This is a genomic window from Amycolatopsis sp. CA-128772 (assembly GCF_002904295.1).
In the GTDB taxonomy this organism is placed as follows: domain Bacteria; phylum Actinomycetota; class Actinomycetes; order Mycobacteriales; family Pseudonocardiaceae; genus Amycolatopsis.
Genome location: NZ_PPHG01000092.1, coordinates 204 through 108,814 on the forward strand (window position 1 = coordinate 204; position 108,611 = coordinate 108,814).

The 108,611-nt window shown below is 71.6% G+C and carries 105 protein-coding genes; 38 read left to right on the plus strand and 67 right to left on the minus strand.

All coding sequences use genetic code 11. From position 1 onward, the window contains the following. Positions 1-186: 186 nt before the first annotated feature. Genes C2L59_RS41330 through C2L59_RS41345 form a run of 4 tightly spaced genes read right to left on the minus strand, consistent with a single transcriptional unit; the run spans position 187 to position 4,161 of the window. Entirely contained in the window at positions 187-1,326 is a 1,140-nt protein-coding gene (locus tag C2L59_RS41330; protein ID WP_103355036.1) for an epoxide hydrolase family protein, read from the minus strand. 38 nt (positions 1,327-1,364) lie between these two features. Beyond that, positions 1,365-2,999, minus strand: coding sequence for a hypothetical protein (locus tag C2L59_RS41335; protein WP_103355037.1), 1,635 nt, complete (start codon positions 2,997-2,999; stop codon positions 1,365-1,367). Positions 3,000-3,025: 26 nt separating this feature from the next. After that, positions 3,026-3,478, minus strand: coding sequence for a hypothetical protein (locus C2L59_RS41340; RefSeq protein WP_146060508.1), 453 nt, complete (start codon positions 3,476-3,478; stop codon positions 3,026-3,028). Continuing rightward, complete coding sequence (locus tag C2L59_RS41345) at positions 3,475-4,161, minus strand: hypothetical protein (protein WP_103355039.1); 687 nt, start codon at positions 4,159-4,161, stop codon at positions 3,475-3,477. The genes C2L59_RS41340 and C2L59_RS41345 overlap by 4 nt, the downstream gene beginning before the upstream one ends. 101 nt (positions 4,162-4,262) lie before the next feature. Between C2L59_RS41345 and C2L59_RS41350 the strand changes: the two genes are divergently transcribed. Beyond that, the gene (locus C2L59_RS41350) at positions 4,263-4,937 is read left to right on the plus strand and encodes a cytidylyltransferase domain-containing protein (protein ID WP_158263145.1); all 675 of its coding nucleotides are present in this window, start codon (positions 4,263-4,265) and stop codon (positions 4,935-4,937) included. Here C2L59_RS41350 and neuC read toward each other — a convergent pair. Continuing rightward, a complete protein-coding gene (neuC, locus tag C2L59_RS41355; protein WP_103355041.1) occupies positions 4,934-6,064 on the minus strand; it encodes a UDP-N-acetylglucosamine 2-epimerase in 1,131 nt (376 codons plus the stop codon). The two genes, C2L59_RS41350 and neuC, sit on opposite strands and share 4 nt — an antisense overlap. Then, positions 6,057-7,082 carry an N-acetylneuraminate synthase family protein gene (locus tag C2L59_RS41360; RefSeq protein WP_103355042.1) on the minus strand — a complete coding sequence of 342 codons (1,026 nt, stop codon included), beginning with the start codon at positions 7,080-7,082 and terminating at the stop codon, positions 6,057-6,059. The genes neuC and C2L59_RS41360 overlap by 8 nt, the downstream gene beginning before the upstream one ends. A 123-nt stretch (positions 7,083-7,205) precedes the next feature. On the opposite strand from C2L59_RS41360, the gene C2L59_RS41365 reads away from it, so the two are divergent. The 3 genes from C2L59_RS41365 to C2L59_RS41375 are packed head-to-tail and all read left to right on the plus strand — an operon-like array spanning position 7,206 to position 9,886. After that, positions 7,206-8,159: an ABC transporter permease gene (locus C2L59_RS41365; RefSeq protein ID WP_103355043.1), complete on the plus strand. Its 954-nt coding sequence runs from the start codon at positions 7,206-7,208 to the stop codon at positions 8,157-8,159. 3 nt (positions 8,160-8,162) lie between these two features. Next, positions 8,163-8,978: an ABC transporter ATP-binding protein gene (locus C2L59_RS41370; protein ID WP_004560760.1), complete on the plus strand. Its 816-nt coding sequence runs from the start codon at positions 8,163-8,165 to the stop codon at positions 8,976-8,978. After that, complete coding sequence (locus tag C2L59_RS41375) at positions 8,978-9,886, plus strand: glycosyltransferase (protein WP_199199618.1); 909 nt, start codon at positions 8,978-8,980, stop codon at positions 9,884-9,886. Before C2L59_RS41370 ends, C2L59_RS41375 begins: the two co-directional genes overlap by 1 nt. A 33-nt stretch (positions 9,887-9,919) precedes the next feature. Here C2L59_RS41375 and C2L59_RS41380 read toward each other — a convergent pair whose 3' ends face one another. From C2L59_RS41380 to C2L59_RS41395, 4 genes are all read right to left on the minus strand, one after another. After that, positions 9,920-11,413: a hypothetical protein gene (locus C2L59_RS41380; RefSeq protein ID WP_103355045.1), complete on the minus strand. Its 1,494-nt coding sequence runs from the start codon at positions 11,411-11,413 to the stop codon at positions 9,920-9,922. A 10-nt stretch (positions 11,414-11,423) separates the two neighbouring features. Next, positions 11,424-11,996, minus strand: a complete 573-nt coding sequence (locus C2L59_RS41385; RefSeq protein ID WP_233223988.1) for a DUF3558 domain-containing protein — start codon at positions 11,994-11,996, stop codon at positions 11,424-11,426. Positions 11,997-12,002: 6 nt separating this feature from the next. Beyond that, positions 12,003-12,449 (minus strand): hypothetical protein, encoded by a 447-nt coding sequence (locus C2L59_RS41390; RefSeq protein WP_103355047.1) that lies wholly within the window; start codon positions 12,447-12,449, stop codon positions 12,003-12,005. Positions 12,450-12,578: 129 nt separating this feature from the next. Continuing rightward, the gene (locus tag C2L59_RS41395; protein ID WP_103355048.1) at positions 12,579-13,343 is read right to left on the minus strand and encodes an ESX secretion-associated protein EspG; all 765 of its coding nucleotides are present in this window, start codon (positions 13,341-13,343) and stop codon (positions 12,579-12,581) included. 105 nt (positions 13,344-13,448) lie between these two features. Here C2L59_RS41395 and C2L59_RS41400 point away from each other — a divergent pair, with 105 nt between their 5' ends. After that, the gene (locus C2L59_RS41400; protein ID WP_103355049.1) at positions 13,449-13,694 is read left to right on the plus strand and encodes a hypothetical protein; all 246 of its coding nucleotides are present in this window, start codon (positions 13,449-13,451) and stop codon (positions 13,692-13,694) included. 52 nt (positions 13,695-13,746) lie between these two features. Here the strand turns inward: C2L59_RS41400 and C2L59_RS41405 are convergent, their stop codons facing one another. Together C2L59_RS41405 and C2L59_RS41410 are read right to left on the minus strand one after the other, a co-directional pair. Then, positions 13,747-15,666 (minus strand): glycosyltransferase, encoded by a 1,920-nt coding sequence (locus C2L59_RS41405; protein ID WP_103355050.1) that lies wholly within the window; start codon positions 15,664-15,666, stop codon positions 13,747-13,749. A gap of 8 nt (positions 15,667-15,674) precedes the next feature. After that, the gene (locus tag C2L59_RS41410; protein ID WP_199199619.1) at positions 15,675-16,142 is read right to left on the minus strand and encodes a GtrA family protein; all 468 of its coding nucleotides are present in this window, start codon (positions 16,140-16,142) and stop codon (positions 15,675-15,677) included. A gap of 161 nt (positions 16,143-16,303) precedes the next feature. Here C2L59_RS41410 and C2L59_RS41415 point away from each other — a divergent pair, with 161 nt between their 5' ends. Together C2L59_RS41415 and C2L59_RS41420 are read left to right on the plus strand one after the other, a co-directional pair. Beyond that, on the plus strand, positions 16,304-17,638 hold the full coding sequence (locus tag C2L59_RS41415) for an FAD-binding oxidoreductase (protein ID WP_199199630.1): 1,335 nt from the start codon (positions 16,304-16,306) through the stop codon (positions 17,636-17,638). Further along, positions 17,635-18,390, plus strand: coding sequence for a decaprenylphospho-beta-D-erythro-pentofuranosid-2-ulose 2-reductase (locus C2L59_RS41420; RefSeq protein WP_103355052.1), 756 nt, complete (start codon positions 17,635-17,637; stop codon positions 18,388-18,390). The genes C2L59_RS41415 and C2L59_RS41420 overlap by 4 nt, the downstream gene beginning before the upstream one ends. A 141-nt stretch (positions 18,391-18,531) precedes the next feature. Here the strand turns inward: C2L59_RS41420 and C2L59_RS41425 are convergent, their stop codons facing one another. The 6 genes from C2L59_RS41425 to glf all read right to left on the minus strand — a co-directional run bounded on the left by C2L59_RS41425 (position 18,532) and on the right by glf (position 24,046). Further along, positions 18,532-18,969 (minus strand): hypothetical protein, encoded by a 438-nt coding sequence (locus C2L59_RS41425; protein WP_103355053.1) that lies wholly within the window; start codon positions 18,967-18,969, stop codon positions 18,532-18,534. 15 nt (positions 18,970-18,984) lie between these two features. After that, entirely contained in the window at positions 18,985-20,502 is a 1,518-nt protein-coding gene (locus C2L59_RS41430) for a hypothetical protein (protein WP_103355054.1), read from the minus strand. A 68-nt stretch (positions 20,503-20,570) separates the two neighbouring features. Further along, positions 20,571-21,176 (minus strand): hypothetical protein, encoded by a 606-nt coding sequence (locus C2L59_RS41435; RefSeq protein ID WP_103355055.1) that lies wholly within the window; start codon positions 21,174-21,176, stop codon positions 20,571-20,573. A gap of 110 nt (positions 21,177-21,286) precedes the next feature. Further along, positions 21,287-22,246 (minus strand): decaprenyl-phosphate phosphoribosyltransferase, encoded by a 960-nt coding sequence (locus C2L59_RS41440; protein ID WP_103355056.1) that lies wholly within the window; start codon positions 22,244-22,246, stop codon positions 21,287-21,289. Next, complete coding sequence (locus tag C2L59_RS41445; protein WP_199199621.1) at positions 22,243-22,731, minus strand: phosphatase PAP2 family protein; 489 nt, start codon at positions 22,729-22,731, stop codon at positions 22,243-22,245. Before C2L59_RS41445 ends, C2L59_RS41440 begins: the two co-directional genes overlap by 4 nt. 91 nt (positions 22,732-22,822) lie before the next feature. After that, positions 22,823-24,046 carry a UDP-galactopyranose mutase gene (glf, locus tag C2L59_RS41450; protein WP_103355057.1) on the minus strand — a complete coding sequence of 408 codons (1,224 nt, stop codon included), beginning with the start codon at positions 24,044-24,046 and terminating at the stop codon, positions 22,823-22,825. A 79-nt stretch (positions 24,047-24,125) separates the two neighbouring features. On the opposite strand from glf, the gene C2L59_RS41455 reads away from it, so the two are divergent. Continuing rightward, a complete protein-coding gene (locus C2L59_RS41455; RefSeq protein WP_103355058.1) occupies positions 24,126-26,135 on the plus strand; it encodes a DUF6541 family protein in 2,010 nt (669 codons plus the stop codon). Positions 26,136-26,262: 127 nt separating this feature from the next. On the opposite strand, the gene C2L59_RS41460 is transcribed toward C2L59_RS41455, so the two are convergent. Beyond that, positions 26,263-27,144 (minus strand): LLM class flavin-dependent oxidoreductase, encoded by an 882-nt coding sequence (locus C2L59_RS41460; protein ID WP_103355059.1) that lies wholly within the window; start codon positions 27,142-27,144, stop codon positions 26,263-26,265. Positions 27,145-27,240: 96 nt separating this feature from the next. Here C2L59_RS41460 and C2L59_RS41465 point away from each other — a divergent pair, with 96 nt between their 5' ends. Then, a complete protein-coding gene (locus C2L59_RS41465) occupies positions 27,241-28,041 on the plus strand; it encodes an HAD family hydrolase (protein ID WP_103355060.1) in 801 nt (266 codons plus the stop codon). On the opposite strand, the gene C2L59_RS41470 is transcribed toward C2L59_RS41465, so the two are convergent. The 10 genes from C2L59_RS41470 to C2L59_RS41515 form a co-directional block, all read right to left on the minus strand. After that, positions 28,038-28,778 carry a 1-acyl-sn-glycerol-3-phosphate acyltransferase gene (locus C2L59_RS41470; protein WP_103355061.1) on the minus strand — a complete coding sequence of 247 codons (741 nt, stop codon included), beginning with the start codon at positions 28,776-28,778 and terminating at the stop codon, positions 28,038-28,040. The two genes, C2L59_RS41465 and C2L59_RS41470, sit on opposite strands and share 4 nt — an antisense overlap. Before the next feature lie 9 nt (positions 28,779-28,787). Then, on the minus strand, positions 28,788-30,227 hold the full coding sequence (locus C2L59_RS41475; RefSeq protein ID WP_103355062.1) for a hypothetical protein: 1,440 nt from the start codon (positions 30,225-30,227) through the stop codon (positions 28,788-28,790). Next, on the minus strand, positions 30,224-31,975 hold the full coding sequence (locus tag C2L59_RS41480; protein WP_103355063.1) for a hypothetical protein: 1,752 nt from the start codon (positions 31,973-31,975) through the stop codon (positions 30,224-30,226). The genes C2L59_RS41475 and C2L59_RS41480 overlap by 4 nt, the downstream gene beginning before the upstream one ends. Before the next feature lie 188 nt (positions 31,976-32,163). Further along, complete coding sequence (locus C2L59_RS41485) at positions 32,164-33,132, minus strand: lysylphosphatidylglycerol synthase transmembrane domain-containing protein (RefSeq protein WP_103355064.1); 969 nt, start codon at positions 33,130-33,132, stop codon at positions 32,164-32,166. A gap of 11 nt (positions 33,133-33,143) precedes the next feature. After that, positions 33,144-34,385: an acyl-CoA reductase gene (locus tag C2L59_RS41490; RefSeq protein WP_103355065.1), complete on the minus strand. Its 1,242-nt coding sequence runs from the start codon at positions 34,383-34,385 to the stop codon at positions 33,144-33,146. After that, a complete protein-coding gene (locus C2L59_RS41495; protein ID WP_103355066.1) occupies positions 34,382-35,434 on the minus strand; it encodes an acyl-protein synthetase in 1,053 nt (350 codons plus the stop codon). Before C2L59_RS41495 ends, C2L59_RS41490 begins: the two co-directional genes overlap by 4 nt. After that, positions 35,431-36,825: an AMP-binding protein gene (locus C2L59_RS41500; RefSeq protein ID WP_103355067.1), complete on the minus strand. Its 1,395-nt coding sequence runs from the start codon at positions 36,823-36,825 to the stop codon at positions 35,431-35,433. Before C2L59_RS41500 ends, C2L59_RS41495 begins: the two co-directional genes overlap by 4 nt. Continuing rightward, positions 36,822-37,550, minus strand: coding sequence for an SDR family NAD(P)-dependent oxidoreductase (locus C2L59_RS41505; RefSeq protein ID WP_103355068.1), 729 nt, complete (start codon positions 37,548-37,550; stop codon positions 36,822-36,824). The genes C2L59_RS41500 and C2L59_RS41505 overlap by 4 nt, the downstream gene beginning before the upstream one ends. After that, positions 37,543-37,785: an acyl carrier protein gene (locus tag C2L59_RS41510; RefSeq protein ID WP_103355069.1), complete on the minus strand. Its 243-nt coding sequence runs from the start codon at positions 37,783-37,785 to the stop codon at positions 37,543-37,545. Before C2L59_RS41510 ends, C2L59_RS41505 begins: the two co-directional genes overlap by 8 nt. 11 nt (positions 37,786-37,796) lie before the next feature. Then, complete coding sequence (locus tag C2L59_RS41515; RefSeq protein ID WP_103355070.1) at positions 37,797-38,516, minus strand: UDP-N-acetylglucosamine acyltransferase; 720 nt, start codon at positions 38,514-38,516, stop codon at positions 37,797-37,799. 149 nt (positions 38,517-38,665) lie between these two features. On the opposite strand from C2L59_RS41515, the gene C2L59_RS41520 reads away from it, so the two are divergent. Together C2L59_RS41520 and C2L59_RS41525 are read left to right on the plus strand one after the other, a co-directional pair. Further along, positions 38,666-39,772, plus strand: coding sequence for a DegT/DnrJ/EryC1/StrS aminotransferase family protein (locus tag C2L59_RS41520; RefSeq protein WP_103355071.1), 1,107 nt, complete (start codon positions 38,666-38,668; stop codon positions 39,770-39,772). Continuing rightward, the gene (locus C2L59_RS41525; RefSeq protein WP_103355072.1) at positions 39,769-40,725 is read left to right on the plus strand and encodes a Gfo/Idh/MocA family protein; all 957 of its coding nucleotides are present in this window, start codon (positions 39,769-39,771) and stop codon (positions 40,723-40,725) included. The genes C2L59_RS41520 and C2L59_RS41525 overlap by 4 nt, the downstream gene beginning before the upstream one ends. Before the next feature lie 384 nt (positions 40,726-41,109). Here C2L59_RS41525 and C2L59_RS41530 read toward each other — a convergent pair whose 3' ends face one another. Genes C2L59_RS41530 through C2L59_RS41540 form a run of 3 tightly spaced genes read right to left on the minus strand, consistent with a single transcriptional unit; the run spans position 41,110 to position 43,767 of the window. Beyond that, complete coding sequence (locus C2L59_RS41530) at positions 41,110-42,498, minus strand: M20/M25/M40 family metallo-hydrolase (protein ID WP_103355073.1); 1,389 nt, start codon at positions 42,496-42,498, stop codon at positions 41,110-41,112. Positions 42,499-42,538: 40 nt separating this feature from the next. Further along, a complete protein-coding gene (locus C2L59_RS41535; protein ID WP_103355074.1) occupies positions 42,539-43,258 on the minus strand; it encodes a hypothetical protein in 720 nt (239 codons plus the stop codon). Next, the gene (locus C2L59_RS41540) at positions 43,255-43,767 is read right to left on the minus strand and encodes a SigE family RNA polymerase sigma factor (protein WP_103355075.1); all 513 of its coding nucleotides are present in this window, start codon (positions 43,765-43,767) and stop codon (positions 43,255-43,257) included. The genes C2L59_RS41535 and C2L59_RS41540 overlap by 4 nt, the downstream gene beginning before the upstream one ends. Before the next feature lie 138 nt (positions 43,768-43,905). Here C2L59_RS41540 and C2L59_RS41545 point away from each other — a divergent pair, with 138 nt between their 5' ends. After that, entirely contained in the window at positions 43,906-44,502 is a 597-nt protein-coding gene (locus C2L59_RS41545) for a hypothetical protein (RefSeq protein ID WP_146060509.1), read from the plus strand. Positions 44,503-44,601: 99 nt separating this feature from the next. Here C2L59_RS41545 and C2L59_RS41550 read toward each other — a convergent pair whose 3' ends face one another. From C2L59_RS41550 to C2L59_RS41565, 4 genes are read right to left on the minus strand one after another with little or no spacing between them, the layout of a single operon-like run. Beyond that, positions 44,602-45,228: a DapH/DapD/GlmU-related protein gene (locus C2L59_RS41550; protein ID WP_103355077.1), complete on the minus strand. Its 627-nt coding sequence runs from the start codon at positions 45,226-45,228 to the stop codon at positions 44,602-44,604. Further along, positions 45,215-46,411: a glycosyltransferase family 4 protein gene (locus C2L59_RS41555; protein WP_103355131.1), complete on the minus strand. Its 1,197-nt coding sequence runs from the start codon at positions 46,409-46,411 to the stop codon at positions 45,215-45,217. The genes C2L59_RS41550 and C2L59_RS41555 overlap by 14 nt, the downstream gene beginning before the upstream one ends. Before the next feature lie 32 nt (positions 46,412-46,443). Beyond that, complete coding sequence (locus C2L59_RS41560; RefSeq protein ID WP_103355078.1) at positions 46,444-47,373, minus strand: NAD-dependent epimerase/dehydratase family protein; 930 nt, start codon at positions 47,371-47,373, stop codon at positions 46,444-46,446. Positions 47,374-47,396: 23 nt separating this feature from the next. Continuing rightward, positions 47,397-48,530, minus strand: coding sequence for a DegT/DnrJ/EryC1/StrS aminotransferase family protein (locus C2L59_RS41565; RefSeq protein WP_103355079.1), 1,134 nt, complete (start codon positions 48,528-48,530; stop codon positions 47,397-47,399). 126 nt (positions 48,531-48,656) lie between these two features. On the opposite strand from C2L59_RS41565, the gene C2L59_RS41570 reads away from it, so the two are divergent. Continuing rightward, on the plus strand, positions 48,657-51,758 hold the full coding sequence (locus C2L59_RS41570; protein WP_103355080.1) for a BTAD domain-containing putative transcriptional regulator: 3,102 nt from the start codon (positions 48,657-48,659) through the stop codon (positions 51,756-51,758). Between the two features lie 115 nt (positions 51,759-51,873). Beyond that, positions 51,874-53,064: an L-2-hydroxyglutarate oxidase gene (gene lhgO, locus C2L59_RS41575; protein WP_103355081.1), complete on the plus strand. Its 1,191-nt coding sequence runs from the start codon at positions 51,874-51,876 to the stop codon at positions 53,062-53,064. On the opposite strand, the gene C2L59_RS41580 is transcribed toward lhgO, so the two are convergent. After that, positions 53,061-54,062: a DUF3558 family protein gene (locus tag C2L59_RS41580; protein WP_103355082.1), complete on the minus strand. Its 1,002-nt coding sequence runs from the start codon at positions 54,060-54,062 to the stop codon at positions 53,061-53,063. The two genes, lhgO and C2L59_RS41580, sit on opposite strands and share 4 nt — an antisense overlap. A gap of 64 nt (positions 54,063-54,126) precedes the next feature. Further along, positions 54,127-55,389: a serine--tRNA ligase gene (gene serS, locus C2L59_RS41585; RefSeq protein WP_103355083.1), complete on the minus strand. Its 1,263-nt coding sequence runs from the start codon at positions 55,387-55,389 to the stop codon at positions 54,127-54,129. A 118-nt stretch (positions 55,390-55,507) separates the two neighbouring features. Between serS and C2L59_RS41590 the strand changes: the two genes are divergently transcribed. Beyond that, on the plus strand, positions 55,508-56,797 hold the full coding sequence (locus C2L59_RS41590; RefSeq protein WP_103355084.1) for an aspartate aminotransferase family protein: 1,290 nt from the start codon (positions 55,508-55,510) through the stop codon (positions 56,795-56,797). A 16-nt stretch (positions 56,798-56,813) separates the two neighbouring features. Here the strand turns inward: C2L59_RS41590 and C2L59_RS41595 are convergent, their stop codons facing one another. After that, complete coding sequence (locus C2L59_RS41595) at positions 56,814-57,308, minus strand: TetR/AcrR family transcriptional regulator (RefSeq protein WP_370444827.1); 495 nt, start codon at positions 57,306-57,308, stop codon at positions 56,814-56,816. A 161-nt stretch (positions 57,309-57,469) separates the two neighbouring features. Between C2L59_RS41595 and C2L59_RS41600 the strand changes: the two genes are divergently transcribed. Then, positions 57,470-58,429, plus strand: coding sequence for an NADP-dependent oxidoreductase (locus C2L59_RS41600; RefSeq protein WP_103355086.1), 960 nt, complete (start codon positions 57,470-57,472; stop codon positions 58,427-58,429). Between the two features lie 340 nt (positions 58,430-58,769). On the opposite strand, the gene C2L59_RS41605 is transcribed toward C2L59_RS41600, so the two are convergent. Genes C2L59_RS41605 through C2L59_RS41620 form a run of 4 tightly spaced genes read right to left on the minus strand, consistent with a single transcriptional unit; the run spans position 58,770 to position 61,971 of the window. Then, positions 58,770-59,675, minus strand: coding sequence for a haloalkane dehalogenase (locus tag C2L59_RS41605; protein ID WP_199199622.1), 906 nt, complete (start codon positions 59,673-59,675; stop codon positions 58,770-58,772). Between the two features lie 39 nt (positions 59,676-59,714). Beyond that, the gene (locus C2L59_RS41610) at positions 59,715-60,167 is read right to left on the minus strand and encodes a DUF350 domain-containing protein (protein WP_103355088.1); all 453 of its coding nucleotides are present in this window, start codon (positions 60,165-60,167) and stop codon (positions 59,715-59,717) included. 37 nt (positions 60,168-60,204) lie between these two features. Continuing rightward, positions 60,205-61,371, minus strand: coding sequence for a glutathionylspermidine synthase family protein (locus C2L59_RS41615; protein ID WP_103355089.1), 1,167 nt, complete (start codon positions 61,369-61,371; stop codon positions 60,205-60,207). Beyond that, positions 61,372-61,971, minus strand: coding sequence for a hypothetical protein (locus C2L59_RS41620; protein ID WP_199199624.1), 600 nt, complete (start codon positions 61,969-61,971; stop codon positions 61,372-61,374). It abuts the gene before it with no gap. 95 nt (positions 61,972-62,066) lie between these two features. Here C2L59_RS41620 and C2L59_RS41625 point away from each other — a divergent pair, with 95 nt between their 5' ends. The 4 genes from C2L59_RS41625 (at position 62,067) to C2L59_RS41640 (ending at position 65,353) form a co-directional block, all read left to right on the plus strand. Continuing rightward, the gene (locus C2L59_RS41625) at positions 62,067-63,149 is read left to right on the plus strand and encodes a septum formation family protein (protein WP_103355090.1); all 1,083 of its coding nucleotides are present in this window, start codon (positions 62,067-62,069) and stop codon (positions 63,147-63,149) included. Next, positions 63,149-63,499 carry a metallopeptidase family protein gene (locus C2L59_RS41630; protein ID WP_004558570.1) on the plus strand — a complete coding sequence of 117 codons (351 nt, stop codon included), beginning with the start codon at positions 63,149-63,151 and terminating at the stop codon, positions 63,497-63,499. The genes C2L59_RS41625 and C2L59_RS41630 overlap by 1 nt, the downstream gene beginning before the upstream one ends. Positions 63,500-63,595: 96 nt before the next feature. Next, complete coding sequence (locus C2L59_RS41635) at positions 63,596-64,843, plus strand: MFS transporter (protein ID WP_103355091.1); 1,248 nt, start codon at positions 63,596-63,598, stop codon at positions 64,841-64,843. A 39-nt stretch (positions 64,844-64,882) separates the two neighbouring features. Beyond that, the gene (locus tag C2L59_RS41640) at positions 64,883-65,353 is read left to right on the plus strand and encodes a hypothetical protein (RefSeq protein ID WP_103355092.1); all 471 of its coding nucleotides are present in this window, start codon (positions 64,883-64,885) and stop codon (positions 65,351-65,353) included. A 41-nt stretch (positions 65,354-65,394) separates the two neighbouring features. On the opposite strand, the gene C2L59_RS41645 is transcribed toward C2L59_RS41640, so the two are convergent. From C2L59_RS41645 to pheA, 3 genes are all read right to left on the minus strand, one after another. Beyond that, positions 65,395-66,036: a DUF4232 domain-containing protein gene (locus tag C2L59_RS41645; RefSeq protein ID WP_370444825.1), complete on the minus strand. Its 642-nt coding sequence runs from the start codon at positions 66,034-66,036 to the stop codon at positions 65,395-65,397. A 124-nt stretch (positions 66,037-66,160) separates the two neighbouring features. Continuing rightward, positions 66,161-66,778, minus strand: coding sequence for a histidine phosphatase family protein (locus C2L59_RS41650; RefSeq protein WP_103355094.1), 618 nt, complete (start codon positions 66,776-66,778; stop codon positions 66,161-66,163). After that, positions 66,775-67,686 carry a prephenate dehydratase gene (gene pheA, locus C2L59_RS41655; protein WP_103355095.1) on the minus strand — a complete coding sequence of 304 codons (912 nt, stop codon included), beginning with the start codon at positions 67,684-67,686 and terminating at the stop codon, positions 66,775-66,777. Before pheA ends, C2L59_RS41650 begins: the two co-directional genes overlap by 4 nt. 98 nt (positions 67,687-67,784) lie before the next feature. Between pheA and C2L59_RS41660 the strand changes: the two genes are divergently transcribed. The 3 genes from C2L59_RS41660 (at position 67,785) to C2L59_RS48360 (ending at position 69,840) form a co-directional block, all read left to right on the plus strand. Then, complete coding sequence (locus C2L59_RS41660; protein ID WP_103355096.1) at positions 67,785-68,405, plus strand: macro domain-containing protein; 621 nt, start codon at positions 67,785-67,787, stop codon at positions 68,403-68,405. A gap of 113 nt (positions 68,406-68,518) precedes the next feature. Then, positions 68,519-69,451 (plus strand): type I pantothenate kinase, encoded by a 933-nt coding sequence (gene coaA / locus C2L59_RS41665; RefSeq protein ID WP_103341605.1) that lies wholly within the window; start codon positions 68,519-68,521, stop codon positions 69,449-69,451. A gap of 233 nt (positions 69,452-69,684) precedes the next feature. Further along, the gene (locus C2L59_RS48360) at positions 69,685-69,840 is read left to right on the plus strand and encodes a hypothetical protein (RefSeq protein ID WP_199199626.1); all 156 of its coding nucleotides are present in this window, start codon (positions 69,685-69,687) and stop codon (positions 69,838-69,840) included. 4 nt (positions 69,841-69,844) lie between these two features. Here the strand turns inward: C2L59_RS48360 and C2L59_RS41670 are convergent, their stop codons facing one another. The 3 genes from C2L59_RS41670 to C2L59_RS41680 form a co-directional block, all read right to left on the minus strand. After that, positions 69,845-71,353, minus strand: coding sequence for a hypothetical protein (locus C2L59_RS41670; protein ID WP_103355097.1), 1,509 nt, complete (start codon positions 71,351-71,353; stop codon positions 69,845-69,847). 165 nt (positions 71,354-71,518) lie between these two features. Then, complete coding sequence (locus tag C2L59_RS41675) at positions 71,519-72,844, minus strand: hypothetical protein (RefSeq protein WP_370444826.1); 1,326 nt, start codon at positions 72,842-72,844, stop codon at positions 71,519-71,521. Between the two features lie 88 nt (positions 72,845-72,932). Beyond that, a complete protein-coding gene (locus C2L59_RS41680; protein WP_103355099.1) occupies positions 72,933-73,853 on the minus strand; it encodes a nitrate- and nitrite sensing domain-containing protein in 921 nt (306 codons plus the stop codon). A 133-nt stretch (positions 73,854-73,986) separates the two neighbouring features. On the opposite strand from C2L59_RS41680, the gene C2L59_RS41685 reads away from it, so the two are divergent. Further along, on the plus strand, positions 73,987-74,304 hold the full coding sequence (locus C2L59_RS41685; RefSeq protein ID WP_103355133.1) for a nucleotide pyrophosphohydrolase: 318 nt from the start codon (positions 73,987-73,989) through the stop codon (positions 74,302-74,304). 5 nt (positions 74,305-74,309) lie between these two features. Here C2L59_RS41685 and C2L59_RS41690 read toward each other — a convergent pair whose 3' ends face one another. Both C2L59_RS41690 and C2L59_RS41695 read right to left on the minus strand, forming a co-directional pair. Then, positions 74,310-74,636, minus strand: a complete 327-nt coding sequence (locus tag C2L59_RS41690; protein WP_103355100.1) for a DUF3024 domain-containing protein — start codon at positions 74,634-74,636, stop codon at positions 74,310-74,312. 111 nt (positions 74,637-74,747) lie between these two features. Further along, entirely contained in the window at positions 74,748-76,124 is a 1,377-nt protein-coding gene (locus tag C2L59_RS41695) for a 3'-5' exonuclease (RefSeq protein ID WP_103355101.1), read from the minus strand. A gap of 193 nt (positions 76,125-76,317) precedes the next feature. Here C2L59_RS41695 and C2L59_RS41700 point away from each other — a divergent pair, with 193 nt between their 5' ends. Both C2L59_RS41700 and C2L59_RS41705 read left to right on the plus strand, forming a co-directional pair. Further along, a complete protein-coding gene (locus tag C2L59_RS41700) occupies positions 76,318-77,136 on the plus strand; it encodes a thermonuclease family protein (RefSeq protein WP_103355102.1) in 819 nt (272 codons plus the stop codon). 14 nt (positions 77,137-77,150) lie between these two features. Continuing rightward, the gene (locus tag C2L59_RS41705; RefSeq protein ID WP_103355103.1) at positions 77,151-79,427 is read left to right on the plus strand and encodes a helicase-associated domain-containing protein; all 2,277 of its coding nucleotides are present in this window, start codon (positions 77,151-77,153) and stop codon (positions 79,425-79,427) included. Here C2L59_RS41705 and C2L59_RS41710 read toward each other — a convergent pair. Continuing rightward, positions 79,397-80,047 (minus strand): class F sortase, encoded by a 651-nt coding sequence (locus tag C2L59_RS41710; RefSeq protein WP_103355104.1) that lies wholly within the window; start codon positions 80,045-80,047, stop codon positions 79,397-79,399. The two genes, C2L59_RS41705 and C2L59_RS41710, sit on opposite strands and share 31 nt — an antisense overlap. Further along, positions 80,044-80,520, minus strand: a complete 477-nt coding sequence (locus C2L59_RS41715; protein ID WP_103355105.1) for an excalibur calcium-binding domain-containing protein — start codon at positions 80,518-80,520, stop codon at positions 80,044-80,046. The genes C2L59_RS41710 and C2L59_RS41715 overlap by 4 nt, the downstream gene beginning before the upstream one ends. A gap of 285 nt (positions 80,521-80,805) precedes the next feature. On the opposite strand from C2L59_RS41715, the gene C2L59_RS41720 reads away from it, so the two are divergent. Further along, positions 80,806-81,432 (plus strand): response regulator transcription factor, encoded by a 627-nt coding sequence (locus C2L59_RS41720; protein ID WP_103355106.1) that lies wholly within the window; start codon positions 80,806-80,808, stop codon positions 81,430-81,432. Between the two features lie 198 nt (positions 81,433-81,630). On the opposite strand, the gene C2L59_RS41725 is transcribed toward C2L59_RS41720, so the two are convergent. The 5 genes from C2L59_RS41725 to C2L59_RS41745 form a co-directional block, all read right to left on the minus strand. Continuing rightward, positions 81,631-82,854, minus strand: a complete 1,224-nt coding sequence (locus C2L59_RS41725; RefSeq protein ID WP_103355134.1) for a GAF domain-containing sensor histidine kinase — start codon at positions 82,852-82,854, stop codon at positions 81,631-81,633. Positions 82,855-82,913: 59 nt separating this feature from the next. Next, positions 82,914-86,129, minus strand: a complete 3,216-nt coding sequence (gene cydD / locus C2L59_RS41730; protein ID WP_103355107.1) for a thiol reductant ABC exporter subunit CydD — start codon at positions 86,127-86,129, stop codon at positions 82,914-82,916. Positions 86,130-86,236: 107 nt separating this feature from the next. Next, positions 86,237-87,244 (minus strand): cytochrome d ubiquinol oxidase subunit II, encoded by a 1,008-nt coding sequence (gene cydB, locus C2L59_RS41735; RefSeq protein WP_103355108.1) that lies wholly within the window; start codon positions 87,242-87,244, stop codon positions 86,237-86,239. A 114-nt stretch (positions 87,245-87,358) separates the two neighbouring features. After that, positions 87,359-88,831 carry a cytochrome ubiquinol oxidase subunit I gene (locus C2L59_RS41740; protein ID WP_103355109.1) on the minus strand — a complete coding sequence of 491 codons (1,473 nt, stop codon included), beginning with the start codon at positions 88,829-88,831 and terminating at the stop codon, positions 87,359-87,361. Positions 88,832-88,903: 72 nt separating this feature from the next. After that, positions 88,904-89,863 carry a S41 family peptidase gene (locus tag C2L59_RS41745; protein ID WP_103355110.1) on the minus strand — a complete coding sequence of 320 codons (960 nt, stop codon included), beginning with the start codon at positions 89,861-89,863 and terminating at the stop codon, positions 88,904-88,906. A 186-nt stretch (positions 89,864-90,049) separates the two neighbouring features. Here C2L59_RS41745 and C2L59_RS41750 point away from each other — a divergent pair, with 186 nt between their 5' ends. Together C2L59_RS41750 and C2L59_RS41755 are read left to right on the plus strand one after the other, a co-directional pair. Further along, positions 90,050-90,637 (plus strand): TMEM165/GDT1 family protein, encoded by a 588-nt coding sequence (locus C2L59_RS41750; RefSeq protein WP_103355111.1) that lies wholly within the window; start codon positions 90,050-90,052, stop codon positions 90,635-90,637. A 56-nt stretch (positions 90,638-90,693) separates the two neighbouring features. Continuing rightward, complete coding sequence (locus tag C2L59_RS41755) at positions 90,694-91,344, plus strand: DUF998 domain-containing protein (RefSeq protein WP_103355112.1); 651 nt, start codon at positions 90,694-90,696, stop codon at positions 91,342-91,344. On the opposite strand, the gene C2L59_RS41760 is transcribed toward C2L59_RS41755, so the two are convergent. Next, the gene (locus C2L59_RS41760; RefSeq protein WP_103355113.1) at positions 91,341-91,982 is read right to left on the minus strand and encodes an IclR family transcriptional regulator; all 642 of its coding nucleotides are present in this window, start codon (positions 91,980-91,982) and stop codon (positions 91,341-91,343) included. The two genes, C2L59_RS41755 and C2L59_RS41760, sit on opposite strands and share 4 nt — an antisense overlap. Continuing rightward, positions 91,979-92,833, minus strand: a complete 855-nt coding sequence (locus tag C2L59_RS41765) for a hypothetical protein (RefSeq protein WP_304485948.1) — start codon at positions 92,831-92,833, stop codon at positions 91,979-91,981. The genes C2L59_RS41760 and C2L59_RS41765 overlap by 4 nt, the downstream gene beginning before the upstream one ends. Before the next feature lie 85 nt (positions 92,834-92,918). Here C2L59_RS41765 and C2L59_RS41770 point away from each other — a divergent pair, with 85 nt between their 5' ends. From C2L59_RS41770 to C2L59_RS41780, 3 genes are all read left to right on the plus strand, one after another. Beyond that, positions 92,919-94,091 (plus strand): homogentisate 1,2-dioxygenase, encoded by a 1,173-nt coding sequence (locus C2L59_RS41770; protein WP_103355115.1) that lies wholly within the window; start codon positions 92,919-92,921, stop codon positions 94,089-94,091. Between the two features lie 80 nt (positions 94,092-94,171). After that, positions 94,172-95,980 carry a substrate-binding and VWA domain-containing protein gene (locus C2L59_RS41775; protein WP_103355116.1) on the plus strand — a complete coding sequence of 603 codons (1,809 nt, stop codon included), beginning with the start codon at positions 94,172-94,174 and terminating at the stop codon, positions 95,978-95,980. 12 nt (positions 95,981-95,992) lie between these two features. Next, entirely contained in the window at positions 95,993-96,730 is a 738-nt protein-coding gene (locus C2L59_RS41780; protein WP_103355117.1) for a hypothetical protein, read from the plus strand. Here C2L59_RS41780 and C2L59_RS41785 read toward each other — a convergent pair. Then, on the minus strand, positions 96,657-97,922 hold the full coding sequence (locus tag C2L59_RS41785; protein WP_103355118.1) for an MFS transporter: 1,266 nt from the start codon (positions 97,920-97,922) through the stop codon (positions 96,657-96,659). The genes C2L59_RS41780 and C2L59_RS41785 overlap by 74 nt on opposite strands. A 92-nt stretch (positions 97,923-98,014) precedes the next feature. Between C2L59_RS41785 and C2L59_RS41790 the strand changes: the two genes are divergently transcribed. Further along, positions 98,015-98,941 (plus strand): LysR family transcriptional regulator, encoded by a 927-nt coding sequence (locus C2L59_RS41790; RefSeq protein WP_103355119.1) that lies wholly within the window; start codon positions 98,015-98,017, stop codon positions 98,939-98,941. On the opposite strand, the gene C2L59_RS41795 is transcribed toward C2L59_RS41790, so the two are convergent. After that, on the minus strand, positions 98,908-99,963 hold the full coding sequence (locus tag C2L59_RS41795; protein ID WP_233223990.1) for a hypothetical protein: 1,056 nt from the start codon (positions 99,961-99,963) through the stop codon (positions 98,908-98,910). The genes C2L59_RS41790 and C2L59_RS41795 overlap by 34 nt on opposite strands. 123 nt (positions 99,964-100,086) lie before the next feature. On the opposite strand from C2L59_RS41795, the gene C2L59_RS41800 reads away from it, so the two are divergent. After that, the gene (locus C2L59_RS41800) at positions 100,087-100,881 is read left to right on the plus strand and encodes a DUF2470 domain-containing protein (protein WP_103355120.1); all 795 of its coding nucleotides are present in this window, start codon (positions 100,087-100,089) and stop codon (positions 100,879-100,881) included. Here the strand turns inward: C2L59_RS41800 and C2L59_RS41805 are convergent. Beyond that, on the minus strand, positions 100,873-101,334 hold the full coding sequence (locus tag C2L59_RS41805) for a PPOX class F420-dependent oxidoreductase (protein ID WP_103355121.1): 462 nt from the start codon (positions 101,332-101,334) through the stop codon (positions 100,873-100,875). The two genes, C2L59_RS41800 and C2L59_RS41805, sit on opposite strands and share 9 nt — an antisense overlap. 22 nt (positions 101,335-101,356) lie before the next feature. On the opposite strand from C2L59_RS41805, the gene C2L59_RS41810 reads away from it, so the two are divergent. From C2L59_RS41810 to C2L59_RS41820, 3 genes are all read left to right on the plus strand, one after another. Further along, positions 101,357-102,169 (plus strand): CPBP family intramembrane glutamic endopeptidase, encoded by an 813-nt coding sequence (locus C2L59_RS41810; RefSeq protein ID WP_103355122.1) that lies wholly within the window; start codon positions 101,357-101,359, stop codon positions 102,167-102,169. Between the two features lie 40 nt (positions 102,170-102,209). Continuing rightward, a complete protein-coding gene (locus C2L59_RS41815; protein WP_199199631.1) occupies positions 102,210-103,400 on the plus strand; it encodes an arginine deiminase in 1,191 nt (396 codons plus the stop codon). Positions 103,401-103,538: 138 nt separating this feature from the next. After that, entirely contained in the window at positions 103,539-104,093 is a 555-nt protein-coding gene (locus C2L59_RS41820) for a ferritin (protein WP_199199628.1), read from the plus strand. A gap of 77 nt (positions 104,094-104,170) precedes the next feature. On the opposite strand, the gene C2L59_RS41825 is transcribed toward C2L59_RS41820, so the two are convergent. The 4 genes from C2L59_RS41825 to C2L59_RS41840 form a co-directional block, all read right to left on the minus strand. Further along, positions 104,171-104,995 carry a hypothetical protein gene (locus tag C2L59_RS41825; RefSeq protein ID WP_103355125.1) on the minus strand — a complete coding sequence of 275 codons (825 nt, stop codon included), beginning with the start codon at positions 104,993-104,995 and terminating at the stop codon, positions 104,171-104,173. Beyond that, positions 104,992-105,504, minus strand: coding sequence for a SigE family RNA polymerase sigma factor (locus tag C2L59_RS41830; protein ID WP_103355126.1), 513 nt, complete (start codon positions 105,502-105,504; stop codon positions 104,992-104,994). The genes C2L59_RS41825 and C2L59_RS41830 overlap by 4 nt, the downstream gene beginning before the upstream one ends. Positions 105,505-105,714: 210 nt before the next feature. Then, positions 105,715-106,068, minus strand: coding sequence for a DUF952 domain-containing protein (locus C2L59_RS41835; protein ID WP_199199633.1), 354 nt, complete (start codon positions 106,066-106,068; stop codon positions 105,715-105,717). A 324-nt stretch (positions 106,069-106,392) separates the two neighbouring features. Continuing rightward, on the minus strand, positions 106,393-107,274 hold the full coding sequence (locus tag C2L59_RS41840) for a DUF5926 family protein (RefSeq protein WP_103355127.1): 882 nt from the start codon (positions 107,272-107,274) through the stop codon (positions 106,393-106,395). Positions 107,275-107,327: 53 nt separating this feature from the next. On the opposite strand from C2L59_RS41840, the gene C2L59_RS41845 reads away from it, so the two are divergent. After that, entirely contained in the window at positions 107,328-108,494 is a 1,167-nt protein-coding gene (locus tag C2L59_RS41845; RefSeq protein WP_103355128.1) for a cytochrome P450, read from the plus strand. The last annotated feature ends 117 nt before the right edge of the window (positions 108,495-108,611 follow it).

The window sequence follows — 108,611 nt, forward strand, 5'->3', positions numbered from 1 at the left end:
GTGCGGCCGGGCGTCAAATGCGGCCGGGCGGCTCGTGCGGCCGGGCGGCTCGTGCGGCCGGGCGGCTGGTGCGGCCGGGCGTCAGGTGCACCTCGGCTGAGCGGCTAAGAGAGCGACTCTCCGACAAGCCGGCCGGGCCCGGCAGGAGCATGCCCCTGCCGAAGCCCCCAAGCCACCGCGAAAAGCTCAGCCCAGCGACCGGAAGAACGCCCGGATGTCGCCGATCAGCGCGTCCGGTTCCTCCAACCCCGGGAAGTGCCCGCCGCGGGGGAACTCCGTCCAGTGGACGATCTTGTCCGTCCGCTCGGCCAGTGTCCGGATCGGATAGCCGATGTCGTCCGGGAACACCGCCACCCCCGTCGGGACCGGGTTCTCCGGGGCCGGTGCTCCCCAGCCGCCGACCGCGTACAGGCGGGCCGATGAGTTCGCCGTCTCCGTGAACCAGTAGATCGACACGTCCGCCAGCAGGTCGTCCCGGTCGATCAGGTCCTCCGTCGCGTGGGAAAACGACCGGAACTTCTCCGCGATCCACGCCAGCTGGCCGGCCGGGGAATCGTGCAAGCCGTACGCCAGCGTCTGCGGCTTCGTCGCCTGCAGCATCGCGTAGGCCGTTCCCTCGCGCGAAAACTTCGTCCCCTTCGCCAGCGAGCGCTTTCCCTTCTCCAGCTCGTCCCCCTCCAGCCCCTCGAGGTCGGCTTCGCTGCGCACCACCGCCGACGCCAGCATCGTCACGTGGATGCCCCGCACCCGCTCCGGGAACTGGGTGGCCAGTGCCCGCGAGATCGTTGCTCCCCAGTCGCCGCCGTGCGCTCCGAACCGCGGGTAGCCGAGGCGGGTCATCAGCTCCGCGAACGCCCGGGCGATGCGGGCCGGGTCCCAGTCCGGGGCCGGGGTCGGGCCCGAAAAGCCGTAGCCCGGGATCGAAGGCGCCACCACGGTCAGCGCGTCCGCCGGGTCGCCGCCGTACGCGCGGGGGTCCGTCAGCGGGCCGATGACGTCCAGGAACTCGACGATCGAGCCCGGCCAGCCGTGCGTCAGGAGCACCGGGGGCGCCGCCGGCTCCGGGGAGACGACGTGCAGGAAGTGCACCTGCGTCCCGTCGATCACGGTCGTGGCCTGCGGGAACCCGTTGATCCGCGCCTCCTGTGCCCGCCAGTCGAAGCCCGTGCGCCAGTGTTCGGCCAGCTCGCGCACGTAGTCCACCGGGGCCCCGAGGCGCCAGCCCGTGTCCGCCGGCTGGTCGGGCCAGCGGGTGTTCGCCAGCCGCGCGCGGAGGTCGTCGAGGTCGGTCTGGGGGATGTCGACGCGAAAGGGGGTGATCTCCATGCCCCGACCCTAGGAACGATCGCGGACAGATCCGGTCCTCAATACCGCGGGCATACCGTCAGTTCGCCCGCCGGCAGCGCGTGGTCGCAGTCGAAGCGGCTGCGCACGCCCGCCGCGACGTCGGGCGGCAGGCGGTCCACCGCCAGCCAGGACGGCTGCACCACCAGGTACCGGGCGTCCGGCCGCTCGAGGCAGGCCAGGTTCTCCCGGTAGCTCTCGAGGCCGCGCACCGCCGGGAGGTACGTGCCGCGCTGCACGAACACTGGCGCCGGGTAGCGGCAGGCCGACGGGTTGCCGAAGAAGTACGCCATGTCGCCGAACGCCAGGTAGACCACCGGGGTGTCCGCGCCGATCTGCGCGCGGACCGGCGCGAACAGCCGCTCGTTGGTCTCGGCCGCCGCGACGCGCTCGGAGTTCGTGTAGTCGGCGTGGATCGCGTCGAACGAGTAAGGCGCGCTCGGCCATACCGGCACCGCGAACACGGCCAGCGCGCTCAACGACGCCAGCACCGGCCACGCGCGGCCGCGATCCCTCAGCGCGAGCCACCCGGCGGCGAGGACCAGCAGCACCAGCGCCGCGTAGACGGGCGTGCCGTGCGCCAGGCGCCAGTCCGTCGTCGCCGACGAGACGATCGGGATCCCGACGCCGAGCGCGAGCGCCGGCAGCACCAGCGCGCGGGGCGGGCCGCCGTGCTCGGCGGACCAGCGCGCCAGGGCGAGCCCGCCGAGGGCGGCGGCGAACGGCGGCAGGGCCGCCAGGTGGTACTGGAACCACTGCCCCTGCAGGACCACCGCCGCGAGTACGACCAAGACCGCGGCGGCCGGCAGGACGACCCACGCGAGGCGCGCCCGCCGGTCCGGCGCCAGCCGCGCCAGCACGGCGACGCTCACCGGCAGAAGGGCCACCATCGGGACGGCCAATGCCTCGTTCAGCACCGTCCCGGCGAGCGCCTGTACGTCCCCCGCCGCCCAGCCGCGGCTCAGCGGGCTGCCGCCGTTCAGGGCGGACAGCTCCCCGAACCACCGCCACTCGCGCGGCTCGACCAGGACCGTCAACCCGAACAGGCCCGCGCAGATCGGCGCCGCGAGCACGCCGGTGAGCAGCGCGCGGCGCCGGTCGAGCACCGCGATGACGCCGAGCGCGACCACCGCCGTCGGCGCCGTCGTGTACTTGACCAGCACGGTCAGGGCCAGCAGCACGCCGCCGAAGAGGGCGGCCGGCAATGGGCGCCGGATCCGGAGGGCGGCCCCGACGCCACCAGCCGCGAACACCACGGCCAGCCACTCCGGCTGCAGGAAGTCCCAGTTCGGGGCCAGCGCCAGCGCGACACCCGTCGCGGCGGCCACCGCGGTTGCCTCCCCGGCCGGGCGGTAGCGCAGCAGGCCCGCACGCAGCAGGAGGGACACCAGCAGCACCGCGACCAGCGCCAACACCCCTACGACGGCTTCGCGGCCGGGGACCGGCAGCGCGCTCCCGGCGTCACCGAGGGCCAGCATCAGCCGGTACGCCATCGGCCGGTGCACGAAGACCTCGGACGGCGACAGGCCCGCCCGGCCGGCCGTCTCGAGCGTGCCGAGGACGAACCGGACGTCGTGGTTGAGCCCGGTCCAGGCGATGGTCAGCGCCAGCAGGACCAGCGCCAGCAGCCACGCCGGACGCGCCCGCCGGGCCACGGCGGGCGTCCGGGCACCGGCTGTGCTCAGCCGGTCACCTCACGTCTGGTGGCGACGTCCTCTTCGAGGCGGGCCAGCCGCTCTTCGTACTTGGAGATCGCGGCCAGGCGCGCGCGGATCCGGGCGTGCTCGGCGCGGACCTCCTCGGCCTCGTCCGGCGAGTATTCGAGGCGCTCCGCCAGCCGGGCCACCGAGCCCGGCCGTTCGAAGGCCGCGATGCGCGCTTCCAGGGCGGCGAGGTGCGGCGCCAGCCGGCGCTGCTCGTCGTAGAGCCACTTCACGTGGCCGTCGAGCTCCTTGGTGACGCGTTCGACGTCGTGCCGCAGGCCGCCGATGTCCGAACGCAGCGCGTCGAGTTCGGGCCGGATCCGGTCGAGCGCGATGTTTTCGATCCGCGGCCGCAGCTTCGCGACCACCGGCCGCCCCGCGACGCGGGCGAGCTCTTTCGCCCGCGAAACCACGCCGTGAATGTCACTCACTGTATGATCTCGATTCTTCCGGAGTCACGCCATGTGCTCAGCAGCCGGGATTCCGCGTGCAGCCGGTGCTCCGCCGTCACGCCGACCTTGCTGCCCCAGGCGTGTTCGAAGTCGGTCTGGTCGGGTCGTTCGATGATCGACACCCCGGTCAGGCGCACCAGCGCTTCGGGGAAGAGCTCCTGGCACATGTACGTCACCAAGGTGCCCGTGGTGGCCCAGACGTGTTCGTCGGCCGAAAGCCCGAGCAGGCGGGACAGCGGCAGCACGAACCGCCGGTTCGGGATCGGCACGAACCCGAGGTCCGCCGGCCACCAGTCGGGCAGCGTCTCGGGCTCCCAGAACAGCCGGCCCGGCTCGGCGAGCAGGTAGAGGCGCGAGGTGTAGTCGGCGAACGTGTACGGCGAGACGACGACCCCGCGGTGCACCACGACGACGTCGGTGCGGTGCCCGTACGCCGGTTCGGCGTCCGGCTCGTCCAGCGCGAACGTCGTCATCCGGATCACGAGGTCGCTGCCGTCGATCAGCGCGGCCCGCTCGGCGTCGGAGGCCATCGGCGCGTTCCCGACCACCGCGATCGTCTCCACGCGCTGCCCGCGGGCGTAGGCGAGCAGGAGGTCGCGGAACATGCGGGCGGTGTCGTCGAGCTGCTCGGAAGCTTCGTCCGCGAACTGAGTCCGATTCATCGCTCCCCCATGGCATCGGTGACCGGGGCCGCCGTCGGGCGGCAGCCGAGCAGACGGACAATAGCCGACAGACCACCGTCGTTTCCCGGAAGGGGTCCCCTGTGACCGCGCTGGCCATCGTCCCGGCGAGGGGCGGCTCCGTGGGGCTGCCGGGCAAGAACCTGGCGCCCTTCCGGGGCCGGCCGCTGGTCGCGCACACCGTGCACACGGCCGTTTCCGCCGGGATCGCCGACGTCGTCGTCACCACCGACGACGCCGCCATCGCCGCCGCGGCCGAGGCGGAGGGCGCCCGGACCGTCCACCGGCCCGCCCACCTCGCGGAGGCGACGAGCCGGACGCTGCCCGCGGTCACCCACGCCATCGACACGCTCGGCGTCGCGGATTCGACCCTGATCCTCCTGCTCCAGCCCACTTCGCCGCTGCGGACGGCCGAGGACATCGCCGAGTGCCTCGACATCCACGCGGACCGGCCCACCGGTTCCGTGGTGCAGATGTGCCAGTCGGCCGAGCACCACCCGCTCAAGGTGTGCCTGCAGACGCCGGACGGCGGCATCGCCCCGGTCCGGGACTGGGCCGACCTCGAAGCTCCCCGCCAGACGCTGCCCGTCGTGCTGCGCCCCACCGGCGGCATCTACCTGGTCCGCGCCGGCGACCTCCGCCGGCACGAACGGTTCTTCATCCCTGAGGTGCGGCCCCAGTTCGTGCCGGTCGAGCGGGCGATCGACATCGACTCCGCCGCGGATCTGGTGCTGGCCGAGCAACACGTCTCCGGTTAGCGGTCCACGAAGGCCTTGTACAGCGAAGGCCGCCAGAGCTCTTCGCCCTCGAGCAGGTCGATGATCCGGCGGTGCGCGCCCGGCTCGCCGAACTCGGTGTGCGGCGCGCACCGGCCCATCGCACGGGCCTTGCCGATCCCGGCCGTGACGGCTTCCGCGGTCGGGTCGACCGACAGCACGCTGGGCGCCATCGCCCGGTTGCGCTGCCGGGTGCCGACGGTGACCGATGGCGTGCCCAGCACCGGCGCCTCGCGCACGCCGGCGCTCGAGTTGCCCAGCACGACGGCCGCGTTCTTCATCAAGGTGACGAAGTACTCGAACCGCATCGACGGCAGGCGCACGAACCGGGGACCTTCGAGCCGGTCGAGCTCGCTCCGGATCTCGCGGCAGCCTTCGTCGTTGTTCGGGTCGATGACGACCCAGTTGCCCTCGGTGAGCACGGCGTCGACCACGGCAGCCGCGTTGCGCCGGTTGAGGTCGCGCTCGGTCGTCACCGGGTGCAGGGCGAGCAGGCCGTAGTCGGTGAACGGGATCTCGTAGTGGCGCCGGACCTCGTCGAGGTCGGGCAGCCGCGCCGACGTCAGGACGTCCACCTCGGGACTGCCCACGACGAAGATCCGGCCCTCCTCCTCGCCGAGCTGCAGCAGCCGGCGCCGGGCCGTCTCGTTGGCGACCAGGTGGATGTGGGCGTGCTTCGACAGCGAGTGCCGGATGACGTCGTCGATCGTGCCGCTGACCTCGCCGCCTTCGATGTGCACGACCCGCACGTTGGCCAGCGACCCGACGATCGCGCCGGCGAGCGCCTCGACGCGGTCGCCGTGCACGACGATCGCCGCCGGCTGCTCCTCGTGCACCAGCCGGGCCAGCGCCTGGACGGTGTTGGCCAGCACGAGCGCCATCGGCTCGTCCTCGATCTGGTTCGGGATCAGGTGCAGCCGCTGCAGCCCGGCCAGCTCGATCTCGCGCACGGTGTAGCCGTAGCTGCGCAGCATGTGCATGCCGGTGACGACGATGCGGGCGGACAGCACCGGGCTCCGCTGCACGGCGAGCATGACGTCGCGCAGCTTCCCGAAGTCGGCGCGGGTCCCGGTGAGGAAGAGGACCTCACGCCGCCCGGTCTCAGCCAAGGTCCGCCCAGCTCACCTGCGTGTTCGCCGGCAGCGCCCGGGTGACCGCCCGGCCGAGCAGGCTCTCGTAGTCCTTGGCCTTGATCTCGCCGGTGCCCGGGCGCTTGACCCAGATGTTGTCCGTGGTCAGCGCCTCACCTTCGGCGACGTCCTTGGTGGTCACGACGCAGGCGTAGGCGAAGTCGATCGTCGGCTGTTCCTCGGCCAGGATCTGCTTCGACCCGCCGCGCGAGGCGTGGATCAGCCGCGAGCCCTCGACGAGCTGCTTGAACTCGGCGGGCGTCGACGAGACCGGGATGTCCGGGCCCGGCCAGCTCATGTCGGAGGTGAAGTGCCGCTCCAGCACGGACGCGCCGAGCGCGACCGCGCCCAGGCATGGGTAGATCGTGGTGGTGTGGTCGGAAAGCCCGAGTTCCGCGTCCGGGAAGGCCGCGTGCAGCTCCGCGAGCGCGCCGAGGCGCACCTGCTCCGGCGGCGTCGGGTACAGGGACGTGCAGTGCAGCAGCGCGAACCCGGCCCCCGCGGCCCGCAGGATCTCGACGGCCGGGGTGATGGACGCGATGTCGTTCATCCCGGTCGAGAGGATGACGGGCTTGCCGAACGACGCGACGTGGCGGATCAGCGGGTAGTTGTTGCACTCCCCCGAGCCGATCTTGAAGCCCTCGACACCCAGCTCGGCCAGCCGGTCGGCGGCCGCGCGCGAGAACGGCGTCGACAGGAAGACGAGCCCGCGCTCCTCGGCGTGCGCCTTGATCTCGCGCTCGTCCTCGGCGGTGAGGGCGACGCGGTTCATCATGTCCCAGATCGGCTCGTCGGCGTTGCCGGGCACGACGTCGTTCGGGATCATCTCGTCGTCGACGACGTGGGTCTGGATCTTGACGACCTGGACGCCGGCGTCCGCGGCGTCGTCGACCATCTTGTGTGCCTTCTTGGGGTCGCCCTCGTGGTTGATCCCGATCTCGGCGATCACGAGAGGGGGGTGGTCGGCGCCGACCGGGTGCTCGCCGAGCATGAACATGGAGACCTCCGGGTCGCTGCGTGGCTGCGGGCCGTCTCCGACCTTATCCCGTGGCCCGCGCGAGCAGCCCGGCCCCAGTGCCCTGTCAAGGCCGCCGGACCTCCCATCGGTACCCTCGTCCACGTGCATGCCACCAGCACGGTTCAGGCCGCGGACTCACCCGTAGCGACGTCGGCGCCCCCGACGTCGGACAGCAAGACGTTCTCGCGTGCCTTCGCCGACATCAAGGCCGGTTTCTCCGCCCGCGAGCTGTGGGGTCACCTCGGCTGGCAGGACATCAAGCAGCGCTACCGCCGCTCGGTGATCGGGCCCTTCTGGATCACCATCAGCCAGGCCGTCATCGCGCTCGGGCTCGGGCTGCTGTACTCGCAGCTGTTCCACTCGCCGATCCAGGTGTTCCTGCCCTACCTCTCGACCGGCTTCATCCTGTGGGGCTTCATCAGCGGCTGCCTCTCCGAGGGCATGGAGACGTTCATCGCGAACGAGGGGCTGATCAAGCAGCTCCCGGCGCCGCTGAGCGTGTACATGCTGCGCACGGTGTGGCGCCAGACGCTGCTGCTGGCGCACAACATGATCGTGTACGTCGTGGTGCTGGTCATCTTCTTCGGCGCGCTGGACAACCCGTATTCGCTGGGTTCGAAGGACGGGCTCTGCAGCGGCGACCTGTTCTGCCACCCCGGCCTCAGCTGGAACATCCTGCTGGCCATCCCCGGGTTCCTGCTGCTCGCGCTGAACGCGGGCTGGGTGACGCTGCTGCTCGGCATCATCTCGACCCGCTTCCGCGACATCCCGCAGGTGATCAACTCGCTGATCCAGCTGCTGTTCTACGGCACGCCGATCGTCTGGCCGGTGGACCAGCTCCTCGGCGGCGGCGCGCGCGAAGGCATTTCCTGGGTGCTGCCGATCATCCAGCTGAACCCGCTGTACCACTTCATGCAGGTGGTCCGGGCGCCGCTGCTCGGGCAGTCGTTCACGCCGGGGAACTGGATCGTCGTCGGCGGCATCACCATCGTCGGCTGGGCGCTCGCGCTCGTCGCGATGCGCAACTACCGTGCCCGCGTCTCCTACTGGGTGTGACAAATGGTCAGCATTGACGTCCACAACGCCTTCGTCGACTTCCCGATCTTCGACGCGAAGACCCGGTCGATGAAGAAGAAGGTCCTCGGCAAGGTCGGCGGCAAGATCGGCACCGAGACCAAGGTGCCGATCATCGAAGCCCTGCACGACGTGACGCTCTCCCTGCGCGAGGGCGACCGGGTCGGTCTGGTCGGGCACAACGGCGCCGGCAAGTCGACGCTGCTGCGGCTGCTCGCCGGGATCTACGAGCCCACCCGCGGGTCCGCGCGGATCGAAGGCAAGATCGCGCCGGTGTTCGACCTCGGCGTCGGCATGGACCCGGAGATCTCCGGCCAGGAGAACATCATCATCCGCGGCCTCTTCCTCGGCATGACCGCCAAGGAGATGGAGAAGCGCGTCGACGACATCGCGGAGTTCACCGAGCTCGGCGACTACCTGCAGATGCCGCTGCGGACCTACTCGACGGGCATGCGCGTGCGGCTGGCGCTGGGTGTCGTCACCTCGATCGACCCCGAGATCCTGATCCTCGACGAGGGCATCGGCGCGGTCGACGCGGCGTTCCTGAACAAGGCGCGCGACCGGCTCAAGGACCTCGTCAAGCGCTCCGGCATCCTGGTCTTCGCCAGCCACTCGGACGAGTTCCTGTTCGAGCTGTGCGACTCGGCCCTGTGGATGGACGAGGGCCACGTGAAGCAACGCGGCTCGCTGCGGGACGTCCTCACCTCGTACAAGGGGCGTGACCCCTTCGAGAACATGAGCCAGGAAACCCTGGACCGCTTCGGCATCGAGCCGGTGGCGACGACGAACGGCGGGGAATGATGGCCAGCGAGACCCGGCAGCTGCCCGACGGCGCGGTCGTCGGCGTGGTCGTCACGCGGCACCGGCGCGAGCTGCTGGCGGACTCGCTGAAGGTCATCGCGGCCCAGACCCGCCCGGTCGACCACCTGGTCGTGGTGGACAACGGGCCGGACGAATCGGCGCGCGAAGTCGTCGAGAACTACCCGCTGCCGTACACGTACCTGCCGTCGCACCGGAACCTCGGCGGCGCCGGCGGGTTCGCGCTGGGCATGCTGCACGCTCTGTCGCTGGGCGCGGACTGGGTCTGGCTGGCCGACGACGACGGCCGCCCGGCCGACGAGAACGTGCTCGCCATCCTGCTGGAGGAAGCGGAAAAGCGCGGCCTGGCGGAGATTTCGCCGGTGGTGTCCAACATCGAGGCGCCGGACAAGCTGGCGTTCCCGCTGCGCCGCGGCCTGACCTGGAAGCGGTCGCAGTCCGAGCTGGGCGTGGACTTCCTGCCCGGCATCGCGTCCCTGATGAACGGCGCGTTGTTCCGCGCGTCCACTTTGGACGTCGTGGGCGTGCCGGACCTGCGCCTGTTCTTCCGCGGTGACGAGGTCGAGCTGCACCGGCGGCTGGCCCGCTCGGGGCTGCCGTTCGGCACGTCGCTGAAGACGAAGTACCTGCACCCGGACGGCTCGGACGAGTTCAAGCCGATGCTGGGCGGCAAGTTCCACGCGCAGGACCCGGAGAACGAGGTCAAGCGCTACTACACCTACCGCAACCGCGGTTACCTGTTGTCCCAGCCGGGAATGCGGAAGATCGGCGCGCTGGAGATCGTCCGGTTCGGACTGTACTTCGTGGGCGTGAAGCGGGACCCGAAGGCGTTCCTGCAGTGGCTGAAGCTGGTGCGGCAGGGCCGCGCGGAGAAGTTCTACCGCTACTGAGAAGGGGCCCCCGCGGGGGCCCCTTCTCTCGTCTCACTCCCCGATGACCGGGGGCGCGGTGCGCATGTCGGTGCCGAAGACCTCGTCGGGGTCACCCTCGACCAGGTAGGTCGGCCGCGAGTGCTCGGTGTCCTCGTCGCCCTCGCCCTTCTGGCCGCGGCCCATGGCACCACCGCCGGGGCTCATCCCGCCCCGGCCGGCCGCACCGGCGCCGAGACCACCCATCCCGCGTCCGGCGGCCGCTTCGGCGGCCCCGATCCCACCGGGCCGGGCGGCGCCCGACGCGGCGCCCGCGCCGGTGGCGTTGCCGGCACCCGCGCCGCCGGGGCCGAAGCCACCGCCACCGCGTCCGCCGCCGCCCCCGCCGACCTTGGAGTTGTAGGCCTCGTCGCCGCCGAAGTTCATCCCGCCCATCGGCATCGGGCTCATCGGCGGCATGCCCCCGAACTGCTGGTTCGGGTTCGAGGTCGACGCCGCCGGCAGCGAGCCGGGCGCGAAGCTGGACGGCGTGGTGTTGCCCGCGGGCACGAACCCGGACCCGGTGGTCGACCCGGGCCCGGAGAAGGAGTGCCCGGCCGGCCCGCCGAGCGGTCCGGCGGTGGTGCCGGACACGAAACCCTGAGCCGTGCCGCCCGGCGTGGTCCCCGCGTGCGAGCCCGGCATGTTCACGCTGGAGGGGTTGTTGATGCCGTTCTTGTCCCCGGTACCGCCGGGATCATCGCTGCCCCCACCGGTGCTGAAGCTCGGCGGCGGCGCGAAGGCGGGCTGCTTGGAGGCGGCCTCGTAGAGGTTCTTGTCGTAGGTCGACATGACCCCGGCGGCCTCGTCGTGCGCGGCCTGGCTGTCCTTCTGCTTCTGGATCGACTTGTCGACGTTGTCGGGCAGGTTGAACGGGTTCGACGTCGCCCAGCCCTTGAACTCGTCGGTCCAGCTGAACGGAATGGGCGCAGGCATGGAGTTCTTCGCCGTGGCGGCGGCCTGCCCCTGGTCGTAGATGGTCTCCGAGGCCAGCTTGGCGTTCTGCGAGTTGGCGTCGGACCACTTGCTGAGGCTGGTGAAGTACTGCTGCGCGTTCTCGGCGGCGCTGCCTTCCCAGGTGCCCTTGGAGGCGTTGACGGCGGTGGTCATCGACTGCGCGAACTTGTCGAAGACCTGGTGCACCTGGTGGTAGGCGGTCGAGACCTCGGACACCTGGTCGACGTCGAGGTTGCTCTGGAGGAAGGCCTGCAGCTGGGTGTGGTCGGTGCCCTTGTAGTCCGCGTTCGGCGCGTTCAGCCCCGAGACGTACTCGACATCGCGGCCCGTGGTGGCGTCCTTGACGTTCTTGTCGCCCATCTGCTGGGCCTGGTTCTTCGCCCGCGCCTGGGCCATCCACTGCTGGATCGGGCCGAACAGCCAGCTGCTGGGATCGACGCCCTCTTCGGCTTTTTGCTGCAGGTAGGCATCCCGCTCGGCGGGCGCCATGTCCTGCACTTCCTGCGGCGTCTTGTCCGGCGTCTTCGGCCGCGGGCCCTGTCGCGTGGTCATTTGAACTCCCCTAAGCCTTGGGCAGTTTCGGCTCGACGGCCTTCGTGGCCATGTCTTCGGCGATCTGGCACGCCTTGGCCACGGTCTTGAGACCGGTGGCGTTCACGTCCACTCGCCCCTTGTCCCCCACCCCGAGGGCGACGGTGCAGCCCAGCGGCGCGTCGCTCGACGCCTCCTTGGCCGCGCGGCCGTTCACCGGCATGTCCTTCACCCCGTTGCCCGTGTCGTTGACGGAGTCGAGCGGGGCGGTGTCGCGGATGGCGACGCTCAGGAGCATGCCCTCTTCGCTCGCATCGGTGACCTTGTGCTGGTAGCTGCAGACCCGGGCACCGCCGAGCTTCCTCTCGTTGGGAGGCTCGAACGAGGAGGCGTAGCCGCTGATGTCAGCCGGGGTGAGCAAGGTGCACGGCTGCAGGTCGGCGGTGGAAGCGCCGCCCGGGTTCGCCGAGCTGGAGCCGACGCTCGACGGCGCGGCGGACTCCGAGCCGGCCGGTGAGGCGGTCCCCGGCTGGGTGGTCGTGCAACCGGCCAGCAGGACGGCACCGGCGGCGAGGGGCAGGATGGCCCGTGCGAGGAGTTTCATCATTCCCTAGTGCTTGGGCTTCAAGGCGTCGAAAGCGGCGTTGTCGGACTCGTTGTACTTGGCGACGGCGAGATCGAGCGCTTGGTTCGCCTGGTCGGCCAGGTTCTTGAGCTCTTCGAGCGCGGTGCTCGCGGACCCCTCGGCCTGCGCCGCACCCTTGTGGTCGTGCGCGGCGACGGTGTGCCCGTACGGGTGGTTCCCCAGCTGAGGTGACTGGTTGAGCAGGTAGATGGCTTCGGATTTTTCGTTGAGGTCGTTGACCAGGTCGGACAGCGCCTTCTTGATCGGCGCAACCCCCTCGGGCGAAACCCTGAAGCCGCCGCTGCCGGCCGCGGCCAGCAGCTTCTGCGTCTCCGCCGTCGCCGCCTTCACGGCCGTGTCCATGGCGCCGGAGGAGAACGGGTTGACGATGTCCGACATCGAGCCGCCGCCACCGCCGTCAGCTATCAGCATCGCTGTCCACCCCGAATGTCGTCGCCCGTGCGTGTGCTCCCGGGAGTCTACTAGCCGGGCACCCAGCGCAACGGCTGTTCACCGATCTTCACTTCGGACGCGCCAGGCTGCCGGCCGGTTCCGCAGCGCTCAGAACTGGCCTTCGAGCTGGGCGTACAGCTGCTGGGCCAGCCGGGCGTTGTCCGCGGGGGCGTAGGTGATCCAGCGCTGGCCGTCGGCGGCCGCGCGGGAGGACATCAGCCAGCGGCCGCTGGGGGTGTCGAACCAGGCCAGCGGGGGGAACGTGCCGCCGCGGGTCTGGGCCGTGAACTGGCCCACGCGCTTCTTCGGCTCCTGGAACACCCGCTCGATCATGCGGACCTGCGGGCCGCCGCTGCCGCTCTGCGAACGCGGGGCGCTGACTCCCGCGAAGGGGTCGTACGCGTCGTCGCGGCGCGGGTGGCGGGGCTGCTGGACCGGCCGGGAAATCGTCACCGACTGGCCGGGCGCCGCCGGGGTGAGCGGGAGGAGGTCGACGATCGCCGGGACGATGCCCGTCGGGCGGACCTCCTCGAAGACGATGAGGTTCTCCTTCTGGTGGGCCAGCACCGCGAACTGGCCGTCGGACGCCACCCGCGCGAACAGGTGGCGGTCGCCCAGCTCGGCCGCCGCGCTGATGGTCACACTGCCGCGGACGAACGTGGTCAGCGCCAGCTCGGCGTCCGGGTCGAGGCGGCCGCGGCTCCACAGCCCGCGGCCGGTCAGGTCGCGGACCACGGCGTCGCGGATCATCGCGCGCTGCTCGACGGTCGTGCCGACGTGCGGGACCTCGAACGGCGTCGGCGCGCGGCCGAGCCCGAGCCGCTCCAGCAGGATGTCCACCGCCGCCAGCGACAGCGAGAACGAGTGCGGCATTCGCTTCCAACCCCCCGCGGATGAGTCCGGCGTTCGCGAAAACCGTAGCTCCGCCCTCAGCGAACCCGCTTGCCGGGGCAAGATCGCCGCTGGTCCGATGGACGCATGGCTGACCAGAAACCCGCACTCGTGCTGCACCTGGCGACCGGCGGCGAACCGCTGCTGTTCGCGCTCACCACCGAAGAATCCGGCAAGCTGGCGGGCCGGCTCGCCCAGCTCGTGAAGGACGGCGCCGTCGAATCGGTGACCACCAAGGACGACTCGGTGGTCGCGATCAACTTCGCCCACGTCGCCGCCGCCTACGTCGACGACCTCACCCGCAAGAGCAAGGTCTTCGGCCTGCACGCCTGAGACGGCGAAGGCCGCCTCACGACGTACGTGAGACGGCCTTCGCGAAGCACCCTCAGAGCTTGTACAGGCGCTTCCAGTTCTCCCGCGAGGTGAGCTCGGGCATGGCGCGCTTGTACTGCTCCTGCACCGCCGCGCCTTCCTTGCGCAGCCGCTGGACGACCTTCGCGCCGCGCTTGGCCAGGTCGAACATCTTCGCGCGGTCGTAGTGCCGGACGCGGACGCCTTCCTGGCTCGCGTCGGTGACGACCGCGGTGTCGAACAGCGCGATGTGCCACCAGTTCGCCTCGTCGATCGGCACCGCGCCGAGCCCGAACCGGCTGCGGCCCAGCACCCGGTCGAGCACGCGCTTGATCAGCACCAGGCGCTGCATGCTGGGCCGCGGCGCGCTGTTGATGATGCCGATGTCGTTGGACGCGATGCCCGGGACGTCGGTCGCCTTGTGGCGCTTGGTCTCCGGGTACTCGTCGCGGATCCGGCGGATCTCCTTCATCGCGTCGACCCCGCCGTCACGCAGGACTTCCGGGCCCTGCAGAAAGTCCTCGACGGCCTTGATCAGCGTCGCCGACAGGCCGTACTGCATGCCGAGCAGGTAGCGCACCAGCTGCGCGAGCAGCACCCGCGAGAGCAGGTTGAGGTTGAACGGCGAGTGCAGGGCCGCGGTGATGATCGAGTTGCGCAGGTTGAAGTACCGGTGCCACTCGTCCCAGTCCTTCATGTGGAAGTCCGCGTGCCACACGCCCGCACCCGGCAGGGTGACGGTCGGGAAGCCGTGCGCGCGGGCCCGGTAGGAGTACTCGGCGTCGTCCCACTGGAAGAAGAACGGCAGCGGGTAGCCGGTGGCCTGGACGACCTCGTACGGGATCAGGCACGACCACCAGCCGTTGTACCCGGCGTCGAGGCGGCGCTCCTGACGGTTCGGCTTCAGCGTCTCCTCGTCCACGCCGAGCAGGTCGGCGGTGGACAGCGAGTGCTCGACCGGCTGGCCGGGCTCCAGCGTGTTCAGCCGGGCGTACTCGGCGCCGACGTGCAGCTGGTTCGGGTGGAACAGGTTCAGCATCTGGCCGCCGACGATGATCGGGTTGGCGGCGCGGTTCGAGAACGCCGTCATCCGGATCACCAGGTCCGGCTCGAGCAGCACGTCGTCGTCCATGAACAGGACGTTCGCGTGCTCGGTCGCGGTGTGCCCGGCCACCTCGAACAGGCCGCGGGTGAAGCCGCCGGCGCCGCCGAGGTTCGGCTGCTTGATGTAGTGCAGCTTGTCGGCGAGGTCCTTGGCGACCTGCTCGAAGCCGTCGCGGGACTCGACGAGGTCGGTGCCCTGGTCGGCGACGTAGATCGCGTCCAGGGTCTCCAGCGAGGAGACGTCCGCGGCGAGGGCCTGGAGGTTCTTCAGGCAGTCGTCGGCGCGGTTCATCGTGCAGATGGTCACCGCGGTCGGGCGGATCTTCTCCGGTGCCTCGACCGTCCAGCGGACCTGCTCGACGCGCAGCGTCTGGCCGCCCTCGGTCTCGAGGTCGAGCCAGAGCGCGCCGCCGTCGTAGAACTTGTCGAGCTTGCCGGTCAGCGACACCTTCGCCTGCTTGGCGTCCTTGACCTGCTCGGCGGCCACGACGCGGGGCTCGCCCTCGACATCGGAAGCGCCCATCGACAGCAGGCCGGTGCCGGTGACGACGGCCTCGACCGAGACCTCGGTCACCGTCGTCCAGCGCTGCCAGTAGCTGGCCGGGAAGCGGCCGAAGTACGTGTTGCCCGAGACCTTGGAGGCGGGGTCGAGGCTGATCGACGCACGTTCCCGCACGGCCGCGCCCCACTCGAGCTCGGCGTACAGGTCCTTGCTGACGATCGGCGCCGGGCCGGCGTAGAGCCCGCGCTGCGCCGTCAGACGGCCCTGCGGAGTGTGCTCGGTGAACCGCGTCTCGGCGGCCGCGCCGGCTGGGGTGGTCGGCGCCGGGGTGGCTGTTTTACCGGGCATGGAAGTCCTCAGTTCTCCTCAGTCGACGGCTCGCGGAAAACGACCCACTTGAGCATCACGAAATTGATCACGGTGGCGGTGGCCTGCGACACGGCCCAGCACAGTGTGTGCTGCCACGCGGACTCCGGCAGCACGTTCAGCATCAGCTGGTTCACCCCGACCGCGACGAAGAACGTCACGGTGTAGAGCAGGACGAACGAGCCGACCTGCGCCCGGCCGTCGCGGCGCCCGCCGGCGAAGGTGAACTTCCGGTTCAGGAAGAACGCCGTGGTCGTACCCACGACGAAAGAGATAGCGCGGGCGATGTCGACCCACGGTGAGGTGGCCATCCCGGCCACCTGGGTCAGCAGCGTGTAGGTGCCCAGATCGACCAGGGCGCAGAAGCCCCCGATCAGGGCGAAGCGGATGAGCTGGCCCAGCAGTCCAGGGGAAGACTGAGCAGCCGCTGCGTCGGCTTGCGGATCGGTCGCCACCACTGCATTACCTCGATACCTGAGTCACGGTCACCCGCGCGGGCGCTTGTGCCTTGATGCGCAAAGTGTAGAAGCGAGCACTTCAGGGTCACGTTCCGGGCGTGGTTCGGCGTGGCTACCCTGGTCGAGTGACCCACGTACCCAACACACAGCGTCGCACGCTCATGGGCTGGGCGCGGACCGCACCGACCACCGCCGACGTCCTGAGCACGCCGGACGTCGGGACCATAGCGCGGGCCGTCGCACAGGCGGGTGCACGCGGCGTGATCGCCCGCGGCCTCGGCCGGTCCTACGGCGACCCGGCGCAGAACGCCGGCGGCCTGGTCGTCGACATGACCGCGCTGAACCGGATCCACTCGATCGACCCGGACAGTGCGCTGGTCGTCGTCGACGCCGGCGTGAGCCTGGACCAGCTGATGCGCGAGGCGCTGCCGTACGGCCTGTGGGTCCCGGTGCTGCCCGGCACGCGCCAGGTGACCATCGGCGGCGCGATCGCCAACGACATCCACGGCAAGAACCACCACAGCGCGGGCAGCTTCGGCAACCACGTCGTGTCGATGGACCTGATCACCGCGGACGGCCAGGTCCGCACGCTGACCCCGGAGGGCCCGGACGCCGAGCTGTTCTGGGCGACCGTCGCCGGCATCGGCCTGACCGGCATCATCGTCCGCGCGACCATCCGGATGACGAAGACCGAGACCGCGTACTTCCTCGCGGACAACGAGCGCACGGACAACCTCGACGAGACCCTCGAGCTGGTCAGCAACGGTTCCGACGACAACTACACGTACTCGTCGGCGTGGTTCGACACGATCTCCACCGGCTCGAAGCTGGGCCGCGCCGCCTTCGGCCGCGGTTCGCTGGCCAAGCTGGACGAACTGCCGCCGAAGCTGCGGGCGAACCCGCTGAAGTTCGACGCGCCGCAGCTGGCGACGCTGCCGGACGTCTTCCCGAACGGCCTGGCGAACAAGCTGACGTTCGGCGCCATCGGCGAGCTGTACTACCGCAAGACGCCGAAGGCCGCCCGCGGCGTGATCCAGAACCTGACGGCGTTCTACCACCCGCTCGACATGTTCGGCGAGTGGAACCGGGCCTACGGCTCGAAGGGCTTCCTGCAGTACCAGTTCTCGACGCCGCTCAACGCGCACGAGCCGCTGCGGAAGATCGTCCGGAAGATCGCCGAGTCGGGACACGTGTCCTTCCTCAACGTCTTCAAGCGGATGGGCGAGGGCAACGCGGCGCCGCTGTCGTTCCCGCACCCGGGCTGGATGGTCTGCGTCGACTTCCCGATCAAGGACGGCCTGAGCCGGTTCTGCCAGGAGCTCGACGAAGACGTCCTGGAGCTGGGCGGCCGGCTGTACACGGCGAAGGACTCGCGCACCTCGCCCGAGACGTTCGCGAAGATGTACCCGCGGCTCGAAGAGTGGCGCAAGGTGCGCGCGTCCATTGACCCCGAAGGCGTTTTCGCCTCTGACATGAGCCGGAGGCTCGAACTGTGATCGACGCGGTGGGCAACCCCCAGTCCCTGCTCCTGCTCGGCGGCACGTCCGACATCGCGCTGGCGATCGCCGAGAAGTACCTGGCCGAGAAGCCCCTGCGGGTCGTGCTGGCCGCACGCCCCTCGCCGCGGCTCGACGCGGCCGCGCAGCGCCTGAAGGACCGTGGCGCCGAGGTGTCCACGGTGGACTTCGACGCTGCGGACCTGGCCTCGCACCCGGGCGTGCTGGCCAAGGCGTTCGAGGGCGGCGACATCGACGTGGCGGTGGTGGCGTTCGGCCTGCTCGGCGACCCGGAAGAGGTCTGGCAGGACCACGCGAAGGCCGTCGAGCTGGCCACGGTGAACTACACGGCGGCGGTGTCGGTCGGCGTCGCGCTGTCGGAGAAGCTGAAGGCCCAGGGCCACGGCACGGTGATCGCCCTGTCCTCGGTGGCGGGCGAGCGCGTCCGCCGCTCCAACTTCGTGTACGGCTCGACGAAGGCCGGCTTCGACGGCTTCTACCTGGGCCTCGGCGAGGCGCTGGCGCCGTCCGGGGTCAAGGTGACGGTCGTCCGCCCGGGGCACGTGAAGACGAAGATGACCGAGGGGCTGAAGGACGCTCCGCTGGCGCAGACGGCCGAGCAGGTCGCGGAGACGGCGGTCAGCGCGGCTCGCGCGGGCAAGGACCTGGTGTGGGCGCCGGCGCAGTTCCGCTTGGTGATGTCGGCCCTGCGCCACGTGCCGCGGCCGATCTTCCGCAAGCTGCCGATCTGAGTCAGGCTTCGTCGAAGGCCCGGACCGCCCGGTCCGGGTCTTCGACGTAGAACCTCACGACCTGCACGGTCTCGCTCCGGCCCAGCGGCCGGGTCGCTGTGACCGGCCGGCGTAGGACGGCGACGACGTTCGTCTCCCTGTTCAGGCCATCACCAGCTCTTCGCCGCGCCAGACGAGGGTCCGCGCGCTCGAGTGGGTTTCGTTGCGCCGGGTGAGGCTCTCGACGTCGGTGAGCGGTACTCGCAGGTCGAACAGCGCGACGACCCGCAGCCGCAGCTCCCGGGGCGAGAGGGTGTGCGGCCGGGTGATCGTGGTGGCCAGGTAGCCGAGCAGCCACGCGGCGCTGTAGATCTCCGCGACCAGCAGGATCGTCCCGCCGAGCGCGCCGAAGTCGACGAGCAGGAACGCGCCGGTTTCGACGAGCGCGACGGCGAAGAAGACGATGACCATCGGCCGCTGCGGGCCGGCGTAGGGCAGGGCGACACCGTCGGCCGGCACGTCTTTGCGGCCGGCCAGCAGCAGCCCGATGCTCGAGAAGAGCACGGCTTCGTGCCGCAGCAACCGCCGGATGACCCCCATCACCGGCCAGCGTACTCAACCGCCGGCAGCGTGGGCCGGGACCAAGTACAGGTTCTGGCTGCCCATCCACGGCGAATCGATCCGCCAGCTCGCCAGCGCCGCCGCCGGGGGCGTCCGGCGGGTGGTCGCCAGCACCAGGTCCGGGCTGAGCGGGGCCACGCTGTGGTCGAAGTTGTGGAAGTTGGCCTCCAGCAGCGCGCGGCCGAGGTCGCCGCTGAGGCGTTTTGTCTCGCTGATCGCCGGGTCGACCGCGCCTCGGTCGGAAAACTCGTCGACCAGCTCGCAGTCGCACGCATACGCCAGTGCGCCGACCTCGCCCGCCGTCTCGACCTTGCGGCCGTGGGCGATGGCCGCCAGCTCCTGGCCTATTTCGCGGTACTCCGTCGTCGATGCGTGATTGCTCGTGATCGGGGCGAACTGGCGTGGGAGGCCCGGCAGCGCGTACACCGCGACGCTCGCCGCGAGCACCGTGCCCGCCGCCGTCCACGTTCCGCGGCGGATCCGCTCCGGGGCCGCCGCTGCGCAGGCCGCGAGGAAGATCGTGGCGCCGATGATGCTCGGCGCGTAGTACCAGTGGTACGGCGGCACGCCCAGCCGGCTGTAGGCCACGTAGTGCAGGGCACCCGCCGCGGCGAGCGCCGCGAACGGCGTCAGCCGGCGGGCCGTCTCGGAGCCGCGGCGGTACTGGATGATCCAGGCCACCCCCGCCGCGCCCGCGAGCAGCAGCGGCAGGAACGACAGCGTGGCCGCGGCCGGGAAGTTGCGCCAGTACAGCAGCGGGCCGTTGGTGAAGCTGAACGGTCCCCACGACTGCTGGCTGATCTTGATGACGAGCGTGTCCGGCACGGCCGAGCCGAGCACCAGCCAGCTGAACCCGAACCAGGGCAGCGTCACCGCGAGCGCCGCGAAGGCCGTCCGCCAGATGCCGTCCCAGAACTCGCGGCGGGCGGCGAACAGCACCGCGGCGATCAGCAGCAGGTCGATCCGGACCAGCGCGAGCAGCCCGATGACCACCCCCAGCCGTCCCGCGTGCCGCTCCCCCGCGTAGACCAGCGTCCACACGACGCCGGTGGCCCCGAGCGCCACCTCCAGCCCGATCGAGGACAGCAGCAGGGGGTTGACCAGCAGCAACGCGAACGTCAGCGGCGCGAACGCCGCCGGCAGGCCACGACGCTCCCCGAGCCGGCGCAGGCCCAGCACGAGCAGCACCTGCGCGGCGACGAACACGAGCCCGCCGGCGAGCACGGCGTCGCGCACGACGAAAGTGACCGCGCCGAGGGCCAGGACGTTCAGCGGGGACGTCGCGGTGTTCGCCGTCCCCTGTTCGATCAGGCCCCAGTGGCCGTGGAAGGCGAGGTTCTTCGCGTAGGACAGCGTGATGTAGGTGTCATCGATGAGATGGCTGCTGACCAAAGCGAACACCAGTGCGGAGGCCACCGCGGCGCCGGCCGGCAGGGCCCACGAGCGGGCGACGGGGACGGCCATCGGCAGCGCGCGGACGACTTTGGGGAGTTCTGCGGAGGCGCTTCGCATCCCGGACACCGTACCTCGCCCGTGATGCTTTCGTGACCTGAGCGAGGTACGGGTGGCCCAGGCCACAGTCAGATGCCGTCTCCGGAGCCGCCGCCGTTGTTGCCGGAGTTGCCTCGGCCGCCGAAGCCGGGACCGCGGCCGTCGAAGCCCTGGTTGCCGTTCGGCCCGTCGTACTGGCGGTGGCTGCCGGGGCGGCCGTCACGGGGGCCGTGGTGGGTGGCCGCCGCGATCCCGCCGACGATGCCGCCGCCGATCAGCAGGCCGAGCACGCCGACGCCGACCAGCTGCGTGGCGCGGTGGCCGACGAACCGGCGGAACCCGCCGGGCTGCCGCGGAGCAGGCGGACCCCAGGCGGCGTAGGTGTGGCCGGGGCCGGGCTGGGAGAGCTGCGGAGCGGGTGGCGCGGGTGGCGGCGGCTGGCCGTGGACGGCGGTCTGATCGGCCGGTGCCTGCGGGGCAGGGCCGCCCTCACCGGCCGCGGCGGCGGGCTGGCCCGACGCTGCGGTCCCGGCCGCGCCTTGCGCGGCGGCAGGCGCGCTGGGAAGTGCTTGGGTTGCGGCTTCTCCGTGGCCGACCGGTTCCCCCTGCACCACCGTCGGCTGGTCGGCCGGGTGCTCGGCGGTCGGCTGGTCGGCCTCCGCCGGGGGCTTCTCCTCGCGCGGCTGGTCGTTCATCGTCGCTCCTGTGGTCACGGGGACGGGCGCAGTGCCCGCCCCCACCACCTCAGGGTGCGTCGCTCAGCTGTGCGTCACCTGAAACGAACCTGTCGATCCGCCATGAGAACTCACAGGTAGAACGCCAGGAACAGGGTGATCACCCAGGTCGCGCCGAGCACCTGCAGGATGCGGTCCTTGAGCGCGATCTCCTCGGGCTCGCCCGCGATGCCGCCGTCGACGTCCACCGCGTACCGCAGCACCGCCACCACGAACGGGACCATCGAGATCAGCGCCCACACCGAGTTGTGCTCGGTCTGGCGGATCTCGAACGCCCACAGGCAGTACGACATGATCAGGATCGCCGCCGAGGTCGCCCAGACGAACCGCAGGTAGCTGGCCGAATACTTCTTCAGGGACGAGCGGATCTTCGCGCCCGTCCGCTCGAACAGCATGATCTCCGCGTAGCGCTTGCCCGCCACCATGAACAGCGAGCCGAACGCCGTGACCAGCAGGAACCACTGGGACAGCGCGATGCCGCCCGCCACGCCGCCGGCGATCGAACGCATCAGGAAGCCCGACCCGACGATGGCCAGGTCGACCACCGGCTGGTGCTTCAGGCCGAAGCAGTAGCCGAGCTGGACGGCCTCGTAGACCGCCAGCACGATCGCCAGCTGCCAGCTGGCGAGGAACGACACGCCGAGGCCGGCCAGGAAGAACACGACCGCGGCCCCGTACGCGACGGGGACCGGCACGATGCCGGCCGCGATCGGCCGGTTGCGCTTGGTCGGGTGGGCCCGGTCGGCCTCGACGTCGATCGCGTCGTTGATCAGGTAGACCGAGCTCGCCACCAGCGAAAAGGCCACGAAGGCGACGATCGCGTCGAGCAGCAGGCCCGTGCGGTCGGTCGATTTCGAGAACGCGAAGAACGGGGCCGCGAAGACCAGGACGTTCTTCACCCACTGCCGGGGCCGCGCCGTCTTGATGACGCCGCCGACCAGGCCGAACGGCCCACGTGACGCAGTCGGCCCAACAGCCTCGGGCGTCACGGCAGTTTCGTCGCTGTTGCGCTGCTCGGTCGTTTCACTCATCGGCTCTTCTTCAGCTTCCGTCGTATCAGACCACCGACGAGCCCCCCGAGAGCTGCACCGGCCAGAACGTCTGTCGGATAGTGAACGCCGAGCACGAGCCTCGAGGCCAGCATCGGCGGTACCAGGGCGGGCACCAGGTTACGCCCGGTCAATCCGGAGTAGAGCACCGCCGCCGCCGTCGTGGACGTCGCGTGCGACGACGGGAAGCTCAGCTTGCTCGGCGTGCCGACCAGGACCTCCACGCTCGGGTGGTCCGGTCGCGGCCGCCTGACCACGCGTTTCACCGCGATCGACGCCGCGTGCGCACCGACGACGCCGGCCGACGCGACGAGCCAGTCCTTGCGCCGCTCCTTGTCGACCACGGCCCCGAGCAGGCCCAGGCCGAACCAGCCGAGCGCGTGTTCGCCGAAGTGCGACATGCCGCGCGCAGCCTTCACCGAAGCTTCACTCTTCAGAAAGCCCTGCGCCTTCGCCAGGACTGCCACCTCTCCGGTACCAGCGGCAGTTGGGGGGTCCAGGGGGGCTTGCCCCCCGGCCGGGGTCCGGGGCTCGGCCCCGGAAGGCACTGTGCTCTTCTCAAGCATCGAGGGACCCGTCGAGCGGCGCGCCGTCGGTCAGGTGCGGGGCGATCTTGTTGTCGAACGCCGACAGCGCCGAGCCGATGGCCATGTGCATGTCGAGGTACTTGTACGTGCCCAGCCGGCCGCCGAACAGCACGTTCTTCTCGCGCGCCTCGGTCTTGGCCAGCTCGCGGTAGGCCTCGAGCTTCTCGCGGTTGTCCGGGGTGTTGATCGGGTAGTACGGCTCGTCGTTCTCGCCCGCGAAGCGCGAGTACTCGCGGAAGATGACCGTCTTGTCCTTCGGGTAGTCCCGCTCCGGGTGGAAGTGGCGGAACTCGATGATCCGGGTGTACGGGACTTCCTGGTCGTTGTAGTTGACGACCGAGGTGCCCTGGAAGTCGCCGGTCTCCGCGACCTCGGACTCGAAGTCGACGGTGCGCCAGGTGAACTTGCCCGCCGAGTAGCCGAAGTAGCGGTCCAGCGGCCCGGTGTAGACGGTCGGGGTGCCGGCCGGGATGTGCTCGCGCACGTCGAAGTAGTCGACGTTGAGCCGGATCTCGATGTTCTCGTGCTCGGCCATCTTCTCGAGCCACGCGGTGTACCCGTTGACGGGCAGGCCCTCGTAGGTGTCGTTGAAGTACCGGTTGTCGAAGTTGTACCGGACCGGCAGGCGCGTGATGATGTTCTCGCCGAGGTTCTTGGGGTCGTTCTCCCACTGCTTCGCGGTGTACCCGCGGATGAACGCCTCGTAGAGGGGACGGCCGACCAGCGAGATGGCCTTCTCCTCCAGGTTCTGCGCGGCGGAGGTCTCGAACTCGGACGCCTGCTTCGCGATGAGCTCGCGCGCTTCGTCCGGGGTGTGCGCCTTGCCGAAGAACTGGTTGATCAGGCCCAGGTTCATCGGGAACGAGTAGACCTGGTCCTTGACCCGCGCGAACACGCGGTGCTGGTAGCCGGTGAACTCGGTGAAGCGGTTCACGTACTCCCAGACGCGCTTGTTCGAGGTGTGGAACAGGTGCGCGCCGTACTTGTGCACCTCGATCCCGGTCTCCGGGTCGGGCTCCGAGTAGGCGTTGCCGCCGAGGTGGCTGCGCCGCTCTAGGACGAGGACCTTCTTGCCCAGCTCGGCCGCGGCCCGTTCGGCGACGGTCAGGCCGAAGAAACCGGACCCGACGACGATGAGGTCGTAACCTGCGAAATCGTCTTCAGTAATCTTGGCGGGGTTCGTGTGCGCGCTCACGGGCGTCGAGGGTACGGGGGCCGCTGACCCGGCTCGCACCCGACTATCACATTTCGGCCTACGACACACCTGGAAAGCAGTGCCTGCACCCGAGGACTTCTGGAGCTACTTCGGCGCGGTGGCCACCTACCTGGCCGTGCTGGCGGTCCCCGGCGGGGTCGTCGGCTGGGCCGCCGGCCTGCGCGGCTGGGCCCTGGCCGGCCTCGCGCCGCTGCTCAGCTACGCCATCACCGGCCTCGCCGGGCCCTGGCTGGCCATCGCGCACGTCCCGTACGGCTCGCTCAGCGTCGCCGCGGTCACCCTGCTGCTCGCCGCCGTGCTCTACGGCCTGCGCCGCCTGGCCACGGCACGCGGCTGGCTCACGCCGGGCGTCGAGGAGCCGGCGGTGCCGTGGACGCGGCGGGCGCACCTGGCCGTCGGGGCCTGCGTGGCGACCGCCGTCGCCGTGTCGATCGCCGTGGTCGTCTCCGGCCGCGGCGGGACGACCGCGGTGTTCCAGCGCTGGGACACCGTGTTCCACGCGAACGGCATCCGCTACATCGCCGAGACCGGCGACGGCTCCCTGACCGGCATGGGCACCATCAACTGGTACCCCGGCGGCTCCTTCTACCCGAACGCCTACCACCTGGTCGGCGCCCTGGTCTACGAGCTGTCCGGGACGTCGGTCCCGGTCACCCTCAACGCGGTCACGATGCCGATCGCCGGGCTGTTCGCGCTGGCCATGGCCGCGTTGGTCCGCCAGCTCGGCGGCCGCGCGGTGTTCGCCGGCAGCGCCGCGCTGGTCGCCGGCGGGGCCACGACCGGGGCCTACGAATCCGTGTCGAGCGGCCTGCTGCCGTTCGCGCTCGGCATCGTGCTGACGCCGCTGGCGGTGATCGGGCTGCAGCGGTTCCTCGCGCGGCCGGGCGTCGACACCGGCGCGGTGCTGGCGCTGAGCGCGACCGGCCTGCTCGCCGCCCACTCGAGCGCGCTGTTCGGGGCCATCCTGTTCGCGTTCCCGCTGGTGGTGCAGCGCTGGTACCGGGCGGTGCGCGGCCGCCGCGTCGACGGCGTCCCGGAGGGCAGGCGCGCCTGGCGGGTCGCCGGTGGCGACGTCCTGCGGATGGTGCCGGTGATGGTGGCCGCCGGGGTGCTGGCTGCGCCGATGATCCTCGGCGCGATCGGCTTCACGTCCGGTTCGTACCCGTACCACGCCTGGGGCTCGCACATGCCGGTGTGGAAGGCGCTGGCCATGCTGGCGACGTTCAAGCAGGTGCTGCCGGTGCCGCAGATCTGGCTGACGGTGTTCCTCGCGATCGGTGTCTTCACGCTGGTCGCGCTGCGGCGGATGCGCTGGCTGGTGCTCTCGGCGCTCGGGCTGTCCGCGCTGTTCGTGGTCGTCGCGTGCTTCGGCGGCGAAGACTGGGTCATCGCCCTGTCGCGGCCCTGGTGGAACGACCGGTTCCGGCTGATGGCGCTGGCGTCGATCCCGCTGTGCCTGCTCGCCGCGCACGGCATGAGCGAAACGCAGCGGTGGCTGGCGAAGCTCGCGAGCGGCCGCGCCTGGGTGCGCGCGCGGCCGTGGCTCACCGGCCGGGTCGGGCTGGCCACGGCGGTGCTGCTGGTGGTCGCGATGGGCGTGCTGACCGGCGGGTTCTACCGCGCGGCCAACGCCAAGACGGTGTCGCTGCTCTACTACAACGGCCTGCCCGGTGAGGTGGTCCCGCCGGTCAGCCAGGACGAGATCGACGCGATGGACCGCCTCGGCACGCTCGGCATCCCCGCCGACCAGAAAGTGCTCAACGACCGGCTCGACGGCACGGCCTGGATGTACGCCCTGACCGGGGTGCACCCGGTGGCCGGCCACTACGACGCCGGTGTGGCCCCGCCGGACGCGCTCTACCTGGCCCAGCACTTCGCCGACTACGACACCGACCCGCAGGTGCGCGCGGCCGTCGGGCGGCTGAAGATCCACTACGTGCTGATCGGCAGCGGCACCATCCGCCGGGACACGCCCATCGCGCGCGGCCTGCAGCACCTGGACGGGCACGACTTCCTCAGCGTCGTCTACCGGAACCCGGGCGCGGTCATCTACCGGATCGTGAAGTAGAACGCCCTCGTGGCCGCGGCGCCCCACCGCGGCCACGAGGGCCCCCGCACCCCCGGGGCGTCTGCAAGTACCGACGCCCGAGGGACGGCAATCGGTTTCCCGATCACCTCGATGCCACTCGATCGGACTAGCGCAGCTCCGGCAGGACGTCGCTCGCCACCTGCTCCAGCACGGCTTCGCGACCCTCGTACGGCGACGATGACCGCGGCCAGTGCGAGATGACGTCGGTGAACCCGAGCTCCTTCGCCCGGCCCACGGCGTCGCGGAACGCCTCCACGCTGCTCAGCGAGAACACCGGGGACGCATCCAGGCTCAGGTGCCGCTGGATGCTCGCCCGGTCGCGGCCCACCGCGTCCAGCCGCCGGTCGAAAAGCTCGGTGAGCTCCCTGATGCCGGCCCACCACTCGCCGGCCGTCGCGCCGCCCTTGCCGGTCGTGACCCAGCCCGCGCCGAAGCGCGCGGCGAGGGTCATCGTGCGCGGCCCGTTCGCCGCGACGACGAAGGGCAGCCGCGGCCGCTGGACCGGGCCCGGCAGGTTGCGGGCCTCGCGAGCGCGGTAGTACTCGCCGTCGAAGTCGAACTTGTCGGTCATCAGCAGCCCGTCGAGCGCCTCGACGAACTCGGTGAAGCGGTCCGCGCGCTGCTTCGGCGTCAGCTCGGGTGCGCCGAGCACCGCGCCGTCGTAGTGGAGGTGGTCGACGCCCGCGCCGACGCCGAGGACGAGCCGGCCGTCCGAGATGTCGTCGAGGGTGTTCAGTTCGCGCATGAAGGGCACGGGGTGGCGGGCGACCGGGGACGCCACGAACGTGCCGAGCCGGATGCGGGACGTCACCGTCGCCGCGGCGGTCAGGGTCGGGATCGCGGAGAACCACGGGCCGTCGACCAGGTTGCGCCAGCCCAGGTGGTCATAGGTCCAGGCGTGGTCGAAGCCGTACTCCTCGGCGGCCCGCCACTTCGGCTCGGCGGCCCACCAACGATCTTCAGGGAGAATGACGATGCCTACTCGCACACCGCCGGACGTTATCGGCTGCCACCGACAGTCGCACGGACGGGCAAGCCTTCCCCCGAACGAGTCAGGGACAATGGCCGGGTGGAGAGACCCCAGTTGATCGCGTCCGACGTCGACGGCACCCTGCTCGGCCCCTCCGAATCCCTCACCGGCCGCACGATCGCGGCCGTGCGCCGGGCGATCGAGGCGGGGGTGCCCTTCGTGCTGGCCACCGGCCGGCCGCCGCGGTGGATCGCGCCCGTGGCCGGCCCCCTCGAGCTGACCGGGTACGCGGTGTGCGCGAACGGCGCCGTCCTGTACGACTGCGCCCGCGAGGAGGTCGTCGCGGTGCACGGCCTGCTGCGGCCCGAGCTGCTGCACGACATCGCGCACGCGCTCGACAAGGCCCTGCCCGGCTGCCGGCTGGCCACCGAGCGCGTCGGCACCGGCGCGGTCGACCACGACATGCGCAACTTCGTGATCGAGCCGGACTACCACAACCCGTGGGGCGACGGCGAAGGCCGCACCGGGCCGCGCGCCGAGGTCCTCGGGCACCCGGCGATCAAGCTGCTGGTCAGCCACCGCGGGATGTCGTCCCAGGAGATGGCGGACGCGGTGAACGCGCTGTTCGACCGGGACGTCGACGTCACCTACTCGTCGTCCGGCGGCCTGGTGGAGCTGTCCGCACACGGCATCACCAAGGCGACCGGCCTGGCCGACGTCGCCGAGCGGCTGGACGTCGAACCCGGGCAGGTCATCGCCTTCGGGGACATGCCCAACGACGTCGAGATGCTCCGCTGGGCGGGCCACGGCGTCGCGATGCAGAACGGGCACCCGAAGCTGCTCGAGGTGGCCGACGAGGTCACCGGGCCGGCCGGCGAGGACGGTGTCGCGCAGGTCCTCGAGCGCTGGTTCTAGCCGGCATCGGGACGGCGGTCGAGCTCGGCCGCTTCGGCCGGGCTCGGCGCCGTGCCGCCCAGGTGGGCGGGCAGCCACCAGCGTTCCTCGTCGGACGCCGGCCGGTCGGGGTACTCGGCCTGGGCGCGGTCGAGCAGCGCGCTCATCCGGGTGCGCAGCTCCTTCGTGACGACGTCCCAGTCGTCGCCCTTCGCCGGGTGCATCGGCTCGCCGATGAGGATCGAGACCGGCACGTGGCGGCGGGTCAGGTCCTTCGGCCGGCCCTTCGTCCAGAGCCGCTGGGTGCCCCACAGCGCCATCGGCACGACCGGGACGCCGGCCGCCGCGGCCATCCGGACGGCGCCGGACTTGATCTCCTTGACGGTGAACGACCGGCTGATCGTGGCCTCGGGAAAGACACCCACGACCTCGCCGGCCTGCAGCTTCCCGAGGGCCTCGCGGTAGGAGCCCAGGCCGGCGGAGCGGTCGACGGAAATGTGGTGCATCCCGCGCATCAGCGGCCCGGCGATCCGGTTGTCGAAGATCTCCTTCTTCGCCATGAACCGCGTCAGCCGCTTGGCCGGGCGCGCGCCGAGGCCGCAGAAGATGAAGTCCAGGTAGCTGATGTGGTTGCACGCGATCACCGCGCCGCCGCGACGCGGGATGTGCTCCGCGCCGTCGATCCGGATGCGGTTGTCGAGTACCCGGAACATCGTCCGGGCCGCCGCGATCACGGGCGGGTAAACCAGGTCAGCCATCCGGCAAGGTTACGGGAGCGTAGGTTCGGAGCGGCGGATCAGCGAGGGAGAACACAATACGAGGGCGAGCAGGATCGCGAACAGCGCGACGGACTGGTGCTTGGTGCCCTCGATGCCGTCGCCGAGCGCCGCGGTGCCGAACTGCGTCACCGAGACGGTGAACAGGAACGCCAGCGTGACGCCGAGTGCGGTCCGCCGCCACAACCACGTCCTGGCCAGGACGAACAGCCAGATCGGCACCAGCGCGAAGAGCCCGAGCGGGGCGATCAGGCCGGTCAGCCACGACACCACCGGCACCCGGTGTTCCTGCGCGTGCGGCAGGTACCCGGCGCTCTCGTCGAAGCTGCCGAGGTAGTCCGGCCGGGCCGTGAGCTGGTCGGTCGCGGCGCGGTCGAGCACCTCCAGGGTCCGGCCCGGGTGGCTCGCGAAGTACGTCACGACGTTCCGACGGCTCATCCGGTCGCGGTACTGCGGGTAGAGCGGGTCCATCGTCGCCGGGTGCAGGTGCCACCAGCCGTTGCCCGCGTACTGCGCGAACGACGGCGGCAGCCCGAGCTCGGCCAGGTCGGCTCGGGTGTCGTGCCGGCCGTCGACGATGTTGAGGAAGATCGAGTTGAAGACGTTGATCTCGCGGGAGTCGTCGCCGGGCCGCGCGGCGAGGGTGCCGTCGGGCGCTCGCGCGGGCTCGACGCTCTGCTGCGCGTACAGCGTGACGGCGCCGAGCGCACCGATGACCAGCGCGGCCAACGCCCACCGCCGCACGCCCCGCAGCGCGCCCGGCCGGACGAGCAGGATGGCCACGGCGAGGATCGGCAGGATGGTCAGCGTCTGGACCTTGGCGTTGACCAGCAGGACACCGCCCACGAACGTCACGGCCATGCCTGCGTAGCTCCACCGGCCCTCGCGGGCGGTCAGCAGCAGGCCGCCGACGGCGAGGAGCAGGCCGAGGAAGGCCGCGCCTTCGCCGAGCACCGCGGCGAAGTAGCCGAAGAACGCCGAATCCGCGACGACCAGCAGCAGCCCGGCCGCCGCGAACAGCCGGGTCCGGCGCGGCTGCGGCAGGCCGAGCACGATCGCGGTGACCGCGGCCGCGGCGATGACGCTGCTGAGCAGGCCCAGCACGACGAGGCTGAGCGTGGCGTGCAGGCCGAGCAGCCGGCCGAGCCGGACGGCCAGGTCCGCGAGCCAGCTCTGGGTGAGCAGGTACGTCGGCCGGCACGGCACCGCGCCGGGGTCCGCGGTGTAGGTCAGGTGGATGAACGGCTCGGGCCCGCCGTGCCAGGTGAGGCCCGCGCCGCACAGCACGCGGGCGCCGTCACCGTTGTTGGACATCGCGATCGGGCGCGGCACCAGGAACCGCACCACGAACAGCGCGAGCGACGCGCCGAACACCCCGAGCCCGAGCCGCGCCTCGGCGCCCAGCTGCCGTCCCGGGACCTCGAGCTTCACGAAGGACAGGGTACGTAGCGGAAGTCCGGACCCTTGTCGAGGTCGGCCACCAGGGACTTCGCCTCTTCCGCGCGCGGGTACACCGAGACCCAGTACGGCGTGCCGACGCGGCGGAAGGTCGCGACCTGGTACCTGCCCGCGTATACCGGGTCGATCGCGCAGTGCTGGCGGTCGCCGAACCCGACGTCCGGCACGGCGACGGCCGGGCGGCGGCCGTTGACCACGTAGTCGTAGTCGGTCGCGACGCCGCCGTCGTGCCGGCCGTCGCGGGCGATGTGGTCGTCGGTGCGGCCGAAGACGTCCACGATGAGCAGCTGCCCGCTCTGGGCGGCGAGCGCGCCCGGCGCGGCGGCGCTGACCACCGACCCGGGCGGCAGGTAGCCGCCGAGCCAGCCGCCGATCTCGGCGAGCTCGGTGCCGTGCGCGCGCCAGTCGCGCACGCGGTCGAGCATCTCGGGGCTGAACACCGAGACGAGCACGGCGATGCCGGCCAGCCCGCAGGCGGTCACCGGGACCAGCCGCGTTCCGGCGGGCCACGCCTTCGGCCGCGGCGACGGCTTCCCGGCGACGTCCACGGTGAGCACGCCGTAGGTGGCCAGCGCCGCGACGGCGAGCAACGGCGGCAGCGGGGCCAGCAGCCGCCACGACGGACCGGGGTCACCGCCGATCAGCACCGCCGCGGCGGCGAGCCCGACGGCCGTGGCGAACAGCAGCCCGAGCAGTGCCCGGGCCTCGGTGGCCATGGCCACCGGGGCGTCGCCCCGAGCCGGCGGCGGCGCTGCTGCGCCGACCGTGCCTTCGCGCCGGGCGGGCGGCTCGGTCACCCGGGACGCCGGTTCGGGGCGGCGCAGCAGCAGCGCCACCGCGGCGACCAGGCCGAGCAGCAGGAAACCCTGGTGCGCCAGTGCGAACCCGGACAGGTACGGCCAGCCGGCGGCGACCCGCGAACCGAACGGCCCGCCGAGCTTCGCGGCCAGCGGCGCCGGGAGGAAGTGCTGGTAGAACGTCGCTCGCCAGGCCAGCCGCGGGATCAGGAACACCAGCGCGCCGAGCAGGTAACCGACCGGCGCCCACCAGGTGTGCCGGCGCTTCCGGGCCGCGCCGACGAGCCACAGGCCGGCCAGCGCCGCGACCACCAAGCCCTCCGGGCTGGTCATCACGGCGAAGGCGACGAGCACCCCGGCGACCACCGGGCGCCGCGCGGCGAGCGAGTACCCGACGGCGAGGACGAGCAGCACGAACAGCGGCACTTCCGAGCCCGACCCGCCGTAGACGGCGAGGCCGCCGGCGCTCGCGGTCAGCACCGCCGCGGCCACCCCGATCGCGGGCCGCGGCTCGGCGCCGACCGGGGCGGCCGCGACGACGATCCGGTTGACCAGGAAGCAGGAGATGAGCACGCAGGCCAGCGTGGCGGCGACGCCGAACACGACGGCCGCGGTGCGCACGTCGGCGCCGAACGCGGCCCGCGGGAGGGCGATCAGCACCAGCCACAGGAAGTTCGTGTACCCCTCGACGCGTTCACCGGGGTTGAAGACCGGGCCGTTGCCGTCGGCGATGTTCTGCGCGTACCGGAACGTGACGAGCGCGTCCTCGGTGACGGTCGCGAACAGCAGCTGGTGGAGCAGCGAAAGGCCGAGCGTGAGGGTGAGGACGAACCCGCGCCAGCCGCGGTCGGTGTCGAGGCGGCGCCAGGTCAGCACCACGATCGCGGCGACGACGAACCACGCCACCACGACCGCGTAGACCACCCGGCCCCCTCACGTCGGCACCGAACCCACGCCAGGTTATCGATCAGCGGCAGCGGCGCGTTTCCCGCGGGCCGGTGACTTGCCCTGAACGGGGCAAGACCGCGGCGGCGGCGGGCCTGGTCAAGGCCGGACGCCCGCGGTTGTCCACATGTGCGTAAACCCTGTGGACAACCTGTGGGCAACCCCGGTCAGGATGCGGGGACCGCCGGGCGGGCCGAGCGGGCCGCCACCGCGGCGAGGCCCGCCGTGAGCAGGTCGGCCACCGTGAACATCACCCGGGAGGCCACCGCGAACGCCGTGGCCTGGCCGACCGTCAGGCCGCTCGCGGTCAGGACGGCCACCTGCGCGACCTCGCGGACGCCGACGCCGCTGGGGAGGATGAACGCGAACGTGCCCACCGTCATCGCCACCGCCATCGCGCCCACGCAGAGCACGAAGCCGCCGAGGCCCGGGGTGCCGACCGAGTTGGCCAGCAGCCACAGGTGGACGCCCTGCAGGCACCACGCCGCCGTCGACGCGGCGAACACCTTGCCGATCACCGCCCAGCCGAGCGGGTGCGCGAGCGGCGGCCGGCGGAGGATCCGCAGCACCAGGGACGTGCCCCAGGTCAGGATCTTCGGGTGCAGCATCGCCAGGCCGAGCGGGATGAGCACGAACAGCCACAGCGCGCGCGGGCTGTTGCTGAACACCGCGGGCGCCGCCAGCAGCGACACCACCAGCGCCGACACCACGCCCACGCCGAGCTGGATCAGGGAGCCGGTGAAGATCCGGGCGCGGGCCAGGCCCGCCTTGCGGCCCAGCTCCATCTGCAGCAGGTACGCCCAGACCGAGCCCGGCACGTACTTGCCGAGCGAGCCGACCAGGCAGATCTGCGCGCCCCGGGCGTAGCCGATCGGCTCGCCGAGGTCGTCGACCATCATCTGCCAGCCCCAGGTCGACACCAGGATGGCCGCGACCAGGGCGAGGAGGCTGAGCAGCGATGACTGCCAGGCGACGTCACGCAGGGTGTGCCAGAACTCGCCCCAGTTGGCCGCCAGCTGCTTCGCCGCGAAGCCGATGACCAGGGCGATCGCGACCCACCGGACGACGTCGAGGATCTTCGCGCGGGTGGACTTCGGCTGCTTGCCGGCCGCCGGCAGGTCCTCAACGGTCGTCATCGACGCTCTCCTCAGACCTGCACCGTGACCAGGCGGCTGAACTCGGAGAGCAGATCGTAGCCGTCCCACACCGCGGAGAAGGTCAGGGCGGAGCCGAACGGCACGATCCGGTCGACCCCGCGGCCAGCCAGCTCGTGCGCGAACGCCGTCAGCTCCTCGGCCGTGAAGCCGAACTGGCTGACCGTCTGGTCCTTCCGGAGGACGATCGGCACCAGGTCGGACAGCGAGGACACGCGCGCGTTGGCGAACGTGCCGGCGCCGAGCCACTCGCGTGGCAGCACCGCCGGGTCGGTCAGCTCCAGCGTCGCCAGGCCGTTGCCCTGGAACGCGATCTCCTTGACCAGCCCGTCGACCGCCGCGCCGTACGCCGAGACGCGCTTCTGGACCGCCATCGCGGGCTCGGTGACGTGCTGCTTGGTCTCCAGCACCGCCGCCAGCAGGGTGCGGAACTCGGTCCCCGCGGCCCGGGCGCCGGCTTCGTCGCCGACCCAGAACACCGCGCGCGGTGACGAGCAGGCGGCCTGGTCGAACCAGTACGAGTCGTTGTAGAAGCCCTCGGCGGCCGCGCGGCGCTCCGCTTCCGACGCCCGCTGCCAGCCCGCCACCGAGGCGACGGCGAAGGACGAGCGGTCCGGGAACGTCAGGTCACGCGCGTGCGGGGCGAGGGGGTACTTGCGCAGGGCCGCGACCGAGCCGTCGCCGCCCCAGATGACGCGCAGGTCGGCGGCCAGGGACAGGGCGCCGCTGACTTCGTCGCTGCGGTCGTAGGTGACCATCCGCTGGGTGGCCGTGATGGCCGCCGCCGTGTCGGAGTCTACATCGGACAGTGCCGCGTTCAGCGCTTCCAGCACCGCCTCCGCGGCCCCCGCCGAGCGCGACGAGACCCGCACGACGTTGTGGTTGCCCGCCAGCGCGGACAGCGCCCAGGAGTAGACGAAGATCGTGTCGACGTTCGCCGGCGGCACGTGGAACACCAGCCCGCGCGGGAACCGCAGGGCGGCGCCCGCAGTGTCCAAAGTGGACAGCGCCTTGGCGATTTCGCCCTTGCGCAGGAAGAAGCCGAGCGACGCCAGCTCCGGGAACCGGCGCGCGGTGGCCGGGGCCAGCAGCTTGCGGGCGAACTTCGTGACGAACTCGACGATCCGCGGGTCACCGACGCGCAGCCGGCCGCCCGGCGGTTCGGCGCGCAGCTGGTCCACCAGGACACCGGCGTCGATCGGGTCCGCCGCGGGAAAACGCTGGGTGAGGCTCATGCCGCCGCTCCCGAGAAGGTGTCCGAGCAGCCGCGGGCCTCGGCCTTGGGCAGCCGGCCCAGGACCGAGAAGTGCTTGCCGGGCCAGTCGCCGTCGTCGATGCCGTTGTACACACCCAGGTCTTCGGTCAGCAGCACGTGCCCCGGGTACGACCGCGGCAGCGTCGAGACGACCTCGATCACGCCCGGCTCCCCGACCGGCTGCTCGGCCCACGTCTCCGGGTTCCGGATCACGACGTCGGCGAAGTCCGGGCAGTACAGCGAATTCCCGGACGGCCCCTCGAGGAACACCGTGCCGATCTGCTCGATCATCCCGTAGTAGTTGTGGCTCCGGGTGAGCCCGGTGTCCTCTTTGAACCGCCGCCGGAACTCGGTGTTGTCGACCGCGCGGTCGATCAGCTTCTTCCAGCCACCGGAGTGGATCAGGATGCCGTTCGACAGGTCGAGCCCGTGGTCCCGCGCGACCTCGTACAGGTACAGCCACACCATGAACGTGAAGCCGAAGATCAGGAACGGCTTGTCGCCGTACTCGGCCAGGAACTTCTTGACCGCCTCGACGTCCGGCTGGTCGTTCTCGTCGAGCACGTACGTGTGCTTGCGGCCGAAGTTCGCCATGCCCAGCACACCGGCACCGCGCGCGGAGAACGACCGGCGGTTCTTGATGATGCCGATCGTGTCGACCATCAGCATCGGCAGCCGCTCGCCGCCGAGGACCTCCTGCAGCGTCGCGCCCAGCTGCTTGGTCTGCGCGCCCGCCGCCTCCTTGTCCAGGTAGATCCGCGACGCGCCGGCACCGGTGGTGCCCGACGACGTCAGCGTCTTGAAGACCTCGCTGTCCGGCACGGACTTGAGGTCGTGCGTCTTGAACATCCGCACCGGCAGCCAGGGCAGTTCCGCGATCGAGCCGAACCGCGCGTCCGAAGCGATTCCCAGCGAAGCCAGGATCCGGTCGTAGCCGTCGGAGTTCGCCCGGTGGTGGGCCGTCAGGCCGGCGAGTTCGGGCAGCAGCAAGGCTTCCCGGTCGGCCTGCGACCGGGTGAACACGCTCATACCTTCGCCTCCAATGACCGGTAGTCGATCTTGCCGCTGGCCAGCAGCGGCACGGTGTCGATCGGGCGGACGTCGAACCCGCTGACGTGCAGGTGCAGCCGCTCGGACAGCGCCCGCGACGCGTCCTTGCAGATGCCGGAGTCCGCCCCTTCGGCGAACAGCACGACCTTGTCGCCGGCGGGCACCGCGGCCACCACGTCGATCCCGACCGCGGCCGTGCGCACGGCCTGCTCGAGATCGTCGAGGCTGACACGGTTGCCGAACACCTTGCCGATGCGCTTGAGCCGGCCGGTGATGAACAGGTACCCCTCTTCGTCGAGGTACCCGAGGTCACCGGTGGCCAGCACGCCGCCGAATTCGTCGCCCTTGGCCAAGCCGGACTCGTCGTCCGCGTAGCCCATCATCACGTTGGGACCACGGTAGACGACCTCACCGACAATTTTCGGGTGCGTGGTCTCCGACCCGTCGTCCCGGCGGACCGCGAACTTCCCGCCCGGCAGCGCCGGCCCGGCGGAACCGAGCTTTTCGGCCAGCCGCTCGGCGGGCACGGTCGTCATCCGCGGCGCCGCCTCGGTCTGGCCGTACATGACGTACATCCGGCCGCCGACCGCGCGCATCTTGTCGTTGAACTCGGCGATCAGCTCGTCGCGCAGCTTCCCGCCGGCCTGCGTCAGCGTGCGCAGCGTCGGGTACTTCGCGGGGTCGAACTTGAGCCGCCGCAGCATCTCGTAGTGGTACGGAACGCCCGAAAGCGACGTGACGCCGTAGGTGGTCACCGCGTCCCAGAAGCCGCGGCCGAGCACGCCGGACGGCTCGATCACGATGGTCGCGTCCCGCACCAGGTGCGAGTTCAGCACCGACAAGCCGTAGCTGTAGTGCAGCGGCAGGCAGGTGGGCGCGACCTCGTCGGCGTCGATGTGCAGCACCTGCGCGATGGCGTCGGCGTTCGAGAGGATCGCCTGCCGCGAGAGCCGGACGAGCTTCGGGTTGCCGGTCGAGCCGCTGGTCGGCAGCAGGACGGCGAGGTCGGGGTGCGGGACGACCCCGTCGGCGCTCGAACGGATCCAGTCGTCGCCCCGGACGAAGTAGCCGTCGGGCGCGTCACCGGAGGCCGACAGCACGGCCGCCGGGCGGAACCGCGAGACCAGCCCGGCCAGCACGTCGGCGTCCAACGCCGGGTCGATCAGCGCGATCGCGCGCCCGGATTCGAACGCGCCCAAGTAGGTCAGCACGCTGTCCAGGTCGATCGACATGCGCGCGAAGACGACGCCGGTGGGCAGCGCGGCCATCGCCTCCATCGCGCGGCCGACCTCGGCCGACAGTTCCGCGCCCGCCAGCGTGCGGCCCCCGGCCACATCGACCAGCCGGGCTCCCGCACCCAACAGCGTCACAGCACCAAGCCTCCGTCGATCCCCAGCACCTGGCCGGTGATGAACGACGCGTCGTCGCTCACCAGGAACCGGATCGCGTTCGCCACTTCTTCGGGCCGGCCCAGGCGCCCGAGGGGCGTCTTGCCGGCGTTCTCCGCCTTCGCGTCCTCGCTGAGGCCCGCGGTGAGATCGGTCTCGATCACGCCCGGCGCGACCGCGTTGACGCGGATGCCCGACCGGCCGAGCTCCTTCGCCGCCGACCGCGCGATGTTCGCCACCGCGGCCTTCGAGGCCGCGTACACGGTCTGGCCGGCACTTCCGTGCTCGCCGACGATCGAGGCGAGCACCACGATCGAGCCGGTCTTCTTCCGCATCATCGCCCGGGCCGCGGCCTGGACGGTGTGCAGCGTGCCGGCGACGTTCGTGCTCAGCGTCGTGTCGACGAGCTCTTCCTTGATCATGCCGAGGAGCGCGTCCTCCATGATCCCGGCGTTCGCGACCACGATGTCCAGCTTGCCGTGCTCCTTGGCGACCCCCCTGACCAGGGAGGACACCGCTTTCGCGTCGGTGACGTCGAGGGCGAGCCCGGAGGCGCCGACGGAGGCGGCGGCCTCCTTGGCGCGAGCCTCGTCGCGGCCGGTGAGCACCACCGTCGCCCCCGCCTCGGCGAGGGCACGGGCGGTGGCCAGGCCGATCCCCCGCGTCCCGCCGGTGACGAGCGCGACCCGACCGGAAAGATCAGTCATTCTTCGACTGGAGCTCGGTGACCATGTCCACGGCAACCTTGAAGCTCGACATGTCGATGACCTGGTCGGTGTCGAACTCGACGTCGAACTCGTCCTCGATGGCCGCGACCAGCGCCATGTGGCCGACCGAGTCCCACGCCTCGATGTCGCGGTACTTCAGGTTCTCGACGTCCACACCGCCGTCGAGGTCCAGCGCCTCGACGAAGACCTCGCGCAGCTTGGGGGCGACAGACATGTGCGTGACTCCTAGTGCTCTTCGCGCGGGCGGGCGTCCCACGCCTTTACCAAGGTAGAGAGGTCGCCGGGCAGCGTGACGTCCGGGAGACCTTCCTTGCCCTTCAGCCACGGCCCGAGGGCCTCGATCGTCTCCTCGTCGAGGCCGCGGCGGGACAGGCCCACCACGTTGACGCCGGTGACGCGGGCCGGGTTGCCGACGGCGATGGTGAACGCGCCGATCTCGCGCCGGACCGCCGAGCCCATCCCGATCATCGCGCCGGGGCCGATCACGACCTTCTGGTGCAGGATCGCGCCCATGCCGAGGTTCGCGCCGTCCCAGATGTGGCAGTGGCCACCGGTGACGGCGTTCGAGGCGATCGTCACGCCGTCGCCGACCAGGCAGTCGTGCGCGATGTGGGAGTTGCGGAGGTAGTAGCCGTCGCTGCCGACGGTCGTTGTCCGCCAGGTCCCTTGGTGGACACTCACGTACTCGCGGATCCGGTTGCGGCTGCCGATGACGACGCCGTGTCCGTCGTGATCCGGGTCACCGGTGGGCGCGTCCTCCCACGCCGCCGGGTGCGGACGGCCGCGGTCCTCGCCGGGCGTGCCGATCGTCACGTGCGGGCCGATCCAGTTGCCGTCGCCGATCCGGGCCGGCCCGGCGATCACCGCGAACGGCCCGATGACGTTGTCCTCGCCGAGCTCGACGCCTGCACCGATGACGGCGGTCGGGTGGATGCGGTTGGCCACGGGTGGTCGTCCGTTCGTCGGCGGCTGGGTACTGGGCGTGCTACCGCGCCCGGTAACGTGTGGCCCGCGTTGCTGCAGGGCGGCCGGGCGCAGAACCGGCGGCTCACTGTACCGGACGCACCGAAATCGCCTGCCGAGAGAGACTGCCCATGATCCCCATCACTGTGGTCGACGTCCGCGACGCGGAGGACCTCGTCGTCGAGGTGCTGCGCTCCGGCGCCATCGCACAGGGACCGATGGTCAAGCGCTTCGAAGACGCCTTCGCGGCGGTCTCCGGGACCAAGCACGCGATCGCGGTCAACAACGGGACCACCGCGCTGGTCGCCGCGCTGCAGGTGCTGGACCTGAAGCCGGGCGACGAGGTCATCACCTCGCCGTTCACCTTCGTCGCGACGCTGAACGCGATCCTCGAGGCCGGCGCGACCGTCCGGTTCGCCGACATCCGGCGCGACGACTTCGCGATCGACCCCGACGCCGTGGCCAAGGCCGTGACGGACCGCACCAAGGTGCTCATGCCGGTGCACCTCTACGGCCAGACCGCCGACATGGGCAAGCTCGCGCCACTGGCCGCCGAGCGCGGCCTGCAGGTGATCGAGGACTCGGCGCAGGCCGTCGGCGCGTCGTTCGAGGGCAAGCAGGCCGGTTCGTTCGGCATCGGCTGCTTCTCGCTGTACGCGACGAAGAACATCACCACCGCCGAGGGCGGCGTCATCACCACGGACGACGACGCGCTGGCCGACAAGCTGCGCGTGCTGCGCAACCAGGGCATGCGCGCCCGCTACCAGTACGAGGTCGCCGGCCACAACTACCGGATGACCGACCTGCACGCCGCGGTCGGCATCCCGCAGCTGGAAAAGCTCGACCAGCTGACCGCCGCCCGCCAGGCGAACGCGAAGCGCCTGTCGGAGGGCCTCGCCGGCACGCCGGGGCTGGACGTCCCGCAGGTGCTGCCGGGCCGCGAGCACGTCTGGCACCAGTACACCGTGCTGGTCGGGCCGCACGCGTTCCTCTCGCGCGACGAACTCGCCGCGGCATTGACCGAGCGTGGCATCGGCAACGGCATCTACTACCCCAAGATCGTCTTCGACTACGACTGCTACGCGGGTCACGACCTGATCCCGGGCGCGCGCGTCGAGGACTTCCCGGTGGCCCGCGCCGTCTCGGAGCAGGCGCTTTCGCTGCCGGTGCACCCGCACCTGACCGAGTCCGACCTGGACACCATCATCGAAACCGTTCGCGAGGTACTGGGCGCATGACGCATCGGATCGCTCTTGTCGGTACCGGGAACATGGGTTCCCTCCACGCCCGCGTGCTCGCCGGCAACGAGCGCGTCGACCTGGTCCGCGTGATCGATCCGCGCGAAGAAGCGGGCAAGGCCGTCGCCGAGCGGTACGAAACGCAGTGGACGCCGGAGATCGGCGAACTGTCCGATGTGGACGCCGTCGTGCTCGCGTCGGCCACCGAGGTGCACTACGACCTGGCGCAGGAGATCTTCCGCCAGGGCAAGCCGATGCTGGTCGAGAAGCCGGTCTGCAACAGCTTCGAGAAGTCGCAGGAAATCGTTTCGCTGTCGGCGAAGAACGACATCCCGCTGATGTGCGGGCTGCTGGAGCGCTACAACCCCGCGGTGATGACCGCGCGGGCGCTGGTCCAGGAGCCGATCCACCTGATGGCCCGCCGCCACGGCCCGTACGCGCCGCGGATCAAGACCGGCGTCGCCTGGGACCTGCTGGTGCACGACGTCGACCTGGCGATCCAGTTCTTCGGCGGCGCGACGCCGTCACGCGTGACGTCCGGCGCGGGGTACTTCCACCCGTCGTCGGTCGAGGGCGCCGAGGACACCATCGAGACGGTCCTGTCGTTCCCGACCGGCCTGGCCACGGTGTCGGCCTCGCGGCTGGGGCAGCGGAAGGTCCGGTCGCTGATGGTGTCCGAGCTCGACCGGCTGATCGAGATCGACCTGCTGCGCCGCGACGTCACGATCTACCGGCACGTCTCGCACGATTCCGTCACCCCGGACGGCCTCGGCTACCGGCAGCAGACGGTCATCGAGATCCCGGAGCTGATCACCGCCCGCGAGCCGCTGGCCACCCAGCTGGACCGGTTCTGCGACCTCCTCGAAGGCAAGATCGACGCCGACACCGAGCGCGACCTGATCCTGCCGTCGCACCACGTCGTCGAGCAGGTCCTGACGCAGGCCGCGGCCTAGCTCACCGGCGCCGGGAACGCGGCCGGGCTCCGACGCGCGAGCCCTGGTCGAAGGATCATCTACCGGTATTGGTGCGGCCTGGCGTGGCGGGATGCGCCGGCGGCGTTCGGTCCGTGGCAACCGATCTGGCCCCGGCATCGCCGCACGGCCACGCCGGCATCTGGGACACCGTGCTGCAGCGCTTGCTCACCGACGCGGCCGGCCTGGTCGATTGCCGGTGTCGGTCGACTCCACGATCGCGCGGGCACAACAGCACGCCGGCACCATCACCCGCGTCACAGGGGGCTGGGTCGAACTACACGGATCTGCTCACCGAGCCGCCTGACCACGCCGTCGGCCGCTCCCGCGGCGGATGGAGCACCAAGGTGCATTGCCAGACATGCCCTAGCTCACCGGCGCCGGGAACGCGGCCGGGCTCCGGCGGCCGCCAGGACCCACCGCGCGGACGCCGAAGAAGACGTTGTCCTTGGACAGGTCGATCTTCGCCGTCAGCGCTGGGCCGACGTCGATCGCGTGCGTCCAGTCCGGTGCGGTCGTTTCGCGCCAGACGACCTCGTAGCTCGCCGCGCCCGGCGTCGCGGTCCACAGCAGTTCGGAGTCGTTCGTCAGCGCCGCCGTGCGGATCTTCACGCCCTTCGGCGTGCCCGGTGCGGTTGCTAGCGACCACAACGCGGCGCCGTTCACCCGGGCGACCCGGGCGATGAACGGGAAGTCGCAGAACTCCGGCAGGTCGCCGTACTGGACGCCGTTCTCGACGCGGACGTCCTGGTGCTGGTGGGCGAAGTCCTCGTTCGGCTCGGTGAACCGCGCCGCCGGGTAGCCCTGCTCCAGGAAGCCGATGTGGTCGCCGCCGCGCAGGTAGCGGTCGCGGCGGTAGATCACCCGGACCGCCATGCCGGTGGCGTCGTTCTCCGCCACCGACTTGACGAACCTCGCCAGCTGCCGCGGCGGGGAGTCGTTCTCGCCGCCGATGCTGCGGCGCAGGTTCGCCTCGGCCGGCGTTTCCGCCGTCGGAACGCCTTCGGCGAACAGCCGGATCGTGAACGGGTCGCGCGTGCCGTCGTCGGCCCGGCTCGAGCCGACGATGTCGTCGGTGAACATCGCCTGGACGTCGGTGCCGGCCGCCTTGAACTGCTGCGCCATGAACCGCGAGCCGTACAGCCCCTGCTCCTCGCCGGCGACGGCCGCGAAGACGATGGTGGCGGCCGGCTGCCGGGTCGAGAGCACCCGCGCGAGTTCCAGGGCGACCGCGACGCCCGAAGCGTCGTCGTCCGCGCCCGGCGCGTCACCGGTGAAGTCCATGACGTCGGAGCGGCGCGAGTCGTAGTGGCCCGAAACGACGTACACGCGGCCGGGATCGGTGGAGCCGTGCAGCGTCGCGACGACGTTGGTGATCGTCGTCGGCACCGGGATCCGGTCGGCGGGCGGCTGGACGTACGACTGCAGCGCCACGCTCAGCCGGCCGCCGGACGCCGCGGCGATCCGCTGGAACTGCGCGAAGAGCCAGTCACGCGCGGCGCCGATGCCGCGGGCCGGGTCGTCCTGGGCGGACAGCGTGTGCCGGGTGCCGAAGGCAGCCAGCCGCCGGACGGTCGCTTCGATCCGCCGTTCGTCGACCTGGCGGAGCAGGGCCCGCAGCTCTTGGTCCGGCCGCTGCGGGCGGACGGGGCCGCCGGGCCCGCGGTCGCCGAGTCCGGCGGCACCGGCCGGGGCGGCGGCGGCCACCAGGCCGAGGGCGGCCGAGGCGGTGAGGAACGCTCGTCGAGAGGTCACGGTGGGGTTCTTACGCCCCGCTCGCCGCGGCCGGTACCGCCTACTTGGTGAGCCGCTTGCCGTTGGCGTCGTAGGCGATCAACGGCGTCAGCACGGCGGCGTCCGGTACCTCGGCGGGGTCGAACCAGAAGATGACGACGGTCGGGTCCGCGGTCCAGGTCGCCAGGCGCGCTTCGACGGTCTTGCCGTGCACGGTCGTCGTGATCCGCGCCGCCGGGCCGGCGAAGTAGCCGAAGACCGGGATGAGCTGCTCGTGGACGACCTCGCCGCCGTCGGTGGCGTGGAAGCCGAACGAGACGTCGGAACCGCGGGTCTCGTTCGTCGCCAGCAGCGCCTGCAGCGAGTCCCCGGTCCGGAACCCGGCCACCAGGCCGAACCGGACCTTGGGCAGCTGCGGAACGTCGAGGGCCCGCGCGAAGAAGACGATCTCGCCGGCGGGGGTCCGGATCCCGGTGCCCACGACGGCCCCGAGCGGCTGCTCTTCGGGCGGCCGGCTGGTCGTCGGCGGCGGCGCCGGCGTCACCGACACGGGCGCGGGCGGCTGCGCGACCGGCGCGGGCGGCGGCTGCCGCAGCTGGACGGCGAACACGATGACGAGCACGACGGCGGCCGCGGCGGCGATCCCGGCGGTGCCGGTCAGCACGCGGCGGCGACGCCGGAGGCGCGTGCCGTCGCGCATGATCCGGGCCAGGTCCGGTTCGGCGAAGGGCTGGTCGGGCGGCTGCCGGAGGGCCGCGCGGAAGTCGCCGAGGTCGTTCACCGCCCGCTCCCCCCGATCAGCGTGTCTTCGGGATCGGCCGCCTCGACCCGCAGCTTGGCCAGCGCCCGCGAGTTCGTGCTCTTCACGGTACCCAGCGAAACGCCGAGCTCACGGGCCACCTCGGCTTCCGGCAGGTCGAAGAAGTGGCGCAGCACGACGACAGCGCGTTCGCGGGCGGTGAGCGTCTTGAGGACGGCGGTCAGCCAGGCGCGCTGGGTGACGGTCCGGTCGACGTCGAGGCGGTCCGGCCGCTCGGGCACGACCTCGGTGGCGTACTCCCGGAACGGCCGCCGCCAGCCGTCGATGACGTGGTTGACCAGGACGGTCCGGGCGTAGCCGTAGGCGTCCTTGTGCCGGACCCGCGACCAGGCGGCGTAGGTGCGGGTGAAGGCGGTCTGGGCGGCGTCCTCCGCCTGGTGGCGGTCGCCGGTGAGCAGGAAGGCGGCCTGCGTGAGCCGCGCCGACGACGCACGGACGAACTCCGCGAATTCCTCGTCGCCACGCGCCACGCGTCACCTCACTTCGTCCTCATCCAGCGACGGCCGGCACGCCGAAAGGTTGCTTTCCGATCTCCGTGGCGCACGCCGGCCGAAAACGTTGCGTAACCGCAATCCCGCGTTCCGTTACCGAGCGCTAGATTGTCATGCGTGCGCTCCATGGGGGAAATCTTCGCCGCCGCATGCCTGCTGACCTGCGTCACAGCGTGTTCGGGCGGTTCCACGACGGCGGCGCCGGCGACCACGTCGGCGCCGCCGTCATCCACTTCGGCTTCACCGAAGCCGACGCCGACCCCGACTCCGACTACGCCGAAGTTCGCGCCGGTGGTGTCCCCGGCCAAGGTGACGGCGGCCTGCCCGTTCCTGGGCGGCTCGGAGGTCCGCGAACTCACCGGCCGGCCGGGTGAGAGCGGCGAGGGCAAGGAAGGCGAGTCCGAGGCGGTGAACCCGGGCACGGCCTACCACTGCGGCTACGGGCTGAACGGCGAGCTGGTGGTGGTCGCGATCCCGGGCACCCAGAGCCCGTCGGCGACGATCGGCCGGCTCAACAAGGACTGCAAGGAGTCGGCGAAACCGATCCCGGGCGCCGGCGAGTACGCGAGCCACTGCAAGTTCCCGGACGGCGAAGAGATGGTCGCGATCGGGAAGCGGGGGCACGGCCAGAGCCGGTTCGCGCAGTTCTACACGCCGACCAACCGGGAGGACGTGTACGTCTCGGTGGCGAAGCTGCTCGGCGACCGGCTCTAGGGCCGCTGCGCGCCGGGTGGTGGCTCCGGCGAACTCGAGTCCGGCGATCCCGGAGAACTTGCCGAAGCCCTCGTAGTCCTGGTCGATGAGCGCCGGGGCTCACTCCGAGAAGTCACCCGAAGGCGCGCCCCAGCCGGAAGCCTCGCCGCCGCGGTTCTCCGCGATCGCCCTCCGGCGCGCGTTCTCCGTCCGGACCCGCTCCGCCTCCGCCTGGATGTACTCCTCGTCGTACCGCTGGAACACCCGGGCCGGGTTGCCCGCCACCAGTGTCCTGGGCGGGACGTCCTTCGCCACCACCGAGTTCGGCTGGACCGTGGCGAAGTCGCCGATCGTCACGCCGGCCATGATCACCACCAGGCCGCCGATGAAGCAGCCCTTGCCGATCTTGACCGGCTTGCGCTCGATCAGGTCGCTGCCCGAATGGTTCTGCAGCGTCATGTTCGCGAGCCAGCTCGAGTGCGTGAAGATCAGCGTGTTCAACCCGATGCTGGTGTGCTCGCCGATCTCCAGGCCGCCGCTCGCGTCCAGGGCCGCTCCTTCGCCCACCCAGCAGTGGTCGCCCATCCTCAGGTTTTCCGGGCTGATGATCTTCACGCGTTCGCGCACGCGGCACGTCGACGGCAAGCCGTAAAAAGCAGCTCGCTCGGCGTCGTTCATGTACTGCGAGACGAGCTCGGTCAGGATCTGCGGACGCAGCCGGTGGCTGCGCTCGTCATCGAAGAACATCGGCTTCCGACACCAGCTTCTCAAAAGTACGGAGGTGCTCCTCCGCGACGACGTCGAGGCCGAAGTTCGACCGCACCAGCTCGCTCTCGCGCTGGGCGATCAGCGCCCGCCGCGACGGGTCGTCGAGCAGCTCGATCACCGTGCGGGCCACGGCTTCCGCGTCGTCCGGGCGCACCAGCAGCACGTTCTCGCCGTTGCGCAGCTCGATGCCGGGGTAGTTGTCCTCGGTGACCGACGCGATCGTCGCCGTGCCGGAGAGCATCGCCTCCAGGGACGCCGTTCCGCAGCCGCCGTTGAGGTCGTGCGTGACGATGTCCGCCGCCGCGAAGTACGCCGGGACGTCCTCCTTCGGCACCGCGCCCGTCACGATCAGCGCGTCCGACACCCCCAGTTCCGCCGCCCGCTTCAGGAACGCGTCGTGGTACACGCGGCCGACGACGACCACCCGGACCCCGGGGTGCTTGTCCAAAATGGACGGCAGGGCCTCGATCAGCGGCAGCCGGTTGCGCAGCGGGATGACGTGGCCGAGGGACACGATCAGCGGGGCGTCGCCGATTTCGTGCTCCGCGCGGACGTCCTTCGTCACCGGCTTCGCGAAGTGACCGGTGTCGACGGCGATCGGGAAGTACTCCGAATTCGCGTCGCTGGTGCCGTAACGGTCGACGCAGTAGTCGACGCCCAGCTTGTCCAAAATGACGTACTTCGGCTTGAGGTACGCCAGGATCGGCCGCACGAGCACCGCGTCGAGCAGCCGGAACACGCCGCCGTACAGCTTGTTGTCGCTGATCAGCAGGGTGTGGATGGTCAGCAGCGCCGGCACGCCGTGGCGCCGAGCCCAGATGCCGGCCAGCCACGACAGGTCGAAGAACTGGCCGTGCAGGTGGATCGCGTCCGGCTTGAACTCGTCGAGCAGCTTCCACAGCCGCCGCCAGTTGCCCGGCCGCAGCGACGCGAAGCTCATGTCGAAGTCGATCGACAGGCCGATCTGCGGCATCTTCACCGCGGGGAGGCGCACGACGCGGTAGCCGTCGCGCTCCTCCTCCGCCGGGGCCTGCTCGTACGCCGCCGTGACCGCGAGAACCTCGTGCCCGGCCGCGGCGAACTGCGCCGCCAGCGAGGCCGCCATGTGCGCGCTGCCGCCCACCCGCGGCGGGAAGAAGTTGTTCACCACCGCGATGCGCATCGCACGCCCCGAGGCCGGCCCCGCCGACGCACTCACTCCGTTTCCTTGACCAGATCCCGCATGCCGTCCTCGACGGTGATCCGCGGCTCCCAGCCCAGCACGTCACGCGCCCGGCTGATGTCGGCCGCGCGCCGCGAAACCAGCACGTCACGCTCGTTGAACAGCGGCTCGACGTCGACGCCGACCGCCTCGATGAGGATCTTGGCCAGCGCCGCGATCGACGTGTCGATGCCGGTGCCGATGTTGATCGGCACGTTCGCCTTCTCCGACTCCAGCGCCGCGACGACGGCGTGCGCCAGGTCGGTGACGTGCACGAAGTCCATCGACTGGTCGCCGCGGCCGTCGATGATCGGCGGCTGGCCGGCGCGCAGGCGCTGGATGAAGTGGTTGATCACCGAGGTGTAGTACGCCTCGATCTTCTGGCCCGGGCCGTACACGTTGAAGAACCGCAACGCGTTCCAGGACAGGCCCTTCTGCCGCTCGTAGAAGCCGAGCAGGTCCTCGCCGGCGCGCTTCGAGATGCAGTACGGCGTCAGCGGGCGCAGCTCGTCGTCCTCGTGCATCGGCAGCCGCTTCGGGTCGCCGTAGACCGACGCCGTCGAGGCGAACACCAGCCGCTCGACGCCCTCGTCGGCGGCCGCGGCGAACACGTTGTGGTTGCCGATCATGTTGATGTCGATCGACTCGTGCGGGTCGGCGATCGACTTGTTGATCGACACCGTCGCGAAGTGGATGACGTGCGTGCAGCCGCGCATCGCCTCGCGCACCGCGCCGCCGTACCGGACGTCCTTCTCGACCAGCTCGACCTTGCCGGTCGCCACGAACTCGTTGACGCGCGCGCGGTCGCCGCGGGTCATGTTGTCGAAGATCCGGACCGTGTAGCCGCCCTCGATGAGGAGCGGGATCACGTGCGCGGCGATGAACCCGCCACCCCCGGTGAAGAGCACCTTCTTGTCGGACACCAATTTCTCCTCGGTCGGCGGCTTCAGGACAGGGACTGCACGGCTTCGCGCACGACCTCGCCGACGCGGGTGACTTCCGCGTCGGTGAGGTTGGCGTGCATCGGGATGGCGAGCTGACGCGCGAACGCGTCGGCCGAGACGGGCAGCGGGGCCTGAGGCCCGTAGATCGGCTGCAGGTGCGAGGCGTAGGTGCCGAAGTTGCACTGGACGCCCTGGGAGCGGATCCGCAGGGCGAGCGTGTCGCGGCTGACCTCGGGCGCCACCGTGAGCAGGTACGCCTGCCACGGGTGCTCGCGGTCGGGCAGCTCCACCGGGATCGTCAACGCCTCGACGTCGGCGAACGCCTCGTGGTAGCGCTTGGCGATCGAGCGGCGGGCGGCGAGGAGGTCCGGGAGGCGGTCGAGCTGGACGTTCATGATCGCGGCCTGGACGTCCGACATGCGGAAGTTGTAGCCGAGCTCGTGGAACTCCGGGATGGGCAGCGTGTCCGAGCCTTCGCGGCTGATCGCCGGCTCGATGCCGTAGGTGTGCAGCTTGCGGGCGTGCGCGATGAGGTCCTCGCGGTCGGAGACCAGCGCGCCGCCCTCGCCCGCGGTGATGCCCTTGCGGCCGTGGAAGGAGAACGCGGCGAGGTCGGCGAGGCTGCCGGCCGGGCGCGTCTTGTACGTCGCGCCGGCGGCGCAGGCGGCGTCCTCGAACAGCCAGAGACCGTGCTTGTCGGCGATCGCGCGGTATTCGTCGAAGTCACCGGGCTGGCCGGCGACGTCGACGGCGAGGATGCCGACCGTCCGCGGGGTGACCAGCGCTTCGACGTGCACCGGGTCCGCGCTGAAGACGTCCGGGCGGATGTCGGCGAACACCGGCTTCGCGCCCGCCTGCACGACCGCGTGGCCGGTGGCGGGGAACGTGTAGTCGCCGACGATCACCTCGTCGCCCGGCCGGACGCCGAGGACCTTGAGCCCGAGGAAGAGGGCCGAGCCGCAGTTCGCCGTCGTCAACGCGTGCGCTGTACCGGTGACCTGGGCGAACCGTTCTTCGAAGCGCCGGCACGCCGGTCCGGCACCGGCCAGCCAGCCGGAGCGGAAGACCTCCGCGACGGCAGCGAGTTCCTCTTCACCGACGGTCGGCTGACCGAGGGCGATGCTGTCTGACGACATACCTCTCCCATTGCGTGGGGACCCGGCGAAGTGTATAGACGCACGCTCAGCTGATTCACAGCCCCACGCCCAAGTCCCCTTCGGAGGGACGCCCGCCGCCGGTCGGAGACGCCCTACGCTGGGCGCATGCGATTCGGGGTGCTGGGGGCCGTCGCCGCGTGGCGCCCGGACGGCACGCAGGTGGCGGTGGGCGGCCCGCGGTCGCGGATGCTGCTGGCGCTGCTCGCACTGGAGGCCGGCCGGTTCGTCCCCGCCGAGCGGCTGATCGACGGCATGTACGGCGAACACCCGCCGGACGGCGCGGCCAACGCCCTCCAGTCGCAGGTGTCACGGCTGCGGACGGCGCTCAAGGAGCTTGCCCCGGTCGAGTTCACCGCGGCCGGGTACCGGCTGGCCGTCGCACCGGACGAAGTGGACGTTCACTGCTTCGAACGTCTCGCGCGCGAAGGCCGCGCCCTGCTGAAGAACGGCGAACACGCGCGAGCCGCGGCGGTGCTGGGCGAGGCGCTGGCGTTGTGGCGCGGGCCCGCGTTCAGCGACCTGGCGGACGCGCCGTTCGCCGCCGCGCAGACCGCGCGGCTGGACGAGCTGCGGGCGGACGCGGCCGACGACCACGTCGAGGCCCGGCTGCCGCTGGGCCAGGCCGAGGACCTGCTCGCCGGCCTGCGGGAGACCGTCGCCGCGCACCCGCTGCGGGAACGGCCGCGCGCGCAGCTGGTGCGCGCGCTGGCCACCGCCGGACGGCCCGCCGACGCCCTCGCCGCGTTCGAGGGCGCCCGCCGCACGCTGGCCGACGAGCTCGGCGCCGACCCCGGCCCCGAACTCGCCGAAGCCCACCTCGCGGTGCTTCGCGGCGAAACCGAGAAGCCGGTGCTGCCGGCGTTGCCCGCCCAGCTGACCAGCTTCGTCGGCCGTGGCGACGAACTGCGGCAGGTCGCCGGGCTGCTGGACCGCAGCCGGCTCGTCACGTTGACCGGGCCGGGTGGCACCGGCAAGACCCGGCTGGCCGTCGAGGTGGCCGCGGCCCAGGCCGGCCCGGTGGCGTTCGCCGAACTCGCCCCGCACGACGGCACCGGCGTCGCCCAAGGGGTGCTGAGCGCGCTCGGCCTGCGCGAGAGCTCGCGCGGCGGCCCGCAGGACCCGGCGGAACGGCTGATCGCGGCCCTGCGGGAACGCTCCACGCTGCTGGTGCTCGACAACTGCGAGCACGTCGTCGACGTCGCGGCCCGGCTGGTCGCGCGGCTGCTCGCCGGGTGCCCCGGACTGCGGGTGCTGGCCACCAGCCGCGAGCCGCTCGGGATCACCGGCGAGCAGCTGGCGCCGGTGCCGCGGCTGGCCGTCCCGCCGCCCGGGACGCCGGCCGCGCGGGCCCGGGAGTTCGCCGCTGTCCGGCTGTTCGCCGACCGCGCGGCCGCGAGCGACCCGGCGTTCGTCGTCGACGACACCACGATCGGCGACGTCCAGCACATCTGCGCCGCCCTGGACGGCCTCCCGCTGGCCCTGGAGCTGGCCGCGGCCCGCGTCCGGGCCCTGGCGCCCGGCGAGATCGCCGCGCGGCTCGACGACCGGTTCCGGCTGCTGGCGCGCGGCAGCCGGACGGCCGAGGCGCGGCACCGCTCGCTGCGCGGCGTCGTCGAGTGGAGCTGGAACCTGCTGACCGATGCGGAACGCGAGCTCGCGCGCCGGCTGACGGTGTTCGCGGGTGGCGCGACCGCCGCGGCCGCCGCCGAGGTCTGCGGCGCGGACGTCGACCTGCTGCCGGAGCTCGCCGACAAGAGCCTGGTGGAGGCCGTCGGCGGGCGGTTCCGGATGCTGGAGACGATCCGCGCGTTCGGCGGCGAGAAGCTGGCCGAAGCGGGCGAGGCCGAGGCGGTCCACCGCGCGCACGCCGAGTACTTCCTGCGCTTCGCCGGGGAAGCCGACCCGATGCTGCGGACCGCGGACCAGCTCACCTGGCTCGCGCGGCTCGACGCCGACTACGACAACATCCTGGCCGCCCTGCGCTGGGCGACCGGACACGACGTCGCGCTCGCCCTGCGGCTCGTCCCGCTGCTGGCGATGTACTGGTGGATGCGCGGACGGCGGTTCGAGGGCGCCGGGCTGTCGCGGGCCGTGGTCGCGCGGTGCTCGCCGGAGCTGCGCGAGGAGTACGTCGAAGAGTTCCTGGTGTGCGTGCTCGGCGCGCTGGCCGGGCCGCCGCACGAGTCGCTGGAGCAGTACCTGCCGCTGGTCCGGCGGTATGCGACGGACGGTTCGTGGGCGCCGCGGAGCCCGATGCTGGTGATGCTGCTGGGTGTCGTGGCCGGGCCACCGGGCCACGACGACGAGCTGCTCGGCCGCGGGGAGAGCCTGCTGGCCACTGGCGACGCCTGGAGCTGGGCGCTGCTGCCGATGGGCATGGGACTGCGTTCGATGATGTCGGGTGACCTGGCCGGGGCCGAGGAGGGGCTGCGCGAGGGCGCGGCGCAGTTCCGGGCCCTCGGCGAGCGCTGGGGCCTGTCGATGGCCCTGGACCACCTGTCGCAGCTGCTGACCTGGCGCGGCGAGCACGAGGCCGCGCTGCCGATGATGGACGAGGCCCTCGGCCTGATGCACGAGATCGGCGCGACCGACGACGCCGCGGATCTGATCTGCCGCCGGGCCTGGACGCGGCTGCTGTCGGGCGACCGGGCCGGCGCCCGCGCGGACTACGAGCTGGCGGCGGCGACGGCCCGCCGCTCGGGCATGCCGGAGTCCCGCGCCACGGCGTACCTCGGGCTGGCGAACCTGTCGCGGTTTTCCGGCGACCTGACGGCGGCCCGGGAGCTGTGCGAGCGCGCGCTGGCGGAGTGCGCGGGCGGCTCGTTCGCCGCGGAGACGGTCCGCGCCGCGGCGATGATCTCGCTCGGCTGGCTGGAACTGGCGGAAGGCCGTCCGGCGGCGGCCGCCGCGTTGCACCGCGAGGCGTTGCTGGTGGGACGGCGGCGCAACGCGGGTGACGTCATGGCGTTCGCGCTGGAGGGCCTGGCGGGCGTGGCCGGCCCGGAGCAGGCGGCGGTGCTGCTGGGCGCGGCAGCCGCGGTCCGGGGCACGGCGATCGGCGGCGACCCGGACGTGTCCGCCGTCCGGGCGCGGCTGGTCGAATCGCTCGGCGTCGGCGGGTTCGAGCGGGCCTACCGGACGGGCCTGGGGATGAGCGCGCAGAAGGCCCTGGAGCACTCGATCGGGGGAGAGGTGTCCACAACTTAGGACACGTAGGCTGGGATCACCCGCCCCGCGGACGTCCGCGGCCGAGCTCAGGGGCCGGTTCCCGCAGATCAGCCCGCGAACCGGCCGCGGCCGCATACGCGTAGCCTGATCGACCGTGCGTAACGTGGTAGTCGTCGGGGGCGGGATCGTCGGTCTGGCCGTGGCCTGGGAGCTGACCAGGCGCGGGCTGGACGTCACCGTCCTGGAAAAGGAATCCCGCTGGGCGGCCCACCAGACCGGCCACAACTCGAACGTCGTGCACGCCGGGCTCTACTACAAGCCCGGCTCCTTCAAGGCGCGGATGTCCGTGGCCGGCAACCGGTCCATCGTGGACTTCGCGCGCCAGTACGGCGTGCCCGTCGAGGTGTGCGGGAAGCTCGTCGTCGCCACCGACGAGCGCGAGATCCCCGCCCTGACCACCCTCGCCGAACGCGCCGAGGCCAACGGCGTCCCGGCGAAGCAGATCTCGGCCGCCGAGGCCCGCGAGTACGAACCCGAGGTCGCCTGCGTCGCCGCGCTGCGGGTCGAATCCACCGGGATCATCGACTTCCCCGCCGTCTGCCACACGCTCGTCCGGCTGCTCGACGAAGCCGGCGTCGACCTCCGGCTGAACTCCCCCGCGCTGGCCATCCGGGCCGGGGACACCGGCGGGGTCGAGGTCGCCACCGGCGACGACGTCGTCCAGGCGGACGCCCTGGTGAACTGCGCCGGCCTGCACTCCGACCGCGTCGCCCGGCTGGCCGGGCTGACGCCGTCGGCGAAGATCGTGCCGTTCCGCGGCGAGTACTACGAGCTCAAGCCGGACCGGCGGCACCTGGTCAAGGGCCTGATCTACCCGGTCCCGGACCCGACCCTGCCGTTCCTCGGCGTGCACCTCACGCGGATGCTCGACGGCAGCGTCCACGCCGGCCCGAACGCCGTGCTCGCGCTGCGCCGCGAGGGCTACCGCTGGCGCGACTTCTCCCCGAAGGACGTCGCCGAGGTCGCGGCCTTCCCCGGCGCCTGGCGGCTCGCGAAGAAGTACGCGTTCCCGACCGGCCTCGACGAGGTCCGCCGCTCCTTCTCGAAGAAGCGGTTCGCCGCCAGCCTCGCCCGGCTCGTCCCGGCGGTCACCGCGGACGACATCGTCCGCCACGGCTCCGGCGTACGCGCGCAGGCAATGCGCCGCGACGGCTCGCTCGTCGACGACTTCCTCATCGAGACCGCGCGCGACCAGGTGCACGTCCTCAACGCCCCGTCGCCGGCCGCGACGAGCGCGCTGGAGATCGCGCGTCACATCGCGGACCAGGTGTCCTCGGAGAGCTAGCCCGGCAGGTTCGCGGTGACCAGCCCCACGCCCTGCTTCACGACGTCGCAGGTCTTCGTGTCGTCGCCGATGAACCCGCTGACCACCTGCACCGACGACGTGTCCGTGATGGCCAGGGTCGCGCCGCAGGTGACCCGCAGGCCGCCCATGTTCGGGAACAGGCCCCACTTCTTGCCGCCGACGTCGACGGTTTCGGTCGGGTCGACACCCTTCGCGCCCGGCCACTCGCCGACCGGCGTGCTCGGGCCGAACCAGACCTCGAACGCCTTCTGGCCGCCGTCGCCGTCGGTGTCGTCCCAGAGGCAGTAGGACGCGTTCGGCACCGTGGACGAGGTGTCCTTCTCGCCGTCGGGCGAGATGTTCTTCAGCTGGGCCACCTGGTCCGGCTTCAGCATCGCGCAGGGGTCCGCCGACAGCAGCGGGCCGCCCGGCTCCGGCTTGGCCGAGGTCGACGGCGTGACCGGCGGGGCGTCCTGCCCGCCCGGCAGGTGCGCCGCGACCTGCGGGATCGCCAGTTTCGCCTGCTCGCAGGACTTGTCCAGCTTGCTCGTCGAGACGCCGACGTAGGCGAACGACTTGGCGCCGAGCAGGGCGTAGAACGTGCAGTCGTCGGGCAGGATCGAGGCGTACTGCGTCCAGGTGAGCCCGCCGATCTGCTGCGGCCCGGACTTCTTGATGGCACCGGAGATGTACTCGTTGAAGTCCATGTCCGAGGCGACGCCGACGTTGAGGACGGCCGACGGCTCGACGTCGTCCTTCGAGCTCCAGAGGCACATCGGCGGCTGCAGCCGCTCCTTGTTCTCCGGCACCGACCGCCCCGGCGTCCGGTAACCGAGCCCGTCGACCTGGGCTTCGTCGAGGAGCACGCAGGCGTCGACGGCCTTGACGATCGGGCCCTGGCCGGGCACCGGCGACGCCGTACCACCGACCGTGACCGCGCAGCCCGTCACCACGGTCACGGCCGCCAGCGCCGCCGCTGCCTGCCACTTCTTCCGCATGAGTCCTCCCGTTCGGCCCGGACACTACTGGGACGAACGGAGCAGCACCGCGGATCCACCCGATTCAGCGGGGCGTGAGGACTTCCTTGCCGCCGACGAACGGGCGCAGCGCCTCCGGCACGCGGACCGAGCCGTCCTCCTGCTGGTGGTTCTCGACGATGGCGACGATCCAGCGGGTGGTGGCCAGGGTGCCGTTGAGCGTCGCGGCGATCTGCGGCTTGCCGTTTTCGTCGCGGTAGCGGACCGAGAGGCGGCGGGCCTGGAACGTCGTGCAGTTGGACGTCGAGGTCAGCTCGCGGTAGGTCTCCTGGGTCGGGATCCACGCCTCGCAGTCGAACTTGCGGTGCGCGGACGTGCCGAGGTCGCCGGTCGCGGTGTCGATCACCCGGTAGGGCACCTCGATCTTGGCGAGCATCTGCTCTTCCCAGCCGAGCAGCCGCTCGTGCTCCGCCTCGGCGTCGGCCGGCTTGGCGTAGACGAACATCTCGACCTTGTCGAACTGGTGCACCCGGATGATGCCGCGGGTGTCCTTGCCGTACGAGCCGGCCTCGCGCCGGTAGCAGGACGACCAGCCCGCGTAGCGGTTCGGGCCGTCGTTCAGGTCGAGGATCTCGTCGGCGTGGAAGCCGGCGAGCGGCACCTCCGACGTGCCGACGAGGTAGAGGTCGTCGTCTTCGAGGTGGTAGATCTCGCTGGAGTGCTGGCCGAGGAAACCGGTGCCGGCCATGATCTCCGGGCGGACCAGCGACGGCGTGATCATCGGCGTGAAGCCGTTCTCGAGCGCCTGCGCGATGGCCATGTTGAGCAGGCCGAGCTGCAGCTGGGCGCCGACGCCGGTGAGGAAGTAGAACCGCGAGCCCGACACCTTCGCGCCGCGTTCCATGTCGACGCCGCCGAGCGCTTCGAGCAGCTCGAGGTGGTCCTTCGGCGCGAAGCCGAGCTTCGTCGGCTCGCCGACGTGCTTGAGGACGGTGTAGTCGTCCTCGCCGCCGACCGGCGCGCTCGGGTGGACCAGGTTCGGCACGGTCCGGAAGAGCGTGTCGAATTCTTCCGACGCGGTGTTCTGCTCGACCTCGGCCGCCTTGACCTGCGCGGCGAGCTCCTTGGCCGTGGCCAGGAGCTGCTGCTTCTCCTCCGGCGGCGCCTTCGGGATCTGCTTGCCGAGCAGCTTCTGCTCGTTGCGCAGCTTGTCGGCGGCCGCGATCGAGGACCGGCGCCGGGAGTCGAGGGAGAGCAGCTTGTCGACCACTCCCTCGTCTTCGCCACGGGCGCGCTGCGACGCGCGCACGGCTTCCGGGTCATCGCGCAGAGTCCTGGGGTCAATCACGGGTCAGAGGGTAGTCCGTACAGACTGTGCGGCCCTACTGGGTTATCCCGACAGTCTGATCGTTGAAGCGCTGTTCACGGCCTCCTCATACTCGCTTGAGACCCCGAGGAGGCGTTCGATGTCCGATGAGCTGCTCGCCCGGCACCGCGCAGTCATGCCGTCCTGGATGTCGCTGCTCTACGAAGAGCCCATCGAGATCGTGCACGCGCACGACCGCCGGATGACGGATTCCCAGGGGCGCACCTACCTGGACTTCTTCGCCGGCGTGCTGACCAACTCGATGGGCTACGACGTCGCCGAGATCGGCGACGCGGTCCGCAAGCAGCTCGACACCGGCATCCTGCACACGTCCACCCTCTACCTGATCCGCTCCCAGATCGAGCTGGCCGAGCGGATCGCGAAGCTGTCGAACATCCCGGACGCCAAGGTGTTCTTCACCAACTCGGGCAGCGAGGCCAACGACACGGCCCTGATGCTGGCGACGCAGTACCGCCGCAGCAACCAGGTGCTGGCCATGCGCAACTCCTACCACGGCCGCTCGTTCGGAACGGTCGCGATCACCGGCAACCGCGGCTGGTCGGCATCGGCACTGAGCCCGGTCAAGGTCAGCTACGTCCACGGCGGCTACCGCTACCGCAGCCCCTTCCGGGACCTGTCGGACGCGGCGTACATCGACGCGTGCGTGGCGGACCTGGTGGACGTCCTGGACACGGCGACGGCGGGCGACGTGGCCTGCCTGATCGCCGAGCCGATCCAGGGCGTCGGCGGCTTCAGCCTTCCCCCGGACGGCCTGTTCCGGGCGATGAAGGAGGTCCTCGACTCCTACGGGGTCTTGTTCGTCTCCGACGAGGTCCAGACCGGCTGGGGCCGCACGGGCGAGCACTTCTGGGGCATCGACGCCCACGGCGTGACGCCGGACATGATGACGTTCGCCAAGGGCCTGGGCAACGGCCTGGCGGTGGGCGGCGTCGTGGCCCGGGGAGACGTCCTGGACTGCTTCCAGGCCCAGTCGTTCTCGACGTTCGGCGGCAACCCGGTCTCGATGGCGGGAGCCACGGCGGTCCTGGACTACATCAAGGACCACGACCTCCAGGCGAACTGCGCGGCCCGGGGCACGCAGCTGCTGTCCGGCCTCCGGGCGGCGGCATCACCGCTGGTGGCCGAGGTCCGCGGCAAGGGCCTGATGATCGGCGTCGAGCTGATCAAACCGGGCACGACGGAACCGAATGTCCCGGCGGCGGCCAGGATGCTGGAGGAGACGAAGAAGCGCGGCCTGCTGATCGGCAAGGGCGGCCTGCACGGCAACGTGCTGAGGCTGGGCCCCCCGATGACCCTCACCGCGGAGGAGGCTCAGGAGGGCTTGGAAATCCTGGTGGACGCCCTGGCGGCGACGCACGCGGCCCTCTGAACGACCGAGCCCGGGCTCAGGCCGGCCGCCTGAGCCCGTCCATCAGCAGGTCCAGCAGGCGGCCGGCCCTGGCCGCCTGCGCGGGCCGGGGAGCCACGGTGAAAATGCCGATGAGGGCGGCGGCGATGTCCTCGGCGGTGACGTCGGTGCGGAGGTCCCCCGCCGCCCGGCCGGCGTCGAGGACGGCGGAGATGGCCGCCAGCAGCTCGGTCCGGGTCTGCGCGTGGGCGATTTCGCCCGCCTCAATCATCGCGAGCAGCGTGTCGAGCATGCCGTTCTTGGTCGCGATCCAGTCCCCGAACAGGTCCATCCAGCGCCGCATCGCCGCGGCCGGCGCCAGCCGGCCGAGCAGCTCGCGGGCGCCGGCGGTCAGCCGCCCGACCTGGTCCCGGTAGACGGCGTCGACTAGCGCCTCACGGGTCGGGAAGTGCCGGTAGAGCGTGGCGATACCGACCCCCGCCTCGCGGGCGATCGCCCGCATCGGCGGCTCGGCGCCGGCCGACGCGAACATGCGCGTCGCCACCGCGAGCAACTGGTCCCGGTTGCGGGCTGCGTCCGCCCGCGCGGTACGCGACTCCCCTTCGGCCAAAACGGATCACGCTCCGGTTGTGCTAGGTTGACTCAGGTAAACGGAGCATAGTCCGTTTCACCGCGCCAAGGAGGCAGGCGTCCATGCAGCAGCAGCACAGCCGGCCGTCGACGAGCACGAGCACGGCGGTCCGGCTCACGTCGTTCGGCGGCCCGGAGGTCCTGGACCTCCACGAGGTTCCGGCGCCCCAGGCCGGCCCGGGGCAGGTCCGGGTGCGGGTCACCGCGGCCGGCCTCAACCCGATGGACTGGATCATGACCGCCGACGCGGACACCGCCGCCCGGTTCGGCTTGCGCCTCCCGGCCGGCTTCGGGACCGACTACGCGGGCGTGGTCGACCAGGTCGGCGCCGGCGTGACCGGCTTCGCCCCGGGCGACCGCGTGTTCGGCGGCGCGCTGTCCCGCGCGGTCGCCGGCTTCGTGGTCGTCGACGCGGCCGGCGAGACCGCGGCGAACGAGGCCCACCCCACCCCCGACGGCGTCGACGACCACACGGCCGCCACCCTCGCAATCGCCGGCCGCACGGCATCCGCCGCCCTCGCGGTGGTCACCCCGGGCCCGCAGGACACGGTGCTGATCGGCGGCGCGGCCGGCGGCGTCGGAGTGTTCGCTGTCCAGCTGGCCCGGATGACCGGAGCCCGCGTCCTCGGAACGGGCTCGCCGACATCGGCCGATTTCCTGCGCGACCTGGGCGCCGAGCCGGTCACCTACGGAGCCGGCCTGGCCGACCGGATCCGCACCCTCGCACCCGGCGGCCTCACCGCGGCCATCGACCTGCACGGAACCGAGACGGCCCACACCGCACGCGAACTCGGCGTCCGCCCCGACCGGATCTGCACCATCGCCGCCCAGGTCGAAGGGGCACGGGCAGCCAACGGCGCAAACGCCCCAGTGGGCGCGCTGAACGAGCTCGAACGCCTGGTGGCGGCGGGCCGCGTACGGGTACCGATCGCGGCGACGTTCCCGATCGAGCAGATCCGCCAGGCGGCGGAGCTGCAGGCGGGACGGCACGTGCACGGGAAGATCGTGATCGACCTCGATTGAGGAGCTGGGTGGTCATCCCAGAGCCTGCCCGTCCGGCGAGGACATTCTTTTGATTCTGCCGCGGGTGAATTCTCTGCCGCGGCAGAGCGGGTCCAACCTCCCCCGCCCCTCCGGTGGGATTTTCAGTCGACGCTCGGGTTTGTCAAGGCGGGAAAGCGTGCCTTGACAAACCCGACCGTCGACTGAAGAGCGGCTGGGATGAGGGGCGGGGGAGGTCTGGTGACGTCCTTGCCCGGCCTGAGCTGCCGGCCGCTGGTTTGCGCCCGCTGTGGGCAACTCCGCCGCCGGCCGCCGGTTTTGTCGGTGCCCTCCGGTAGCGTGGGATTCGGGGGCTTCTCCGTCAGCCGCGGACGAATCTCGCCACGTGTTCCGCCAGCTCCTCGCCCTTGTCCTCCTGCAGAAAATGTCCCGCGTCGGCGATCACCGGGTGCTCCCGGCCCTGCGCGCCGCGCATCGACCTCCGCAGGATCGGGGCCATTCCTGCCGTTATCGGGTCGCCGTCGGAAAATGCCACCAGGAAGGGAATTTCCAGTTCCGTCAGCGTCTTCCAAGCCGCGCGGTTCGACGATGATGCCGGGTCGTCCGGGCGGTACGGCACCAATGATGGCATTGCCCTTGGGCCCGCCTTGTACATCTCGTTCGGAAACGGTGCGTCGTACGCCGCGCGCTCGGCCTCGGAAAGCCTTGATCGGCAGCCCGATTGAACAAACCGGCCGACGTCCAGCAGTGGGGCCTTTTCGACCGCCGTGCGGAATGCGTGCCACTCCGGGGGCATGTCGACGTCACCCGTCGGGAGGCCCGTGTTCGCCGCCACCACTCCTGCGAATCGCGATGGTGATGAAGCCACCATTCGCAAGCCGATCAATCCGCCCCAGTCCTGGCCGACCAGGGTTACGTCCTTCAGGCCCAGTGTGTCGAATGCGAATGCTCGCATCCACTCCACGTGGCGGGCGTAACTGTGGTCGGCCACGTCGGCCGGCTTGTCCGATCGGCCGAAGCCGACCAGGTCCGGGGCGATTGCGCGCAAGCCCGCTGTCGCCAAGACCGGCAGCATTTTGCGGTACAGGTACGACCAGCTCGGCTCGCCGTGCAGGAGCAGGACCACCGGGCCGTCCGCTGGGCCTGCCTCCACGTAACCCACTCTGATCACGCCGCCGTTCGGGTCCGCCAAGTCGGCGTAGCGGGGCTCGAAGGGGAAGTCGGGCAGGTCCGTGAACCGGTCGTCCGGTGTCCTCAGCAGGCGCACGGCCCCCACGCTAGTGCGAACGGACCAGCGCAGCCAGCATCAGGAGATGCCGACCGCCACCACCAGGCCCAGGCCGATGTGCGCCGCCGCGACCACGATGCTCACCGGGGCGAACTTCTCGCTCTCGATCGTCGAGGCCACGTCGATGCGGGTCGCCCACTCCAGCAGGCGGACCGCGACCACCTGGACGATGATCCCGAGCAGGCCGTAGACCAGCGAGGTGATCAAGCCCTCAGTCAGGTCGCTGGCCGAGTTGAAGATCGCCACGACGACGATGAACGCCATCGAAAGCATTCCGGACGCCGTCACGATCACCGCGTTCGGCAGGCCCTGGGTCACCAGCTTCGACAGCTTGCCCGGGGTGGTCCAGTCGATCGCGTAGAAGCCGGCGAACATCAGCAGCAGGCCGATGACGCCGTACAGCAGGATCGCGCCGATCCCCCGCACGAGGTCGGAGCCGAACGTGTCGGACAGCGCAAGGGTCGAGGTCACGAGTTTTCTCCCAAGAAGTCAGCGATGGGGTGTTCTATCACGACTCGACGATGCGATGTGGGACGAATGCCGCACCGTCGTCGGTCACCAGGCCGCCGGTCTCGCGGATGCCCAGGCCGGCGGAGCTGTCGCCGACGATCCACGCGCCCAGCGCCGGCCGGTAGCCGTCGAACTCGGGCAGCGGGTCGAACGCCTGGTACACGAAGCCTTCCGCGCCGTACACGCCGTCCGTCTGGGTCTCGTAGCCGGTCGCGACGATCTGGACGTTCGCGCCCTCGCGGCCCAGTTTCGGCTTCCGGACGTACTCGGTGAGGATGCCGGGGTCGTCGGCGAACGCGGGCAGCAGGTTCGGGTGGCCCGGGTAGTTCTCCCACAGGATCGCCAGCAGCGTCTTGTTGGAGAGGATCATCTTCCAGAGCGGCTCGATCCACAGCGTCCGCGGCAGCGACTCGACGGCGTGGCGGCCGAACTCCTCGTCGACCACCCACTCCCACGGGTACAGCTTCAGCACGGTCGCCATCTGCGACTCTTCGAGGTCGACGAACCGCTTGAGCACCGGGTCCCAGCCGATCTCCTCGATCGCCAGGCCCACCGTGTCGAGGCCGGCCTCGGCCGCCGTCTCCTGCAGGTACGCCGTGGTGACGTTGTCCTCACCGGACGGATCGGCCGCCGACCAGGTGAAGTGCAGCTCGTTGGACGGCAGCTTGCCCTGCAGCTGCGACCACCGCTCGACGAGCTTCTCGTGGATCGAGTTCCACTGGTCGTCGTCCGGGAAGACGTCGGTCTTCCAGTGCCACTGCAGCAGCGACGCCTCGAGCAGCGTCGTCGGCGTGTCCGCGTTGTACTCCAGCAGTTTGGCCGGCGACTTGCCGTCGTAGCGCAGGTCGAACCGGCCGTAGACGTGCGGGTCCTGCCGCTTCCACGACTCGGCGATGTGCGGCCAGACCCACTCGGGGATGCCGAACCGCCGGTAGCCCTCGGTCGTCACGACGTTGTCGACGGCCTCCAGGCACATCGAGTGCAGCAGCTCGACGTCGGCCTCCAGCGAGAGGACCTCGTCCATGTCGAAGACGTAGTGCACCGACTCGTCCCAGTACGGCCGCACCCGGCCGCTGCTGTCGCGGGCCGGCGTGCCGTAGACGAGCCCCTGCTCTTCGACGATCCGCTGCCAGTCGCGCCGCGGCTCACGCCGATCCCGGTACACCTACGATCCCCCGCTCTTGCCGCTGCCGCCGCTGCCGCTCTTGCCGCTGATGCCGAAGCCGCCGCGCTGGACGGACTTGCCGGACTTCGTCGTGACGTTGGTGCGGGCCGACGGCGCGTCGTAGCTGCCACCGGCCACCCGCTGGCCGATCACGCCGGTGCCGCCGTAGTTGTAGCGGTAGCTGTTGTAGCCGCCGCCGGGGATCGGCAGGAACAGGAAGCCGCCGCTGTGGTAGCCCCCGTGGCTCGAGACGTAGTTGTCGTCGCAGTAGTCGTCGTTCTGGACGACGCCGTTCGAGTCGGTGCAGACGGCGGTGACGTCACCTTCCGGCTTGGCCACCGTGTAGAACGTCGCGACCAGGCCGACGAGGCCGACCGTGACACCGCTGCCGATCAGGCTCTTCCGCCGCGTGGCCGCCTTGGCGTCCGCCTTGCGAGCCAGCTCCTCGTTGCGCTCCTCGTCGACGAGCGCCTGCCGGCGGGCACGCTGCTCGGCCAGCGAGGGTTCGCGGGGCTGGGTGTTGGCGTCCTGGAACCTCATCGAGCCGCGCTTCGGCGGCTCGGGGGGCGGCTGGTCCCCAGTGTTGTTGTCCTGCGTCATGTGCGCTCCGTAATCCCGGCCACCACGAACCCGTGACCCACCCTAACCAACCCGGATCGCGCACGTCATGCGCGGCGCGGGCATCATGGACTGCGATGTCTCCCAGCGCCGATCGGTTCCCCACCGCCACGCAGACGCTGCGCACCCGCGTCGTGATGGGCGGGATCTTCGCGGGCGCGCTCATCGCGCTCGCCCTCAGCGTCGTGTTCTCGTGGAGCGACGGCATCACCGGCGGGGCCGGCGGCGGGACGGGCAAGCTGTCCCCGGCCGCCGAAGAAGCGTTCCACTCCCCGCCCGGCAGCTGCCTGACCTGGGACAATCCGGACGCGAGCGACGCACACAAGGTGGCCTGCACCCAGCTGCACCTGTTCGAGGTGACGACGCTGGTGGACATCGGCGCCCAGTTCCCGGCCGGCGCGCCCGTGCCGTCGCTTGACCAGTGGCAGCAGATCGCGCAGCAGAAGTGCACCGCGGACGTGAAGCCGTACCTCGGGCACAAGCTCGACCCGTACGGCAAGCTCACCACGAACCTGCTGCGCCCGACGCCGTCGCAGTGGGACGACGGCGACCGCCAGCTGCGGTGCGGCCTGCAGTGGGCCGGCCCCGGCGGCAAGCTGCTGCCGACGACCGGGCCGGCGAAGGACCAGGACCAGTCGCTGGTCTTCGAGCCGGGCACCTGCCTGGCGCTGCTCGGCAAGGGCGTCGGCGACCCGATCGACTGCACCAAGCCGCACTCGTACGAGATCATCGCCACCCTCGACCTCAAGACGAAGTTCAAGGAGGGCTACCCCTCCCAGGACGACCAGAAGGCCTGGCTCGACACCGAGTGCACCAAGGCGTCGGCCGACTACACCGGCGGCGCCGACCTCGACGCGAAGAAGCTGGTCCTGACCTGGGACCTGCGGGAGCAGGAGAGCTGGGACGCCGGTTCGACCAAGGTCAACTGCAAGGTGGCCTCGGCCCTGCCCGACAAGAGCGGCCTGCAGGCGGTGACCGGCAGCATCAAGGCCGCCCCGGGCGGTCCCGACGGCGGCCGGCCCCAGGACGGCGGCCCGCCGTCGGACGGTGGCCCGCCGTCGGACGGCGGCGGCGGCCCGGCCACGTCGAACTCCGCTCCGCCGTCGAACTCCGCCGCGCCCTCGAACTCCGCCGCGCCCTCGACGAAGCCGAGCAGCTGATGCCCGTCGAGATGAGCCGCGAGCGGTTCGAAGAGCTGGTCTCCGAAGCCCTGGACGAGGTGCCGCCCGAGTTCGCGAAGGCGATGGACAACGTCGTCGTGCTCGTCGAGGAGTTCAACGACGAGGCGCCGGACATCCTCGGGCTCTACCACGGCATCGCGCTGACCGAGCGGACCTCGTCGTACGGCGGGGTGCTGCCGGACCGGATCTCGATCTACCGGCAGCCGATCCTGGCCATGTGCGAGGACGAGGACGAGGTCGTCGAGGAGGTCCTCATCACCGTCGTGCACGAGCTGGGCCACCACTTCGGCATCGACGACGCTCGCCTGCACGAACTCGGCTGGGGCTGAGCACTGGTGGTGACACCGTGACCACAACCGGGTGATGCGGCCCTTATCCTTTTACCCGAAGTCACTGGGTGACAGCGATACGTGCCGGGGGCCCCGATGGACCGAACCCGAAGACTCAGGTGGCTGCTGACGTCGAGCGCCGCGTCCCACCTGGGCGACGGCATCGGCAAGGTGGCCCTGCCCCTGCTGGCGACGACGCTGACCCGCGATCCGGTGCTGATCGCCGGGCTGTCCGCCACCCAGTTCCTGCCCTGGCTGCTGTTCGCCGCCGTCGCCGGTGCGCTGGTCGACCGGATCGACCGGCGGCGGGCAATGATCGTCGCGAACTCCGCCCGCGCGGTCGCGGTCGGCGTGCTGGCCGTGCTCGTCGCCGCCGGCGGCATGACGATCTGGCTCGTCTACCTGGTCGCGCTGATCATCGGCACCGCCGAGACGATCGCCGACAGCGCGGCGAACGCGCTGATCCCCGCGGTCGTCGGTGACGGCTCGCTCGACGCGGCCAACAGCAAGCTGCAGGCGTGCGAAATCGTCGGCCAGACGTTCCTCGGCGGCCCGGTCGGCAGCCTGGCGTTCGCGCTCTTCGCCGCCTTCCCGTTCGTCCTCAACTCCGCGGGGTTCGCGATCGCGGCCGCGGTTCTGCTCGGCCTGGCGGGCACCTACCGCGGGCAGGCCGAACCGCCGGTCCGGGCGGCGAAGCTGCGCACCGAGCTGGCCGCGGGCCTGCGCTGGCTGCGCGGGCACCCGCTACTGCTGCGACTGGTCGTCGTCGCCGGGCTGCTCAGCCTGGTCAGCGAGCTCGCGCAGGCGCAGCTGGTGCTGTACGCGCTGCAGGACCTCCACCTGTCCGACGCGACCTTCGGGTTCTTCGCGTTCGCCGGCGGGATCGGCGGGCTGATCGGCGCGGGCACCGCCCCGCGGCTGGTACGGGCGGCCGGCCGGCTCCCGGTCGTCGCCGGCGGGATCGCCGGCTGCGGGATCGGGTTCGGCGGGATGGGCCTGGTGCGCTCGCCGGTCGCGAGCGCGGCCCTGTTCGCCCTGTTCGCGGCCGCGGTGGTGGCGGTCAACGTCGTGCTCGCGACCGCCCGGCACACGCTGGTGCCCGGCGCGCTGCTCGGCCGGGTGCTCGGGGTTTGGCGCACGGTCGTCTGGGGCGCGATCCCGCTGGGCGCGCTGCTCGGCGGCGTGCTGACCGAGCGGCTCGGCACGGCCGCGCGGACGTTCGCCGTCTCCGGCGTGGCCATGCTGGCCATCGCCGTGTTCGCGTTCGCGGCGCTGCGGCGGTTCTCCCTCGGTGACGAATCGGACTCAGCCGCGGCGCTGACGCACCACGATCCCGGATTGTGAGCTGAAATAGCTCCTCACCCAGGTGGTGAGGAGGCAGTCATGTACACCGTGGACCCGGGGACCGGCACCGACGCCGATCCCGACTTCGACGAGTCTTCGGCCGAACCCTCGCCGCCGCCCCCGTCCCGCCGGTTGCTGGTGCTGTGCGCGGTGGCCGGGTTCGTGCTCGGCGGCAGCGTGCTCGGCCTGCTCTGGGGCCTGTCCGGCGTGCACGCGGGCGCGCTCGACGACGCCGTCGCGGCGTGCCAGGCGCTCGACCGGGTGGGCGAGCTGCCCGACACGAGCCAGGACGCGCAGCCGTCCCTGACGCCAGGGCTCACGTCCGAGCGGCTGCACCGGATGATGGCGGCGCGCGAGCTGTCCGCGGCCGCCGCCCAGGTCAACGCCAACTACCAGCCGCTGGCCGACCACATCGACGGCGTCAGCCGGATGGTGCTGAGCCTGCACTTCAACGACATCTCCGGCCAGCGGCACCTGACTCAGGCGAAGGAAATCTGCGGCAGAATCTGAGCCGCCGTCCGTTGAGGGTGGTGGTGGGGCGGGGTCCGGGGTTAGGCCGGGTGGACCGTCTTCACCGCGAGCTGGTTGCCCGGGATCTTCGTGCCGGCGCAGCCCGTGCCCTCGTCCGGCACGAAGTTCGACGCGGTCTCCTGCGGCAGGTAGATCCGCAGGCCCTTGACCTGCGTCGGCTGGCAGGCGCCCGGGTCGAAGTTGCCCACGTTGACGAACTGGATGTCGGCGGCCGCGGTCTGGCCGGGGTTCAGCTTGACGGCGTTGCCCTTGCCGCCCTCGCGGAACGCGTCCTTGCCGACCTGGTGCCCGTCGGTGCCGGCCACGTAGGACACGCCGGGGAAGCCCTGGATGGTGCACGGCTTCGCGCTGGAGTTCGTGATGAGCAGGGGCCGGTACCGCGATCCGGCGCCGGCGTCGCCCTGGCCGAGCGACAGCTTGACGTCGCCGGCCTTGCAGAGCCCGTTGTCCGCGGGCTGGGCGACCGGCGGCGCGGCCGGGGCCGAGCTCGCCGGGCTCGAGGTGGCCGTGGTGACCGTGGTGGTGGCGGTGGGCGACGCCGAGGACGGCGTCGAGCTGCTTGCCGCCGGCGTGGTGCCGCCACTGCCGCAGGCGGCAAGCGCGAGGACGCCCGCCGAAGCCGCGACGACCGGGAACAACCGGGTGAGCTTGGTCCGAGCCATGTCAATCGCCTCCCTGATGTGGTGCTACGGGGTAGACGTGCGAATCGCGGGGCGGGTTGGTTCGAACTCGTAAATTCCCCACCAAACGTGTTCTAAACGTGACGGGATCACACTTTCGTGACGATCAGAGCGGGGTGTCGACCCAGGTCAGGCAGCGCCATTGACCCTCCGGCCGGGCGTCCAGCTCCACCAGGCCGGTGTTCGGGATCAGCGCCGCGTTGGCCACGTCCGCGTGCACGTTCGGGGCCAGCCATTCGCCGGCCAGCCGGATCGCGCCACCGTGGCTGACCAGGGCGATCACTCCGTCCGGGTCGGCCTGCTCGTGCTTCGCGCGCAGCCGGCCGACGGCGTCCAGCATCCGCGTCCGCACGCTCGTGCCGCTCTCTCCGCCGGGCAGCGACGGCGTCAGCTCGCCGAGCGTCCAGCGCCGGACCGTCTCCATGTAGGTGCGGATCGACTCGTGGTCGGTCGCGCCCTCCAGGTCCCCGGCGACGACCTCGTGCACGCCGTCGACGATCTGGACGTCCATCGAGAACCGCGCGGCCAGCGGCGACGCGGTCTGCTGGGCGCGGGTCGCCTGCGACGCGTAGACGGCGATGATCGGCTCGCCCGACAGCCGCGCCGCGAGGTCGTCGGCCTGCGCGCGGCCGAGGTCGGTCAGCGGCGGGCCGGGCAGCGCGGTGTCGAGCGCGCCGCGGACGTTGCCGTCGGTCTGGCCGTGGCGGATGAGCAGCAGCCTCACGCCTGGTCTCCCTTGCGCACCGCGTCGGCCCACACGGCGGCTTCGACGAAGTCGTCGTTGCCGAAGCCGGGCTCGATCGTGGTGCGGGTCCCGTCGGCGCGCGGGTGCGAGCCGAGGAACCGCAGGTGGCGGCAGTGCCGGCGCAACGCCGTCAGCGCGTCGAGGACCCGCGGCTCGGCCACGTGCCCCTCGAAGTCGATGAAGAAGCGGTACTCGCCGAAGTTGTTGCGGGTCGGCCGGGCGTCGAGCCGGGTCAGGTTGATGCCGCGGCTGGCCAGCTCGGTGAGCAGCTCGGCCAGCGTGCCGGTGCGGTTCGCGGCCGCGGCGACCACGGACGTCCGGTCCGCGCCGGTCGGCTCCGGCAGCTCCCCCGGCGCGCGGACCAGCAGGAACCGCGTGGCCGCGTCGGTGACGTCGGCGACCTCGGTGGCCAGCACCTCGAGGCCGTAGTGCTCGTTCGCGACCGGGGCGCAGACCGCCGCGTCGAAGTCGCCCTCCAGCACGCCGACCGCGGCGGCGGACGTCGACGACGAGGCGACCGGGTGCGCGCCCGGCAGGTTCACTTCGAGCCACTCGCGGACCTGGGCCAGCGCGTGCGGGTGGCTGGCGACGGTCCGGATCTCCGCCGTCCCGGGCCGGGTCAGCACGCTGAAGTGGATCGGCAGGATGGTCTCGGCCACGGCGACCAGCGGGGTCGACTCGCTGAGCGCGTCGAGCGTGGTGGGCACCACGCCTTCGACCGAGTTCTCGATGGGGACGCACGCCGCGTCCGCCCGGCCTTCGCGGACGGCCGTCATCGCGAGCCGGACGGTTTCGACCGGGATCAGTTCTTCGCCGGCGGCGGCGAGCACCCGCGCGGCCTGTTCGGTGAAGGTCCCTCGGGGGCCGAAGTATGCGATCCGTGACACAGGCCCCAGGCTACGGGGCCCGGCCGTGGCGACATTCACTCGGACAGCCGGTACGGGAACCGGTTACGCCGGGTGGCATTTTTTGCGATGCTGAAGGCGTGACCGCCGAATCGGGCACGCACACCGGACGTGAGGGCACGCAGCCGCCGATCGCCCCTCGCGCACCGGAGCTGGTGCTGTGCGCCGTCGATGCCCCCCTCGCCGAGGCCTGGACCGCCGCTGCGGAAAAGCTGGCCGGCCGGGTCCGGGTGCACCGCGGCTCGGTGCTCGACGTCGTCGCCCAGGCGGTGGTGAGCCCGGCCAACTCCTACGGCTGGATGCGCGGCGGGATCGACGCCGTCTACGCGCGGGCGTTCCCCGGCGTGGAGCAGGGCGTCCGCAGCGCTGTCCTGGCCTTCCACGGCGGTGAGCTGCCGATCGGCGACGCCGTGGTGGTGCCGACGGGCGAGGCCGAGCCGGCGTGGTTGATCAGCGCGCCGACCATGCGGGAGCCCGGCGAGCGGCTGCCCGCCGACACCGTCCACCCCTACCTCGCCGCCCGCGCGGTCTTCCTGACGTGGCGCGACGGCCGGCTCGACCACGGCCCGGTGCGGGAGTCCATCGACACGATCGCGATGCCGGGGCTCGGCACCGGCGTCGGCGGCGTCGACCCCGCGACGTGCGCCCGGCAGGTCGCGGCGGCCTGGGACGAGGTCTTCGGAAGCCGTCACCCTCAGTGATCACCCCCTGATGGGAGGTGGACTTCATCACAGCGCTTTAACCGGCCGCAAGCCCTACCGTTGACAGGCAGGTGAACGTCCGCCAGTGCAGGCGACGGCCGGAGGAGTGTGCGATGACCCGGGTCCGCGAACTCAGCCCGTATGTCGAGCTGCACCGGGAACAATGGAAAGAACTGCGGAGTTCGACTCCGCTGCCGCTGACCGCGGCCGAGCTGCTGCGGCTGCGCGGTCTCGGCGAGCAGGTCGACCTGGCCGAGGTGGCCGACGTCTACCTGCCGCTCTCCCGCCTGATCAACCTCCAGGTCGCTGCGCGCCAGCGGCTCTACGAAGCGACCACGACGTTCCTCGGTGACGACTCCCGCGGCACGAAGGTCCCGTTCGTGATCGGCATCGCCGGGAGCGTGGCGGTCGGCAAGTCGACCACCGCCCGCATCCTGCGCACGCTGCTCGCCCGCTGGCCGGACCACCCGCGCGTCGACCTGGTCACCACCGACGGCTTCCTGTACCCGCGCGCCGAGCTGATGCGGCGCGGGATCATGCACCGCAAGGGCTTCCCGGAGAGCTACGACCGCCGCGCGCTGCTGCGGTTCGTCACGGAGGTCAAATCGGGTGCCGAGCGCGTCGCCGCGCCGGTGTACTCGCACCTGGCCTACGACATCCTGCCCGGCCAGGAGCAGGTCGTGCAGCAGCCGGACATCCTGATCGTCGAGGGCCTGAACGTGCTGCAGCCGGGCCCGCGGCTGATGGTGTCCGACCTGTTCGACTTCTCGATCTACGTCGATGCGCACACCGACGACATCCAGCGCTGGTACGTCGAGCGGTTCCTGGAGCTGCGGCACACCGCGTTCGCGGACCCGGCGTCGCACTTCCACCACTTCGCCGGCCTGCCCGACGACGAGGCCCGCGCCGAGGCGCGGCACCTGTGGCACTCGATCAACGAGCCGAACCTGATGGAGAACATCAAGCCGACCCGGCCGCGGGCGACGCTGGTGCTGCGCAAGGACTGCGACCACGCCATCAACCGGGTGCGCCTGCGCAAGCTCTGACGCCGGTCGGCGGGCTGGTCACGCGGCCTGTCACCCACATGCCGCGCATTTCCACGGTGAGCGAGCGCGCGGCCACGATTCGTTGCGGCTCGGCGACTCTCCGCGCCGGAATCCGGCCGATCGGCCGAGGCGGCCCGTTCAGGCGTAACCGGTTGGCCGATACCGGGCGTCCGCCGCGAAAGCGACCCTGAAGGAGTCAAGAAAACGGCTCTGAGCTGGGGAGGAGGCCCACGATGTTCGCGATGATCCTCACGTGGGTCGGTGCGGTGCTCGGTCTGGCCCTGCTGATCGCGATGGCCGCCGGAACGTTCGTCGTCGACTTCGACGACCGGCTGCAGGAGCGCCGCCGCAAGGGCAAGCCCGCCGAACCGGCAGGCCCCCTCCCCTGATTCGTCAGAGCCCGGCCAGCGCCTCGAGGTAGGCGTCGGCGTCGTATTCGAGGCTTTCCGCGTCCAGCAGGCTGTTTTCCAGCGCGTCGATCAGCTGCTCGAAGATCTCGTCGCGGTCCAGCTCGCCCTCCTGCAGGCGCTCGGCGGCCAGCCAGACGTCGGCGGGCTCGTTGTCCCACAGCTGGTCGACGATGGTCGCGCGCAGGATCAGCCGCTGCTCTTCCTCGTCCTCGTCGGCCTCGGCGATGACCAGCGCCCGGCGCTGCTCCGGGTCGTTGGGGTCGAGGTCGACCTCTTCCTCGTCGATTTCGGTGGTCAGCGTCGGCACGGCGAACATCCGGCGCTCCAGCGCGTCGGCCAGTTCGGTCGGCGACAGCTCGCTGGTGTCGGCGAAGTAGCGCTCCAGCGGGGAGTCGTCCTCGTCGGCGTACTCGCTCAGGTAGTCCTGGACGGCCTCGTCGAGGGCGGCGATCGCGGTCTCGGTCAGGTGCGCCCGCTCGCCCGTCCACTGCACCCAGGCCAGCACGACCGGCTCCACGGCGTCCTCGTGGTCGGCGTCGAGCTCGTACTCCCCGCCCAGGAGACCCTCGAGGAAGCGCGCGATCTTCTCCGGCCCGACGCGCAGCGGGTTGCCCGGGTCCGTCCGCAGGCCGTGTTCGAGCAGCAGGGCGCCGATCGCGCGGGCGGCGCCGGCCTCCTCCCCGCTCGCCGCGACGAACTGCTCGACGACGGCGGCGCGTTCGGCCTCGGACCACTCGGCCACCTCGGGCACCAGCGCGGGCTCGGGAAGCGCGCGGCACCAGGTCAGCGCGACGGCGTGGAAGCGCGCGTAGTCCTCGCTGACGTCGGCCTCGTCGAGGTGGTCGGTGGCGGCGAGGCCGTCCGCGATCAGGCGGTGGGCCTCGGCCGGGTCGACGGCCTCGAAGACGACCAGCTCGGGGTCGGCGTCGGACTGCTCCCGCATCTCGCCGATGACATCGGCCGGCCCGTCGATCACGACGAGGTCGCGCACGCGGCCGCCCTCGGTGTAGTCGAGCAGCGCGAGCAGGCCGTACGCCTGGTCGCCGTGCGAGAAGACGCAGAGCAGGGACGACTCGTCGCCGAAGACGTCGCCGGTGCGCCAGCACTCGCCGGCGGTGACCCGGCCCAGCCCGCCGGCCCAGGTGGGCTGGGGGATGCCGCGGCCGAGGACGACCTGCAGGCCGGCGTCGGCGGCCTTGCGCTCGACGTCGGTCTCGGCGACGACCTTCAGCGCGGCCAGCACCGCGGCGGCACCCGGCGTGATCTTGCGCTGTGCGAAGGCGATGAGCTCCAGGCCGAGCGGTTCCTCGCCGTCCTCGACGGGCAGGTCGTGGAACTGGCCCAGCACCTCGGAGGCCAGCAGCTCGACGTCGACCGGCGCGGGGTCGGCGCCCAGCGCCGAGAAGTCGTTCAGGACGTCCTTGAACAGGCCGGTCACGCTGTGCGTGACGGGCTGCGGTGCCTTCTTGCGGGCGCGACTGACCGGGCTCATGGCTTCATGCTTTCACTTCACCGCGAGCGGGTCGCGGTGGCCCTGGCGCGGGTCCCGCCGCTTGCCCGGCGGGGAGGCGCCGAGCCGGACGGCGGAACTGGGCCACCGCGACGCCTTGGCGCGCTCACGATGTCCCGGTGCACGTGAATCACCGGTTCTCCCGGGTCAACGAGGGGTGCGGGGGGAGGTTACGGCTTTTGGCAAGGCGATCCGGGCGGCCCGGATTTCCGTGATCAACCGGGTTTTCCGCCGGTGGTTTTCCACCAGCGCGGCCAGGTGAGCGGTGAATTCGTCCGGCGTCCCGGCCCGCTTGTGCAAGGTGCGCAACAGCTTCAGCCGGCGCGCGGCTTCCTGGTAGGCCTGTGGGTCCTTGCGTTCGATGAGCTCGTCGACGTGGTCGCGGAACACCGGGATCGTCTCCGCCGGGTGCTCGGCCGCGCGCCGCTCCGCCAGTTCTAGCTTGAGCTCCGCGGACGCCCCGAACCGCACGCAGGCCCGCCAGGCTTCGTCGGGACGGCCGTCGTCGAGCAGGACCCGGACCAGCTCGTCGGCTCGCTCGGCACCCTCGGCGGCGCGTTCGCGCAGGCCGGCGAGCGCTTCCCGGCGCTGCAGCGTCCACTTCCCTTCGGCCGTCGCGGCGTCGCGCAGGGCGGCGAACGTCTCGCGACCCGGCTCGGCGTCGAACTCCTTGCGCCGGCGGGAGGTATCGCTTTCCGGCTCCGGTGCCGGCGGCTGCTTGTCGTGGGTGAGCGCGCGGGCGGCGTGCGCGATGGCCTCGCTGTGCCGCCCGGCGGCCCGCAGCACCCGGACGATCTTGAGGCTGACGTCCACCCGCGGCGGCTTGGCCGACAGGATCGCCACCAGCTCGTCGACGTCGCCGAGCACCTCGGCCAGCTGCTCACGCAGCCGTTCGGCCACGTCACGGCGGTGTCCCGGCCCGTTCGCCGCCAGCACGTCGTCCACAGTGGACTTGATCCGCCGCAGCCCCGGCTCGCCCAGCGCCGTGGCGAACTCGGCGAGGTCGATCACCGGCCGGCCGGGGCCGTCGAACTCGACCTCGAGGATCCAGTCGGCCAGTTTCTCCGGGTCCGGCGGCCGGGCGGCGCAGGCGCGGGCGTACAGCTCGACCGCGCGGTCCAGCCGGTCGGCGAGGTCGCCGGCGTAGTCGCCCGACTGCTCCAGCACCTCGCCGATGTCGTCGACCGTGCGCCGGGCCAGCGGGGCCAGGTCGGCGCGGCTGCCGGCGTCGAGCATCCGCTGCAGCGTGTCGAGGACCGCGCCGATCTTCGCGGTGTACTCGACGTTCCCGTCGGTGACCGCGGTGTCCAGCAGCCGGTGCGCCTCGCTGACGTCCCCGGATTGGGTGGCCGCGCGCAGTTCGAGGGAGTGCCGCAGCTCGGGATCGCGCTCGGCTTGGGCGTGCAGCAGGTCCGCCAGCGTCTCCGCGTCCAATGTGCGCAGGTAGGGGCGAAGATCCGAGGGGGGACTCACGGGCACCAGTGTGCCCGACGGCCACCAGCGCGCGTGTGGGCCAACCGCGTGCTCTTTTCGGAGTAATCCGTGACTCTCGGTGAGCCTCTCACGGGCGGCGCAGGTCGTCGAGCACGGCTTTCAGCGGCCACGGCTCCGGCAGGCCGGGTCGTCGTGACCGTGCGTGGCGGGGCCGCGGGATGGCCGCGCCGACGGTGGGCACCATGATCGGGACGACCGGCACCGGCACCCGCGCGACCAGCCGCCGCACGACCACCAGCAGGAGCCCGGCGAACAGCAGCAGCGCCGTCCCGGCGGCAAGGGCGCCGGCCAGGGTGCGTCGGCCGTCGTCGAGGGTCAGCTGGACCGCGTACTGGCTCTGCTGCGCGTAGAGCATGCACAGCTGCTCGGACACGGCGTAGGCGGAGCTGCGCCACGTGGATTCGGGCACGGGCAGCGGCTCGGCCGCGGTGAAAGCGTTCTCGGCCGCCGCCAGCCTGCTCCAATCGGCGCTACGGGTGAGCGACTCGTACGCCATCCGGCCACTCTCGGTGAGCTGCGGCACGACCCGGGCCAGTTCGGCCCGGTAGGCGGCGACGGCGGAGGTGAACGACCCGCGCGTCACGTTGTCGAGGCCGGCCAAGGCGAGGGAATCGGAGCGATCCATCCCCTCGGCCACGGAAAGCAGCTCGACGGCGGTCGTCTGCTGGTAGGCGGACTCGGCGTCCGGCGCGTGGCGCGCGTACTCGCGCAAACCCGCGATGGCGGACTCGATCCGCACCGTGTAACTCGTGTACGCGGCGCTCCGCCGTTCGGGCGAAGCCATCGCCGCGCTGCGCTGCCCCTGGAGCGCGACCACCGCCCGGGCCGTCCGGTCCGCGGCGGACGCCGTCTCCATCGCCAGGTCGCGGGTGCGAACCGCCTGGTGGACCAGGAAAACGGCGATCACGATGGCCACCAGGACGAGCGCGCCGCCGGGGACGAAGGCGATGCCCAGCATGCGGCCGCGGACGGATCGCAGGTACTTCAAGACGTTCCTTTCCCGGCCTTGGACCCCGCAAGCATCCCGACGAAGTTCAACCTATTGAGTGAGAGATTCACCGGTCAACGCCAGTCCGCCATACGGCCGTTAGCGCACCGTGACCATCGAGGACAATCACGCCGTGACCTTCGACGACGTGACCCAGCGGCTACGCGGCTTCGCGGCGGCCCGCGCCTGGGAGCCGTACCACACCCCGAAAAACCTCGTGATGGCGCTTTCCGGCGAGGTGGGCGAGCTGATCTCGCTGTTCCAGTGGCTGACGCCGGAGGAGTCGGACGCGTGGCGCGAGGACCCGGCGCTGGCGGCGAACGTGCTGGACGAGATCGCGGACGTGACGCTGTACCTGCTGCAGCTGGCGGACCGCCTCGGCATCGACCTGGCCGCCGCCGCGCACGCGAAGATCGACCGCAACGAGGTGCGCTTCCCGCCGCCGGCCTAGCCGGCCTAGCCCCAGAAGACGCCGCCGGGGTTCCGGTCGATCTCGTCGAGCAACGCGGGCGGCGTGCTGGCCACGGGCGCGTCGGGGTAGCTCAGCCACCGCCCGTTCCGGTCGGCCCACCACACGGACCAGATCCCGAACTCGTCGAGCCGCAGCTGCGCGACCTTCTGTTCGCTCCACTCGGGCCCCTCCTGCGGCGCCCGCCGTTCGACGATGGTCACCACACGACCCCGCGTCCGGCACTCGACCCGCACCCGGTCCTGCAGGTGCTCGGGGACGCGCTGCGTGCACCAGCGTTCGATCTGCCGCAGCGCGAGCTCCGGAATAGCCATGCCACCCAGTGAACCGGACCGCCTCACCCGCCACGCAGGTGGGCAGGTAGGCGGCGAGCCGCTCACCGGCGACCGATTCGCCTGCCGTGAGCAAGATTTCTCGATCTCGGGCTACTGCGGCACGGGCGCGGCCAGCCACCACCCGCCGAGCAGCGCACCAACTCCGAGCGCGCCCACGAAGATCCCCACCGCCAGCGGCGTCCCGCCGAACATCGCCAGAACCACGATGAACATCAAGGCCAGGCCGATGCCCATCAAAATCCGCCCGCCGGCCCGCTTCGAAGCCGGCGCGGACACCACCGCCTGCGACACAGGCGGCGCCTCGAAACCCAGCGCCACCGGCGCCGCCCGCACGTCGAGCACCGCCGCGCCCAGCTCGGCCGCCCGGGCCAGCCGTGGCTCGTTCGCAGGCACGGACGGGTCAGCCACCAGGTGGGTGACGCTTCCGGTCAGCTTCTTCGCCAGCTGGACGCCCTCCTCGAGGACCCGCGCCCGCAGCCGGTCCGCCTCGACCGTCGTGCCCAGCACCAGCACCCGCGTCGCCTTCCCGCCCACCGACGGCCGCAGGTCACCGGCGGGGCCGACGCCGAGCGCCGTCGCCACCTGCCGCAGCTCGCGCGCCTCCTCCGCAGTCACCACGCCGTCCCGCTCCGCGATCTCGCGCAGCGCCGCCACCAGCTGCTCGTGCGTCGCCCGCACGTGCGCCTCGGACAACCCGGCCTCGCTCGCCAACGCGGCCAGCGCCGCCACCTCGTCGTGCGTGAGGTGCTGGTCGGCGATCACCCCGGCGAGCAGGTCCAGGTAGGCGTCGTCGGCGGTGATCCGCTCGACGGCCTCGGCCATCCACCCCGGCTCGGCCGGCCCCGTCTCGGCGCGCGGGAGCAGCCGGCCCTCGGCGAACCGCGGCAGGACGGGCAGCACCGGCGGGGACGCGAACGTCAGGCCGTACCGCCCGAACAGCCCGGTCACCAGCTGGGCGACCGCCCGCGCGCCGGACAACGCCGTCGGCCCGGGCCGGGTGGGCACGCCGAGCGCGTGCGCCACGGTGGCCGGCCGGTAGTTCGGCAGCCGCACCACCGACCGCGCGGCCGCCAGCGTCGAAACACCCGGCAGGGCCGGCAACCGGACGCCGAGCGACCCGATCTCGCGGTCGAGGAACGCGCTCACGAACGCCGGGTCGTGCGCCACGAGCACGCTGCCCGCACACAGGTCGAGCAGCGGCCCCAGCACTTCGCCGAACGACGGCGCGTCGTCGAGTTCGCCGCGCGTGATGCCGTGCACGGGCGCGGGGCCGGGCGGGACGCCCGGTCCGGGGTTGACCAGCGTCGACAGCTCGCCGACGAACGAACCGTCGGCGCGGACCCGCACCGCGGCGAGCTCGACGACGCGCCCGGGGCGCAGGCCGGTCGTCCGGACGTCCACGGCGGTGAAGTCGATGCCGTGCGCCGGGTGGCCGCCGGCGCCGAGCAACGGGAGGGATTCGATCACGTCCGCAGGTCGCTGCCGGCCCGGGAGTTGTGACAGCTTTTCGGCGCGCAACGGTGATTCGTGACGTGATCGTGACGGCAACAATCCGCCGGATAACGACTGGTGGTCGATCACGGCCCGGCGCGTAACAACGGCGGCAGATTTCCCGAGTACACCGTCAGCACGTCGCGATCCAGGAACGAGGAAATCCCGCATGCAGCCGAAGAAGCGTTTTCCGAACTGGCTGAAGATCGTCCTGGCCGCGTTCGCGGTCCTGTTCGTGCTCGGTGCCGTCTTCGGGAAGGCCCCCGAGCCGAAGCTCACCACCGCCGCCGCGCCGGCGTCGTCGGCACCCCCGTCCACCAGCACTTCCGCGACACCGACGCCGACGCCGGTCGTCGTCACCTACACCGTCGCCGGCGTCACCGACGGCGCGACCGTCGTGGTCAACGGCAGCGACGGAAGCAGCAGAACCGTGCACGTCCTCGGCGTCACCGCGCCTGCGGCCGGCACCGGCTGCTACGCCGCGGAATCGCTCGGCTGGGCCACCACGGCGCTTTCCGGCAAAGCCGTCAAGCTCGGCGCGGAAACAGCGCAGGGCATCGCGCTGACGCTCGCCGACGGCCAGGACTACGCGACGACGGCGATTCAGCAGGGATATCTCAAGTACGCCGCAACGGCCGCGTTGCCCGCACTCGCCGACGTCGAAACCGCGGCGAAGCAAGCCGTCAGCGGGCTGTGGGGGCCGCCGTGCAAGGGGACGATCGACGCGCCGGCGCCGGTGGTTCCTCCGGCACCGAAGCCGACGCAGGCCCCGACGCAGGCCCCGGCCCCGGCGACGAAGGCGGCGCCCAAGCCGCCGCCCGTCGTGCGGACCACCGAGGACGCGCCCGCCCCGGAACCGGACCACAGCGCCTACTACGCGAACTGCTCCGCGGCGAAGGCCGCCGGCGCCGCCCCGCTGCACCGCGGCGAACCGGGCTACCGGCCCGCACTCGACCGCGACGGCGACGGCGTCGCCTGCGAAAGGTGATCTAACCTGAGCCGATGACCACCGCCGACGAACTGCTCGGCCGGCTCCGGAGCCTGGACGAGGACGCACTGGCGAAGGTACTGGCCCATCGGCCGGACGTCCTCGAAGAACCGTGGCCGCGGCGGCTCGACGTCGTCGCGGCCCGGCTCGCGTCCGCCGGTTCCGTCGACGCCGCCCTGCTCGCGTTGCCCACGCCGCCGGCGCAGGTCATCCGCGCCGTCCAGGTGTGTTACGCGCTCGGGCTCCGGCCGGCCCCCCTCGACGAGGTCGCCCACCTGCTCGGCACCGGGTCCGTGGTGTCCCTTGTGGACGAACTGGCCGAACGCGCCCTGCTGTGGCGCGACGACGACGGCGTCGTCCTGCCGGAACTGTTGCGGCGCACCGGCTTCGGCGCCGAAGGACTCGGGCGGCCCGTCGCCGACCTGCTCGAAGAGCTCGGCACGGCCCGGCTGGCGGAGCTGTCGCGAGCGCTGGGCCTGCCCGACACCGAACGGAAACCGCAGCTCCTGCTCGGGCTGGTGGAGTTCTTCCGCGACGGCGACCGCGTCCGCGAACTGTTCGCCACCGCGCCCGCCGAGAGCCGGAAACTGGTGCAGGACATGGCCGACGGCGTGCCCGAGGTCCAGGGGCTGGCCCCGGCGAGCTGGGCGTTCGACCACGGTTTCCTGATCAGCACGTACTACGGCACGATCGCGATGCCGATCGAGGTATCGCTCGCCCTACGCGGCCCGGGTCACCAGCTGCCGTTCACGCCGGTCGAGCCCGAGTACGCCGTCACCCACCTCGGGGCCGACGCGGTGGAGTCCGCGTCGTCGGCCGCCGCGCTGCGGCTGCTCGACCGCGTGTCGGCGATCCTCGACCTGGCCGCCGCCGAACCGTTGCCGCTGCTCAAGGACGGCACGATCGGATCCCGGCTGATCAAGAAGGTCGCCAAGGACACCGGGGGCACGCCTTCCGAGATCGCGCTGGCCATCGACCTCGCGACGCAGGCCGGGCTGCTGCTGGCCGACGAGCCGCCGGTGCCGCGCCGCGGTCAGAAGGCGCCGCCGCCCACGCTCGCGCCGGACCCCGGGCTGGCCCGGCCGGCACCCGCGTTGCTGTACCGGCTGCTGCTGACGACCTGGTGGGACCCGGCGCCACCGGAGTTCGAGGTCGACATCGAGGCGCTGGTGCGGCGGCTGGTCGTGCGGCTGCCGGCGCGCCTGGCCCCCGGCGACGCGATCACCGACGCCGCCGCGTTCACCGAGCTCGCCCGGTGGCACGCGCCGATGCTGCCGGCCGAAGACTTCGCCGACCACGTCCGGATCGCCCTGGAGCAGGGCGAACTGCTCGGCGTCGTCGCGCACGGCGCGGCGACGGCGGCCGGCCGGGCCCTGCTCGGGCCGGACGGCTTGGTCGCGGTCACCGACGAACTCGTCGCCCGGGCGCGGACGACGGCGTTGTTCGGCACGGACCTGACCGCGATCGTGCCCGGCTCGCCCGACGCCCGGCTCGCCGCGCTGCTGGATCGCGTCGCCGACCGGGAAGCCCAGGGCACGGCGACCAGCTGGCGGTTCTCCCCGGCGTCCGTGCGGCGGGCGTTCGACCAGGGCGCGACGGCCGCCGTCCTGCTCGCGGACCTGCGCTCGATCGCGGCGGGCGACCTGCCGCAGCCGCTGGTGTACCTGGTGAACGACGTCGCGCGGCGGCACGGCGAGGCGCAGGTGCTCGACGTCGCCAGCGTCGTCGTCGGCGAACCCGCCGTGCTGGCCGAGCTCGCCGCGCACCGCAAGCTCGCCAAACTCGGCCTGCGCGCGGTCGCGCCGACCGTCTTGACATCCACAGTGGACGCCGCCGGCACGCTGGAAGCGTTGCGCGAAGCCGGTTACGCCCCGACGCGCCACACCGCGGACGGCACCATCGCGCTGCCCGCCCGCGACCAGGCCGAGCCGACGGCAGCCGTCCGTGATCCCGAACCCGGTGAACAGGCCGTCCCCGACCCGGCCGGCCACGCCGCGCGGCTGCTGGCCGCCCCGGCGACCGGCCCGGCCGTGCTGCGCGGCCAGCTCGCCCGCGCGATGAGCGACCGCTACGCGGGCCGGCTCACGCCGAAGCAGCAACAGCTCTGCTGGCAGCTCGAAGCCGGGCTGCCGGTGGGCATCGCGTACCGCGGCGAGCACCTCGTCGTCGCCCACCCCGAGCTCGACGGCGACGTCCTGGACGTCTGGTCGCTGGGCGAGCGCACCTACCGCCGGCTCGAGCTGACGGGGATCGAGCTGGCTCAGGTTTCGACGGCGGTCAGCCTGGCGTAGGCCACGACGTTGTCGAGGTAGTTGCCGCTCGCCCGGTCGAACGCCCCGCCGCAGGTGATGAGCCGCAGTTCGGCGTCCGGCGTGTCGCCGTACACCTGGTCGGTCGGGAACGCGGCCTTCGCGTAGCGGTCGACGCGGTAGACGGTGAAGACGGCGATCCGGCCGTCCGCGCGGCCGACCTCGGCCTGCTCGCCGGGACGCAGCTCCTTGAGGCGGGAGAACGCGCCCGGCACGTGCCTGTAGTCGACGTGCGCGGCCAGCACCGCCGGACCGGTCTCCCCGGGCGACGGCGCGCCGGTGAACCAGCCGACCGTCGTGGCGTCGCCCGGGACTTCGAGCGCGCCGTCCGGGGTCAGCCCGAGGTCCGTGATCCCGTCGGCCCGCACGCCGATCGCCGGGATGGTCAGGAACGCCGGTTTCGCCGCGGGGAGGCCGTCGGCGGCCGTTGCCGTGGGGTGCGCGAGGCTGGCGGTGCCCGGCGGGTTCGTGGCGGCCGGGCCCGGCGGGGCGATCTCCTCCGGGGCCTTCGGGGCCAGGACGAGGACGAGGGCCACGGCCAGGACCACGCCCAGTGCCGCGACGACCGCCGTGACCGCGGGCCACAGGCGCGGGTGCCTCAACTCGGGCGCCGGCGCAGGTAGAGCACCATGCCGCCGGACGCCGTCGCGGCGAGCAGCGTGCCGCCGAGCACCAGGACGCCGGGGACGTCGTCCGCCGGCTCACCGCCGCCGGTGGCGACGCCGCCGACCGGCTTGACCTTCACCTGGCCGCTGGTGGCGGGTTTTTTCGCGGCCGTCTTCGGCGCGGTCTGCGTGCGCTGTTTCGGCGTCGACGTGGTGGTTGTGCTCTGCTGTTGCGGGCGGTGCGGGAGTGCTTCGCAGGCGATGCCGTTCTTGTCGCGGTCCAGGCCGTTGGGGTCACCTGGTGTCGCTTCGAGGACCGCCTGGGCTTCTTCCTGGTACTGGAAGTCTGAGCAGTTTTTGTCGCCGGTGAGCGGCGGCGCGAGCTGGGCGGATGCGAAGGGGACGGGGCCGAAGAGAGCGAGCCCGGCGACGGCGGCGGCCGTCGTCAGGGCACGGCGAAACAGGGACAACGGAATTCCTTCCGAACGGAATCGGCGGCGAATGTGTCGTTACTATCGCCGCCTCGGCGGCGTCGTTACGGACGTTTCCGGAATTTCGGAAACGCCAGGTGTCCACCAGGATCGGCGCGTCCCGTGATTCTTCGCCTATTCCGCCGCGACCTGCGGATTCACCGGTCGGGAATGCATACCGGCCGGAATGTTACGGCTTTCGCGGTCACACTTTTGAGGTATTTCACGTGTGACGGCGCCGACCGGCCGTCACCACGGCGTCCGCACACCCCGTAGCCTCGGGGTATGCCGATCCAGGTACTGCTCGTCGACGACCACGAACTGGTCCGCCGCGGGCTCCGCGACCTCCTCGGCGACGAGCCCGACATCGAGGTCGTCGCCGAGGCGAGCTCCGTCGAAGAGGCCTTGGCGATGGCGATGCACGTCGAGCCGGAGGTGGCGGTGGTCGACGTCCGCCTCGGCGACGGCGACGGCATCACGCTCTGCCGCGAACTGCGGTCGAAGCCGAACCCGCCGGCCTGCCTGATGCTGACCGCGTTCGACGACGAAGAGGCGATGGTCGGCGCGATCATGGCCGGCGCGGCGGGCTACCTGCTGAAGCAGGTGCGCGGGCAGGACGTGGTGAACGCGGTCCGCGAGGTCGCGGCCGGCCGGTCGCTGCTGGACCCGGTGAGCACCGCGCGGGTGCTGGACAAGATGCGCCACCCGCCGACGGACGAGCTGGCGACGCTGACCGAACGCGAGCGCGACGTGCTCGAGCTGATCGGCCAGGGGCTGTCGAACCGCGAGATCGCCGAGCGGCTGTTCCTGGCGGAGAAGACGGTCAAGAACTACGTCACGTCGGTGCTGGCGAAGCTCGGCATGCAGCGCCGCACGCAGGCGGCGGCCTGGATCGCGCGGCGCGAGAAGTAACTGCCCGCGGCGGCCGCGTCCGCAATCCGCCGTTCGCTGCGTCCTTTCCCCCATCCGGTCACGGTCCGCCACGTCGATCGGCGGGTTTTCGCGCCCAGATTCACTCGAACGTGAGTCGAATATATGTTCGAGGAATCGGTAAGATCATGACGAGGGCGTGGAAGGGAGGCTGGATGACCCGAGAAGGATGAGTACCGGTCAGTCGAGAGGCAGGTCGAACGCGACGAGCGTGCCGAGGCTGGGTGAGGAGTTCAGGAAGAACTTCCCGCCCGCGGCGTCCGCGCGTTCGGCGAGGTGGCGCAGCCCACGGGTGGCGACGCCTTGGGGTACCCCGGAACCGTTGTCCCGGACGCGGAGTTTGACACCGCCGGAGTCCCTGGTCAGCGTCACGCGGGTTTCGCTGGCGCCGGAGTGCCGGACCACATTGGACAGTGCTTCACGCAGCGCGGCCCGGATGTGGTCGGCGCGTTCCGCGGGGATGTCGGCGAACTCGCCGGACAGCTCCAGGGTCGGTGGGTAGCCGAGCAGCTCGCCGGCGATGCGAACCTCGCCGCGCGCCGACTCGGCGAGGTCGGTGGGCGTGCCGGTGTCGTGGCGAGGCTCCGGCGACCGCAGCGCGCGCACGGTCCCGCGGATTTCCTCGATGGTCTGGTCGAGCTGGTCGATGGCGTCGGACAGCCGCACCCCGTCGGCCTGGGCGAACCGCTTGCGCATGTTCCGCCGGACCCGGTCCAGCTGCATCCCGGCGCCGTAAAGCCGCTGCACGATGACGTCGTGGAGCTCGCGAGCGATGCGTTCCCGCTCCTCGTACAGGGCGACCCGATGCCGCGCATTGGCCCCTTCGGCGAGCGCGAGCACGACCCCGGCCTGGGCGGCAAAGGCGACGAGCATCTCGACGGTCCCGGCGGAGAAGGGTTCCCGCCCCCGCTTCCGGTAGACGGTCAGCGACCCGAGAACGCGGCCACCGGACCCAAAAGGCGCGGCCGCAAAAGGCCCATAGCCATGAAGCTCGGCGGGCACGTAGGGCGCGGTACGCGGATCGACGGTGAAGTCGGCACTGGCCACGGGCTCACCACCACGAGCAACTCGCCCGGCCGCAGAGTCGGCGGGAAGCGAGAGCCCGCGAAGCGACTCCCCGGCGACGGCGGTCGGCTGCCCACCTTCTGCGTCCGGCTCAGGGCTCGCTTCGCCCGCTGGCGGGACCTGGCCCAGGTCGGGGTGCGCCGTGGCGTAGTGAGCAGCCTCCACCACCACGCGGCCGTCTTCTGTGCTGACCATGGCCAGCCCCAGGTCGGCGTCCGCCAGCTCGGCGGCCCGGGCGACGACCGTGTCCAGCACCGCTCCCGGGTCGTCGCCGGACAGGGCGGTGCTGGTGATCTCGGTGGCTGCGGACAGTGCCCGCGCGGCAAGCGTCGGATCCATGAGTTCCGTCATTATCGCGCGGCGCGGTGGCGGCACGGCAAGGACACCGCAGGGTTCGATCACTTGACCGGCACCCGGGTCACGATCCGGCCGTCGCGGACCTCGAGAACCACGTCCGCTCCGTCCGCTTCGTCCGCCCGATGAGTCACGTGCACCACCGTGCGGCCCGCCAGCGCCTCCCGCAAGTTCGCCCGGACAACCCGAGCCGTCCCCTCATCCAGGTGCGCGGTGGGCTCGTCCAGCAGCACAAGCCCCGCGGACGGCGCCCCAAGCAGCGCCCGCGCCAACGCGACCCGCTGGGCCTGGCCTCCGGACAGCCCGCTCCCGCCGCTGCCAAGCACCGTCTCGAGCGAGACGTCGGTCAACGCCACGCTGTCCAACACCGCCCGCAGCTCCCCCGCGCTCGCAGTCGGGTCGGCAAGGCGAAGGTTCTCGGCCACGGTCGTCGCGGCGAGCATCGGCTCCTGAGGAGCCCACGCAACCCCGGCCGGCACCCCGACAACTCCCCTGCGCGGCGCAAGAAACCCCAGCAAGGCGGCAACGAGCGTGGACTTCCCGGCCCCGCTCGGCCCCACCACGGCCGCATAGGTCCCGGGCGCCAGCTCCACGTCGACACCGTGCAGAACCACCGGCCCACCCGGCCAGCCAAGATCGGCACCCCGCAGCTCGGCGCCACCACCACTCCGAGCCGCAGGGGACAGCTCCGGGCCGCCGGGCAAGTCAAGGCCGGCACCCCGACCCGACTCCGGTACGTCCGCGAGGCGCCGGCGGGCGCGCTGCAGGGTGTCCCAATGCTGGGCCACCGGGGGCAGCAGCGCCAAAACCTCCGCCAGTGCCAGCGGTACCAACGCCAGCAGGGGCGCCAGCACCGGGTCGAGCCGGCCGGCCGTCACCGCCTGGGCCGCCAATGCCGTGCTCACCACCGCCGCCGCTCCGCACGCCACTGTCACCAGCGCTTCTGCCGCGCCCGAACCGAATGCCTGCCGGCGGGCTTGGGCCGATAGGCGCGTGTCCGCGTCCGTGAGGGTGCGGCGGTGGGCCGCCGCCCTGCCGAATGCCAGTAGCTCGGCCGCCGCTTCGAACAGGACCAGCACCCGCTCCGCCACCTCGCGACGGCCCGCCGCCAGGGCCGTCGTCGCCCGGCGCTCCGCTCGCAACGCCAGCCATGGCGCGCACAGCGCCACCACCACCGCCGCCGCCAGTGTCCAGCCCGCCGCCGGGAGCACCGCCGTCTGGACGGTGATCGCGCCCGCCGCCACCAGGGTCACCACCAGCGGTGGCGACACCACCCGCGGCAGCAGGTCGCGCACCGTGTCGACGTCGGCGACCAGGCGCCGTTGGCCCTCGCCCGCGTGCAGGCTCCGCGCCGGCCCGAGGCGGACCAGCGAATTCCACAGCCGCACCCGGACGCGGCCCGCGATGCGGAACGCGGCGTCGTGCGTGACCAGCCGCTCGACGTACCGCAGCCCGGCGCGGCCCAGGCCGAACGCCCGCACGCCCACCACCGCGACCGTCAGGGTCAGGATCGGCGGCTGCTGGGACGCCTTGGCGATGAGCCAGCCCGACGTCGCCGTCAGCGCCACCCCGGCCAGCAGCGCCAGCGCACCCAGCGCGGCGCCGCCGAACAGCCGTCCGTCGAGGAGCGCACGCCAACCCAGCGGCGCAGCCTCGGAGTCCACTTTGGACACTTCGGTGGCCACCGGGAACCCAGGCGATATGTCGACAGCCGCCGTGCGCTCGTGGGCCGCGATGACCGCCGCGGCGCCGTTGTCGACCGCGCGCTGCACCGCGTCGAGCACCAGGCGCGCGCTGGCCTCGTCCAGGTGGGCCGTCGGCTCGTCGAGCAGGAGCAACCACGCGCCCTGCCGCGCCCGCACCAACGCCCGCGCGACGGCGACACGCTGACGCTGCCCCAGCGACAGCTGCGAAACCGGCCGGTCGGCGAGGCCCGCCAAGCCGAGTTCGGCGAGCACCTCGCCCGAGGCGCCCACCTCGTCGCGGACCGTGCCGCCGGTGAACACCGGCGACTGCGGCACCCACGCGACCTGTTCGCGCCAACGCTCGAGGTCGGCGTCGGCGAGGTTCGCCGAACCAATCGTGATCGCGCCGTCGTGGGCCGGTACGAAACCGAGCAGCGCCGAGAGCGTCGTGGACTTGCCGCCGCCGCTCGGCGCGCGGAGCCAGACCGTCTCGCCCGGCCGGACCGTGAACGACTCGCCGTCGGGCGCGAACCCGCCGCGCCGCGCGACGCGCAACGACGACACGCGCAGCTCGCCCCGCGACACGACCGCCGTCCCCGCCGCAGGGACCGGCAGCGCCAGCAGGTCGGCGACGCGCCGGACCGCTTCGACGCCGTCCTCGCTGGCGTGGAACGCGGCGCCGACCGCGCGCAGCGGCTGGTAGCACTCCGGCGCCAGGATCAGCACGCCGAGGCCGATGGCCAGCGGCAGGTGACCGCCGGCGAGCCGGACGCCGATCACCACCGCGACCAGCGCCACCGACAGCGTCGCGACCAGTTCGAGCACGAACGCCGAGGAAAACGCCACCTTCAACGTCTTGAGCGTGGCGCGGCGGTGGCTTTCGGACAGCCGCCGCACGGTCTCGCCCTGCGCGGCCGCCCGGCGGAACGCGGTCAGCACCGGCAGCACGCGCACGAGTTCCAGAAGCCGTTCGGACATCCGGTGCGTCGCGTCGGTCGCGCCGGCGACCCGGTCGGCCGTGTACTTGCCGACGAGGATGGCGAACATCGGCAGCAGCGGCACGGTCAGCGCGACGATCACGCCGGACGGCCAGTCGGCGAACAGGATCGCCGCGCCGGCGCCGAGCGGCACGACGGCCGCGGTCACCAGCGCCGGAAGGTATTCGCGAAAGTAGGCGTCGAGTGCGTCGAGGCCGCGGGTGGTGAGCGCGGTCAGCTCGCCGTGGCCGCGCCGGGCGATCCACTCCGGGCCCAGGCGCAGCGCGTGGTCGACGGCTTTGGCGCGCAACTCGCGCTGGGCGGTCGACGCCGCCCGGGCGGAGACCGTGCGCACCGCCCAGCCGGTCAACGCGCGCGTCGCGACGAGCGCGAGCAGCGCGGCCAGCTGGGCGGTGCGTCCCCCGGCACCTGCTCCGACGATCGCCGCGAGGACGTCGGCGAGCAGGAACGCCTGCGCCACCAGGGCGGCGGCGTGGAGGAAGGACAGGAACCCCACCAGGGCCAGCGCTCGGCGCACGGCCGGCACCAAGGCCGGCAGCGCGCCGAGCGGACCCTTTCCCGGCCGCACCGAGTCCACTTTGGACTCCGAGGCGGAAAGGGGAGCGCGCCCGGGAAGCTGTGACAACCGGGGCTGCGCCCCGGGCCGGGGGCTCCGCCACCCGGAACCCCCGAAAAACCGTTTCGTCATGGCGCGTGGACCGCCGGGATGTGCTGAACGCCGATGCGCCGGCGGAACACCCAGTACGTCCAGCCCTGGTAGACCAGCACCGCGGGGGCGCCGAAGACCGCGACCCACGTCATCACCGTCAGCGTGTACGGGCTCGACGCGGCGCCCTCGATGGTCAGCGTGTTGGCCGCGTCGAGAGTCGACGGCAGGACGTTCGGGAAGAGCGAGCCGAACATGACCACCGCCGCCCCGGCGATGACCACACCGAGTGCGGCGAACGCCTGCCCGTCGCGGTCGGCGCGCAGGCGCAGCCAGGCGACGGCCGCCGCGGTGGCGCTGATCCCGAACGCGAGCAGCGTCCACAGCGTCCCCGCGCGCCACTGCACGACCGCGAGGAACGCGACCATCGGCACCATCGCCACCGGCAGCAGCCTGAGCGCCAGCAATCGAGCGCGTTCGCGCAGCTCACCGCTGGTTTTCAGGGCGAGGAACGCGGCGCCGTGCGTGATCGAGAAGGCGGCGATGGCGACCGCGCCGAGCAGCGTGTCCCAGCGGACCGCGGCGAACGCGGAGCCGGCGCGGTTGCCGTCGGCGTCCAGCGGCAGCCCGAGGACCGTCGTCGCGAGGATGAGCCCGACGCCCAGCGGCGGGATCCACGAGCCGGCCACGATGACGCGGTCCCAGTTGCGTCGCCAGCGCTCGGAGTCGACCTTGCCGCGGTACTCGAAGGCGACGCCGCGGCCGATGAGGGCGAGCAGCACCAGCAACAGCGGCAGGTAGGCGGCCGAGAACAATCCCGCGTACCAGGCGGGGAACGCGGCGAACATGGCCCCGCCGGCGACGATGAGCCAGACCTCGTTGCCGTCCCAGACCGGCCCGATGGTGTTGACCATGACCCGGCGTTCGGTGTTGTCCCGCGCGAGCACCGGCAGCAGCATGCCGACGCCGAAGTCGAAGCCCTCGAGGAACAGGTAGCCGAGCCAGAAGAAGGCGATGACGACGAACCAAGCGATTTCGAGCGTCATCGGGCACCTCCGCGCGACCCGTGGCCGTGAGTTATCCACAACGGGGCGAGTTGTCCACAGAGGGGCTGTGGGTAACTCGGGAGAGTGAGTTCGTCGGCACTCATCGTCAACACCTCAGTACGCGAAGGCGAGCGCGTCGCCGTCCGGCTTGTCCGAGTCCTGCTTCTCCGGGGGCATCACCGCTTCGACGCCGCCGCGGATGTACTTGCGCATCAGGTACAGCTCCACCACGCCGAGCGCCGCGTACACCAGGGTCAGCGCGATCAGGGACGTCCACACCTCGCCGGTCGTCACCTTCGACACGGCCTGGGCCGTGAACATCCAGACCCCGTCGACGCCGGACGGGTTGGGCGCCACCACGAACGGCTGACGGCCCATCTCCGTGAAGATCCAGCCCGCACTGTTGCCCAGGAACGGCGTCGCGACGCCGCCGAGGACCAGCCACGGGAACCAGCGGCTGCCCGGGATGCGGTCGCGGCGGGTCAGCCAGAGGGCCAGGACGCCGATGCCGGCCGAGACCGCGCCGAAGCCGATCATCATGCGGAAGCCCCAGTACGTCACCGGCAGGTTGGGCACGTAGTCGATCGGCTTGCCCGCCAGCGAACCCAGGGCCGGGTCGTCCGGGTAGTTCGTGCCGTACCTGGCCTGGTACTCGGTCACCAGATTCTCGACGCCCTCGACTTCGGTCGAGAAGTCGTTGTGGGCCAGGAACGACAGCAGCGCGGGCACGTTGAACGTCTTCACGTCCTCGCAGTTCGCGCCGGAGACGTCGCCGATCGCGATGATCGAGAAGCTGGCCGGCTGTTCCGTGTGGCACAGCGCTTCCGCCGACGCCATCTTCATCGGCTGCTGCTCGAACATCAGCTTGCCCTGCGCGTCGCCGGTGAACGCGAGGACCGCGAACGCGGCCACGCCGACCCAGCCGCCGAGGCGCACCGACGCGCGCCACACGTCCGCGTGACCGCGGCGCCGCCAGAGGTGCCAGCCCCCGATGCCGACCAGGAACGCCGCCGCCACCGAGAACGCCCCGGCGAGGGTGTGCGGGATCGCGGCCAGCGCCGTGTTGTTCGTCAGCACCGCCCAGATCGAGTTCATGGTCGGCTTGCCGTTCTCGAACGTCACGCCCACCGGGTGCTGCATCCACGAGTTGGCGGCCAGGATGAAGTACGCCGAAGCCATCGTGGCCAGCGAAAACGCCCACGCGCAGGCCAGGTGGACCTTCTTCGGCAGCCGGTCCCAGCCGAAGATCCACAGACCGAGGAACGTCGACTCGACGAAGAACGCGACGAGCCCTTCCATCGCCAGCGGCGCGCCGAAGACGTCGCCGACGAAGCGGGAGTACGCACTCCAGTTCATCCCGAACTGGAACTCCTGCACGATCCCGGTCACCACGCCCATGGCGAAGTTGACCAGCAGCAGCTTGCCCCAGAACTTGGTCATCTTCAGGTGCCGCAGCTCGCCGGTGCGGACCCAGCGGGTCTGCACCGCCGCGACCAGGATCGACAGCCCGATGGTCAGCGGGACCATCAGGAAGTGGTAGACGGTGGTGATGCCGAACTGCCACCGCGCTAGCTCAAGGACCTCCACGCCCTCCAGCGTGCTCCGGGCCGGGTGAGGGCAGCCAGATCAACTGGTCCCGTTCGCGGCGGGACCAACGTCCTACAGCTGGTCGAGCGCCTGCCGCGCCTCGTCCGCCACGCCCCGCCGCGGGCCCTCTTCGCCCAGCTCGAGCACGTGCCGCAGGGCCAGCGCGTACGCCGTGTCGAACGCCTGGTCCGCGGCGACCGCGATGTCCGGCGCCACGCCGACGCCCTCCCAGTTCTCTCCCGTTTCCGGGTCGTACGAACGGGCGATCGGGACCGTCACGTCCAGGTAGGTGTCCACTTTGTACCGGTCGCAGGGGTGCGCGCCGCCCCGCGTCCCTTCGCCGACGGTCTTCGCGCGGCCCTGCCGCTGCAACGAGAAGGCCAGGTCCTCGCCACCGGAGAACGTGACCGGGCCGGTGAGCACCCAGATCGGCTTGGTGCCGCCGAACTTCGGGCCGGGGACGTACGGCAGTGTCCACATCTGGGTGACGCGGTCGCCGTCGCGCTCGTAGAAGTCGAGGTAGTGGGTCCGCTCGTCGACGAGGTAGCTCTGCAGGAACGCGCTGGTCTCCGGGTCGCCCCCGCGGTTGCGCCGGACGTCGATCAGCAGCGCGTCGGCCGGCGCGACCAGCGTCATCGCCGCCGAGAAGGCCGGAGCCGCGAGGTCGATCGGGTAGAGCATGGTCGTGTCGAGGTAGCCGACGTTGCCCGGCAGCCGCCGCACCGCCGCGACCCCGAAGTTCTCCAGCTCGCCCGCGCGCCGGAAGTGCTCGGACGCGTGTTCCGCGTCACCGTCCACGGCGACGGGATCGACGTGGTGGCGCAGCCGCAGGTGCTTGTCGTCGTTCACCGACTGCAGGTCGGTTGTGACGAGGGCCGCGAATTCCGGGTCACCGAGGTCGGCGTACGCGCCTTCGTCGAGACGCGCGCGAAGCACCTTCTCCAGTTTCGCGGCGACGTCCGGAAAGACGTAGTGAGCTTCCAGCCGGCGGATGACCTCTTCGACCTGCGCAGCACGCGCCTGTGACCCCATGCCGGTGAACCTACCGCAGGCCACAACCGAAATTCGGCGTGCCGAAGAAATTTGTGCGACGCTCCTGGATGTCAAATTCATGGCCGCCGATCCGGCAATTTCGCAGAAGCCATCAGCTTGCCTCTTTCCGAAGCGCCCCTTTATCGTTGCAGTGAAAGGGGCGAAAGAATACTCATGAGTGCCGCTATGGTGGCGTTGATCAGCGCGTTCGGCCTGGTCCTCGCCGTGGAACTGCCGGACAAGACGCTGGTTGCGACCCTGGTGCTGACCACCCGTTTCCGCGGCTGGCCGGTTTTCGCCGGAGTCTGCGCCGCGTTCGCCGTGCAATGCGTCATAGCGGTCGCGTTCGGCAGCGTGCTGACGCTGTTACCGGACGTGGTCCTTTCCCTCGTGGTCGCCGCGATGTTCGGCCTCGGCGCTTTCATGCTCCTTCGCGAGGGATTCAGCGAAGCCGACGAAGCAGGCGAAGACGCCTCGCGCACCGGCCCGGCTCCGCAGACCTTCATCCGCTCCGCGATGACGTCCTTCGGCGTGCTCTTCGCCGCCGAGTGGGGCGACGCCTCCCAACTCGCGACGGCGAGCCTCGCCGCCCGCATCGGCAACCCCGTCGCCGTCGGCGTCGGCGCGTTCGCCGCGCTCGTCGTGGTCGCCGGGCTCGCCGTGTTCATCGGCGGGAAGATCCGCAGCCGGATCAAGCCGAAGCTGATCCAGCGCTGCGCCGGCTTCGCGTTCGCCGGGTTCGCCGCGTTCGCCCTGGTCCAGCTGGCCTTCTGACCGCTGCCTCACAGGTTCGCCCGGTAACCTTTCGGGAACGAAAGGGGAAGCACCGGGTGAACTCGCCGAACACGCACGCCGTCTCGCCGCTGCACGGCCGGCTCGCGCTCGGCGGCATCGGCCTCGCCGTCGCCATCTCGATCGACCTGCACCTGCGGTTGTCCGGCCAGGTCAGCCCGGTCTGGCAGACGCTGTCGGAGTACGTCTACGGCAAGCTCGGCACGTCCTCGGCCGCGCCCCTGTTCAGCGTCATGTGCCTGGCCCTCTCCCTGGGCTCGGTCGCCCTGCTCGCCGGCATCGCCAAGGCCCACCGCCCGGGCACCACGGCGGTCTGCGTGCTGCTCGGCGTCTGGTCGGCCGGGCTGCTCGTGTGCGGCCTCGTCCCCGTCGACCCCGACGGCCAGGCGCGGTCGCTCGCCGGCCAGGTCCACAACATCGCCGCCCTGACGGCGTTCGTCGCGCTGCCGGCGGCCGCGTTCGTGCTGACGAAGAAGGGCCGCGAGCGCTGCCCCTGGGAGCCGCGGCGGACGACGATCCGGCGCCTGGCCACGGCGAGCTTCGCCAGCGTCGGTGTGGTGCTCGCCGGGTTCGTCCTCACGCTCGTCCTCGGCCCGGCCCAGCAGGACGTCACCCTGGGCCTGTTCGAGCGCCTGCTGTTCAGCGTGGACGTCGCCCTGCTGCTGACGATGGTCCGGCCGCTGCGCTAACCCTCGGTCTTCAGGATGTCGGCCAGCCGGGTGGCGGCCGCGACGACCTGGGGCCCCACCTCGGCCGCCTTCAGCGGCTCCATCGAGACGACCCCGACGCTCGCCCGCAGCCCCGGCACGCCGCGCACCGGCGCCGCGACGCCGGACGCGCCTGCCTCGAGTTCGCCCGCCGACGTCACCCAGCCGTCGCCGCCGGGTCGCAGCGTCATCGCCTTGCCGGCCGCGCCGGCGGTCAGCGAGTGCCGGCTGCCCACCCGGTAGGCGACGTGGAAGTTGGTCCACGACGGCTCGACGACGGCCACCGCAAGCGCTTGCGTCCCCTGCGCGACCGACAGGTGCGCGGTCGCGCCGACCTTCTCGGCCAGCTCGCGCAGCACCGGGCCGGCCGCGTCACGCAGCTGCGGCAGCACCTGCCCGGCGAGCCGGAGCAGCCCGACGCCGAGCCGGACCTTGGTGCCGTCGCGCCAGACCAGCCCGCGCTCCGACAGCGGCACGAGCAGCCGGTAGACGGCCGCGCGGCTGGCCCCGATGGCCACGGCCAGCTCGGAGATGGTTGCCGCGTCGCCGCCGGCGTCGGCCACCGCCTGCAGCAGCGCCAAGCCGCGGTCGAGCGTCAGCGACCCCTCCCGGCCGGTCACAGCAAGCCGAGTTCGCCCAGGTCGGCGACCGGCTCCTCGAACGTGGCCGCCGCGTAGGACGCGAAGAGCGCTCGCACGGCCTTCGCGGCCGGCTCGGATAGCGCGCGAGCCTCGTCGGCCAGCGCCTGGGCGTCGGTCGACTCCAGCGCACCCCGGACGTCGCCGCCGGCGAGGCTGCGCGCGGAGGCCACGAGCAGGTTCAGGAAGCCGTGGTGCACGAAGCCGGTGCGGGGGTCGGTGTGCCGGACCGCGCGGTGCAGGCTGTTCGTCGCCTTGAACGACGCCCCGCTCGACCCGCTGACGACGGCGAGGAAGTCGGCCACCTCGTCGACGCTGGGGAAGTTCTCGCCCGCCTGCCCGCCGCAGCGGATCTTCGGCCAGCTGCCGTGCTCGATCACCTTCCGGACGCCGTCGAGCCAGCCGACACCGCGCCGCGGCTCGACGACCCGGATGACGTCCTCGGGGACGAACTCCGAGACGCGCTCCAGCCAGACCTCGTCGACGTCCGACGGCGCGGGCATCTCGACCATCCGCAGCGCGAGCAGCTCACTGCGCGACTCGACGATCGAAATGGCCTTCGGAACACCGCCAAGGCCGGTGTCGATGATCAGCGAAAGCGGCAGCGGCTGCTTCGGCTTGATCTTGATCAGCTCGGTGATCAGCTCCGGCAGCCGGGAGGCCTGGCAGAGGAAAACCCCCAGTACACCGGCGTGTTCGGACTCCCGGCTCGCGAAATGCGCGCGCAGGGCTTCGGGCATGGCCGCATCGCCCGGAGGGAACAGCGCCGAGTCGTCGACGAGCCTCGCGAACAGGGGAGGAATCCCACGGGGGCCGGGGGGCGTGAGTTCCACAGCGCTTGACACGACTGACACGCTAGTAGCGTACGACATGAGGACAAAATCGTTCGCACAACGGACACCTGCAGGAGGGACGGCGATGCCTTACTACCGGCGAGTAGGCGAGATCCCGCACAAGCGGCACACCGCGTTCCGGAAGCCGGAGGGCGGCCTCTACGCCGAGGAGCTGATGGGCGTCGAGGGCTTCTCCGCCGACTCGGCCCTGCTCTACCACCGCGGCCTGCCGACGGCGATCGTCGACGCCGTCGCGGTCGAGGAGGACCGCGGGTCGCTCACCCCGAACCACCCGCTCAAGCCGCGGGCGTTCCAGACCCGCGAGCTCAAGTTCGGCGGCGAGGCCGACGCGGTGACCGACCGCCGCCGGCTGTTCGGCAACAACGACGTCACCATCGGGTTCGTCACGGCGACCGCGCCCAGCCCGCTGTACCGCAACGCGGCCGGCGACGAGCTGTTCTACGTCCACGGCGGCTCGGCGACCTTCGAGACGATCTACGGCCGCCTCGAGGTCGGCGACGGCGACTACGTCGTCATCCCGACGTCGTGCACCTACCGGGTCGTCCCCCACGGCGAGGTCAACCTCTTCACCCTGGAGGCGCGCGGCCACATCGGGCCGCCGAAGCGCTACCTGTCGGCGAAGGGCCAGTTCCTGGAGCACTCGCCGTACTGCGAGCGCGACATCCGCGGCCCGTCCGAGCCGCTGCTGGAGGACGGCGAGGACGTCGAGGTGCTCGTCCGGCACCGCGCCGGGCTGACCCGCTTCACCTACGCGACGCACCCCTTCGACGTCGTCGGCTGGGACGGCTGCCTCTACCCGTGGGTGTTCAACATCGACGACTTCGAGCCGATCACCGGCCGCGTGCACCAGCCGCCGCCCGTGCACCAGACGTTCGAGGGCCCGAACTTCGTGGTCTGCTCCTTCTGCCCGCGGAAGGTCGACTACCGCGAGGACGCCGTCCCGGTGCCGTACAACCACGCGAACGTCGACTCCGACGAGCTGATGTTCTACGTGCGCGGCAACTACGAGGCCCGCAAGGGCTCGGGCATCGGCATCGGCTCGCTCTCGCTGCACCCGTCCGGCTTCACGCACGGCCCGCAGCCGGGCGCGGCGGAGGCGTCGATCGGCGCGGAGTTCTTCGACGAGACCGCGGTCATGGTCGACACGTTCGCGCCGCTGGAGCTCGGCGAGGCGGCCGACGCGGCCGAAGACCCCGGCTACGCGTGGACGTGGTCGCGTCGCGGCCCTAAGTCCTAGTCAAGATTCGGAAATACCGTCCCCTCCCCGTTCCGGCGCCCGGATAATGAACTTCCGGGTGGCGGAACGGGGAGGATTCGATGATCAATTCCCAACCAGCGCGACGCAGGAGAAAAATTCTCCCGTTCCTGGCCGCGATCGTGGTCGCCATCGCCTTGATCATCGGCATCCGGTACTGGACCAGCGGCTCGGGCGACGAGGCCGACGCGCCGAAGTGCTCCGGCGCGGACGCGATCGCGCTCACCATCGCGTCCTCCCCGGAGAAAGCGGGAATCGTCCAGGAAGCCGCGAAGGCCTACTCCGGACGGTCGGTCGCGGGTCATTGCGTCGACGTGATCGTGAAGTCCAAGTCGTCCGGCGTGGCGATGCAGGCGCTGGCGAACGGCTGGAACGAAGCCACCGACGGGCCGCGCCCGGACGTCTGGACGCCGGCCGCGAGCGGCTGGGTCAGCCTGCTGCGCGTCAACGCCAAGGGCGACACCGGCTCGATCGTGCCCGACGGCGATCCGCAGTCGATCGCGAACTCGCCGCTGGTCGTCGCGATGCCGAAGCCGATGGCCGAGGCGCTCGGCTGGCCCGCCAAGCCGATCGGCTGGAAGGACCTCGCGTCGCTGGCCACCGACCCGGCCGGCTGGGCGAAGTACGGCCACCCGGAGTGGGGCAAGTTCCGGCTCGGCAAGACGAACCCGAACATCTCGACGTCCGGGCTGAACGCCACGATCGGCGCCTACTACGCCGCCACCGGCACGTCGTCCGACCTCACCGCGGCCGCGCTCGAGAAGCCGGACGCGAAGCAGTTCGTCACGAACATCGAGCAGGCGATCGTGCACTACGGCGACACCACGCTCACCTTCCTGACCAACCTGCAGAAGGCCGACGACAAGGGCGCGGCGCTGTCGTACATCTCGGCGGTCACCGTCGAGGAGAACTCGCTGATCGGCTACAACCAGGGCAACCCGACCAACGACCCGGCCAAGGTCGGGCAGCACGCGCCGCCGAAGGTGCCGCTGGTGGCCGTCTACCCGGGTGACGGGACGCTGAACTCCGACCACCCGTTCGTCACGCTGAACTGGGCCGACCAGACGCGCAAGCAGATCGCCGCGGACTTCCTCGGCTACCTGCGCGGCCCGGACACCCAGGCGAAGTTCGCCGCGCTCGGCTTCCGCTCCTTCGACGGCAAGCCCGGCCCGCAGGTCACGACGGCCAACGGCGTCCAGCCGGACGCGAAGATCAACTTCATCCGGCCGCCGTCGCCGGCGGTGCTGTCGAAGCTGCTGGCGTCGTGGACCGATCTGCGCAAGAAGGCGAACGTGCTGCTCGTGGTGGACGTCTCGGGCTCGATGGGTGACGAGGTGAAGGGCACCGGCAAGAGCAAGATCGACCTGGCGAAGCAGGCCGCGATCGACTCGCTCGGCCAGTTCGTGCCGCGCGACCAGGTCGGGCTCTGGCAGTTCTCGACCCGCCTCGACGGCGACAAGGACTACCAGGAGCTGCTGCCGGTCCAGGCCCTCGGCACCAGCGGCAAGGAGACTCTGGCGATGCGGCTGAGCGGGCTGACGCCCCAGTCCGGCACGGGCTTGTACGACTCGTCCCTGGCCGCCTACCAGTACCTGAACGCCCACCTGGACCCGTCGGCGATCAACGCGGTCGTGGTGCTCACCGACGGCCGCAACGAGGACTCCGGCGGCGTCGACCTCGACCACCTGCTGCCGCAGCTGCGGCCGGAGGGCAACGCCGAGACGGTCCGGCTGTTCACCATCGCCTACGGCTCCGACGCCGACCAGGGCGTGCTGAAGCAGATCGCGGAGGCGACCGCGGGATCGGAGTACGACTCGTCCAAACCGGACTCGATTAACCAGGTGTTCACGTCCGTCATCTCGAATTTCTGAGATCCTCCGGTGATGAAGTTCGCCCGTGAGCTCGCCGAACCGTGGGGGCTGCTGCTCGCCGCCACGTCGGCGGGCGTGGCGTGGGCCGTGCAGCTGCCGGTCGTCGCGTCGGCCGGGGTCGGCGTCGCCGTCCTCGCGGTGTGGGCGGGCGTGGCGGCGGCAACCCGCGAGAAGGAGCCTCCACCGCGCGAGGCCCGGGTGCTCGACGTCGCGCCCGGGACGGCCGAGGCGGACTGGCTGCACCGGGCCGAGGGCGCGGCCGAGGGGTTCGGCTCGCTCAGCAGCTCCCTGAGCCCCGGCCCGCTCGCCGACCGCGTCGCGGACATGGAGCCGGTGGTCCAGGAGACGCTGTCGACGCTGCGCCGCCTGGCCGGGCGGGCGTCGGCGACCGGGCAGGCCCTCGCCCGGGTCGATGCGGACGCCGTCGCGCGCGAACGGCGCCGGCTGCAGCGCGAGCTGCGCACGGCGAGGGCGGAGGTGCGCGGCGATCTCGAACAGGCGCTGACGGCGGTGCAGGCCCAGGCGGACGTGCACACGCGGCTGTCCGGCGCCCGCGACAAGCTGCTGGCCCAGCTGCAGTCCGGCGCGCTCGGCCTGGACAGCTTGGTCGCGCGAGTCGCGGAGCTGACGGCCACGACGACGGACGTCGCCGTCGACACCGGCGCGGTCCGTGAGCTCAGCGACCAGCTGGAGGGGATCCGGCAGGGCGTGCTGGAGACGGAGCAGGCGACGCGGAAGTCCCTGGGGTAGGCGTCCGGGGCAGCAGCAGCGGCGTCACCAGCACGAGCACCCCGGCGACGCCGATGGCGACGCGCGGGCCGGTGACGGCGGCGAGCAGGCCCCAGAGGGCGGTCATCGCGGCGATGGACGCCTTGGTGCTGACCGCCCACGCCGAGAGCGTCCGCGCGACGCGGTCCGCAGGCAGCTGCTCGAGCCGGTAGGTGGCGAGGACGGGGTTGAACACGCTGCAGGAGACGATGATGCCGAGCTCGACGGCCATCACGTAGACCAGCCCGCCGGCGCCGGCGGGCAGGAAGGCGAGGGCGAGCAGCCAGCACGCCCGCAGCGCTCCGGAGGTCACCAGGACGCGGTGCCGCCCGAACCGCTCGACCAGGCGCGGGGTCAGCCGCGAGCCGGCGAGCCCGCCGAGGCACGGGACGGCGAACGCGAGCCCGTACTGCCACGGCGCGAACCCGAGGTCCTTCAGCATCAGCACGGCGAGCAGCGGTTCGGTGCCCATGATCAGGCCGTTGAACAGCAGGACGTTGAAGAAGAGCGGCCGGAGACCGGGGTGGGTCAGCACGAAACGCCACCCCTCGGCGAGGTCCCGCGCCCGCAGCGGTGCGGTGGTCCGCGGCCGCGGTTCGTCGCCCTTGATGGCGCGGATGCCCAGGGCGGAGAGCAGGAAGCTGACGGCGTTGGCGACGACGGAGGTGACCGGCCCGAGGACGGCGAAGGCGGCCCCGCCGAGCGGCGGCCCGAGCGCGGTGGCGGTCCAGTTGGTCGACTCGAACCGGCCGTTGGCGAGCAGGAGGTCTTCGGGCGGGACCAAACCCTTGAGGAAGGCCCCGCTCGCGGAGGTGAAGGTGATGTCCGCCGCGGCGACGACCACGGAGACGGCGAGCAGCTGGGCGAAGGACAGCAACCCGAGCGCGTAGGCGGCGGGCACGCTGAGGAGCGCGGCGAACCGGACGAGGTCCATGCCGACCATGACGGGCCGCTTCCGCCGCCGGTCGACCCACGGCCCCAGCGGAACGGCGACGAGCGCCCCGACGGCCGGCCCGACGGCGGCGAGGGCCGAGACGGCGGCAGGCCCGGCGTGCAGGACGAGGATGGCGAGCAGCGGGAAGGCCCCGAAGCCGAGCCAGGTCCCGAACGCGCTCACGGCGTAGGCCGACCAGAGCCACCTGAACCGCGGCCCCAGCGACCGCCCGCGCACCACGGGGAGATCAAAGCCGGGAAGGGCCGCGCGGAGCAAACAACCAGCGCGGCGGCGAGCCACAACGCGGCGTTGTGTATCTAGAGTCGACCGTCGTGGACCTCGATGCCGTGCGCACCTTCGTCGCCGCCGTGGCGGCGGGCCGGTTCCAGGACGCCGCCACCGACCTCTCGATCACGCAGCAGGCCGTCTCGAAACGCATTGCTGCGTTGGAGAAGGCGCTCGGGGTCCGGCTGTTCACCCGCACCGCCCGCGGCGCCGTCCTCACCGGTGACGGCGAAGCCTTCCTGCCGCACGCCCGCGCGCTGCTGTCCGCCGAGCTGCGCGCCCTGGCCTCGGTACGCACCGGGCCGCTCCGCGTCGACGTGATCGGGCGGCGGCTGTACCCGGCCACGTTGCTGCGCGGGTTCCACGAAGCCCATCCGGACCTCGCCCTCGAAGTCGTGACGCTCTTCGACACCGCCGTCGCCGCGATCCGGGACGGCTCGATCGATGCGTCCTTCCGGGCCGTCGCCGCGCTGCCCGAGGACCTCGACGCGATGTGGGTGCACGACGAGCCGATCCAGCTGCTCTGCGGGCCCGCGCATCCGCTGGCCGCCGCGGCCGTCGTCACGCCGGAGCAGCTCGCCGGGCACCGGCTGTGGATGCCCGGCGTCGTGCCCGGCACCGAGTGGGGCGCCTACTACGCCGAATTCGCGAAGGTGTTCGGCCTGTCGATCGACGCGGCGGGCCCCAACTTCGGCACCGAGGTCGTGCTGGACGCGCTCGCGGAGTCAGGTGCGGTGGCGACCCTGGCCGGCGCCGGCGTCCGGCTGTCGTGGCCGGCGGAGTACGACCTGCGGCGGGTGCCGATCGAACGGCCCACGCCGGTGTACCCGCACTCGCTGGTGTGGCGCCGGGACAACGCGCACCCCGGCCTGGTCGCCCTCCGGCGGCACTTCGCGGCCGGCGAACGCGCGCCCGGCGCGTGGCGGCCGGGCTGGGTGCGTCAGCCGAGCCAGACCGTGCCCAGCACCGGGTAACCCGGCACGCCCGCCGTCGCGCCACCGGGCCGTGGGACGCCCGCGATCCACAGCCGCCCGGTGGCCGCGACGTTCGCCGCCATCGACGGATCCGCCGTGGGCATCCGGAAGCCGATCACCGCGCCGTCCGCGAGCATCGTCAGGCCGCTCAGCCGGGCGCCGCGCGGGCCCATCCGGACCGGGCCGTCCAGGACCGCGCGCAGCTCCGTCCAGTGGTCGGCCGCGAGGGGGCGGCGGTAGGCGACCGACCGCGCCGCCGCCACGAGCGCGGTCAGCAGGGCCGCGCCCGCGAAGGTCCACGCGATCCAGCCCGTGGCCGGGAAGTCGAGCCGGACCCAGGCCGCGAAGCCCGCCAGGACCAGCAGGAACGCGGCCAGCGCGCATTGGTCGCGGGCGATCCGGCGCCGGTGCGCGGTCAGCACCGGGTCCAGCCGCGGCGAGTACGCCCCCGCCGCCGGGGGCACCGCGGCCGCGTCCGCCGGGGGCGCGTCGAAGATCCGGGCGCGGCGGACGCGCACCACGCCGGGGAACCCGACGAACACCTTCGGCCCCCGCCCGAGCAGCCACACCCGCCGGTGCGTGGCCAGCAGCAGCCGGTACGGCTCGTCGAGCCGCACGCGCAGCCACCGGCCGTCGGGCAGGCGCACCCCGACCGACCGCCCGGCGGCGACCAGGCCGTCGGCGGCGATGTCCACCTGCCGGAAGGCCTCGCGCTTGAGCCGCGTCTCCGGCACGCGGACGTACGCGCGGTACAGCCACCGCGCCTCGACCGCGCCCACCAGCGCGAGGACGCCGACCGGCAGCACGATTCCGGCGCCGGTGAAGAACTGGGCGACCCCGAACGCCAGGAGGAACCAGGACAGCAGCCGCTGGTTCGCCGCGTTGCGGCCGAGCCGGTCGAGGTACTCGCCGAAGATCGGCAGGGCCCCGGACGGCATGGCGGGGTCGAGCTCGAACGCGCGGACGCGCTCGGGAACCGGGACGATCGGCACGCGGAGCCCCCACCGGGTCGGAGTGGTCACCCGCCTTTTCGACAAACTGGCCACCGGCGTTACCGGATGCGCCGATCAGCGGAAGCGAAGTGACCGCGACGACTATTCACGCCGCAGAATTCAGGTTAGGCTCACCTAAGTAGGAGGTGAGCCGTGACCGAGGCACCCACATCCGTCCGCCGCCCGCCGGCGCCGAACCCCGCCGAGCGCGCCAAGACGATCGCGACCCGAAACGGGCCCGCGTCGCTGCTGCCGACGTGCGAACGCACGGACCTGGACGGCGAGCGCGTCGTGCCGCTCCTGCACCACGTGCACCACAGCGGCAGCGTGAGCGTGCTGCTGCCGGACGAGCACCAGCTGGTCCGCGCGGCGAAGCAGACCCAGCGCGGGGAGCTGGCCGTGATGGTCGAGCTCGCCGACCAGGCCCCGGTCGACCTGCGCGAACCCATCCGCGGGCTGCTGTGGATCACTGGCTGGCTGCGGCCGCTGTCCCCGGTGTCGGCCCGCGCGCGGGCGGTGGCCATCGCCGAGACGCGGCCGGACGAGCGGCTCCTCGACGTCGGCCACGGCGTGACGCTGCTGCGGCTGACCCCGGCGTCGCTCGTGCTCGCCGACGCCGAAGGCACCCACTCGCTGCGCCCGCACACGTTCAGCGCGGCGCCGCCCGACCCGTTCCACGACTACGAGGCCCGGTGGCTGCGGCACCTGGAAGCCGACCACGCCGACGTCGTCGGCCAGCTGGCCAAGCACCTGCCCACGGAACTGCGCGGCGGCCGGATCCGCCCGCTCGGGCTCGACCGGTTCGGCCTGCGGCTGCGCGTCGAGGCCGACACCGGCGACCACGACGTCCGGCTGGCCTTTTCGAGGTCGGTCGACAGCCCGGCGCAGCTCGCGTCGGAGCTGCGCCGGCTGGTCGGCTGCCCGTTCCTGCGCGGGCGGTCAGGCTAGGTCGGCGGGGAAGCCGCCCTTCGCGATCGGCCCCCAGCTTTCGATCGTGACGCGGATGATGCTCTTGCCCTGCTTGACCATCGCTTCGCGGTATTCGTCCCAGTCCGGGTGTTCGCCGGAGATGGCGCGGAAGTACTCGACGAGCGGCTCGACCGAGTCCGGGATGTCGAGCACCTCGGCGGTGCCGTTCAGCTGCACCCACTGGTCGTTCCACTCGTCGGACAGGATGCAGGCCGAGACCTGCGGGTGGCGCTTGACGTTCACGACCTTCGCCCGCTTCGGGTAGGTCGAGACGACCAGCCGGCCCTCGGCGTCGACGCCGCACGTGACCGGCGACAGCTGCGGGCCGCCGTCGGCTTTCGTGGTCAGCAGGATCGCGCGGTGGCGGGTGGACAGGAACTCGACCAGCGCGGCGCGGTCGACGGTTTCGTTGGTGGCGATGCTCCTCGGCATGCTCCGAAGGTAGCGTGCGCACATGACGTTCACCGCGCGATCGTGGCTGGCCCCGGCCCGCCCCGAGTTCCCCGGGACGATCGAGGACCCGGCCGAGCGCCGCGCGGTCAAGCTCGAGCTGCTGATCGTCTTCGGGATCACGCTGGGCATGTCGGGCGTGCGCAGCCTGCTGTCCATTGTGGACTCGCTGCTGCAGCCGGTACCGCTGGCGCAGCAGCAGACCCAGCTGAACGTGCCGCAGGCCGCGGCGAGCCTGATCGACCTGCTCAAGCAGCTGTTGTCGGCGGCGCAGCTGGTCGGCTGGGGCGCGCTCGGGCTGTACCTGCTGTGGCGCGCGGGCGTGAAGGTCGCGCGGATCGGGCTGGACCGCCGGACGCCGGGCCGGGACGCGCTGCTGACCGTCGTGCTCGCCGCGTTGATCGGGATCCCGGGTCTCGCGCTGTACTTCGTCTCCTACCACCTGGGCTTCAGCCTGGCCGTGCAACCGTCCACTTTGGGCGATACCTGGTGGCGGCCGATCTCCCTCACGCTGTCGGCGTTCGGCAACGCCTTCGCCGAAGAGGTCCTGGTCATCGGCTACCTGCTCACCCGGCTGCGGCAGCTCGGCGTGCGGGAGAACACCGCGGTGTTCGGCGCCGCCGTGCTGCGCGGGTCGTACCACCTGTACCAGGGGTTCGGCGGGTTCGTCGGCAACTTCATCATGGGGCTGGTGTTCGGGCGGCTGTGGCAGAAGACCAACCGCCTGTGGCCGCTGGTCGCCGCGCACACGCTGTTCGACTTCGTGTCGTTCGTCGGATACGCCCTGTTGAAGGGGCACGTTTCCTGGTTGCCCTGACTAAGCTCGGGGGGTGATCGACGAAACGGCACCTCCCCGGGTGGACAGCGAAGTCGGACCCCTGCGCGCGGTGCTGCTGCACCGGCCCGGCAACGAGCTCAAAAGGCTGACGCCCCGCAACAACGACCAGCTCCTGTTCGACTCGATCCCGTGGGTCGACCGGGCCCAGGCCGAGCACGACGCCTTCGCCGAGGTCCTGCGCAACCGCGGGGTCGACGTCCTGCTGCTGGCCGACGCCCTCCGGACCGCATTGGACGACGACCGCGCCCACGCGGCGGGCGTGCACGCGGCGGTCGACGACCGGCGGCTCGGCGGCGACCTCGCCGACTCGCTGCGGTCGCACCTCTCCGGCGTCGACGCGGCCGGCCTCGCCGAGGTCCTGATGGCCGGCATGACGTTCGAGGAGCTGCCGTCGGCCGAGGGCGCGTCGCTGGTGCGGATGATGAACCACCCGCACGACTTCGCCGTCGATCCGCTGCCGAACCTGCTGTTCACCCGCGATTCGTCGGCGTGGATCGCCGACCGGGTGGCGATTTCGTCGCTGACCATGCCCGCGCGCCGCCGCGAAACCGCGGTGCTGGACCTGATCTACGCCTACCACCCGTACTTCCGGCACGCGGCCCGCGCGTACGGCGCCCATTCGGCGCCGATCGAAGGCGGCGACGTGATGCTGCTGGCCCCGGGCGTGCTCGCGATCGGCGTCGGCGAGCGGACGACGGCGGCGGGTGCCGAGTCGCTGGCGCGGTCGGTGTTCGCCGATGGCATCGCGCACACCGTGCTGGCGGTGCCGATCGAGCAGTCCCGCGCGACCATGCACCTGGACACGGTGTGCACGATGGTCGACGCGGACGCGGTGGTGATGTACCCGCTGGCGCGCGACTTGCTGACGGCGTTCACGCTGCGCCCGACCGGCGACGGCGGGGTGAAGGTGGCCGGCCCGGCGCCGTTCCTGGTGGCCGCGGCCGAGGCGATGGAGATCGACCGGCTGCGCGTCATCGACACCGGCCTCGACCCGGTGACGGCCGAGCGCGAGCAGTGGGACGACGGCAACAACACGCTCGCCCTGGCGCCGGGCGTGGTCGTCGGCTACGAGCGGAACGTCGAGACGAACGAGCGGCTGGAGGCGGCCGGCATCGAGGTGCTGCCGATCGCGGGCTCCGAGCTGGGCTCCGGCCGCGGCGGCCCGCGGTGCATGTCCTGCCCGGTCCGGCGCGACCCGCTGCAGAAATGAAAGCAAGCCTTCCCTAAATGCGTTTAGGGAAGGCTTGCTTAAATAAGGTTCGTCTTCTTTAGGAATGGTAACCCTAATAGGGGCGAGATCACCAGGTCCCGGTGGCATTCGCCGGAAACTTGATCTATTCTGATCTGCATGGCCCTCACCAAGAAGAAAGAACCGCGCTCGAAGTTCTTCGAACTGCTGCAGGCGCAGATCCACAACGAGTTCAACGCGTCCCAGCAGTACATCGCGCTCGCGGTGTGGTTCGACGCCGAGGACCTCCCGCAGCTGGCGAAGCACTTCTACGAGCAGTCGGTCGAAGAGCGCAACCACGCGATGGCGCTCGTGCAGTACATGCTCGACCGCGACCACCACGTCGAAATCCCCGGCACCGGGGAGGTGCGCAACGACTTCTCCGGCGTGACCGAGGTCATCGAGCTCGCGCTCGAGCAGGAGAAGGACGTCGCGACCGACATCTCCGCGATGGCCAAGGCCGCCCGCGCCGAAGAGGACTACATCAGCGAGCAGTTCACGCAGTGGTTCCTCAAGGAGCAGGTCGAAGAGATCTCCCAGATGAACACGCTGCTGAACGTCGTCAAGCGCGCGAACGGCAACCTCTTCGAGGTCGAAAACCACCTGTACCGCGAGTCCGTCGGCGACGGCGGCACCGACTCGCAGATGCCGCCGGTGGCCGGCGGCAAGCTCTGACGCTTCGGTAGTCCGAAAACCGGAAACCCGGGCCCTCCCCCTGTGGACGGCCCGGGTTTCCGCGTGCGACCGGCCGGTCAGCCGGCGCAGTCCTGGGTAACGCTCATCAGGCTCGTCTGCACCACGCCGGTGTCGCCGAGCCGGAAGTGGTAGTCGGCGGCGGCACTGGCCGGGGCGACGACGCCGCCGGACTCCGCCTTGGCCGCGGGGTAGACGGCGAAGATCTGGTCTTGGGTGGACCCGGCGCCGACACCTTCGGCGGTGTGCGCGGCCACGTCCGGCGTGACGACGACGAGCCCGGCCGCCTTCGAAATGACGACGCTCGCGGCCGCGGGCACCCCGCTGCCCTGGACCTTGTAGACGGTGCAGTTCGCGGCGGGCTGGGCGTCGCTGAGCGTGATGGTCTGCGCGACGAGGTCGGCCTCGGACATGCCGAGCTTGAGCTTGCCGAAGCCGTCGGCCGCGAGGAGCGGCCCGCTGGTCACGGCGGGCAGCGAGGACGGCGAAGAAGAGGCCGACGGCCGCGTCGGCGGCGACGTCGAGGCCCCCGGCGGTGCGGAGACCTGGATGCTCTGGGTGCTGGTCGGCCCGGGCGTCGACGGCTCCGGCGGCCGGCCCTGCGTGAGGTTTTCGGGCGGCTTGACGCTGCTTTCGGTCCCATCGGCGGACATCACCGCGGTGCCGTCCTCGGTGTGGACGCGGACCATGGTCAGCCCACCCGAGACGGCGACCACGGCCGCCGCGACCCCGGCCACCGCCTGCACGGCGTGGCGACGACGGCGCCGCCGTCGCGCCCCGGCGACGATGACCGTGCCGGCGTCCGGCGGCGGGGGCAGGTCGAGCCGCTCGTCGGCGAACAGCGCGCGCAGCCGCTGCTCCAGTTCGTCCTCGGAGATGTTCAACCTGCACCACTCCCTTCGCCTTCGCCGTCGGCCGACTTCAGCTTCATCCGCAGCGACGCGATCGCCTTGCTGGCCTGGCTCTTGACGGTGCCCTGGGTGACGCCGAGGGCACCGGCGATCTCCGCTTCCGAGAGACCTTCGTAGTAACGCAGCACCATGACGGCCCGTTGTCTCGGCGGCAGCGTTCGTAACGCACGCCACAGCGGCTCGTGCTCGAACGGGTCATCCGGCACGTGCGGGCTGGTGTCCGGCAGGTCCGCGACCAGGTTCTCCCGCCGCGTCCGCCGCCAGCGGCTCACGTGCGCGTTCGCCATCGACCGGCGGACGTAGGCCAGCGGGTCGCCGGTCTTGTCGTGGACGTAGGCCCAGCGCGAGCCGATTTTCTCCAGCACGGTCTGCACCAGGTCCGCGGCGTCGTGCGGGTTGCCGGTCAGCGCGTGCCCGTACCGCAGCAAGCCCGGCAGGGTGGCCTGCACGAAGTCGCCGAAGTCGGTCAACTCACCCGGCAACGTCGCGGCTCTTCCTCGGCCTGCGCTGGTTACCCACGTATCTCCCCCGGTGAAGACGGGTGCCGCAGCGGTCACCGTATCGCCTCCCATCGGGGTCGGGTAGCCGGCAGCCGAGCCGCCTTCCTCCCCAACACGCATCACAGCCCCCTCAGGTTGCCCGCGTTCCCGGCCGGAATCCTGATCGTCCGGCCGGGTGCTGATCTGCCCACGTCAGCGGTGGGCGAGCGAGTCGGGCAGCCGGAAACCGCCGCCTTCGGACTCAGGGAATTCGTGCACGCCGACAACGGCCGCACGCGGAATCGGCCCGTAGACGTGCGGAAACCGCACCCCAGCCGGATGCGCCGGCACGCCGTCTTCCCAGCGGACGGGCACCCCGGCCTTGGCCGGATCGATTTCGAGCAGGACCAGATCGGTCCGCCCCCGGTAGAGCGCGTCGGCCGGCAGGTGCGCCGTGCCGAAGTCAGAACAGTGCACAAACCCGACATCCCCCAGCGACGGCGGCCGGTAGTCGCCGTCCTCCCCCACTTCGGCCCAGTCGGCCGCCCCGCAGATGTGAAGTATCACGCGGAGAATGGTCCCACCGGCGCGATCCCCCGGCGGTGTCTCGTGCGCCACATACTGCCTGGTTGAACACTCATCGAGCAAGTGGAGGACCACCGGTCCGTACCGGCGGTCCGGCACCCGCCGACGTGGGGTCAGCGCCGGGGTGAGTCGCCGGCCGACCCGCGCCGGCCGACGAGCGATCAGCGCAGGTTGAGCTGCCGGCCGACCCGCGCCGCCGACGAGGGTCAGCGCAGGGGTGAGCTGCCGATGGCCGTCCGGCACCCGTCGACCAGCGGGCAGCGCAGGGCAAGTTGCCGATGGCCGCCCCGCGCCGCCGGCGAGCGGTCAGCGCAGGGTGAGCTGACGGCCGACGAGGCCGTCCCGCGCCCGCCGCTCGGCCGCGTTCAGGGGCTCGTCGTCGAGCGACTTCAGGGCCGTCTCGAGCCGGGTGCCGAGGGCGTCCTTGGCTTCCGCCCACTCACGGGCGTGGGCCTCGGGGTCGAGGTCCCACACCGGGACGAGCAGGCCGTGCGCCCGGAACGAACCCGCGTACCGCGAGCCCTCCCCGAGGCCGAGTTCGCCGGCCGCGGACAGCCGGGCGAGCGCCTGGAGCAGCAGGTTCTCCGGCTCCGGCCGGACCCAGCGCAGGTGCGCCTTCTCGCCGGCGAGGACCCAGTAGGCGCCGGAGCCGAGCCGTTCGGTGGGCATGATGGCGGCGTTCGCGCGCTCGAGGGAGACCGCGACGTCACCGGTGGCGTCCGCGTCCTCGGGCAGCCACCAGGCGAAGTCCTGGTGCAGCGTGACGTCGAGTTCGGCACCCGGGGTCAGCAGGTCCTGCAGCCGCGCGTGCTCGTCGGCGGCGGGCGGGGTGGTGGTGTCCGGCACGCCGAGGACGTCGCCCTCCTTGGCGTCCAGCAGCCACTTGAGGGAGCGGCCGAGGTCGCGGCTGATGTCGGAGGAGCGGGTCTGCACCTGCAGACCGAGGTACCGCCGGCCGTCCGACCGGACGAACGCGGCCGCCGCCATCGGCAGCACGGTCCCGAGGGTGACCTCACCGCCGTCGGCGAGGGTCAGCTCGGCCGTCGCGGACGGCACGAACTCCCGGAGCGCGATCAGCTCGGGCTCCGCCGCCAGCCCTTCGAACGGCTGGCCGACGAAGACGTCGCGCACCTTCGGCTTGCGGTCCGATGCCTGCTTGGGACCCTTCTTGCGCGCGCCCTTGCCCACTGCTGCCTCCTCTGGCTCGGCTTGTGACGCTATCGAAGGGCTAGTCTCGCGAAGTGTTCGACCCCCGCGATCCCGCGTTCCTCGACGACCCGTACCCGGCGTTCGCCGCGCTGCGCGCACAAGGCGAAGTCCATTTCCACGAAGGGCTCGGCATCGCCATCGCGGTGTCGCACGCCGCGTCGTCGGCGGTATTGCGCCACCGCGGCCTGGGCCGGATCTGGCAGGACGCCCAGCCCCTCGAGCGGTTCGCCTCGTTCAACCTGCTGCACCGCAATTCGCTCCTGGAGAACGAGCCCCCGGCCCACACACGCCTCCGGCGCCTGATCGCGGGCGCGTTCGGCCGCGGCCACGTCCAGCGCCTGCGCCCGATGGTCGCCACGTTGGCTGCCGGCATGGTCGACAACCTGGCGGCGGCCATCGCCACCGACGGCAGCGCCGACCTCCTCGAGCACCTCGCCCAGCCCCTCCCGGTGGCGGTGATCGCGGAGCTGCTGGGCGTCCCCGCGACCGACGGCCCCCGCATGGTCGAGCTGTCCAACGCGATCGTGAAGATGTACGAGTACGGCCTTCCGGAAGAAGGACGCGACGCCGCCGAGCGGGCGGCCGCCGAGTTCGTCTCGTACATCCGCACGGTCGCCTCGGCCCGCGCCGACGCCCCGGGCGACGACATCATCAGCGACCTGCTGCGCAGCGAGCTGACACCGGACGAGCTGGTGGCCACCGCGGTGCTGCTGCTGATGGCCGGCCACGAGGCAACGGTCAACGTGCTCGGCAACGGCATCACGGCCCTGCTCACGCACCGGGACCAGTGGGAGCGCCTGCTGGCCTCACCTGCCCTTCTGGATTCGTGTGTCGAGGAGCTGATCCGGTTCGACGCGCCCCTGCAGCTGTTCGAGCGAACGGCAACGGAGGACGTGTCGATCGGCGGGTACGCGGTTTCCCGCGGTCAGAAGATCGGCGCACTGCTGGGCGCGGCGGCCCGCGACCCGAAGGTGTTCGACGAGCCGGACCGCTTGGACATCGGGCGGACACCCAACGCCCATCTGGGGTTCGGCCTGGGGATCCACTACTGCGTGGGTGCTCCTCTCGCTCGGGTGGAGATCGCCGCCGCGTTGAGCGCGTTGGCGGAGAAGCTGCCGGGGCTGCGGTTGGCCGAGCCTCCGCGGCGACGGCCGGAGTTCGTGATCCGCGGGTTGCGGGAGCTGCGGGTCACCGCCTGACGGGGTCGCCAACCCGGATCTCGCGTGATTGGAGACGGGACTCGCGTGATTCCCGGCGGAACTCGCGTGACTGAAGGCGGAACTCGCGTGATTGAGGGGGTATCTCGGGTCATGGGG

What these genes read in the sequence shown, in the direction of transcription:
- C2L59_RS41330 (WP_103355036.1), bottom strand. Translation starts at nt 1,326, where the DNA reads ATGGAGATCACCCCCTTTCGCGTCGACATCCCCCAGACCGACCTCGAC.
- C2L59_RS41590 (WP_103355084.1), top strand. Translation starts at nt 55,508, where the DNA reads ATGTCCGATGAGCTGCTCGCCCGGCACCGCGCAGTCATGCCGTCCTGG.
- C2L59_RS41490 (WP_103355065.1), bottom strand. Translation starts at nt 34,385, where the DNA reads ATGAGCCTCACCCAGCGTTTTCCCGCGGCGGACCCGATCGACGCCGGT.
- C2L59_RS41405 (WP_103355050.1), bottom strand. Translation starts at nt 15,666, where the DNA reads ATGCCCGGTAAAACAGCCACCCCGGCGCCGACCACCCCAGCCGGCGCG.
- C2L59_RS41750 (WP_103355111.1), top strand. Translation starts at nt 90,050, where the DNA reads ATGGTGGCGTTGATCAGCGCGTTCGGCCTGGTCCTCGCCGTGGAACTG.
- C2L59_RS41550 (WP_103355077.1), bottom strand. Translation starts at nt 45,228, where the DNA reads ATGTTCTTCGATGACGAGCGCAGCCACCGGCTGCGTCCGCAGATCCTG.
- C2L59_RS41565 (WP_103355079.1), bottom strand. Translation starts at nt 48,530, where the DNA reads ATGTCGTCAGACAGCATCGCCCTCGGTCAGCCGACCGTCGGTGAAGAG.
- C2L59_RS41625 (WP_103355090.1), top strand. Translation starts at nt 62,067, where the DNA reads ATGTCTCCCAGCGCCGATCGGTTCCCCACCGCCACGCAGACGCTGCGC.
- C2L59_RS41470 (WP_103355061.1), bottom strand. Translation starts at nt 28,778, where the DNA reads ATGGCTGACCTGGTTTACCCGCCCGTGATCGCGGCGGCCCGGACGATG.
- C2L59_RS41395 (WP_103355048.1), bottom strand. Translation starts at nt 13,343, where the DNA reads ATGCCGCACTCGTTCTCGCTGTCGCTGGCGGCGGTGGACATCCTGCTG.
- C2L59_RS41700 (WP_103355102.1), top strand. Translation starts at nt 76,318, where the DNA reads ATGCAGCCGAAGAAGCGTTTTCCGAACTGGCTGAAGATCGTCCTGGCC.
- C2L59_RS41780 (WP_103355117.1), top strand. Translation starts at nt 95,993, where the DNA reads ATGAAGTTCGCCCGTGAGCTCGCCGAACCGTGGGGGCTGCTGCTCGCC.
- C2L59_RS41375 (WP_199199618.1), top strand. Translation starts at nt 8,978, where the DNA reads ATGGCCAGCGAGACCCGGCAGCTGCCCGACGGCGCGGTCGTCGGCGTG.
- C2L59_RS41705 (WP_103355103.1), top strand. Translation starts at nt 77,151, where the DNA reads ATGACCACCGCCGACGAACTGCTCGGCCGGCTCCGGAGCCTGGACGAG.
- C2L59_RS41380 (WP_103355045.1), bottom strand. Translation starts at nt 11,413, where the DNA reads ATGACCACGCGACAGGGCCCGCGGCCGAAGACGCCGGACAAGACGCCG.
- C2L59_RS41725 (WP_103355134.1), bottom strand. Translation starts at nt 82,854, where the DNA reads ATGGATCCGACGCTTGCCGCGCGGGCACTGTCCGCAGCCACCGAGATC.
- C2L59_RS41415 (WP_199199630.1), top strand. Translation starts at nt 16,304, where the DNA reads ATGGGCTGGGCGCGGACCGCACCGACCACCGCCGACGTCCTGAGCACG.
- C2L59_RS41390 (WP_103355047.1), bottom strand. Translation starts at nt 12,449, where the DNA reads ATGCTGATAGCTGACGGCGGTGGCGGCGGCTCGATGTCGGACATCGTC.
- C2L59_RS41595 (WP_370444827.1), bottom strand. Translation starts at nt 57,308, where the DNA reads ATGTTCGCGTCGGCCGGCGCCGAGCCGCCGATGCGGGCGATCGCCCGC.
- C2L59_RS41820 (WP_199199628.1), top strand. Translation starts at nt 103,539, where the DNA reads ATGGCCCTCACCAAGAAGAAAGAACCGCGCTCGAAGTTCTTCGAACTG.
- C2L59_RS41580 (WP_103355082.1), bottom strand. Translation starts at nt 54,062, where the DNA reads ATGCGGAAGAAGTGGCAGGCAGCGGCGGCGCTGGCGGCCGTGACCGTG.
- C2L59_RS41600 (WP_103355086.1), top strand. Translation starts at nt 57,470, where the DNA reads ATGCAGCAGCAGCACAGCCGGCCGTCGACGAGCACGAGCACGGCGGTC.
- C2L59_RS41720 (WP_103355106.1), top strand. Translation starts at nt 80,806, where the DNA reads ATGCCGATCCAGGTACTGCTCGTCGACGACCACGAACTGGTCCGCCGC.
- C2L59_RS41400 (WP_103355049.1), top strand. Translation starts at nt 13,449, where the DNA reads ATGGCTGACCAGAAACCCGCACTCGTGCTGCACCTGGCGACCGGCGGC.
- C2L59_RS41525 (WP_103355072.1), top strand. Translation starts at nt 39,769, where the DNA reads ATGACGCATCGGATCGCTCTTGTCGGTACCGGGAACATGGGTTCCCTC.
- cydB (WP_103355108.1), bottom strand. Translation starts at nt 87,244, where the DNA reads ATGACGCTCGAAATCGCTTGGTTCGTCGTCATCGCCTTCTTCTGGCTC.
- C2L59_RS41520 (WP_103355071.1), top strand. Translation starts at nt 38,666, where the DNA reads ATGATCCCCATCACTGTGGTCGACGTCCGCGACGCGGAGGACCTCGTC.
- C2L59_RS48360 (WP_199199626.1), top strand. Translation starts at nt 69,685, where the DNA reads ATGTTCGCGATGATCCTCACGTGGGTCGGTGCGGTGCTCGGTCTGGCC.
- C2L59_RS41435 (WP_103355055.1), bottom strand. Translation starts at nt 21,176, where the DNA reads ATGAACGACCAGCCGCGCGAGGAGAAGCCCCCGGCGGAGGCCGACCAG.
- C2L59_RS41620 (WP_199199624.1), bottom strand. Translation starts at nt 61,971, where the DNA reads ATGACGCAGGACAACAACACTGGGGACCAGCCGCCCCCCGAGCCGCCG.
- C2L59_RS41385 (WP_233223988.1), bottom strand. Translation starts at nt 11,996, where the DNA reads ATGAAACTCCTCGCACGGGCCATCCTGCCCCTCGCCGCCGGTGCCGTC.
- C2L59_RS41495 (WP_103355066.1), bottom strand. Translation starts at nt 35,434, where the DNA reads ATGAGCGTGTTCACCCGGTCGCAGGCCGACCGGGAAGCCTTGCTGCTG.
- C2L59_RS41360 (WP_103355042.1), bottom strand. Translation starts at nt 7,082, where the DNA reads ATGTTCATGCTCGGCGAGCACCCGGTCGGCGCCGACCACCCCCCTCTC.
- C2L59_RS41505 (WP_103355068.1), bottom strand. Translation starts at nt 37,550, where the DNA reads ATGACTGATCTTTCCGGTCGGGTCGCGCTCGTCACCGGCGGGACGCGG.
- coaA (WP_103341605.1), top strand. Translation starts at nt 68,519, where the DNA reads ATGACCCGGGTCCGCGAACTCAGCCCGTATGTCGAGCTGCACCGGGAA.
- C2L59_RS41805 (WP_103355121.1), bottom strand. Translation starts at nt 101,334, where the DNA reads ATGCCGAGGAGCATCGCCACCAACGAAACCGTCGACCGCGCCGCGCTG.
- C2L59_RS41485 (WP_103355064.1), bottom strand. Translation starts at nt 33,132, where the DNA reads ATGACGACCGTTGAGGACCTGCCGGCGGCCGGCAAGCAGCCGAAGTCC.
- C2L59_RS41440 (WP_103355056.1), bottom strand. Translation starts at nt 22,246, where the DNA reads ATGAGTGAAACGACCGAGCAGCGCAACAGCGACGAAACTGCCGTGACG.
- C2L59_RS41425 (WP_103355053.1), bottom strand. Translation starts at nt 18,969, where the DNA reads ATGGGGGTCATCCGGCGGTTGCTGCGGCACGAAGCCGTGCTCTTCTCG.
- C2L59_RS41630 (WP_004558570.1), top strand. Translation starts at nt 63,149, where the DNA reads ATGCCCGTCGAGATGAGCCGCGAGCGGTTCGAAGAGCTGGTCTCCGAA.
- C2L59_RS41370 (WP_004560760.1), top strand. Translation starts at nt 8,163, where the DNA reads ATGGTCAGCATTGACGTCCACAACGCCTTCGTCGACTTCCCGATCTTC.
- C2L59_RS41430 (WP_103355054.1), bottom strand. Translation starts at nt 20,502, where the DNA reads ATGCGAAGCGCCTCCGCAGAACTCCCCAAAGTCGTCCGCGCGCTGCCG.
- C2L59_RS41810 (WP_103355122.1), top strand. Translation starts at nt 101,357, where the DNA reads ATGACGTTCACCGCGCGATCGTGGCTGGCCCCGGCCCGCCCCGAGTTC.
- C2L59_RS41770 (WP_103355115.1), top strand. Translation starts at nt 92,919, where the DNA reads ATGCCTTACTACCGGCGAGTAGGCGAGATCCCGCACAAGCGGCACACC.
- C2L59_RS41670 (WP_103355097.1), bottom strand. Translation starts at nt 71,353, where the DNA reads ATGAGCCCGGTCAGTCGCGCCCGCAAGAAGGCACCGCAGCCCGTCACG.
- C2L59_RS41745 (WP_103355110.1), bottom strand. Translation starts at nt 89,863, where the DNA reads ATGGGGTCACAGGCGCGTGCTGCGCAGGTCGAAGAGGTCATCCGCCGG.
- C2L59_RS41510 (WP_103355069.1), bottom strand. Translation starts at nt 37,785, where the DNA reads ATGTCTGTCGCCCCCAAGCTGCGCGAGGTCTTCGTCGAGGCGCTGGAC.
- C2L59_RS41635 (WP_103355091.1), top strand. Translation starts at nt 63,596, where the DNA reads ATGGACCGAACCCGAAGACTCAGGTGGCTGCTGACGTCGAGCGCCGCG.
- C2L59_RS41555 (WP_103355131.1), bottom strand. Translation starts at nt 46,411, where the DNA reads ATGCGCATCGCGGTGGTGAACAACTTCTTCCCGCCGCGGGTGGGCGGC.
- C2L59_RS41690 (WP_103355100.1), bottom strand. Translation starts at nt 74,636, where the DNA reads ATGGCTATTCCGGAGCTCGCGCTGCGGCAGATCGAACGCTGGTGCACG.
- C2L59_RS41775 (WP_103355116.1), top strand. Translation starts at nt 94,172, where the DNA reads ATGATCAATTCCCAACCAGCGCGACGCAGGAGAAAAATTCTCCCGTTC.
- C2L59_RS41345 (WP_103355039.1), bottom strand. Translation starts at nt 4,161, where the DNA reads ATGAATCGGACTCAGTTCGCGGACGAAGCTTCCGAGCAGCTCGACGAC.
- C2L59_RS41640 (WP_103355092.1), top strand. Translation starts at nt 64,883, where the DNA reads ATGTACACCGTGGACCCGGGGACCGGCACCGACGCCGATCCCGACTTC.
- C2L59_RS41570 (WP_103355080.1), top strand. Translation starts at nt 48,657, where the DNA reads ATGCGATTCGGGGTGCTGGGGGCCGTCGCCGCGTGGCGCCCGGACGGC.
- C2L59_RS41645 (WP_370444825.1), bottom strand. Translation starts at nt 66,036, where the DNA reads ATGGCTCGGACCAAGCTCACCCGGTTGTTCCCGGTCGTCGCGGCTTCG.